The sequence below is a fragment of the Reinekea sp. G2M2-21 genome (assembly GCF_015687175.1).
Lineage (GTDB): Bacteria > Pseudomonadota > Gammaproteobacteria > Pseudomonadales > Natronospirillaceae > Reinekea.
The window spans coordinates 56,663-170,927 of the sequence record NZ_JADPQG010000007.1 but is presented as its reverse complement, the minus strand read 5'-3'; the positions used below and the strand labels follow the sequence as shown (position 1 = coordinate 170,927).

The following is a 114,265-nucleotide window of genomic DNA, read 5'->3' as shown; positions in this document are numbered from 1 at the left end:
ATCGCTAAAGTAGCTTTCGATTCTTGCGCGTTCTGCTGCATCACGAGTAGAATCCAGTGATGAGGCTTTCGCCAGCGCAACCCCCATGGTATTCAGAGTTGCATCCCAACGTGAAAGCATCAAATGACTTAAAACGGTCGCGGAATATGTATCAGCCCTCGGTTGACCTTCGTTATCAAATAGAAAATCCTCCCACTGAGGAACATCGTAACCTGGATTAACCATATACTCAGTCAAAGACTTAACAGCACTAATTGCCCCGTTCCAGTCTTGAGTATTCTCCAACCCAACGAGATTAGATATTGCGTCAGATAGCTCCTGCCCTTTTGCCGCCCAGTCTTCTTCAGAGATTGATAGCCCAAGCGTCTGAGCAACGGCGTCGCGATATTCAGCCTTTATTTGACTAAGGCTGCGAAGCCGTGAATGATTTCCGGCTAAGCGTTCTGATCCAAACTTAGCATGGGGAGCATCAGCCTCCTCGGAAAAACTATTTCGATTGGGTCCTTTTAACGTGCTCTTCAACGAATTTAGCGGTGGAATATCATGGCCATGGGCAACCGACAGCGCGCGGCCTAATACCTCTGTATGAGCATTTATGCTTTGCGCAAGACGACCTGATGCTTGTGCAGGAGCATCAATAAATGCCTGCCCAGCAATCTGTGCCTTGTTCATAGGGGTTAGGGTAGTGTCTTCCCCCATCAGCTTTAAATAGCGGCCCAATTGCACTTGAACAGAGCCGTCGGACTTAAGCTGCACGCCTTGGGTTGTAACAAACCCTGGTGAGTCTTTTACTGGGATGAAATTGTATCGCTCTGTCAAATGCTGACGCGCTTCTGGCGTGAAAGCTTCTTCTGGGTTATGAAGACCTAACACGAGAGCCGCGGTATTCCCAGTCTGAATCAAATCGAGACTGCGCCCGTTTAAGCGACCATCGATCCATAGAGTGTGCTCTGATTGATCATTTAATGCAGGGAAATCAAAATATGCGTCAGGATATACTTCGGCTAAAGTTTCAATAAAGCCTTGAAATTGCCAACCTTCATTGTCTGAAATATTAAATACACCCGGGACGGGTTGACCATTCCTAATAGCAGTGCGAACCTCAATACCTTTAGCCTGTAAAAGAGGCTGAATGAGCTCGTAGCTGGCGTTCGGAACTCGAAAAAAAAGTTGAGCAGAGCCATTGCCCTGTACTCGCCCCTGGAAATCGATCTTGTAGCGATGCAGGAGGTCTTCTGACCGCGGTAAACTGCTAACAATGTATTCTGCGTTATTCATTCGGACACCCCTGTTGATATGTGCTAACATCAATGTAACACGATCTTGCATTAATTAAAATATTATAGCATGATCTTGCACAAATAAGGAATTAGCACACGGGTCAAGACTATGAGCGCAGCATCGAATCAGAAAGGTCGCATTACTGAGAACAGCATTGATGAAATCTTAAGGCTCGACATCAAGGAGGTTGCGAATAGCCTGTGGCCTGATATCAAGTGGCGAGGCAACTCTGCAAGCTGTCCACTAAGCACACATCAAGGCGATGATAAAACCCCATCTTTTTCTGTAACACCAGGCAAGAACGTTTTTTACTGCTTTACAGAACAGCATGGTGGGAACAATCTAGACTTAGTAGCTGATCGATATGGATACGACAAAAAGCGAGATTTTCGGGAGTGCGTTGAGAAGCTAGCGGAAGTAATGAATGTTACACTCGAGTATGAACCGTTAAACGAACAAGATATCGAAAAAGCAAAAGAAAGGGAGCTTGCTGCTAGAGCAATGACTTTTGCTCAACATCAATTCCAAGCTGCTCTTAATGAGCTGTTCGACGGCATGGAAAAGCTACAAACGGACAACGTGCCTGTTGAAAAATGGCCGGACCAATATAAGACGCTTAAAGAACGTGACATTAGTCGTGAATTCGCCATTGAACATGGCATTGGCTATGCACCAACAGATAATCAGTTTCTATTCAAACGCCTAAAATCTCAGGGCGATGAAGCTGTAAGAGCTGGAGAACTCGCAGATCTGATTAAGCAAAATGCAGATGGCCGCTACTTCGATTTTTTCATAGGTCGCATCACCTATCCCTGCATTGATTACCGAACGAAACAAATAGTGGGCTTTACTGGCCGACGGGTCAGTCAGCAACCCACATCTACAGCACCAAAGTATAAGAACAGCCCTAACAACGTTATCTACAACAAAAGCGCACCAAGTGCTCTATACGGTTTTGCTCACGCGCTCGAAAAGTCTGCCCCTGAGTTCTATGATAAACAAGGCAACTTAAGATGCCTGCTATACTTAGAAGGTCCAAATGACGTGTCCGCAGCGCAGAAAGCCGGGGTGCCAGCGGTCTGCGGCAATGGGATTGCGGTCTCTGAACTGCAAATGCAGACCATGCTTCGATATACAAATGAGTTTATCAACGGCTTAGACCAAGACGTCGCCGGCATGAAAGCCTCTACACATGCGTGGCTATTAGCATTGGAAAACAGTGAAGGGAAACCTATTTCGCAAATACCTATCACTCAAGGCAAGAAAGACGTAGGTGAAATGACACCAGCTGAGATCAAGACTGCTATTGCAAACCGGTTTGGACCGGCAAAGGCCATTGCGAATGCGATACGCGCTACACTTGAGGCTGAATCGACAATGCCCGGTCAAATCAATGCAATAAACGTTGCGCAGCGAACTGCTGAAGAATTCCTGCGTAAGATGCCAGACGGTATTGAAAAAGCGAAGGCATGTGGCCAGATTTCAAAAATGCTCGGTGTCGATCCTGCACTGATACTTGCCGCTACGGTGGAAAGTAAATCTTCGATACCGGTACAGGATAAGAGCCTGGGACCAATTGCCGAAACATTGTCTACCATCGAAAAACTAGTTGAAAGCCGAGAAACAATTTCGCATTTAGAAAGCGAAGTAGCTGCTTTGCGAGCCAGTATTCCTGAAAGGCGAACCCAGCAGCTCCCACAACCCTCACCAGATATGGCACAAGAGCCCGCCATCAGTGCAAAAGACGGCTATCGCGCGAGATTGCCGCAAGTTTGAGACTGAAGAGCCAGCATATCCGCTACGGCTTAACTGGCTCCAAAATGGTAATCTCACGCTGTTGAGCATGCAGTCTGATTATACTAGCCTTTTCAGAGCTCATGCTCCTGTTGCTGCTCAAACCAAACCGACAGAGTATGATCAATCGCGTGTTCTTAAGCGGGACAGCCTGTAAAAGCAATTGAAGTAACCTATCAGCATCGCTCGCAAATGCAACGCTTAGAGGATCGCCATGGAAGCTGAGTTTAAATCCAGATTGGGCACTTAACTGATTAATTTTTGCTGACCAATCACCACGCGACTGATTGGGTAGATGCATTACTACTGTAGATTCTTTCGTAATCAGACTTGTCAAAGTGCCAGGATCATCAGTGAAAACGTGAACAGTGCTATCACCTGAGAGCCAGATACCTTCAAAGACTCGAAATTCGTCCGGATTAAATACTTGAAACCGAGTTGGGATCGATCGTATGTAGTTGTTAATCGTCATCAAACCATCCTACTCATGTTAGTGCCATCTTCATAGAATGGCTCTTCAGACCCTTCATAGACCTTAGTTTGCAATCCTTCAACTGAAGCAACTCCATGTTTTTTCTGGGCAAGTCCCGATACGTTGTGCTTCCTCCATGCTGACTCCAACATTTCAGACGCACGTTGGTTTTCTTGATAGCCCCGAGGGGCACAAATTACATTGGTTTCGATCAGATAATCAATGAACATATCTATTGCTGCATCGATCTTCGGATCAAAAAAAGCTCTACCTGAAGCCTTTTCATAAAAGTAATGGGACTTTGCGGCGGCTGCTTCCGGACTGGCTCCACGTTTCGGTTCGCGACGAACCCGTTTTGTCCGTAAAACCGGTGACTCATGATAGTCCAACTCATGCAGTGCAAAAAACAGTGCTCGATCCCATACAAACAAAAATGGGTAAGCCGGCGGTGTAAACTTACCATACTTTGTCGCATGATCGACGATCGACATCACTACAGTCAACTCAAAACCGTGTTCACTGCTTGCCGCCTTCAAAATAGGGTGATCTTTGTATTTCTGAAGTATTGGATCGACCTTCGCTGCCACTTGGGACTCAATGAGCGCCTCTTTCTTAGGATCGCCAATCCATTCCACATTGGCGTAGATTCGATTAAGAAATCGCATCAGTTTTTGTCGCTCAGGGCGAAATCCAAAGTCGTCTGGCTTATCCTCAACGTGTGCAATAAAGGCAGCAACCATTGCCCGACGAATAGTAGGAAGTTTTTGGAAGCCTGCAAAGCGTTCACCTAAATCCTGGGTTAAATGGGTCCTTAGTCGATCAAAACGGACCTTGCGTTCGCTCTTAACCTTGGAGTTTAGCTTCGAGACAATCCGATAATCGCGAACATACTCAATTGGAAATCGTCGTTCTCTGAAGAGACCCTTGGTACTTGGATACTTTGCTGGATTGACACGAGAAAGAAATTCCAAATGTGGCCATATCGATCGATTAGCCAATATCAATTCTTCTAGGCTCAACTCTCCCTCAAAACGCTCCTTCCGGTAGATCTTGAAACTTAGATAAAACATCACAAACACAGCAATCATGTTCAGAGTCGACCAACGCATAACGCGAGCATTTATCTGCATTGCCTGTGAAAACGTTATATCCTTAGGGTCACGAATTGCTAGCTGTTCGTACAGATAAGAAGCAGAATCCCTTACACTATGCCTCATTTCTAAGTACTGAGTAATACCCATTTGCCATTTGGTATAAACGACCCAAATAGCCGTTAACTGTTCTTGGTATACGAAAGCAAACACAACACTTACGATGATCAAGAGAATGAACACTGCCATGACCGGATCATCGGGCAACCAAGATACATTACCGTGATCGCTCATTTAACACCTCCAAATAAAATCTTAATCCCCTCTAATGGAGACAATAGCCGCTCATGCAAAACGCTCTGATACTGGACGTATGCTGAAAACACTAATACCACTAATGATGCGGATGATAAGGCAAATGAAATTGAGAAGAATGCCAGAAAGTGATCAAGGCCCGATGCAAACAAGATTTTTGACCAAATGATCATCCAAACCAACGAAAAAATCAGCCGAATATAGATTCGCAGTTTAAAGTTCTTAAGTACCCGAGGGCGATCAAAGCTTGCGAGTGAATCCACCCAAGCCCTATATCGGATATCAGCAGGCCAAGAAACATAATCAGGGTTACTTAAAAGCTCATCATCAATAGCAGTGCTTTTCTTGAAACGCTTTGAAAGTGTCCCAGGCTTTACAGTCATTGGGTTTGCATTACTAGATAAAAGCCCAGTATTTGGTTTTACTGCCCAAACTCCCACTTTACCCACCGCAGCCGCAGCTTTCATAGCTTTAGCTTTTGCATCACTATTTGGCAATGAAACAGCAGACGGCCATGATTGAGCTGTACGCTGAATAACAAGTTTGCGCTTCCGGGGTGCTTCCATCACTGTCATCGTTCCCGCTTAGACCAAAGACCTTTAACGTTTTCTAGCATCTCGTTAAATACGGCTTTCGCATTGTTCACTAAGTCAGACAGTTGCTTTAACACAGGCAACTGAGAAAGTTTTTTACCGCCAACAGCATGCTTCGTAGCCATTGGGTGGCGGCGTAAATCGGTTAGCGCAGATGACAATTCTTCGAAAGTCTCTTTCGCACCTGGGACCGATTTAAACGATTCTAATGATTTCCCGATATCCATAGCTTTCAGAGCCAGTAGCTGTCGATTGAACCCGTCACCACCATTGATCAACTGATTTACCCGGTTGGAGGCCACCCTCATTTGAGGCTCGGATCCAGGAATACCACTTAGCTGCTGAATAGCATTCAGTTCATTAGTTAATTGTTTAGCGCGATCTGTAAGCAAACCCATAAATCTTACTTTTTGACCCGGGTCTTGATTCGCTAGCCGAACAAATCTTTGCTCTGCCTTGGTCAGACCTTCTGCGCCGATAACAGCGCTACCACCCCTAACAAATTTCGATTTGAGCTTCGATAGAACATTACGTTTAGTATCCTGCTTGATCTGTGGTCCAAGTTCTCGATGTCTCGTAGCTAATGCTCTGATCTGATCCTCTAGTTGATGCATCCGAGCTTGCCGTCTTCTTGCAATTGAAGTGTCGCCAGGCTGCTTGTTCCCAAAATTAAAAAGAGTTAACCGCCCGGCTTCTTCGGCTTTTCGTTTTGCTTCAGCTCTTTCTTCATCGGTCATATTTTGCTGAGAATGAGCACGGTCAGCAGCAGCCTCTTCCTCGAGGCGCTTCAGTTGTTGTTGAAGAATATCCAGTTCGCTAGGTGTTTGGTCTGGCTCGGGCTTTGGTGAAGAATTTTCGCTATTGGCATCCGCCGGACTTGAATATAGAGAGGGGTTTGGAGATTCGAAACTCATTCGTTCATCTTCTCGCTCAAATAAAGAAGCTTTCCCCGTCGCGTCCAAAACCAACATAGACCCTGACCTAAATTCAACAGAATCTGCCGATGTTGTATTCAAAGGAGTCTTATTCAAGGCCTCGAACAATGCGCTATCACGAGAAGGAAGGCGTAGCGCAACAATATTATTGTCACCCACAGCGGTTTGGTGGACCACTTGATTAGACGATTCAAACAAACGCTCCACTACCGAATTGAAATTATCATCTTGAATCAAGTCATGCTTTGGTACCTCACCGGAATAGTGATCAAGATTAAAATAGTCAGCCTTGATATCTTCCGAGAAATCGACAAGGCCATTTAGCGCCATCTTTTCAGGTGAATCCTCGAGCGCATCCAGCGATGAACTTGCGATCTGAATTTCTTCAGAAGTAGGCGATGACTCAAAAGTTTCGATAACTCGCTCAGAACGACGAATATCTGTCACATTATCTTCTGCTTCAAGACTAAAGACATCTACGTTTGACATAGACGATGCACTTGGAGCTATAGGACTATCTTCAAAGGCCGCCATCTCGTCTGTCTTGATCTCGCCATTTGAAGTGATCTCATTCATGCTTATTGGCTCTGAAATCTGCACGTTTTCATCAACCTGCGGTAGTTTTCTATCCACCATGTCAACCCCCTTGATATAGGAATCTTGATCTTATGTACGGCCCTGCGTACGCGCTTTAGCCATTTCTTCTTTCCGAACCAAATTCGAATCCATAGTTTCATAGAGAAGCGTTGCAGATAAATCACTCAAATGACGAAGCTCGTCCAATATGGACTGCTGTAACTCAAGCGAAACACCCTGTTGTTTTAACAAGTCGCGAAGCAATGGAGCCGGTTCGGGACCAGTCACATTCAAATAAGCGTGATATTCAGGTCCAGTCCATCTTTCAACTTTAAACTGTTCTAACTTTCTGTAGCTAAGACCATTCTCACGCCCCCCATCAGGTGTCCGAATGGGAGCGGCTTTTCTCTGGGCCATCGATAAAATTTGCTCACTAAGTGCCAACCTGCCTTGGTTAACCGAAATGTCTAAATCGCTTCCATCTTGTGACTGAGCAGCTCTTATTTCACGCAATGCTGATTTTTGAGTTTCAACGTTGTTTCTCAAATGACTAATCGTTGCATTGTAAACAGAGGGATCAGGTAGCTCTTCCAGTCGATGACGCTCGAGAACACTCTTAGCCACGGAATCGCGAGCTGTTTTCTGGTAGACCATTGTCGGTAAGGCACTGTCTCCGGTCTTAAGGTAGTCTTGGTCAAGTTCATCAATACCATCATTTGGGAGGCCATGGGAAACAAAATATACAAAAGTTTCTGAATCCTGTTGAAATCTTTCTGGCTTCGGAGTCGAACCAGGAGCCATAGCAGATGCATAACTCAGTGCACCGTGATTCCACGCGTTAGGATTATTAATATCTCCCGTAACAGATGGGGCTACTTTGTTTATATAGTTGTTTCTTTTTGTTTCGCGATTGACCTTTTCATTGTCATTTGCCGCCGGCATAGTTGCCTCCTGCACGGCCGCTTTCCCAGCACTCTCTGTTTGTTGATCAACTAATTTTTTAGTGGAGCTCTGCGCAGCATTTAAAATATCATCACCACAGACCCCGCTTGAAGGCTGGGCCGCCTGTGCTGTTCTGGTCCGTTCATTTGCAACTATTTGCTCAACAATCTTATCGCCCAGACTTCCAAGGGCCATGATGGACTTGTCGTTTTGCATGGTACCCGCTTCAACACTAGCCTCGAAACCAGCTTGTAACTTCCCTTCAAGAATTCCCAAGCCATTGCCAATATCATTGAGCATACCATTTACAGCCTTAGTGCCCTCGTTCATTGCCTTCCAAAGTTTGGAAGCAAACTGCCAGAGGGCTGCAATAATTGCCGCGGCTTCTTCACCAAACCAACCAGCATGCGCCGTGCTTGGAGCAAGTACCATAGCTGATACAACGCTTACAATCGCGCCTTGAGTTAGAAAATCACGTCGAGATTTCTTCTCAGGGGATTCGGGCTTACCCTCGCTTTCAGCTTTTTCTGCCTGATCGGCCTCTTGTAGGAGTCGCAAAAGCGTATCCACTTCTGAGTCGACATATTCCTTGCCGTCGAAATCGCCGTGCTCATCTGAGCGCTTATGGTACTCCGCAAGTCGAGCCAACAGCTCTTTCCGCTCACTATTAGACAAGCTTGTCGGTCCGGTCTTCCAACCGTCACTCACTGTTTCAGCGGGCTTTGCTTTACCGCTAGGCTTAGACTCATCCTTATTGTCTTGATTTATTGACTGCCTGATGGATAGCAGAGAGTTTGACTTCTTATCAATTTGAAAATTGCGAACTTGCTCCAGGGTCAACTTCATCACATTTAAATGTGTGTTTAAGCTAATGACCCATGCTGCTTCAGCCTCCTTAGACTGATCATCGGGGACCAACCCTTCCAATTCAATAGCCTTGGCTAACTGAACAGATAAGACTGAGCGAAGATGCTTTGGAATGCCGCCTGATGCTAGTACGCTTCGGTACTCTGCCGACAACTCCTCAAAGCGCTTGCAAGCAAGTTGCTTATCAGACTGAGACTTAGCTTCTTTTTGGCGCTTGAAGAGATTGAAGAGTTTTTTCACGGGAACTTTCCTGTTTTCGGTTTTTCGAAGGGATTGGTTGAGTGCTTATCTCTGCCAACCGCAATCGAACTTGCTCATTAATAATTGCAGAATCAAATGTCGCCGCAGGACCAATACTTCTTAGCACGCTGCCGCCATACTGATTGCAGATATCTGCATCAGACATGCCATTAATATCAACCTCTGAGCCTATTGTGCGCCTCAACAGCCGTTTAAAAAAATTTTTCACGATAAAGCTGCCAACCTAGAAACTTATTCAATATTAAGCATGGGTGGTCTATAATGCAACATGATCTTGCACTAAACTCTACGGAATGACATCTACCATGACGAAAAAAGCTACCTTAACTGGTCTTGCAGTAACACTGCTATATTCTCAAATTTGCGCAGCAGATGGTTTGAACTTTGGTTTCGGTGATGCTTCTTCTGAATCGAATGCCGATAATAATGAACCTAATTCTGGATTTTCACTAAATATTGGTCGAGACCAAGACGATGGCGTGGCTGGGGAATTCAATCAAATCGATTACACAGCGCCTGAGCCCGTTCAGACAATAGGCACTACGAATGGCGGCAATTCGGGAAGTACGAATAACGGTGATCCCATTAACGCTTACAACCCTGCAAATCCATACCCGGACAATAACTATCGGCCAAGCACCCCATCAGCACCGGTAGGTCCAAGCAATATATTCGATGCTCCAACCGCCAATACATGCCGAGCCGCCGTGGTCAATTACGCGAAGCCCTATGTGGAAAGCTATCAAGCTAGCCCATCGCTCAATAGCAAATGCGGTTTCCAGCAGCTTATGGAATTTAATTTCTTCGACTCTTTTTCGTTGTCAGGACTCATTGATGGAGCTTTCTGCGGTTTTGCTCGCTCTATCGTCAATCCTTTGGTAGATATGGCAAACGAGCAAATCTCAACAATTAACAGTTATATCCCGAGTAACGCGGAATTAACCCTCAATGGACGCTGGGAGCTTAATGAGGATGGCGCATTGGACCTAGGGGCTGACTGGTCAATATATGGCGGTCAAGCTGTAAGCGGCCTCTTCTCACAAACTGAAGGCTCTTATCAGTATACCTACGATTATGCTGGCTATTCGCCTGAAGGTAACGTTCAAAGCGATACACAAGAGCTTTTAGAAGTTGAGGAATATTTACGGGTCGATCCAGTATCTATTGAGGGGGGGGCAAACTTAGGCGAAAACGAATTCACGAATGACAGCCCAAGTACTGACTTCGGCGATTACTTTGATAGCCTCAACTCATCTGAGCAAGAAAACTCCCAACCAAATGTAGTGCTGGAAAACGATACAGGGACCCCTGCCGACAGCAGCCTATTTCAGGGCCAGACTACCATAAGCAACAATGGCAATGCGAGTTCGGTCGAGAGTAGCCGAATAAACCTGGGCGGGACTGGCAATACAACCCAAGAAAATAGCTCACCAACAGATGCAAATGGCAATATTGATTGGGGGGATTCGTTCTTTGGGAACTTCTTTTCAGGAGAGTAATTAGTCGGGACAAAGCGCTCACCGTCACTGAGCGCTAACCATCCCAAATTGCTTAAATATGCCTTTCAAATCAATACCATCCGCGCCTTCACGCCACGTCATGAACTCATCAAATGACCACTTTTCTGAACCGTCACTGTCTATTGCATCCCATACTTCATAAGCATCAGAGCTACTGCGAGCAACCTCAGTAAAAGTGAGGCCCTGGTCCTTATCAATATCCAGACGTCTGAATTGACGAACATATTCAGACAAAATCATTTTTGCAGTGAATTGGATAGCTTCACCCTGTGAAACCATATTGTCACCGTCTGCATTCATTAATTTAAAAAGTCGAGAAACATCCTCCGAATAAGAAGATTCAGAAATCGAGATGAAGCCATCGTTATTAGAATCGGTTTTTTGAAGCTCCGCAATCCACTGAGAAGAATCGGGTTGAGAACTGCGTTGCATCTGCGCCATAAAGCTATCAGTGCAAACTGCCTGCTGAGGAAGAAGAGAAACGGCCGCTTTAGTTTCATCTGAGAAGCCAACTGCCCCAACAGTGGCAGATAAAAAAGCAAAAAATGGAAACAATGATCTCTTAATGTCCATTCGTAATGAGCCCCTACATGCCATCATAATTAAGATATTTTATCAAAACAAACGAGAATCACCAGCGCAATATTAAAAGCAAACCTTATGCCAATGTTAAAAAATATCTTGCCTTGGAGTGCTTCCTTTCTATAATGGATTCATGGTAGAACTTAGGGTTAGAAGGAGACGATAATGTCCGATCCTACAAAATCATGGCTTTGGGGCCAGAACACACACTTAACTCGTTCCGTGAATGGGTTGATGGGTGATGTTCAGGAAGCTTATGACACCATTGAGCAATATGAAGCTGCCCTGACGAACAAGAATCGTCGCATTCAGTACCTTGAACAGCAACTAGCACAAACCGATGACATGTTCACGGTTTCTAAAGAACGCTTGCGTGCTGCGAAATACTCCATTCGACCTCTGGTTTTTGCTTGGACTATTAAAAAGTACCAACAAATCTGCATGCGCGTGAACAATGGCAAGATTGTTGCTGTCAGTAGAATTGCGAAGTCTTTTTCCATCGACCAAAGACGTGAAATTAATCTCGAAATTCTGGCAGAAGCAGAATGGCAGACCATGTATTTCACACTTAAGCACAACATCGCTGATTTTATGATGGCCGATGTTATGAAAGTCAAAAATAATTATTCAGACAGTGCACTTGCCCAAACAGCTACAGGCCAATACCCAGAAGCGCTTACTCAAGCAACAGTTAAGTTGCAAAAAATCGAAGCGTACAACCATATGTTTGCCGGAAAGGAACTAGAGCCACCGGCTGGTTCATTGAAAGCTCTATATTTGGAAGAGCGGGTTCAACGATGGAGGGAACTTGGCGAGTATGAGACAGAAGAAGCTACACTGCCGATGTTTCAAGTACCACGCTTGCGTCAGTGGCTTAGCCAGTGTCCTTTAGAGTACTACTTCATCTCAAAAAATGGTGGTATGGACCACGCGGGCCAGCCATATACAGATGAATTAATCTCGCACCCACTTAATCCAGTAAATCTTAAAGATGATGGATTCGGTTTGGACAGAGGTTACTTCTTATAAGAAAGTGGGCTATGACCCACTTTTTTACCCATCAGCCCCTTTACCACCATCAGAGGCTCCTCCTTGCTCTTTTATAGGGCTATCATTACCACCAGTCCCACCGGTAGGCTTCTTACCTGGACTCGTAGCCCTCGGCTGCATCAAACCCTGACCACGATTAAGAATTGCAGTAACATGCCCTGTGCCTTCACGCTCACCCAAATCCTGGTGGTCCATAACTCCCATCCATCGGAAAGCGGCATTAGGGAATTCGATACACATTCCATAAGCCTTGTATGCCAATGCAACCTGCAATGCCGCCCATGCCAAGATGACACCTAGCCATGAAGTCAAGTTTGGGAAATTGAGACTCTCTGCAGTGGAGTTTGCAGCAGTAGCTGCTGGTATCATTATTCCATTGAGAACGTTAAAGCCCACCGCATGCAATACAGTTCCCAGCCAATATCCAGCAACAATAAGGAAGGCACGCATTGTCACGGTCATGATCAATGGATAAATTTTGCCACCCTTACCCGAAAGATCGTCCCCTTCGTGATGAGCCTTAAGTGCTACACCTAAGTTGACAGCAAAGTATGCTTCAAAGTAATAGCCAAGCAATCCCAGAACCGACAAGAAAAACAAAATGGTAGGCAAAAGGGGAACGATGTTGGAGAGTAAAAATGCTATCAGCTGAAATTCAGGAAGAAAATTCAATATTGGTTCAACTGTTGCAGCCGCCAATTCAGACATCACAGGAAATGGGTTGAATGGCAATTTCTTCGCCATCTGACCACCAACCCCTTCTTGAAAGCCTTTGGGAAGCGAACGCCATATAGCAGCAATACCACGAACTGTTGCAGCTGCTGTTTGCATCGCGTCTCCAGTCGTACGCAAACGCGATATTGGCATCGCATTCGTGTCGTTAATATCACCAATTAAGTTTAAAAACGTTCCGCCAATAGAGACGGCTAGCCACTGGCTAAAGTTCTTTGATCCTTCATTTACCGAATTACCCAAAGCCATGTTTTGAAGATCGTCACGTAGCCTCTTGGTTAGAGGATCACCGGCGGCAAACTCAGCAGATGTAAGGTTCATTGCAAACTGCTCTTGGTCTGAATCACCATTAAACCCACCGAACTTAATTGATGCGCGCTTATCATTACCGAAGCTGATAACCCGCTCGCCTCTAAAGCCCGAGTATCCCTCAAGCACCTCAAAGTTGAAGAATTTTTCGTACTGTTTTTGTCGAAGTTCGAGCATCCAAGGCGCCATACCTAAGCTGAGAAAACCCATATTTTCCATGTGATCAATGAAGCCTTCATTCGACTTATCAAAGTTGCTTGTTAAAATTAGGTTTAGTGCGATTTCAAGGTCGGTATAGTACGATTCTAAAATGCGGTATGCCGCATCTTGCGCTGAAGCTGGAGTTGCATTTCGAACATAATTCGGTGGATTGCTGTAGCCACCTTCTTTATAGCAATCCTCGCCCTCAACAATAAGGCAAGCAATATCCCAGAAATCTAAAGCATCGGGATTCCGATCGATGAAGTGCTGCTTATAAATTTCGGCGTGCCTTTGGTAGAATTGGTGCTTAATCTTACGTTTCCATGCTTCATGTTCAGCTTGATACTGGTCTTCAGTTTTCTGCGCTTCTCTGGACATGATAAATGGTAAAGGTTCTTCATTATCATTCACTTGGTCAACTAACAAGACTGTCTCTAACTCATTAGCTTTCCTTTGTTCCTCATCAGTCGCGCCGTTTTCAAGTGCAATCTTATACGCCTGCAAACTATTATTAGAGACAATTTTCGCTAAGGCCTCCAGATTAGGTTTTCCAAAATTGGTATCATCTTCCAATGCCACCATTTTTGCGTAGGCCTCCTTGATTGTATCCGCAGCGCCCTCATAGTGACCCGCGGCGATGACAACCTCGCCACAGCGACCTCCGCTTCCGAAATGGATTCGCTGCAACATTGTTGAACTGCCATCAACCTTACCTTTGTACTGGTCTGTCATATGGTCAAAATAGCGCTGCCTTTGATCTAGGTTCTGATTATCTAATGGGTCTGTCCATGCATCTGAGGAAAAATCAAAAAACGAGACCACTGCCTGGAAAGCTCGTACTGCCACATTTGGACGAACATCTAACAGGGCGTTGTAGTCATCCCCAAAGTCTGCCCACAAATTTCTCGGCTGCGCCTGAACAGTCCAATCCATTGGGTCACCTTCTGACCGAAGAGTACGACCTTGATCCTTAAGCGTATACAGGCAAACCATCGACTTCAAAACATTCGAACCTACGGATTGGTCGACTTTGCGGTCAAACATAATAATTGGCGCTTGCAAGGTTGCTGTTGTTGCCGCAGTCGCCAGGCTTCCAGCTAAAGCAATTCCTATCAGTGAAAACGCAATTAGCATTAATGTTGCGACGGTTAAACCACCCGCCCCTGGAATAGGAGCCATCAGCGCCATACCGTATATCGAACGAATCGGATACATGGCACCCGCTGAGTCTTCACCCATAAAACTCCCGGTTTTTCCGGTTTTATAAAGACCAATAACCAGCGTGTAGAGAAACAGCGCACCCAACAAAAGCATCCCCATGGCCGCACCGAACTGGAACACAAGCACAAGCGGAGTGCTTCGGTTCGCTGGGTCTGCTAAATCGGCATCCGGAAGAACACCTTGAAGAAGATTCTTATAGACATATGCTACGGGCTGACCAATGGACCTGTACAGAGCTTGAACCATCAAGTCGTCCCAGTTTGGCACAAACTCCATATCAAAATCCAACCAACCACGTGCACCAGCGGCAATACTATCTGCAGCCATACCAACTATCCCAGACACCGTACCAACACCTGGCACCCCTAGGAGGTCATCAGCGGTACCAATGGTAAAATCAGAAACAGATATAGCGGTTTCGTTGTTTCTCAGAATTTTATCGATAGTGACCAAATCAACATTACTTGCTAATGCCGCTGCATTGATCTGTTGTCGAATTTGTTCAATGTTCCCTGATAGTAGCGCGTTGGAAAGCAGGGCCCATTGTTCGGCAGTCATTGAGTCAAACCAAGTATTTACATCGGCAGCGCTTAAACCGTAGTTTCCAGAAATGGAATTAACAACCAGTTCACGAAGCGCGCCAAGATCTTCGGTATACAATAGCCCCATTTCACCTATCGTGTTGACAGCCATTTCCGTTGCTGTGGTTGGGTCGTAACCCGCCTCAATGAAACGAGCGGTCAATGCTTCTCGAATCGCGTCTATCTGGGCTGGCGACAAAGCGCCATTATCACCCTCGTATTCATCAACCGCTTGCTGCAAAGCAACTGGGTAGAGATAGAGACCTTCACCAACGAGAGCCGCATTGTTTCCAAATGTTTGCAGGTAAGTAGAGTTTTCAACATAATCTTGCAATACCTGATCAAGTGCCGTGTCAATTGCGCTTGACTGGCCACTTTCTAAAGCTGAAATCAGAGCGCTGTAGTTTTCCGGGGAAGTAAGTACATCGCCGTTAGCTGTCGCAGTTGAAGAATTTAGGTTATTTAACCATTGCTGCTGATCATTAGAACTGACACTTTGATTAAATTTCGAATCTAACTCCAACGATTCGATTTTTTGTTTGGCTAGGCTGTTGGCTGCAATTACGTGCTCTGCCTCCATCGAAACAGGCCTGCCATCGTCCCCGTATGAGCCAACATACGTGAATAGGTCCTGCCAGTATCGATCGGTAAGTTCCCGATCTTCCTCTGGCGGTAGCAATAAGTCAGCAGTATATTGGGCATCACGCTGTTGCTGAGCAGCAGGAATGGTTTCCTGGCCGCGTGTTGCCCGGGCGGCTTCGCCATAAGCCATAACATCAAAGGCGTTAATCTCAAATTCCGTGCCATCACTCGAAATCACGGTGTATGTAGCATCCCCGCCCGCTATATACTGTTGATTCGCAAATGACTCCCACTGGTTGGAATTATTAATTCTTACTTGAGTACCATCAGCATTAATAACCGTAAGCGGCTGATCTTGTACGACAGCGTATAACACTACTTCGTCAACAGTTGGTTCACGATCAACGCTGGCTGCCACAGAAGACGTAATAGAATCCGTGTTAGAGTTGATGAGCGGATTGTCGATATCATATTGGGACGATGGCTCTGTATTACAAAGCAGCGAATCACTACCCAGTTCCGAACAAAGTGTGTTTGCGTTTGCAATACTAAATATCAGGACTATAGCTGCTAATCCTACTCTTGCGAAAATCGTCATGGTGTACCATTTTCCGTTAAAGTGCTATATTCTATCATGATATTGCATTTTAGGCTGATTGACCACATGCGACATAAAGAACTCATTGCACTGATCACAAAACTTGAAGATTCTTGGAATCTAATAGATCGGCTAGATCGGATTAAGATGGAAAGCACGTTTGGCGTTGATCTTGTGGATGGAAATCAGGAGTTATGCGATCGAATTCACACCGCTCTGTTGCATGACAACTATCGTAAGCAAGTCAATAGGATCCCGCTCGGGATATGGGTGGCGTACTTGAGCATGATCAGTGCGCAGCGTTTTATCAGTACACTCTGGCTATTATCAGAGCGGATTCCAGGCTTTATACATAAACTGACTCTGTACTGCGATGCAAGCTCTGGCGAGCATTCGAAATTTGTACTAAAACGATTTGGAAAGATTTGCCGGCGAGCACTCTACGAAGAAGCTCTGAATCCAAAAATTATGAAAGTGGCGATTTCTGAATCCAAGTAGCCGTCTAAACAACACCTTGCAGTCACAAACCATTCTGTTCACTCAACGACAAAGTTATCGCACTTATCCTTCAGAAAACAAGACTAAGAACATTGTATGGCATTTACTTTTTCTTTTTAAAGGATGGTAGGCGAATATCCACATCGATCACTGGCCCTTCGATCGATTTCGCCAGTTGCTCTAAAAAGTCGCGTGATTCAGGCGAGGTTACATCAACAGGCGGTTCATCATCTGGTGTATTCTGTACGGCAACTGCCTCTACGGCTGGTTTGACACCGGCTAGATCCGCGGCCACCAAAAGCGGATCATGCTCGTTTCCAAGAGTATCAGCCAGGATATCTCCAAGCGAAATTTCGTTCTCGTCGCGAGATTCAAGGTCGCTCGCTGTTACTCGGAAACTGTCAACATCTTCAAGAGGCTCATTCGTCAAATCCCCATTATCACGTCCACTCGCCCGACCCGCTGACTGGTAATCAATTGCTCCCTCCTTATTTGATGGGGAATGATAGAACTCATCAAACCCAGGCGAGTCCAATTGCAGAGGAATTTGCTCACTGTAGTGACCATCATACGCGCCATCGTCGTCATCATCATAGGCATCCAAAGAACCGAGAATTTCACTTAAAACCGCTGAATGGTTTACAACTTCAACCTCTTCTACCGGTGCAAATTCCTCTGTAGGCAAGTCGCCAAAAGGTGAAGCAGGACCGAAATCTTCAATGTCACCAGCGTGGTACTGCTTATCTGCTTCAGGGTAAGAATCATAATCAAATTCAGGGGGTTGGAATTCACTTCCCGGTTCCTTAGAAGATACATCTATGCTGTCAGCATTCGACTCATAAGGGGTATCGTCTTGATTTTCACTGTAGGCACCGAGAAGTTGTTTTAATAGTTCACTTGGATCTGGGCCTTCTGACGTTTCATAAATCGAGTCAATGTGTTTATAAATTGCTAACAGACCACCTTCCAATTCAACTTTAGAATCGAATTCAGAGACATGTGACAGGACAGAGCGCAGATCTTGATCTCCGCGGATATACTCGTTGTATTCTTCTGGCTTACGTCCATCGACGACCAATTTTTTTAGACCTTTCTTAAAGTCCAAAAACTCTGCCGACTCGACTTCAACTTTTGGTTTACTCATTGGCATATAGATATTCGGGCGTAGCTCATCAACTCTTGCCGTGAAATAAGGAGTTTTAAGGTTGATGATCGTATCGCCACCAACAGCCATTACAAACTGACCTTCGACCTGATTTGCCAATTTATTGATAGACACCACATCAAATTTCTCTTTGGTGACCCGAGTTGGTCCTAAATACCGCACTTTGCCAGAAGCGGTATATTCAATAGCGCGCTCACCAGCAACCCACTTTTCCTTCTCACCCAAACGTTGACGAATCTTTTCATACGTCTTACCGCTATCTTCAATTTTCCCAAAAATCTTAATGTTAGAGGAACCCCAAATTCCTTCGGCAACATCCTCTCCGCTTTTTTCTAACTGCCCATAGTTCTGACAAGCAACGGTAATGCTAACTTGCAGTGATCGGAGCTGTGCTTGCTGCTTTTCCGAGCCGGTACTTAGATAGTAACCAGCTTCATCATAGAAAACTTGGTAGTAGTAAGGTGAGTTTGATGCTTGAATGTCTTTTAACATCTTAAAGTTACCAACCAAGTCTTGCGGCATAATCTTGCCGTACATAGATTGCATTAGCCCTACAATCAACTTCCCAAGTGAGCGCATTGCTGACTCAGATTTTTGGAGGGCGGGAAGCAGCCCAAACATCAGTCGGTCGCCTATGAAGGAGTCTTCAAAATCAATATCAGATAGCGCCCGGGTGTCGAATATGTGCCAGTACTGGCGCGTCATCAGGGAAAGCGCTGGGGCCACCGACATAACAACATAACCCCATTGGTCTAACGTTGTATTTGAAAGCTGTTGCTCGCCGCTGTGGATCTTGTCGAGTTGGTTCGCTTCTAGCCCTGGCAATGTGGACATGAAGTCAGTACATTGTGCCGTTACAATTTTTCCGCCATTATCTTTAACCAGACGTGGATCAAGGTACCGGTCAATAAAATATCTGAGGTCTAAATATTTAGAAAAGTTGGACATTGTCGCAACTTCATTGTGTCGATCTTGAAAGAAGAACATCAAGCGATAGGCAAGTTCAATCCATGCGTCTTTACGCTGTGACCAAATATCTCCCTCGCCATCATCCGCGGTAGCTTTGGTGATTTCTGCAAGTACACCTGACGATCCCTGCGATGGCAAATTAATCTGGTTGGAAATGAAATCGGTAGTGCGCTCATATATATCACGGGAAGTTGCGAAATCCAGAATCAGCAAGCAAGGCGTACGCAAGAATCGACGTGCTAGCGCCATGTAACCATAAATGAAGTCCTTGTCGCCTTTACCATCCAACATCGCCTGACCGCCACCAAAAATAAATGTGGCCATATTCAGAGCAACAATGGAGACTGTCTTTCCCGAGCCAGTGGTGCCCACTAGAATTCTATGCTGCCTATCAAGGTCCGAATCGCCATATACCCGACGCATAGTGTCACGACAGATTCCATAATAGGTTATCCCGGCTGCAATCCTTCGCTTACCATTTGCCGCGATATCGTTAGTTGTTTTTTGAGGGCCGCCCAAGGGCGCACGTAACGGCAAATCGATGTTGGCATCCTTGACATACCAGAACCACAAGCCAAAAACCAACAACAATAAGGCAGAAAATCCAGGCACCAGCAACATCGCAACAGCAACAATAAGAGGCAGTACCGCAAACTTAGGGCTGTTAACGAACCGCTCAAACTTATTCCAGCGGTAATTTATGTCGACATAGTCGCTACCACTTCGTTGTGCGGCTTTATTGGAGCTGGATAAATCGGTCATTCGAAATTTATACCTGCTGTTCGGTGGGCTAGGCTTAGATGCGGGGTTTGTGTGCGCACCATTTCTGAAAACATTGCCATTTGCTCTTGCGCCATTTTAAGCTGAGTCAAATAACCGGTTATTCCAGCTAGATATCGGTCACGCGCTGCATCCTGTTTATGTCGATGATAATTACCCATGGCCTGTATCCAGCTACCGGTGCGCGCATATTCAACTTTGAGAATGTAACCGGCAGCCATCGTATTACCGAGAATTGACCATTGAACTGCCGATTCATCTAAGTCCAATTCTCTCTTTATAATGGGAAGCCAGTTTTCCTCTGAGGTGTTAATCTGGAATATCCCAATATCAGCTGAACCACCAATTTCAATACGCGCACCTGGCCATCCACCCTCTTGCAAGTACAGTGCATACATCACTGGTCGAGGAATAGAATAGAGCTGAGTTACAAAATCAATTGATCTACCCAGTTTTTGCATTTCAACTTCAGACAATTCACGCGCAAAACTCATCGACGATCCAATCGAAAATATAATGCACAAAGTCATCAAACGCGCGACTAGCTGCATTTACGGTCAACCTCAATCTTCATTGCATTGTCATACAGGCGAGTTCTACCCTTGTCCGTATCCATCCAAACAACACCCGCCACATTCCAATACACACCCATGTCTGTCACGTCCACGTCAAACCCAAGGATAGGGCGACCCGATATGTGGTAGGCACCTTGCACAGAAGTAAACACCTGAGGTACCCGACCTGCTTTACAGGTCGGCTTCGGTATCTTGATAGGTGTTCCGCGATATTGAACTACCGTTTTATCAAATACCGCCTGATCTAGGAATCGGTTAACTGTTGGGTCATAGACATTATCAGCAACGATGGTTGCTTCATTTGTTCCGGTTCCAGTGACTCTCAAATCAAATCCCTGACCTGATACTTCAACACCTGCTCCTCCAGGATTATCAGCGAACGCAAGTATTCCGTCTTGCATTGAACCGCCATTATCAAAGTCGAGAACTTCTATAATGCCCCGGTTTGCGATATAGCCTATAGAAGTGTCGTTTGTTGAAATGAGCGTGCCGCGATTGCCGCTCGCTGCACCACCAATTTGAATAAAGTCAAGGATGGTAGTCGGTCCTGCCGCTGGATTACTGGTTTGAATATCAACAGAAGCGCTTAACCCTGGCGTAGAGTCAAATGAAAGCGTTGTAGAAACACCACTGTCATTCGAGGATAACGATAGATTGTCGTTTGTCTGAATAATTGAAGCCGTTTTGCCCGCACCGTCACTTGTTAAAGAATTAACTGTATTAGGCGACACTGAGACTACAGCATCGACAGACTGCAATCGGAGTAAATTTGTGGCTTGGATATCGAAGACGTCACCACCTACAATCTGTACATCGGTATCATTTGCGAATAGCGCATTTGTTGACGTAGCCCAAGCACCTGCACCACTTCCTGCGACTGTACCCCAAGCACCACCGCTCACCGAAATAAAGTCCGCGAATTGGCCTGAGTTCGCATTCACCAAATTATTGCCACCCATGTCGAGATCCGCAGTCATGGCATTAGCGCCGTCGACACGTAACCAAATGTCAAAAGCAAGCTCTGTGCTTTGGACGGTCACTAACGTATCAGCTCGACCATCTGCATCATTATCTTCGACACGAACATCATAAAACATAGTACTTACAGGCGACATACCCGGTTGTCTTGAAGCAGCTGCATTGCGCATTACATAAAGCAAGGATGGATCAACGTCAGCCAAGGTACCTGCACCAGAGGTTCTCAAAGCCTTCGGACCATCTATACGGATTTCTGCTCTGACTCGCCCCGGTGTCGGTTCAGAAAGTGTGGCGGTATATCCTTCTCCCCATTGATTTAGGGGGTTGAAGTCGCAGTCGAGATAAGCGTTCGGAGCAGAACCCACTCCACCTGGGCAACCATTCTGCAACCAATCAGTGCCATTAAAAGTAAGCGTAGCAGCACCGCCAAGTACGGCGACGCCCTCTTGTGAGAGACGTCGTTGCGCAGCGAACGAATACATTGCGAGCTCACGACCAGCAATTCGAGTCGATCCTTTTTCAAGTTCGGGCAACACCCATACCTTCATAAAAACCGAGGACAGAATAGAAAGTATCACTAAAGCGATTGAAAGTTCCACAAAAGTGAAGCCAACCTGTTTTTGCTGAGCGTGAACTCCTTGCATTCGCATATTCGTTTACTCTTCTTAGCGATAGTAGGTGATTACGTCGACTACGTTATCATTGTTCGAGTCAGCACAAGCAGTAGCAAGCGCCGCCTGTTGAACTTCGTTAATGATGGTTCCACTAAATCCGGCGCGATCTTTAACCCACGTATAAGTACCAGTACCGCCAGCATCAATACCAACACCACGGGCCACCGCACCTAAAGAGCTTGCAAATTCGGAGCAAGATTCATACTCGACACTGTCAGTTACAAACGAAATATTATCTTCGAAACCAGTACCTAACATTGCAACCGTGACAGCACCTCCCCAAACATTGACCAAGCCAGTACCAGCAGCGTTTACCATGTCCTCTGGGCAAATATTGCCATCAACCAAGGAAGCTGCTGACCAACTGGTGTAATTCGGATTGGCACCAACTTGAGTCTTCAGCTTTTGGTAACAGCTTAATTCATAGTCCGACTGTATGCGTGCATTGGCTGTCCCGAAAAAACCAAGCCAAACACCCAAACCAGCTGCACCTAGCAACCCAATAATTGCCAATACAATACCAAGCTCCACAATGGTCCATCCACGTTGTTTTTTGTTTAAGCTGCGCATTATAGTTCCTCACTATATAGATTGAGTTAAAAATTGATTTGACAAAATAATGCTAAACAACGCCCAGATAAACATGCCAAGCGCGCTGTATAGACACATTGAAATCACACGTTCAATCGACTTCTTCACAGACACTATGGTCTGCTCAGCAATGCGGAACGTGGCTGTACCGAAGTCATCACTTTGAGCGTAATCCTCAAGGCGATATTCGATTTCTTTTGGCAACCAGCCGATCATAAGTGCTTCGCCATCGGAGAAGTGACCTGAACTCAGTCGATGTGAAATAGCGTCATAGACTTTGTGCTCATAGTTCTTCGACAGTTTTGACATAACTCGTGCATAGTCAGAGATTGAATAGTTTGCGTCACTGAATGCGCCGGCTGATAAAAGGAAAAGAAAACTTTTATAACGGGCATACAAGTAGAATGGGAAGAACAGACCAATTTTTTCAATCTTCATCCTCGCAATAGATGGAGGAACATAAATCACAAGCGCCCATGAAATAGACAAGAACACGAGAACAACAAAGTAAATCATGTAAAATCGATCCGCCATAAAGGGTTGAAACTTCGTAATCACCCAAGCGGAGTAAGAATTTAACGTGTAAATGTTAACCATACGCAGAAGTCGATCGCTAACTTCAACATAAACACCAGACATCGAGTTAATAACTAACGGCCCAAACAAGATAACCAAAAAAATAAATATGGTATTTAATCCAAACATGGACTGAGAGATACTAATTTTTTTCTCAAGTTGATTCACGAGAATTAAAAATACCCTTTGCACATCGGATATCTGACTCCGATCCACGCACGCAATCATTCCCAACTCATCCTTCGGTAGAATTTGAGCAAATGCATCGCTATATCTCGAGCCAGTATTAAGCTTAGTTTCCAACTCCTCGAACACCGCTTTCAGCAAGTTACCGTCTTTCTCATAACGTCTACGGTATGACCCAACTAGCTTGCTGAGACTCTGCCCCTGTCCAAGATAGTCAGCACACAACTGGTAGAAGTCTTTACGTTCTTTCGCAGAAAAAAACAGTTTAGAAACTGCTAAATTGATACTCATCAGCTAAACACCCTCTACTTGGGAAACAGAATGGACAAAGCCAGGAACATATTTTTTCTTTGTGGTGGGCGTCCTCCCCCATATGTACGCGAACGCCGCCTGCCCTTCGAGTTTCTTATACTCTGGATTAGATGGACGACATTGTTCGAAGTTCTCAATTAGCAGGTATAAATCGTTTGCTAAAATAACGCCTTGAGAGGCAAGAAAAAGAGCGCGGTCCTCAATGGTCCTACCGTGATACCCGTCTCCAAGCGCCACGAGGATATCGAAGTCATACCATGCCTTGGTCACTTTCGACATATCTCGAGAAAGAAATGCGCTACGGATTGCGTCTGTTATGGGCAGAGCCTCTTCAACCGGTATACGGCCTTTCACACCGCGACCTTCACAGACATTGCATTCTTGGTTTTGACCATGAACCCGAACATTCTCAATAAGATCGGTTGGGATAACACGAGAGACCGCATCAAACAGCAGCTTATTGTTTTCTCGCAACAACGGCTTCGAACAGGCCGGACAAGCTCGACCTACAAGCTTCTGTGCGATTGCTAGCATAAGCCCCCCGGGTCCTATTAAGCTTTCAAACTCCACTCCTTTGCTCGCAAAGTTGTCTGGAATAAGCAATGCATTTTCACTGTGAAGTGTAGCCAACGTCATATGGCCGGTAATCGCAGCACTCATAGTAAGCCTGGCCATTTCACTTCCTTGAACCTCACCGCAATAAATGAGGTCTGGATCCTGTCGCAAGACTGCTTTCATTGCCTTTACATAACCGGTTGAACCATTTGAATCTTCAGTACTCGGAACGCTCATTTGCGCAACGTTGTGACCGATAATAGACTCGATCGGATCTTCAATTGTCTGTAACTTTTTCCCAGAATATTGAATAGCGGCTGACTTTACCGATGCCAAACATGCGGTTGACTTTCCCGAACCAGTCGGGCCTGCAATCAAAGTCAATCCATTGAACTTTCGAATTCGTCTTCCTATCAACTCATATGTAAATGAAGCATAACCATAGTCATTGAGATCAATGAGTGTCGCGCTACTACCTGAAGCAGTAATTCGCATAACCAAGTTAAATCCAGTATCGTTATCGCTTCCACTTTGGTCACCATGTGGGCTCTGCTGAAATCGTAAATCATACAATTTGCCTTGAGCGCTATGTGAAATAATCGTGTCTCGGATATGATTGGTGACATAGCCATTTTCTTTGGATGTATTTTTGTTCTGCGTGCTATTCCAGGCAGCGCGAACCGCTTCAACTATGCGGTCATAGCCCAACTGACTGTACCTCTCATGCTCCTGAAGTACACCGTCTATACGATATCTAATGGAGGTATCATCACCACGTGGATCTCCGATTATATGTATGTCACTCGCGCCACGATTAATGCCATAATCGACAATCGTCGACCAGTTTTTAAGTGCCTCATTTTTAGTCTTAATACTGCCGTGTGTTTCGCGTAAATCAGAACGTAAACGCTCTGACAGTTTGTCCCAGCAATCTTCTCCAAGTCGAGCGTCTAACACATCAATGTAATTTAGATTGTGCAAGCGAGACTTTTGTGTTTTCAAGGTAGCCGGTGCGGTATCAGCTTTAAACGCTAATATGACTCTGCTTTGCACAGACGACTCGAGAATAACAATACCTTTCCGCAGAGTCGCAGTTAAGATGTCTGGAACCTCTACTACTCGCTCCTTACTATTCGCTATAACCTCATCGAATGACATTAGAGTTTTGGCTTGATTGCGAACACTACTTCGCATAGCACCATCAAGTCTACGAACTCGCTTAGAATTTTGCGCGCTCATAGAAACTTGTGGTTTTTCAATTGGTGCCTTTGTATTTCGGAAGATCGCAAACATCACGAAGCCTTTGTTCAGTTACAAAACATTTAATTTATTTGCCTTCACGCTTCTGAGCAATTACAGCCATTAAGTCATCAATCGATACTGGTTCTTGAGTTAATGAGAACACAATACCGTCCTTTTCCATAACTATGTCATTCTTTCGAATTTCAACAATATTGAATCCTCCCGGCAAAATATCACCTGATTTCACAGTCGGTGTAATCGGATCCCACCGAACAACGGCAGTCTTCTCAGTACCAAAACTTAGGTAACTCTGCATTGAAGCATATCTGACAATTGCTTCTTTAGAACTTGCGGTATTACCAGCCATAAAATCAGACGCGCCACGGGAACTTCCGTCAATGCCAGCAAAAGTTTCCAATCCACTTCCAGTAGGATTCTCGTTGCCACCAACTGTAGCGCCGCCCTGGAGCCAATGGTCTAATCCGTAAAGATCCTCTAGCTGCCTGAATAAACCGTTCCGGTCTAATTGAGCTTGCAGTATCTCGGTCTGTTTTCGTAGCTGTTCAATCTGCATGTCATGATTAGTAATATTTGGGGCCATGGCGTTGTCTTTCTCCAGCAAATCAGATAATTCAGGAGGTGCAACTGGTACCTCAACGCGGCTGTTTACTAATGAATTCGCTTTTTCTTCCGCATGGCTAATAACCGAAACCAGAGCAAGAATTGAAAAGATCACACCTTTGCTTAATTTATTCATCATTCACAAGTCCTCATTTAAATACTTTGTTAGTTTGAGCAGTCCCTGAACGAACAAGCCTTCCAAAAGTCTGCCAATCCGAGATTTCTTGAAATTCATTAAATGTAACCGTGAGATCAGTAAAACCAAAACCCTCCGTTGACACTGAGTTAATCGCACGCTGAAGGGTCAGCTTGTTAGGCCCTTGCATTCTGACTCTTTGATGTACAATCCAATCTGAAGGTATACCAACATCTTCCACCAAATCGCCCTGCTCTTGCGTAGGTCTTGCTGTAACCTCCTCTGACACTGGCTGCTCAAAGGAAGCATCTACCTGAGGCCCATAAACAAATTGATCTGCATATACATAGTTTTCGAATATTTCATCAGACAGCCTTAACGCACTTTCTGTGAAATTAGAAAGAGATCCAAAATACTCGATTGGTGTTCGGGGTTGGCCGGGCTGGAACTTAATCTTGGCCGAAGCTTGTGTGCGATTAGAATCAATCTTTAAAGCGCTTAGCAACTCACTGTTAGAGACGAATCTATCCAATTCAACCAAACTCGATCGCTTACCTGAGTTTCTAAATTGAACCAAGCATTGCGATTGTATCGTGGAGCATGTCAACTCAAACACTTCAAAACCACCAATACTCTTCGGCAAACTACTCACTGCGTCTACTACTCGTAGGGGCCAGTCCATTGGATAATTGTCTGCACTATTAACAACGTAATAAGCATATAGATCGTCACCAACTTGACCCTGAAGCTGCTCAAGCGCTATTTCTATTTGCTCTTGGCGACTAGGTCCATCATTACCTGACAAATTAGCGAGCTCAGCAAGGCGCGATCTACGTATTTCATCAGCAATACGGTCTTGATTAATTTTCCAAAGTACGCCGCTCGTAATTAACACGAATAGAATAGACACGACACTTATGATGGTTACTGGCTCAAATCCTTTTAGCAAACGAAGGCTAGTCTTAGCTGGTAACTTATTCAGTGAAAGGTCACCATAAATCTCATCATCTAAAACCTCAAAGCCCTTTTCTTCAACTGCAGATTTAAGTTGTTCTAGTGCATATCCTAATGCTGTATCTTTTTCTGCTTTTAAGAGTGATTCATCGAACACAAATCGCGGGCGTCGAATTGCATAGAATGTGTCCGCATCTCCGGTTCCTAGGTGTTCCCTAATAACTTCTCCGATTTCCAAGTCAATTCGATCTGTCTCGGCGACAACATCAACTAGGGGTATACCGTTCAACACTAAAACCATGGCTACTTGCGAAGCGGTAGAGTCCACTGGGAAAAATGCTATGCCGTTAGGAACACGTGCAGCAATTACAGCCGCAAGTGATCGCTTGCCAACCCATTTCCGATTAAAGTTTGCATCAGGAACAAACCCGAAACCACTGTCTTTCTTCGTTTGTGGAAATTTCGGATGAAGTCCCAGCCCAAGTCGCGCGCCGGCTTCTAACCCATCCTTCTTCACATTAGACAAGCGCTTATAGCGATCGTCACCTGACAGATATGTCCAAGTTAAACCACCGACAAAGACATTTTTGGCGATTCGGATTTCAACCATTTTAGAAGACCTGTTTATGAATCTGTGTGTTGGTAATAACCGGTGTCAATGTAAGGAATGTTATTTCACGTTCCATCGACCGATTTTTGCTTCCACCTAGCCAGGCAAGAGGTCCTGAAAATATGCCTCTATTCGCATCATCACTGACCAGAGCTTCCTGCGCCGCAATTAATGCGCTACCGCCGTTACTAATCACCAAGCGCTCCTTGAAGGTTGCAGTTTTAAATTCAGGCGCCTGAACACGCTGCCCCCCAGAAGTTTCATCTCGTAAAGCAACCAGGTCAGAAATCGACAGCCACAGGTCGAGCACAACAGCATTGGAGTCGTCTGTTATGTGTGGGATAGCTTTTAGTTCAAGGCCTACCTCCAACTCTGACAGAGACAATTTACCGGCATCAAACGATGAGTTTCCGCCAGCTGAATCAGTATTAGTTTCTTGTTGGACTGAGCCTAAGTATTGAATGGTGTTGGTGTCCGCATATTCCATAGCATGATTGTTCTGAGTACGCAGTATCTTGCTTTGCTGTGTTGTACGGGAAGACAAACCTCGCATACGATTTAAGACAACTTCAGTTCCTGCCAGTGAGAGCGTTTCTCCAACTATACTGACACCAAGTGAACCAGAATTACTCAGAAAGTCGCGCCCGGAGAACACACCTGAAACATTTCCATTTGAAGCCAGCAAGTTAATGTTAAGACCATCAAGTTCTTCTTCGTTCACACGAACAGTCACTATATCTAAACGTACCTGTATAGTCTGTGAAAGAGTTTTGTTGATACGTTCAAGAAGCGAGTGAACTCGACGATGTACATCAAGTGTATCGGTGACTGTAACTAAACCGCTTGAGGGATTTGACGTTACGCTACCGGTCTCACCAACGATTGAAGAAACCGCATCAATTACCTGCGACCACACATCGTTAGCTACTATCGATCCATTGAATGATAGGGATGTTGGAGATGTCAAAATTCTGTATTCATGTGTCACATAGCGCGAAAACAGGATCTGTTGCTCGTCGGACAAATAAGTCCAGTCAAGATTGAGTGAAGAAGTAACATAGTCCAAAAACCCTTCTAAAGTACCCTCGTAGTCACTTGTACCAATACTCAGCGTCAAAGTTGATGTCTCGTTATTAGTACTGGAAGGCGTTAAGCCTTCAGCTTGTGTTGTTTCATCAGTACTATCAGAGGACTTCAAGGTGTAGACATCTTCGCGCACATGAACTTTCAATTTGGATATTGACGCGATCATCTCAACCACATCATCAAATGCCGTCTCCGTAGAAGGGTTGAATTCGACTCGTGTTTCAAAAATACCTGGTAGGTCAGGATCAACGACAACCGACTTTGGAGAGACATATGGAACTTTTGCGTTTGATAAATCAACGATGCCAGCTGGCCGTGTATCGCTATACTTCCACTCCCGAATCACGTCGGCAGCAAGTTCGCGGTTGTTGTTGAAGGCACGGTCTTGCCTTTCGGTTAGGGAGCCCGTTTCGTCATCAAATACCGTTGGACGTTTATCCACCGTAGAGCAACCAACAAGAGCACCAAAAACAAGTAGGGTTATTAATGAGCTTCGCATTTTAAAATTCTCCCTTTTTCGAAGACTTGAACACAAATACTCCGTTTGACGATGGCTGTATAATGGCTTCCCTCATTAAACCCTGTGCCTGGTAGGCTGCAATCACCTGCTCCATAGCGTCTAAGAGATTGCCCTGAAAAACCGCCTCATACTCGATAACAGGTTCACGTTCCAATTCCCAAGCAATTTTTTTCCCTTCAGTTTGCGCCCATGCGCGCAGCGCTACTGGCAACCTCTGACCAGGGGTCAAAGTCCAGCGTTTCGTTTTAGCCGTTAAGATTTCAGGCTGTCGAGGTGTTTCGTAGATCAATGCTCCAGCATTGACAGGTGCTCGACTCACACTCAAGGAATTTCGGCCCATTGAATCGCGCACTCTTAAGATGAAGATAAGGTCATGCTCCAGAGCAATGTCTTTAAGAATGTAAGCCCACTGCTTAGGACCAGAAAATCGAATTGTTTGATCCTTCTTCACATTCTCAGCCCAACTGACCAAGAGATCATCTGGAAGTATCATATCGAGCGCCATATTCAGAGGGCACTGATCACAGGAACCTGCTACAAGATCATTAGACGCTGTACCGAGTGAGCCCTCCAAGATAGCGCGATCATAAGAGCCCGAGTCGATCAAACGATAGTCAGCCATAGCCTGCTCCGACAATGCGGTATACAGAACGAAGGTGGCCAACACCATCGGCAAGAGATCTGTAACACGGGGTTTGTACTTCGTAGGATATGATGTATATGAATCTTTAAATAGTTTAAATAGCATGATCGACCACCAATCAGTGTAACTTTTACGTGTCATCGCCCTGACAACTTCCACAGTAATAGCCAATATTAGAAGTGGCACTAATGGTCGAAGCAAGGCAAAGGACACAACCAGTCCCAAAAGTGCAGGCGCAATGACAATCACGTACATGCCATAAACTTTTGAAAGTACGTTTGCATAAAGCAATGAGTTTCGAATTTCATTTGACATTTATTCAGTCTCCATAAACAGTTGCTCATCGCGTATCATTTTGTTCGCCGTATCTTCAGTAATTTCACCCAAAGACAATAGGCGCTTTGCATCATCAGAAAAAGTCTCACCTTGTGAAATGTAGTGATCATTAAGCACACGGGCGACCTCCGCAGGCGTGCACTTTATTAAATCCCGCTTCACATCTGCAGTTATTTCCAGCCATGCCCGAATCGCTCTTACACCACCACCAACCGCGTCTACCAATCGTTGATTCATCATTACTTTAATGTTCTCAGACATCTCACCAAGCACACGATTTTTCTGGCTTTCAGGATAAACTTTTAGCAAGCGGTTAAACGCACCTACTGGGGTTTTGGTGTGAACGGTCCCTATAAGATGGTGGCCACTGCCAGCTGCCAAAAGTGCTTGGTCAATAGTTTCGTAATCACGTAACTCAGAAATTATTATTGTGTCGGGATTGGAACGAAGTGCCCCTTCAATGAAATCCGACCATTTAGCGAAGTCGCGCTTGTGCTGCTCTTGAATTACATGAACATTACGATTCGTATGCTGTAATAGCAGCGGTCGGTAGCTGTATTCAATTGGGCTCGCGCCTTCAAGAATCACTCGATCATTGATGAAACCACTGTTTGCAATGATGTGATGAATAGCTGCTGCCAACGTAGTGTTTTTACCAGATCCAGTTTCACCACCAACTAAAACACCTCCTGTCAACGGAAAAAGTCGCAGAACCTGTTCTGGGGTCAATCCAACATCAGAAATAGTCGGAGACTCTTGCTTAATTGATCGGATTGTCAGGCGGGCACCTTGACGCCCTTCGCCAGAGTCTGCCGCTCCAATGTGAATACGAAACCTACTTTCAAACCGACGATCTGCACTAAGCGTTGAATAGCCCGGGTCAAATTGTTGTCCATTTAGAACATCTGAATAGACACCCTCTTCATTCTGATTCAGCAATCGGCAAATTTCCTCAACTTCTCTGCGAGTTATGGATCGCGTAGAGAACAGCTGTCGTTTACTTGCCTTCAGAATCATGGGATACCCTTCATGAATTTGAATGTCATCCCAAGCGCCAAGTGAGTCAAAGAGCCCTACCATGCGATCAAAGCTTTCTCGATCTATGATCTGGTTTGGAATGTCCGACTGAATGTTTTGCCAGGCCTCATGGCTAATGACAGATCGTAGCTTACTCATCCACTCCTCCATCGATATTTGGCAGCAAGTTCTCGTCTAACCCAAAATGTTCGAACTCACGTATTCTCGGAATTGCACGATGCAACATCGCCTGAGGGATCATGTTAGGCTCAACCGCAATACTTAAATTCGCATCGTCAAGATTAAGTGTCGTACCATCACGCGAACCTGTGGCAACATATAAATCACTCGTAATAACTGGCTCACTCACCATGTTAAAGGCTCGTAACAGGTGATAGCGTTGCATTCCGACGTAGTCTTCTTTCAACCGAGCAAAGCGTCGCTCGTACGCAGCTTTTGCTAGATCATTGCCGACTAAATACCCCTCTACTACCTTGTCGCGCCAATAGGAAAGTTCTGCTTTGGTTTCTGGAAGTACAGCGTTGATAAGATCGTATTCATTTGGGTATTCAATCGGTGCCATCAAGTAATCTCTCCACGAGGGCGGTACGATGGCAAATTTTGCGTTTTTACGAATGGTATATACGATATCAATGATGCGAATACGTCTTCCGTCATCACTGAGCCTTGACGTATCATCTACTCTGTCAATGACCGGCGGTATAATTATTCTACCCTCAGGTGACTCGACCATAGTCAAATCAAAACGAAAACTCCGATCAAAAATGTCGTAAAAGTCGCTTAAGACCTGCTGACGTCTTGCTTGTTCGACTGCTGTACCCAGTTTCCTGCCGAGATTGAAGCCTGATGTTCCCAGCGCTTTCATTGTTTCTTCATCGGCCATCCGGTCAGTCATTTCTTCAATATCCCTGACATCGATAGAAGTGAAGTTCTGAAGCATAATAATGTCGCTTCTACTTAGAGAGCGCGCTTTGACTCCTCGAAACAAAGTATCATTGAACAACTGAGAGCACGCCTCTTCACTTATGATCGTACACATTGCTCTGTTACTTAGTAATTCTGGCTGTCCAGCACCGACAGCAGACCACTGAATTTCATTTGCCGTCGTCGTATAGCTAAACGGCTTCGATGCACAGCCTACCAATACCAATATGCCGGCGATCATGAAGATCGGGCGGATAGGATTCTTCACTTAGCCGCTCCTTGTCGTCCCGCTCCCCAGTTAACTTCAATCGTACGGACATTTGGCTTAACCGAAATAACAACACCATTCCCTAATTGCACCCCTACGCTTCTTAAAAATTGGTGCGCTGTCGAATGTCCTTCTACACGAACAGGCGGTACGAGTGGGCTTGGAGATCCGATTGGACGATAGATATAGCCCGTTAGCTGTGCGATGAGTTCAATAATTGGCTCTGGATGACCAACTTGATCTAGGGACATAGGCACCCCCATACCCTCTGGAACTTCACTCGCATTCCATTCAAGTTGAGCCATCTCTTCTGGAGTTAGATCAATGGCTGTCTGAGCATTCTTAACCTCACTCAATACACGATTCGAATACTCTATGGATTGCACTAAGGAAATCATCTCATCGCGCATTTCTCGCGTTAGCGCAAGCCGCTCCTGCTCTAGTCCAGTCAGGATGACAGAGTCCTCGTCTTGATTCTGCATCAAAGGAAAACTTGAGCACGATGCAAGCGATAAAACTGAGAACAACGAAAATATTAAGTGAGCTTTCATAAAAGTGCAAGGTCATGTCATAATATGGATCAAATATTATTGCAATGTGCATGATACTGCAAGGGCAAAGACATGAATAAATCCAATAGCTCATTCAATCCGGAATATAAGCGAATATTCGAGGGTCGTGTTAAAGCGCTTCTGACGGAAAAAGGATTAAGGAAACACCGATCCTGTGAGCCCATTAACTATGCGTTGACGACCCCACTTGAGCTAGCCAAATGGTTTATCAATATTAAAAGAGCTGCAATAAGTCCTCGAACATTCACAACTTACAGGCGCTCAATAGAAGAAGGTATCAGATTTATTTGGCCTACTGACCCTGGAGCAGATGAAGCCATCAAACTAATGAGGGAAGTGAATGCTATTCCAAAGTCTGAGAATATAGGTGTAATAGGACTCAGAACATCAGCGATGCGCCGAAAACGATGTACAGAACAGGACCTATCCGCATTGCAAGAGGTAGCAGATAAGTCAATGCAAAAAAATAAGGACTGGGCACTGGCCTTTTTGGCAGCAACTAGATTAACCGGCTTTCGCCCCGCTGAATGGTTGAACGCAGAAATTGTCCAGCATCAAGAAACATCAATCGAGGGTATAAGACTGACTCTAAGGACAAAAACGATGAAGCCGGGACCGGAAGATCAGGCCGCCATAGCAGGAAAACTGCCGTTCAGAAATGTACCCGTCCCGCTATATAATGAATTGGCTGATGGCGAACTTCATGTGTTAAAAGCGTGCCTGAAATATGCCCAAGATTTTAAGCAACAAATATTATCAGCCGTACAAGGTAAAGTAGCTGTCGAGGGTGCCGAGGAAATTGCTCAATTGAAGTGGAAAGAACGGACCGCTCAATTTGGAAGAGCCCTGTCTCGATTAAATGCGATGGCCAAAAAAGATCGGCTAATTCACAAATCATACCCAAAAATTACTTTGTACAGCGCCCGCCATGAGTTCGCTGCTCGTCACCGAAACGCCTTTGAAAAGATTGAGATAAACAAAGAAGAATCTGAATTCCTCATTGCTCTATTGATGGGACATAATAATCCAAAGACACAAAGAGGGTATGGTAATGTGCGCGCCGATGAGGAAGAAGTGGAGGTAGTTCATTCTATAGAGCAGCTCAGAGGCAAAGCACTATTTATAGCGAAAGCAATAGATAATATAAAGTAGTTTGCGCACGATAAATTGGGTCGCGTGCGCAATCCATATCCAACCCTTGACTTTAAGCGATTAACGCATCAATACCTTGCTTATATCCATCTAAAATTTGATTAGCAGCGTAAGAATATATGTCATCTGATTCTTGATTCGTACTCGCTAACTTTTCGCGCATGTCCTCTATCCAGTCCTTAGCAGACCCTTTTGGGAATCGTTTGTGTAGAATTTTCCTTGCTAACTCATCGTCACCAACCCTTTCTGTTAGTGACTCAACTAACATGAAGTCCTCTGTTGATGTGGACAGCATCCAAATTGCATCAGGTCCTTTCCGATACTCACCTACAAAGCTCTGCCATTTGGCTTTGACTTCAGCCTTAACAAGCCATTTACTACCCTGTCCTGGCTTAACACCATGCACATATTCAACCAAAGCGGTTGTTTCATCAGCATCAAGTCCAAGTAGGTCCTCTGCCTTCTTAATTTGATCCGGTTTCCAGTTACCACCCATATACACACATGAACAGTGCGTACCAAGGTAAGTGCTTGAAAAGTGTCCTGGTTCTTGACTTGCCAGCAACATACCACCGTAACTCTTACGCAATTCGGCAGCAAAAGTTTCAAATATTTGCCAAGTAGGATTGCTTATGGTCTTTCCATCTATAATGATCTCTGGCTTTCCTGTTCGGTGTATTTCATCACCTTGAATTAACTTCGGTGTACCGCGTAGATCGCGAATACGCTCTCTCCAGTGAGAACGGAAGATCGGACGGAATGATTCTAATACGGTGTCTTTAATATCTCTGTTAGCCAATACATAATTCTTCGCACCTATATACATCGCCAATGAATAAAACATGCGTCCCATTGCATAATCTTCACTTGGAGCGACATCGATTAAGTCAAACATTACCACCCTCGCATTATCGAAGGATTTCTTGGTTCTGTAACTAAAGCAGGGGAATCGGGATTTATTGATGGAAATCTGACGCTCAAACTGCTCAATTAGGTGGCGAGTGGCATCAGTGTTGTAACGTTTATATAGAGGCTGGTTTTCTTTAAACAAAGACGGGAGTTCCGGGATTAATGGACTTGTGTAGATATTTGCCAAACCAGCAGTTTCATACTCATGTTTACTACCTAAAAAATCCACTACCTCAAACCAGGTTAGAAACAACTTTGATTCTACCAGCTCCGCAAACTGAGGATATTGTGCAAGTACGCTATCTACCCTAGGCTCGATTCCGGGTTTGTATCTCTCTGCAGTTTCTGGTTGAGCTTTGGCATAGTAAGCGTGTTCAAGGATCTGAATAATCATATCCCTCATACCCACCGGCTCTTGTATTTGAGCAGACGCTTGAACATATAACGTCAAGAAATTTGCTAGTTTAGTAAGGTCTGTCTGTAGTGGCTTTGTCTGACCTAGCCGATTATCCAGCGGATTAACTGCCCCATGACGATCCGCTGAAAAGCGGTGGAATATTACTTCATGCTCATAGCGACCAAGAGATTTCTTTATAATAAAGTCTGCAACTGAGCGACCTGAAGCGTTTATGTCTAGAAGCAGAATATAAGGGAGAGTTTTCCCCATTGTTATCATGCGAAATAGGTTGGAACTGTTAAGAAGTAGCGACTTACCTGCACCTGACGCGCCGATAATTGCCCCGATATATTTTTCAAGCTCCGGTTGAAAGAGACCGACATTCATCATCTGTCCCTCAGATATGAACGTCTCTGAACCGTGTTTCATTAAATTTGCAGGAAACCCACCGCCAAAGAACTGGGCCACTTCACGAGTCGACATGAAATGTTTCGGCGCTGGCGGAACCAGATTCAAGCCAGGCAACGTTGCTATGAACAACGCTCTAAGATCAGAAGTATTACCCGTGAGTGCTGGTGAACCATGCGTCAAAAAAGTCTGCTGAAGGTCAGACATGTTAGCTCTTGCTTGATCCAGACTCTTACTCCACGTATCAAAAATTACCTGTATGGAGTACTGGCAGCTATCGCCACTCATCCGAGTTTCAAGTTCCTTCACAGAATCTCGAATTTTCTTATTTGTTTCGCCCGGTAGTGCAGCAGCCATATACGCAATACTGGCATTAAACGAATCTGTCACAAATAGGGGGGCAGCAATAACACGCATTCGCCATGGAAGTGTGAGTGGGAGTTTTTCAATGATATCCTCCATTGAACTAATCACATCGGGGCCGAGTGCCATGACTTTTGGAACATGCCAGTAACCATCGTAGTAGACCGCATCTTTCTCTGGGATAGGCTCCTCTGAAAAGATCTGCCACCCAATACTAACCGGTGCAATGCTGGAAACATCAATTTTTCCTGATTTCAAGTCAAAGGTTCGCGGTGCGACACTAGAACCGGCGAGAAAAGGCTTATACTCAGACCCCCTCAAACCTGGGTGTGCCATTTCTTTCACATTTTTAAGTGCTTCTTCCCAGTTCAGTAACTTAACGCATGCCTCTTGATCGGAAAATACGTCCATAATCTGGGCAACGCGCGTGTCGTGAATCATTTCAAGTTCTTGTGAGAGAGCAACAGAATTCTGAATAAACGTACTCGACAACTCATGGGCATTTTTAGGCATCATCTTTGATTGCTCAGCCAGAATCTGTGTAAAGACTTGCTCAAATCGCTCTTGCTGGCCCCGGCTCAATCTGTTTTTAGGTGTCCATATTGCCATGACTTGCCGTCTTGGCCGGAGCATAGGGGCAATAGTTTCAATTTCAGAAGAAACAAACGCTTCAACATCAATCCCTTTTTTGAAGGCTAAATTTCTTGCCCTTTCATACTGACCGTTTGCTAAACGCTCTACGTCGTCACTTGGATTGTCAATGGTCCATTCTAGGACACCGCCTTTTTCAGCGTGCATTAAATCTAATGCTTTACTGATTGCATGTATCGCATTCTCTTTACGTCGATCCTTCAAGCATCCAAACATCCCTTGCCATTCAACGAATGATACCAGACTACCATCCATCGCTAAGAAGGCATGCTCCTCGTCTAGCTTCAGCCTGATCGGTTCGCCACCATATTTCACATGGCTTCGGACCGGTGCAAGTAGTGAAACAAAGTCACTAGCCGCGGGATTAATACTGCTTGAAAAGATGTTTTCAAAGAAACTGGCGATACCCATCTAGGCTAACCCTCTCGTAAAAATGCAATTAAGTGCCGTACTGTTCATATCAGCGAAAGACAAGCTTATGTACCGCACCAAATCTTCAGGCATATATGATTTTATAAGCGCCAAATACGCCCGACGCGAAGCGTCATTCGCACTATTCCAATAATATTGTGCTTCCGTACTAAACCTAACTACTACTTCATCAGTCACTTCCAGCGAGCAGTCGAATAAGTAATCTGGTAAGTATCCATTCAGAGATATACTTCGCGCGATACCAAAAGGAAGCCAAACTTCTTGCAATGTTTTTGTATAGGGTGAAATCGCTCGAACAAAATCAGAATCCTTCACTGATTGCGGAATACCAGAAAGATTAGTAGAACCATTCCTAAACTTTCTCGCTCTACCAATGGACTTCGCAATTCTTAGCTCAGCCGGCAGACGCAATGGAATATCCTTAGTTAAGAAATTCACTTCGCAGAATTTTGTTCCTGAATCTAACAGGCTCGTTGGACTTGACTCACTGTTCAACTCTAGTAAAAGCGTTTGTTTGATTTTTCTAAGCAATAAATAAACAGAGACCAACCTTTGAAACCATTCCATTTCTATCCTGGTATCATCTACTGTATACCCACACTCACAATAATCTTGTATAACCTCGAAAAGCTGCGGGTGTTTTTCCGCAAAATTGGGATAATTAGATTCAGAGTCATCTTCGAAAACCACATTCATTGTTGCGGTATCAACTTTCCAACACCCTGAATGTGATTTTCGATAAATAATCATTGTTTTACCTTAAGATTTAAAAGTTTGGATTGAATCGATTTTTCATCATAACGTTGAAATACCTCTTTACTCCAAGCTTTAAGCTCATGAACATAGCAATCATGGTCGGGCATAAATCGAAACGGGCCTAATAACCGAGCTCTGTTCGCATGGAACTTAGGGGAAGACAGAAGCTGACGCCAATGACTAACTTTAAATGACCTCGTGACTCCGGTTACTTCTTCCACCTGCCCACGGCGAGCATCGATCTGTTCTGCTATAGCGCGTAAAGGTTGTTGTTTAACAGTAACAGCGATATCGGACCAGGCACTCATAGCCAGAAACAACCCTACTACTTCGACCTGCTTCAACTCTGGCATTAGTACCATGTAACCTGAATTTGAACCTGCATGAACGCCACCCCGCAAAACTGAAGCGCAGACTGCGCAAGCTGTCGCGCAGCCATCAAGAGTCGTCTCATACTTATCATTGGCATACACGACGTCCATACCGTTTAAAGAACAAAGACCGCAAAACTGGCATCTATGCTCATCACGTTTGAGCACTTGCTGACGCAAGCGCTCGATATTGCGACCCACCAATGAAGGCTGTACGGAGAAGACAAGGTCATGCATAGCCGGATCAGTTGCTACTACCAATTTCGATGTCAGGAGTACGAAGTGGATTTCCATCTCCAATTGCGAAGTCAACAGCAACGTTTGCGACAATTCCAAAAATTAACAACATGATAATCCCCCCACCCAATTGCGTTAGCGCCGCTTTCTTATTGTCAGGACCAGTTGAACCCTGACCACCTTGAGAACTTTGATCTTTACCCCAATTCATGATCGCGGTACCGCCAGCGTACAACATCGTAACACCCTTAATCAGCACGGCAATCATAAGTAGGGCCAACAAACCCAGTGCTATCCTAGTGAATAAGTTAAGACCACCTTCGAAGAATCCTGGTTCGGCAAAGACACTTGTTGACAATGGTAGCGCCAAAGCAGCCAGCGCAAATTTTCGCATTTGATTTTTCATTCTGATTGACCTCATCATTGAACACTACGAATAAGTTCAGTTACCGCAGTAAACGGAACTAATTTAATTACGCGACCAGCATCTTCCATAATCTCGAGTATGAAAACCAGCCCGAAACCACCAAGAAGCTGCCACGCAAGTTTTGACAACGGAGTTTCCCCACGTTGTACAAAAGGATCATGGTTGCGAGAAAACTTCATCACAACCGAAAAAATAACGAAGAATCCATAAGCTTTTATGGCTTCGTATAGTGCACCGAAGATCAGTAAACTTTCCTCTGCATTTCCTTCAAAGGACGCGTATGCTAACGAGTAAGTCTCACCGGAGATATCGGATGCAACTGCATTGAATAAGCTAACGAAATTCAGGCAAAATAATGCCACTACAAACTGTTTAAATATCAGCTTGAAAGAATACTCATTACTCATGGCAAGTGCGGACGGACCAGCTACACCAAGAATTCGGCCACGTTGCATTATCAAGCTACCCATTCGATAAAGCTTAAAAACACCGAATACAAGGGCGAACAATACCAAGGAGAAGTAGAACGTGTTGATAGTGTCGTATATAGCTTGAATACTAATCATCGCTGCAGTTCATCAGTTTAATAAGTACAAGGGTTTTGTCGCTTGACAATATATTGGGTACCACGATGCTCAGTAATTACCGTATAGTCAGCACGTATCTCGATTACTTTGCCGTAATTGATTAAGTCATCGCCAACTTCAACCGGAATCGGTTTTCCTTCTCTCCTTGACTTAAAAACAGCTAATCCATTAACTGCACCAGTTATGCAATAGTCTAGAGTCGCGATTTGCCTACCATTTAAGTAATTGGCAGGTGCCGAAACAGAAACAGTTGGCTTAGAAATAGTAGTTTTAGGTACGTCCGAATTTAGTTCAGAAATACTTTTTTCGAGTGAAGACAGTCGGTTATTGAGCGCGGCGATGTCTATACCACCAAACTCTCCACGCTCCATACTATTCAGTGACTCTTGAACTACTTCAAGTGCCAAAACGATTTGCTCATGGTTTTTCTCATTTTGAGAAATTCGACTATCAAATAGCTTAAGCGCGCTACCAACCTCAGCTACCAACTTATTGAACTGTTCGTTTTCGCTCAAGTTTAATTGTTGTACAGGAAAACCGGAGTCACTTGTAACACCATTTGGACTTAGTATTGTCACACCATCCGCCGTAACAGCATTTGGCGCATCATTGAAACTACTCTCTGTGGTTCGCTTGACGTCCGTCGGTGGTGCAGTAGGTTTTCGATCTGGCGCGCTAGCGCTGGGAGTCGATTCTGTAGACATATCGATACCGCTCACATTAACAACCGTAGAAGTAGCATTATTCGTTGACCACAGTGGTTTGAAAAGAAAGTAAAACATTACAATTAAAAGAAGCGCTATGATGGAAATGATACCGAATTTAACAATCCGTGCCCTGTTCGCATCCTCTTCTGAACTCAGATTTTCTATTTCAGCATCTGTGTTTGTTATTGAGAAATCCAATTGCTCGTCATCAGGTTCCCTCTTTACCGCCGACCCCGTGCCACCTTCTTCAATTTCTTCGAGATATTGGATGCACTGGCGAGCGATATCTTCAGCAATATCATCATCCGCAGGAGGCATCACGGTGTCTGAACCTGGAACTGAAAAAACTGTATCGCAGATATATGTTGCGACTGACTCAGCCGTCTCGCCAGCTAGATCGACATCATCCCGATCCAAATACCGATCGCAAAAGGTATGAATCTCGACTTCTCCAACACTCGCGATCTGACCAAGAATTTCAGCCAGCTGTTCGATTCTGGCATACGGTGCATTTTCTAAATGCTCATCGACATTGTGGGATGCTTTCTCATATTCCACATCAACACCAGCTTCATTCTCGTTAAATGCGTCAAGCAAGTCTTTTTCATCGCTCATCAGTAAAAGTCCTCTCCCTTTTTAAGGTCAGGCATCCAAGTTTCATTAATAGGATCTACAATCATTATTGAGACAACTTCGTTCTTCGGAATAGTTATTTGGGGCAGCTCAGTCATCCATGCTGCTGCAATATCGCTTAACTGACCGAGTAGCAATCCCCCACTTACCGCCCATACATCCGATTCACTTAAGGTTGAAGACTGGGTCTGAGAAGTGTCTGTTGTCTTTGTAACTGTGGCATTCGCAATCTTGCGAGTAGCCCAGGTATTCATCAAACTCGTGCTTGCCCAAGCCAGCCATTTAAGCCCACTTCGAGTCTTTACATCTTGGTCGATCAATTCACTGCCCGTGCGCAAATCAACAACAAATCCCTTCATTGTTCCAGGGAAACGACTGGTACCCGATTCATATAGCCAATTAGTAGTTGAAAGCACTATTCGGACATCTTTCTTCATGACAGCACCCTCATTCACTATCTGGAATTTTCCGAAGACTGGACTTCCAGCTAGAGCACCATCAACAATCTCAAATTCAACGTTAGTCGAATAGCGTGAGTCGATGTCTTTGGTTATACGAGCTGTAATTAGGTCACCGGGGCATAAAGCGCATTTCGCAGATCCGTCCATATTTAGAGCGCCACTTTCTGAATCTCCACTGCTAATCTGGTTACCCGGCCTGCTTGCCAATTCTGACCTTTTAGGCGCAACGTCCTCTGACAAGATAAAACTTCCTGAGCTAGTAGAATCAGAAAACGTGCTATTAGATTTTATTGATTTGGAATATGCCGCCGATAGTCGAACTGCGCGTTGCTGAATGTATTTCTCAACGGCTTCATCCGAGCTTGTAGAATTTTTCGAATTCGAATTTCGGTCAGGAATAATGTCTGTAGTTGTCCGCGCGATGTCGTTCTTTTTAGGTAAAGCTTTTTCCGTTTCTACAGGTTTCAGTTTTTCTGCTTCACGCTTGTTGAGAAGCTCTGTATATGACACTCGTTCAGAGCTGTGCTTTTGAGAATCATTATTCTCGCTGTCCGTTATAGGTGCATCGGCAATTGTTTCTGATCGCAAATCGAAGTTCGGAAGGTATGAACCACCATCCGCAGCGGCCTCACTAAATTCACGGCGCTCAACCTCTCGGCGTGCCGCTACTTGTTCGTCAGAGACTGAGTCATCTATTGCGCCACGCTCTACACCGCGAGTATCAATAGTTACATTACTGCGGCCAGTAGGCGGCGGTTCATCACCTCCACCAAAAAGCCCCCCGAGGGCAAGCGACCCATAAACACTTACAACGGTAGTAAACACCAACACCATTGCAACAAACAGAATTTTCATCCGAAGCGGCAATTGCGACCAGGCATATTTCAGTTTGTTTATTCGAGCCTCAAAGATCATCAACGAATCCCCAGTGTAAGCGGTCGACTGCCAAATTGAATTGCCACAGCATCTGGCGTGTCTTTAAATGCGTAGTAAACAAGATCTGAGTCAGGCGCTGACTCAATTGCGAAGGGGTCTGACGGATAAATCAAGCCACCCTTGGTTGCAAAAACAAAGACGTTTTCGTACTCCCAGGCCATACTTCCTGTCTGGCCTGTAACAGAAAGCATCCTCGCCTTTTCTGGATAATCTCGACGCACAAATTGCTGTAATATTGGAGATTGTAGTGGGGGCTCTACGGCTTCTATTGCTCCCAGGTTAGAAGGAGCAACGCCAGTGACACGATAAGTCACAGCAACATCTTGTATGCCATTTCCATTGCGGAGTGAAAAAGTAAGTGGGAGAGTGTGTCCTTCCAGCATAACCCCAATGGTCGTTGTTATATAAGGTTGCAGTACCGAGACTTGAACGATATGGGGTGCAGAAGCACTCCAATTCAATTTGTACGCATTAGTATTAGAGTTGATTGGCTGCGCGGTCAGCGGCCATGGTTCGCCATAACTATCCAGAAAAGCAATGATTGTTAAATGATTGGGGTAAACCCATACTGAGAACGGTCCACGGCTTTTGTTAGGATCGATTACCTCTTCGCGATTCCTCTGCTCAGTAGGCGTTTGTCGCTCAGCCTGCTCCTTTAAGGCTTTGTCTGAAAGGGCGTCAGTAAGAGCGTTAATTTCAATGTCATCTTTGTACGCTTGCAAAAAGGACTCTAAAACCCTTTGATTAATTATCGCCTGCTCCTGTGGTGATACAGTAGCGCCCGATGCAATAGCCTCGACATTCGGACCTGAATCTTGCGAGGCGCCATCATTCCCAAAAGATAGTGAGCAAGTGCATAGCACAATAAGCACTAAAACTGCGAAAGAAATTTTCTTCATCGCGCCTGCACCAAGAATTGATCTATTCTAAACCCTGCTTCATTATCATTCGCGACATAGAATACTGTCTGGATTACCCATTCGTTAACGCGAGGACGATTTTCGCGACCTGGCGGGTCCAAGATCACGTTAACTTCAGTTTGCACCACATAAAAGTAGCCCTTGTCATTCTTACCCTCACTCAAGAGTCGTGGTCCGGCTCCGTGCACCAACAGCTTCAGCGAGTACTCCGCGTCCATAAAATCTTCGAGATTAATCTGATTTAATGCAGCTATTAGTTGATTACCACCAAGCTCGGTGAAGTATTTACTACGAACATCATACAAATGGTCTTTATAGTTAATGAAACCAAAAGTAAATACGTCAGGCAGCGTACGATTTATAAAGCCAACTGGCGCGCCGGCAACATCGGTAGGTGAATCGAGCGGCCGTATTTCTATGGCCCGACCATTCACATCAACAGCAAAGTAATGATCAGTTTTAAGCCATGACAAACTAACTATTGTTAACACCAGCAAACCAAGTGTCACTGAAAGCAATCCAGTCAATTTATCACGAGAGCTTGCCTTTATTGACATAACCAGGAGTGAAGTATCACGCGCCACCATTGGTGCGATACCGGGATCCATAGTCTGTTCAGCCTTTTCGCTCGCAGTATTACCAGGCATTGATGCCTGCGTCTGAACCCTGCGCTTTAATGGAGGACGTTTTGCTGTCTCTGTCATTGAATAAACCTGATTAAGAGTCGAGCGAAATAATCCTACCTATCTCATGCAAAGTCAACCCATAACCTGACATGATCTTGCATTCTGCGTTGGTAAAAAAAGGCGTATACCCGCCCTTTTATTTACAATGCTATCTTCGCGGTGTTGGCGTAGGGGTTTCAGGTATATCGAAACCTAACTCCATTGGGGTTAATTGCTCATCTGGAACGTCTGGAATATTTGGAATGTCAAAACTCAAAGACGCTAGGTCACCACCTGTTGATTTAGTTGGAGACAGACCAATGCCCATTAAAATTTCGCTTAGAGGTCTGCTTCCCTTTGTCGTTATGGAATCAAATCCTCGTTTTCTAAAGTCAACATCATCGCTCATAGGCGGCAAGGATTGCATTATCCTTGCAAGATTGGAGACATCGACTTTTGCTTCCGCTGTACGCATTGACATTGGATTATAAACATCTAAAGTCAATACTGGTCCTTTGATTTGTCTAACAGTCACGGATTCATTGGTCGGGTAAAGATGCCGAGCAGAGGCTAAACTCGGCAGCAATGCCAAAGCTAGCTCCGGACTTGCCGTTTTGACATAGACGTTAGATAGTTCGCCATCAGCCCCATCCGATCCGAACCGAGTGAATGCTTCAGATTCAACTGGAAGTTCTCTGATCAACCCCAGCCAATTGCGATTGCAACTTGTAGCTAGTGCATATCCCTTATGAAACTCTGCAAGTGCATTCAATTCCTCTTCACTTGGCTTCTTACCAGGCTTCAAAGAAGGCTCTTCAGCATCATGACCCAGTAGCCCTTTGTGTACGACGGTTCGATTGCTGGAAGTTAGTATCCAATGTGGCCCGTCTGGGCCATTGTCACCGCAGACGGCCCTTGGCCCAGCAAATAATGAAACATCAGTGCTGCTAAATGTATTGATAACTCCAAGTGCTTCCCTAGTGCTCATCTTACGACCAAGAATCAGGGTGTTGCAGAAGACCCCTTTACCGGCAAGCGGTTGCAGCTCACCCGCAATTAACATTTGCTTCAAAAATTTATCCGCAGTTCGCTGTGCCCCCGGCTTCCCGTCTTCGCGGGCCAGCGCAGTAAAGCGATAGCAAAGACCACGAAACTCATCCGTTGTGATGATATCTGGTCCGCTTTGCTTCAAATAATTATGTAATGTCGTGCGCCAATCACTCATTGCACTCTCTTTTTTTAAAGAATTCTTTGGCAATAGTTTACCACAAATGCAAGATCATGCTACATTAGATGCAAGATCATGTTAAATGAGGCGGAGTCATGCTAAATACAGTTTGGATGCGGATACAAAGCATTGACGACAATGTGGCACATGGCGTTGACATCCTTTCCGGTAAACGCGCCTCAATTCGACTGCCAGAATTGGGCGCTACCAGTTCGCAAGCACTTAAACACGAGCATTCGCTTTTGAAAGAGGCTGTAGGATCCAGAGCCTCTGGCGCCGAAGGTGTCTTTCAGATTCAAGGCGAACTCGATGTAGCTGACAATCACATACGTGGTGTCTCTGAACATCTTTTGGTCCTGTCTCAGCCAAATATCAGCCAGACTGACAATAAGCAGACAGATGTTATGGAAGGACCGATGCGAATTCTCCTTTTTGGTCGGTCAAAAGAAGGTAAAGATCGCTTCCTGTCAACAGCGGCAGATATACGTGAAGCTGCTGAAGCTACAGTTCACGGACAGAGTCTTAAGCGCTCACCCCTAATGCCTGTGTTTCGTCAGTATGGCCTTAACAGCTCCCTCTTACTCAAAGCCGACGAACAATACTTTGATGCCATCAAAAACCTTTTGGTGGAGAAAGGGAAAAACGTCCATTCGCACGACATTGAGGGCATCGGTTTTGGCGTTGCACTTAGAGCGCTGGATATGAAAGAGAAAAAGGTAGTAGGTTTCCGAGAGGTCTACACTCAGCATGCCAATATGGAAGACTGCGGCATAAAACTGTTTGAGGAATCTCGCCAAGATTTCGCTTCTTTCTACCATGCCGCAAAGCGAAACGGCTTTTTAGTGGAAGCAATGCCAACTCAAAGCATATCGATGGCAAACAAAAGTTGCGTCAGTTATGCCCGGCGTCTTCTGAGCAACGAAGTCCTACTCCAACAGACCGCCAAGTTGATTTCACAAGACAATAAAGTACCGACCGGCAGTGACGGTAAATTGATTGTACCCGGTGATAAGTATTTCCCGAATATTGCAGGACAAGCGCTTCAAGTCCAAATTCGTGAAAAGGATGATGGCAAGCAAGCCTACGCGTTCGCCTCTGGCAACTCGTTTATCTTTACTCAGGCATTTTCGCTAGCGAATGCACCGACCAACGTCACTAATCCCTCGGAGTGCAATAAGCTCTATCCTCGAAAACGCATCCTTATGCTTGAAGCGCAGGATAAGCGGGTAAATGCCGCAGCGACAACGCCTGAGCAAGACCCGGCGATGCACGCCCCGCCACAAGCAAAGCGGGATTCTGTCGTCGTATCTTTCCCAGGTAAAAGTCACGACAAAAAGCAGGCCAATATACCTCCTGCACATCCTCAAGTTTTGCGTGCCGCTGATTGTCTGGAGCCTATATCGCAATCAGCGAGCGACAAAGCGACTGCAAAAACGGACGATCACAACGAGCTCAAGGTCAGACCGACTCAAACCCAGCAAAGTATGACGCCTGTTAGTCAACGGGTAAATCGTCTGCTTCAGATGGCAAAAAATAGTGCCACTTCTGAACCAATATTAGAAAATGATCCAAATCGGGGGCGATAATGACCGCAAAGTCAGCCCAATCTACCCCAAAGGTCACCCCTTCAGATGAACAACTAGCTTTTATTACTAGCCGAGAGCCGGCCATGACATTGCAGGCAATTGCGGGATCTGGAAAAACCTTCACCATTGTTGAAAGAATCAAAGAACTAAATAAGTTAGGTGAAAGCACCAGTCTTTTCCTATTCGATCGAGCAAATACTCTTGAAGCTAAAAAGCGCATAGGAAAAGCCGCGCAAGTTCAGACATTCCATTCACTAGCTTATCAATGGCATGCCGCTAACCTAGGAAAGGACTTGATCAGACAGCGAGTCGCCGGGGCTTTCAATCCAATCGAAGTAGTTGAAATGATTCCTTGGCCTAAATATGGAATATCTCAGATAGATCGATTAGAAGTTACCGGAATGATGCTAAAGGTACTCGGCGATTTTTGCTCTTCCGCCGAGACAAAGATTGGATACCATCATTTATCGAGACTTGGTGACAACTCTGCGATTAAAGTAGATGCTCTAATCCATATGACTCAGCAGTTCTATAGCGAGTGCCTCCAAAACAATAACATCCCTCTGACCTTTGATGTGATGCTGAAGTCATACCAGCTAACTAAGCCCTACCTCGATGTCGACAACGTGATCATTGATGAAGGCCAGGACACAAATCCCGTGTCCAACGATTTAGCTGTGGGCCAGATCATCCGAAGCCATGAAAATAAACGTCGCAGACTAACAAAAGTAGCTATTGTTGGCGATAAAGATCAGTCCATCTACCTTTTCCGAAACGCCATGAATGCGCTGCAACAGTTTGACGTAGCGAAGCGATATAGCTTAACAGTATCTCGCAGGTTTGGACCACATATAGGGCACTTAGCCGAAACAGCTATTAACTCAGTCAAACCCAATGACAAAATCAAAGTAACAGGCGTTAATCCTGACAAGGATCGCATTTACATATATGACTCAGGTGAAAGCGGCTCAACACCTACGTCAAGTAATGTTAAGCGTCAGCTGGCGGTTCGCAGGTTGATGGATGATAGCCGAGCCGGTCGTAGCACCATGATCTTATGTCGATCATTACTTGGAATTGCCGAAGCCTGCCTTACGATTGTCAAGCTCAACAAAGAAACAAACCCCCATAAAGACGAAATCTCACTTCCCTATCGTTTAGCGGGCGGGGTTCAAAAGTACAATTTCGAACGCTTCATTCAAGCTGCAATGCTCTATAACGGTGAGACACCCACTGACCCATTAATGCATAGCTTCAAAAGTTGGAGTGAGTTTATCAATTTCGCTGAAGTAACTGGGTCTTCTGATTTACTGTCAATCGTGTCGTTTGTTAAGAGGTACGGCAAATCAGCCGGATCAGTAATACGTGGTATCAAAGCGCAAAATTTGGAAGCTATTCAACGCCGGGCAAAAAAGGTCAATGGTTCACTACCAGAGAAACTTAAAAACCTTCCTCATATCGTCGTATCCAGCGCACACCGCTCAAAAGGACTTGAAGCTGACAGCGTCCTGGTCTGGGATGATTTCAGGGCATGGGGCGACCTTTCAGATGACTTGTTCAATTGCATTATTGGTGACGATAATTACAAAGAATACGAGCAAGAAGTAAACCTAACCTATGTCGCTATCACGCGAGCAAGATCTAAGCTCAGCATTCCTTCTAAATGGCGCCCTCTGTTGGATTCGCTTACAAAGTCTGCGGTACTCAGAATCTAGGCAATTCGAATCATGTGTAATTGGGGAATACATGCCACCTCCCTACTCACAGAAAACCACTACTATGATTCCAAATGATTTTCCCATGGAAACCTACTCATAATTGTCTTGTAGCCCGCAGTTTTACGGGTTTATCCATAAATCGACAAGTAAATTATCAGCGAGCAAAAAACGTCAGTCGAAAAAAAAGCTTGTCATGTGACACGTCATATATAATCTTATGACAAACTTTTGAGGTTTACTTAATGCTACTACATCGATTACCGATTCTAACAGATATCAATGATGCCATCGCCAAATTTAAACTAGCGAAAGACATTAATGACGCTCTTATTGCGCATGTAGCTGGGTTTTTAGCAAATGAAGGATTAAAGAACTCACAAATACGCGCCAATCTTGCTCTTAACTCACGAGATAAAACATCATACTACATACGTGCCGGCAAATGCCTTAGCCTCAACGAGATCAACACCTGGTATCAAAATCCCACTCAGATCACTCTCGGTCATGTTCGCCTGTTAGTTCGAATGGCAAAGGGACCCAATCGGGAAAAAGTATTTGATCGGCTTAGAGTTAAGCACGTTACTGTTAGCGAACTAGAGAAAAGACTCAAAGATCCAAATTACCAAGGCATTGAGAAAGAACAGCAAGCCCTCGGTCAGCTACAAGAAATGCTTTGTCAAAAAACAGGCCTGAGCATACGCATTGACCATAAAAACCAAAAGGGTTCTGGAGTAGTTAAAATAGCATACAAGGACCTAGAGATTCTTGATGGAATCGTAGAGATTTTGGCCATGGGGCGCGAGTACCAGAAAAGAAAGGCCCTTAAGGAATCGCAAAAATAACAGTAAGTAAATTCGTCAAAAGCTCATATCAAAAACAAAGGCCTTTCTAGCCCCTATATAGCACATCAATGCACCCTTTTGCTGTTCAAGAAACGCATCTTATGGGCGAAGCGTTTAACCTCAAACCTAGTCATAAATTCACATTTAGGGTTATTTAAGCTGTAAACATGGTCAATGCAACCCTATTTGCAGCAAGGTATAGCCAAAAATTTCGGCCTCTAATGTACGGTTCCTTTTTATCGAATAATCCATGCAAAGTACCATAAAAAGAAAATTAACGGTGTCTCGTCGGCGAGACACCTTTTAAAACTCAACTCCATAACGGGAAGGAAGCTCTTGATAAGTAGCGTGTATGGCGACCGGAAAACGCAGGAGGCGCCAAATTCCCAAACTACATACCCAGAATAACAATAGTGTCTCGTCGGCGAGACACAATTTTAAACTAAACATCGGAATGGGAAAAGGCCATAAATGGGGTGCGTGTCCAACAACCGACTCGCGCACGAGACGGCAAATGCCTGACTTATCTCAGTAATTACAAAGGTGTCTCGTCGGCGAGACACAACTTAAAACTAAACATCGGAATGGGAAAAGGCCACAAATGAGGTGCGTGTCCGATCACCGCCTCACCCACTAGAAAGTTTTGGTCCGCCCTAAATCCAGGAATTACGAGTGCGTCTCGCAGGCGAGACGCCAGAATATGTTGTCTATTCAATGGGTCAATGGGTGTCTCGTCGGCGAGACATCTTTGAAGACCGCGAAAATCGGTAATCGGTTCCCGCTAGATGCGAAAGACATTTCTCAAAATAAAAATTAACTGGGAGGAATAATAGCAAACAAAAATATTCAATGAGGAGGAGGGTGGCTCATGTAAGAGACACCCTAAACAAGGCTACTTTTTATCGGTTTCCCTTAGATCGAAAGCTTCACCAAGCCATTCCAGCAACTGCTTAGTTTGCGCGTCAGTAAGGCTATCAATCTTCAAACTAACTAATCCATTTGGTTTCAAAGAAGAAGCGGCTTTTAACCCAGTTGAACTGATGTAGCTAGTTTTAACTGGAGATCTACGGACTTCAACCGCTTTGAAACTTTTAATTACATGGTTGATAACATCTTCTTTAGCAACACCATGCTTAAGCATCTCGTTTTTCTTTTCACGAGTATCGATTGCAGTTTCTCTAGCACGCTCAAGATCAAATTTCTCAAGCTTGGAGATGATCTCTCCAAAGTTAAGCGGAACATCATTTGGAGTTGGAAAACAATGCACATAGAGGTTGTCCAGCTCAGCGAGCTTCTTATAGCGGTCAGAGTTGCCACGAGAAAGCGCATATATGTCCATTGCCTTACGCCAGCTATCAAAAATGCCTTTGTTGATTAGGAATTGGATGTGCTTTGCTCGCTCCCAATAGCTGACTACTTTTGACTTGTTTAAAACCTCTGACAATTCGTGCATGTCTTCTTCTGGTATATTCCCTACCCAGGCAAGGAATTTTTTCGAAGCAATTTTAGCTGCAGCCTTACGTCTGGAACCGTCACACAAAGTCAATTGATCAGGATTTGTATTAGAAACATAACCGGCGTCATATTGCCGTACTTCACGAATACTTGGCAGAATATCGCTCAGGGTTTCCTCAGTTAGAAACTCCTGATTTCGTGCATTTTCGCCAGATACCGTGACAGAATCCGGTTCAAGCTCCATCAGAGTAAAAGTAACTTCAGTTCGAGTTACCGGCATAACCATGGTCTGGGTAACCGTCTTCGATTCCAATGCTGTTTGCATCTTTGCCAGCTCAGACTCCATTTGAGTCACTAAGTTAGCCTTTGCTTTTAGCTGTTCCTCAATTTCGAGTATTTGACTCTCATACTGTTCTTTAATTTTTGCACTTTCGACTGGAGAAGAATCAGATTTTTCCGCAAGCTGCTGCTGAACTTCCTCCAACTTTACAGCAAGCTCTCTCTTTTCACGCCTAGCCTTATCAAGCTGAGACTCACCTGCTAAAGGATTTGATAGAGCATCAATAGCGCCAAGTGCGCCCTTTCCCGATCTATTTGGCTTTCTTGTCGGTTTAATCGACGGCGTAACAGGAAGGGAGTCTAGATCCAAATCATCCTCGAACGGCTTTGTTGTTTTACCACTCATATCTTGTCTCCATCTTAATTATTTCCAGTGTTCATCGACGACTATATCGAGCATTTCTTCAAATGCGTTATCTAACATTTCGATATCGCTTTTAAGCTTTCCTCGATTGTTAGTATCTGCCCCAGGGTTAATCTCATAGACCGATTTAACTTGGTTGGAAGATTTGCCTATCTCATCGGAGCGGTAGATTTCATTCTTTAGAACTTTAGTCACCTCCGTGGTAAAAATCTGACGAATTCTCGTTTCCATCGCTTTTGAATAGTCGCTCTTACTGTACCGTGTAATAAAGTGATAGAAGGAAGGAAGGTTAGGCATGAAGGGCATGTCTTTATAACCGACAATACGTTGATTCTCAAATACTGGGATTCTGTGGGATTTGTAGGTTTCGATCAATTTATCTATCAAGTCGGAAAACTCAACAGTGGATGCCAGATCGAACATCTGCGCAGGCACTGGAGTAAATACTGTATCGCAAGCAGATACAGTATTCATCGTATTAACACTTAACGATGGGGCGCCATCGATAATGATGAAATCATAGTTCACTCCAACTTGTAGCAAACCTTTTCTAAGTTGCATAATCATATCGACCGGGCGCTCACTTGACCAATTTTTGGCCATGTTCATGTCAACCTCCAAGTAGTCCTTTGCACAAGGAATTATGTCTACATTGCCCCAATGAGTATTTTGAATGGCGTAATCCAATGTCGAGTAGCTCGTTCCGTCCTCATCGTCGTCATCTTCTCGCAGTAAATAAGGCGCTACTGTTTCCCAGTATTCAACTTGGATATTTGGTAGCTTGCCATAACTAAAAGAAGTGGTCCCTTGAGCATCTAGGTCTACGACAAGGACTCTATATCCCTTTATAGCCAGATAATGCGACATGTGGACTACAGTTGTAGACTTTGTAGAACCACCTTTTTGATTAAGAATTCCAATCACAATGGCATTCATTCCTTCGGGTTTAACCGGACGGGTACCAAAAACATCGCGCATGTAATTAACCTGGTCAATGGTATACCCAAGTCGCTGCTTACTCTTTGTATCTGCTCGATATTCGGGTTCGGGCAGCCTCCCGTCTTTCTCCGCGTTTCTGATTGTCTCGGTAGAGACTCCGACCATTTCAGCCGCTTCCTTCATGGAGTAGCGTCTGGACAAAACTTTTTGACCAAACTCTTCGACGATCATCTCATCAATCAACTTTAATTGATCTCGACGGTTAGCTTTTTCAATAGCTTGCTTTACAGCAGCACGTCCTCGTTCGGTTACGGTCTTCATTTGAGTTTGAACGAAATCAGCGTATTCTAAGTCGACATAGAAATTGCTATCAATTCCATCGCCCATGTGGATATTGGTCATAACTTACTCCCAGTCATTTTGCTATTTTTGAACAAATTGGTTCCAAAAGAACAATTTTGCATATTTATACTCAATTTAACCAAAATATGCCAAAATAGTAGAGGCGTGGAACTGAATTAACAAGAAATAGCGTGTCATTGACACTAAAAATGTATGATTCAGCTATGGATATCTTTGAAAAAAGTCGAGACTCATGAGCAAAAACAATAACAGTCAAACAAAAGCAGACACTACCAGCGAATATATTCCAAGATCTGTGTCCTTAAGCACTAACCCACTAGTATCTGCTCAATACCCCAAGCACTTATTGCTCGCCGATTTATTCTTGGCAATAGATGCGACAAAGATAATGAACCAAGAAAAGCATAGGCTGGCAGGAATACTGCCAGATGGAAAGCGAGAAGTTTCTATTGAATGGCAAGGTGGAATTCTGACGTTCATTGGTCCTCCTCTCACAACTCAGCACGAAGACGTACTCATCGGCCTTATACAACTATTAGCTGAAAACGTGCCGTCCAAAAGAGTAGGAAGAGAACGTATAGCGGAATACGAGAAACTGCCTGCAATCGAAAGAAGAAAGCAGTTAGATTTCTTTGATCCGATTGGTGTGCCGATTGATGATCTGGTACCCATACAAAAGGAACAGAAAATCAGCGCAACTAAAGTTGCTTTATTAAACAGTCACGGAGAAGCTCAGGATGCTGAGTTCGCCGAAGTAATGGAGCCTACTAAACTACGAGGATCGCTGACTATAGGCCAACTACTATTCTATCTAAACAAGAACGATGGAGCTCTCGCTTACAAAGAACACGCTTCTGCCTTAGAAGACCTGTTCGAGACAAAAGTAGTTTACAAAACGGAAAACAATTATCCAGTTGAACAAAGACTTTTGGAGTTAAAGGGTGAAAGACTTTCAGCTGCTTCGAAAGGCAGGAAACAATATAAGTTTACCTACGAGTTTAAAGGCCTTATGCGCGCCCTTTTGGCTGAATATGCAGTAATCGACTTCTCTGTAAGGCCCAAACTAAATCCCAATGGCAAACTTTTTCATCGGCAACTAGCACATCATGGGTTCCCCACCTACAAGTACGAATTCCCTATTCTTGAAACAGACCTAAAGAGAATGATGAACAAGGACTATTGGTCACATGCGATCAACCCATTGAAGTCGAAAGGAAACAAGCCTGGTCAACTCGATATTTTGCAGTCTGAAGGTTTCTTTAAAGGCTACGAATTCATAATGCACAAAGAAAAATACGGTGAGAAAGCATTAATTATTAACCCTGGAGCTAAGCCAAACTCTGATTAAGCAACTCATTGTCGAATACATAGCATCGAAGACTGCCTTATATGAGGATTTCCGGGAAACCGATAAACCCTTCAAATGCCTTTCCAATTCACCGACCGCATAATGAAGCAATATTTTAAAGATTTACGGTACCTCATATTTTAAAGATTTACGGTACTTCATATTTTAAAGAATTACGGTATCTCATATTTTAAAGATTTACGGTATCTCATATTTTAAAGATTTACGGTACTCCATATTTTTAAGAGTTACGAAAGGAATACTTTTAAGAATTACGAATAGTGGCCAGTTAAAACACAGTCAATTGCACACTTAGCAGCCTTCCAAACACGAAAAATGGTAAATACCGCTCTAGAATGCGCTTTTCAGCGCTCATCATGAAACTCAGCCGCTCAGAAATATCACCGTCGACCTCATCCAAATAAACCGTAAATCTTAAAAAACCATCCCTAAGCTCTTAGAGAAACACTATTTAAAACCGTAAATCTTTAAAAAAATCTTCAAATCCACAAATAACACCGTTCGGAACCGTAAAACTTTAAAAAATGACCTAAATACTATGTATAAATGCCCTTTTAAGGGCATCGCAGCAGCAAAAATGAATTACTGAGCCATACAAAATAACTAAAAATTCCACTAACGCGATAGACTTAAACTATTTAAAATGCACTAAAATGCATTAACTTCCGGTAATTGCCGCGTTATCGTTCAGAATCGCACCGTAAAACTTAAAAATTTTACCGTAGAACTTAAAAATTTATTCGTAACTATTTAAAGATTAATTTTCCGTAATGGTTAAAAGAAAATTCGTAATACTTTAAAAAGCTATCGTAGAGCTTAAAAAAAGAACCGTAATTTCTGAAAGTAATTCCGTAAAACTTAAAAACTTGTTTGGTAGAATTTGTTGCTTTCATCCCATGGAACCCTTGATACACAGGGTTTACAGCCAATTCAACGTCCCTCATATTGACCTGCAATTCCACTAATGAATTAGGTCAATGCTCAACTACCGATCGATATGCGAACTCGCTGAAACAGGCGATAAGCACAGTCTTCTAAACGAGGCTGGAATCGTTGTCGATCAAAAATTCTGGCAGGACGTCGTTAGCCGCAATCCCGTTTTAGCAGAAACCTCCGTCTTTGTAAGAAAAGCCACGAATCCGCAAGACGCATCGCGACCGATTTTAAAATCCGTCATTGGCAACCTACCCTATAATCTGGCGACGCAAGGGATAAACAAGAAATCGAAAGACTTAGCCCAAAATGAAGGGAAAACGATCGCTCTACCTGACCAAATGTGGGAAATTTTTTCAGCGATCGCAAACTATGCAGATGACGCCACTATACTACCGGCAATACGAACCAAGGCGGGTAGGGTACCTTGTCGAAACAAAAGAGCGCTGATCACAAATGTTGCTACGATCATCCTCTCTGAAACTTGCTTTTACACCAACTTAGTAGCGCGACCAGACAAGAACGGTGCCTACATTGATTGGGCCAAAGAAGCTTTAGCGAAGAAAGCAGGCTTTACTTATATAGATGATAAAGGAAGAGAGAGAATTGAGCCCTCCTGGCTAGATTCTTGGGATATGTTTGCCGCGGCTTATCTCACCAGCGCCCAATCTACCTCGATGGTGAGACATCGAGGTAACCGAAAAGGCTGGGCTCGTTCAGTCAAAGCCGTCAAGAACACCTTCTTTATTCATCTGTGTGGTTCAGGTGCGATGGAACCCCAGCGACTCGAGTCCCTACGAAAGTATGCAAAATCCAAGTTTATGCAAAAGTTCGAGGACGAAACGATCTTCAACAAAACCAAATCGGACCATGAACTAAGTATGGTAGAATTGGCCGAAACCGAAGACGTAGAGAAACTAAGCAAAACCGTCAAAAACGTTCAAAAGCGCAGGGAAGAACTTCTTAATTCACTGCACGACGCCGGCTTTACCCTTTTTACTGCCGCAAAGCTCGCTTGGGCTCATATCCCACTAGCCTTTAGTCTTACTAAAATCGTCTCCTTATCTCCTCCACCAACCTACACCTAGCGATTCAATATTCAATATTTCGATTTATTCCATGCAAATGGAAGAATTTGTCACGACCTAAAAACGAAAAAAACACTTAATCACCTGAAATTCGCAAAATCTGGGCTAAATTGCGTGGTAGTGGCCAAAAGAATACAAAAAGAGGGATTAAACAATATTGATAACTGAGCATTTCTGCATTTTTAGCCTAAAAAAAACACTGTACGCGTTCAAACAAAAGCAATTACGGAACCTACTTAATCAGACAACGAAGAGGGGCAAAGCACCTCCCGTAGTTTGGTAAAGCGGATTACAAGGAATAAGAAATAAAGAAATAAAGAAACACATCAATAAATACGAATGTACCTACCTCATTATGAAAGCGACTAAGAAGTAATCAATAGATAAACCAAAGAACGCATATCTTCGAATCAATCACCGCTTCTTAAAATAACGATAATTGCAGATCAAGCAGTTCGGTTGCCAAGGAATAAGGAATAAAGCAAAAACAAACAACAGAGTATCTAAGTCTAATTCATATAAAAAAGCCCCTCCGAACACTCAAGGGAGAGGCTTAAACAAAGAATCATAGCTTATCTAGAATTAACACCCCAGGGCATTAGGCTCTGCAGATTTGATGGAACCAGATGACGAACCCGACCGTTCAACTGACTGCGATCGTTCCAAAGACCGAACTGGCGTTGAAACCAAAGCACCAGCAACAGTGGCAGGTTCTTTCGCTACGTGATTTTTTGAACTCGCGGAAACTACTGGTATTCGCAATAATTCCGATTGCTTGTCAATTAACATCTTGTTTACCTCAGTGATAGTCGATTTAAGAGTTTCCGGTGGTAAAACTTTCAGCAGGCCAGCAAATGTCTGAATCTCAATATGACAGTCGCCTGCGAGCATGAAACGAGATAACGTAACAACGAACTCTTTCAGCTCTTTCGTACTTACCGCACCAGCATCAACCAACGCCTCCATGTCTTTGTTATATATCATTTTTCGCTGATAACCAGTCATAAGATACCCCTTAACTGTTAACGGCTTAAAACAGGCAAGCGATCGGACATACCCGCAATATCGCTCGCTGTAAGCTTGTGCTGAATGAATGCCAGCCATTTAAGGAATCCCCGTACATTGGCATGTTCAGCCACAGGAGCACAAAGAATCTTATTACCTTGCGCGCTGTCAGATGCAATGATTTGGCCTGCGTTCATACGCGCTTCTTGTTTTTCAATAGCGTGTTGATCAACCATTAGTTCTTTTCGGAGGCTGTGCTGCATCAAACCGTTTACAGCAGCACCGCCACCGGCAACGATAATTGCGGCAACCTGGCTCAAATCATCTGCTAACGACCCCAATTTAGTAACAATGTCGTCACGAACAATACTTGTGAAAGCTTTTTCAGCTAAATGTTGGATACTGACCGTGTCGCGTTCAGCACTGCGCATTCTGCGAACTTCACCATCCTGAAACAACTTACGCACTTTATCGTCAGTCAAGGCATTTACTGTCAAGCCGGCATCATGCATAAGCTGCCCGCCATCTTCAGCCACCAAGAGATCACGGAAACGCGCGTGGACATCATTCAAACCAATATTGATGGTCTTCAGGGTATGGCGTACAGGAACTAAATTACGTGTCAATCCGCACAAATCGGTTGTACGACTGCCCATATCGATGGTGAGAACGAAAGCGTCATCATCCAAACCATCGAAAATCCAATCATTCCGGCGATTTCCCACGTCATCGTATAAAACATCAATGAGAACGCCAACGGCCTCACTGACGACAAAGTGACGCTCGGTAGGGAAAGCGTACTGACCCTTACGCTTCGCGCTGAACACTTCAACATTAAAGCGACTTAAACCATTTTTCTTTTCAGCTACATTCCCGCTGACAGCCAGATCAAAACCTTTGCTGTTTAAGTCGAAGAAACTGCGGATAGGCAGACCCGTCACCAATTCAGAGTCACCGTCCAAATCGATATCGTGCTCATTCAGCGCTGCTGCAATTAAGGCAGCATTGTACGGCGAGCCAGGGTAACTGTCGTTTGATATCTGAATGCGCTCTTCTGCATTGATCATCTTCTTAGGGGAAGTGTATTCACTGCCATTCACGGTAACGCAAACAGCACCCGGGTAGTCTGACCGTGTTCCGCTAATGAGGAATGACGGCCGGCGAGCGCAGTGAATAAAAACATTGCCTGATTCATCTTTCGCGAACCGAGCAGAATTAGTATCGCCATAGCCGTCGTCATCGGCAAACATCTTATCAATCGTTGTCATTTATTCTTTCCTCGCTGACAAGTTAATTCATACATTGCAAAACCTATATTATTACATGATCTTGCATTGTCAACAGGTTTAGGGTGCTAATCAGGCATATTAGGGCAGAAATACGTCATTAGTGGGCTTATATGCAGCACTTAATGCATTAGGTTAAATGCGGGAAGGGGGTGCTGACGCGCCTATGCAGACCATAAAAAGGGTGTAATTAAGGTGTAGCTACACCATCAGCAGATGCTTTCAGGGTTTTTAGTTGGCGAAAATACCTAACTGCTTAGTGCTGTCATGATTTAACGACTGGGAAAGTTCGGTTCACATTGTTGTCCTGGCCTTATCTAAAGAAATAACCTTTTTTAGGCCTACGCACAGCTTGCTATACCAATGGGCGAGTCGAAGACATCAACAATTCACTATCTGAATTACCTGTTCTGCCTCAATCGATAGCTTGATTTTGCTGCCTGAAATTAGCGCGAAACATCCGTTCTATATTGATTATTATGTTGGTTAATGGGTATTAACAGACAGTCTATTAATACAAAAAAAGGGCGATAATATTGTATTAATAGACACTGAGAGATTCGAGCAAAAACCTGTTAACGACTGTTTATTAATAGGGGCGTCTGAATCTTTTGGGTATAAATAGACAACTGCGACACGCCATATTGCTTTTGCGTCCTATGAAACGTGCGCCACATTAATTATGCGCCTGATATTGCGGCGACACTGAAGCCGAAAAAAAGGCAAAAAAAAGGGGGCTAAGCCCCTAGTTAGAAAGTAGTTTGCTCAGTAAGAACCACAACTCTCACTTGAAAAAGCACCCATTGGTTCAAACCACGGGTTATCGGAATCAGCAAAAATTGGAAGGGTGTACTCGGTCGACATGGCCTGTGCCAGTGCTGAAGGATCATCGACCTCAATTGGTTTTGCATTGTCAGCAAGCTGGCTGACTGATAACTTTGAACGATTGATTGTCACACCGAAGCGATTCTCAAGGTCCGCTATCTCTTGAAACCGCGTAGGAAAGTAGTGGCGCATCGTTGCCCAAATCCGGTCACTCGAGAATATACAGAATTGGCAGCTAGATCGGCCCAGACCCAATCGATATGGCACTGGGGCCAAAATCCCATGCTTTTCCATTGAAGTCCATACATCAGCTTCACTCCAATTAAGCACTGGGCGCCAATGATCAATATGGCGTTGGGTGCGTTTCGCCACTCGAGCATCCGACCGGTGAGGTTCAAGCTGGTAGTATTTCGCGCGGTTTGCGCTTTCTTCCCGACGCTCTCCGCTGATCACTAAAATATTGGAGTGATTGAAACGATCCTGGTTGGATAAACCACGGCGGGCAACGTCGATTTTCAAAGCACTACTGCACCAGCGAGTTGCTAAAGATGCGCTCTGCTGGGGAAACATTAACCGAGTGGCTTTCTTTGAACTTTTCGCATTACGCTCAAGAACTTTAATGCCAGTTGGTGTTTCGATAATGTGGGGTTGACTGATCGCATTCTCTTTCAGCATCTCACCTTTGAAGCCGCCCTTCAGCCAGGAGAAGTAAACAGGTATGCCGAGCGCTTCGCACAGTTTTACGCAATAGTCTTCAACACAAGGCCAGTCCATGAAGTTGCCGTCGGACTCGCGACCATCGACCGAGTGGTGCCAGGCTTCCACCTTACTCAGATCAATGCCTGCATCGATCAGCTTCAGGATCATCGAAACACTATCCTTACCACCAGATAAAAATGCGACTACTTTATCGTAGGCATCGAGGTCAACCATATCCACATTACTGAATACACGCTCTGAGATATCGCCGGCACCGGTGCTGGTGAGCAAACCAGGGATGACCTGAGTATCGTGAAAGAAATCTTCTTGAAAAGTACCTGTACGCATATCGCCGCCCTCGTTGAATATGCAGCCAATTCTAAGGAGTGGACTCATGAATAATTCGTGGCATTCGTTATCTGCTAAACCGCCACATTGGTTCTGCGCCGGCAATAGCTAGATAGGAAAGTTTGGTATTTTGAATACGCCAACCAGAAGCAAGTCGGTGCTTTAGACCGTCGATGGTAAAAGCACCCGATTTGAAAAGGTGTTGAGTTATAGGCAGCCTGCATGATCTTCCAGCGTCGTTACCAGACCGTCGAAGTCCTCTTCAGGACCGAGCATACTGGCAGCGAGCATGACCGTATCCAAATCAAGCTCAAAGTTATCCGCCAGTGATTCGAGATAAGCTTTGCGGTTTTGGAAACCGTTTTCATGGTAAATGTTCATGTATCAGTACCCTTTGTGCAAAGCCGCATTAAGCGGCTGGAGTAATTGTGTTGGCGAAGTCAGTGATGCGCTTAGTTGTGTAAGCCGAGGCCATGCCATTCTCTAAGGCCTTGAAGCACAAACCGAGTGCAAAATCGCCAGCCTGGGCAGCAAGCACCTTTGCCTTATGAACAACTTCAGCGTTGTAGCCATGGCCGTTAGCGATCAATTTCAATTCGAATAGTTCTGAACGTGACATTTGTGAATCCCCTCTTCAAAAGATGGGGATAGTGTATAAATGTGGGTAGTGATTAAGATCGTGTGGCTCGAGTACTGAAGAGCGCCATATTGTTTATGCGCCGACAAACAGGGGCAGGGCAATAGCCCTACTCCCATTTATTCCCATTCTTGTCGAGGTCAATCCGGTAGACACCGGAATTACCGCAATCATGCGCCTCGATACTGACTAACTCGGAACCAACAACAAAGCCGGTACCTTCCGCGATTGAACGTATGGCTGCATCGCCACCCACAAAATGCACAGGCCGGTTCTGACCTTCCAAACCCAACAGCCGGCCGTCGCGCTTATCGCGTAAAGTGCTCTCGTGGGTATTCTTGCGCGGATAGAAAACCGTCACGACTTCCAGGTTCTGGTTCAGTGATTCATCAACGATCAGGGGGCTAAAACGGGGCATGGTGCTCTCCTATAAAATCGGGTCTCAAAAGAGACCCTGTTCAGTTCGGGCAAGTAGTGCATCTTCAAGCGCATTCATTTCAATCCAAGATGCGGTAGAGGTCTTGGGTTTGTTCTGGCGTTCGGGTGTCTTACGCTGAGATGCGTTCAGCGCGTAGCGTGCCGCGTCTCGATTTTCCTCGGTTGTCGCTGGTCGTGAGGATTCGATGTAAGACTGTCCATCAGCAGAATCAAAACCAGAGGCCACCGTATACGCAACACCTTCTAACACGTAGACCACATCACCGCCGCCAAGCCAGTCCACCTGCACCCCATCGTGAGTAATCTTGGTAATTGAGTTTGTTGTTTTCATGTCCTAACTCCTTATAACGATGGGGCCAGTGTATTCAATCGAATAGTGAATCAGATCGTCTGTTTAAGTGGCTAGGGAACGCCTCATTGATTATGCGTCAATCAAAGATTGGTAGGACAGGGCGGCAATGTGATGGCAGTGAGCAAACCTTCGGTAACCAACCCTGGGTTGTCAGGTTTTAAAAGCCTGTTCACCGCGGCAACCAGTCATTAACTGTTGGATTCTTTAAAAAATTTTGGGTCAAATGTATCAATGGGAATGTCGACGCGCCAATACTCCAGCGCTTTTTCTCGAAACATTTGCCAATCCGCAGCAGTGACCCGGCCATGGGTACAGTGCCGGCATTCCGGAGCTCCGGCCAATTGCTCAGTAATAGTGTTGTGGATATCAACGCCATTTTTACCAAAACGACCAACCGTCGATCCATCGGCGCACGAATGTACCCAAATAGCATCGCGATAATGGGAAAATTCAGCCTGGTATTCAGAATCAGCCGAGAATTGGGAGTGGTGCAGACTGTGCATCGCTTTTTCATACCTCATGGCTACTTCCAAGTGCGCGAAGGCGTTCGGACCGAACCTGGATAGCTTCACTCCAGCCCGGGGGTAGTACTGTCAAAGGCTCATTGATGACCTGGCAGTACCCGAACATAACAGCGCCGGCACTGGTTTTTGTGGTGTACCGGGCCTGAAATGATTGATCTGAAATCCAGTGAATTTCAATATCAGTCACCGGCTTGCCAGTCAACGAGTTACCCTCTACGGCAATGAAATCGGCGTCGACACCTTTTTTCGACATTCGTCGAATACATGCCTCCCGTAGTTGTTGTTGGAGGGTATCGGATAGCTCACCCTGATACGGGGTAAAATAGCAATGGTGTGCTCCGTGATGAATAAATTCAAAGACCAATGCCTGGGGAATGGTTTGCGTCTGCATGTTCATCAAATCCTGTTAACCATGACCGGTGAAAGCGGCCTTATGCCGCTTTCTTATTGTTGATTGAGTTAAAGTCCCGTTGAATGTCAGATACTTCTCGGTTAGTTGCGCTGGCGATATGAGCCAGATTCATCTGTACCCAATCGTGCTGTTGCAGGCCTTTGATGCGCTGTGTAACAGAATAACGACCACCGGCTTTACGAACCAACCAAACCTTGTTTGGGTTAAAGTCGTCTTGTAGTTCAATGATTGGATGTTTCATGTCGCGCCCCTTGTGCTGTTTTCTAAGTGATGAAGCAATTATGGGGAAAGAGAGACTAAAACTGATCGTGGCTTTCGATGGCTTCCGATCGCCATATTGTTACGCGACTATCAAAAGGACTTTTGACAGAGACAGAGGCGGGCAACGGTGCCCGCCATGAACACCGTTAGCAGCCATTTTAAGCCTTTTCTTAAGATTGCCTACCAAAGTACCGTAGTTCATGAATTCTCCTCGCGCAGCGTTCGAACCGCCAATTAAAGTTTCTGCAATCAGACTGTTTTCAGATTAACGACACTCCAATGTTAGCCGATAGTCAACTCTTTCAGAGTGCGCTCCTTCCGGTGAACCAACATCTATGAGTACGCAACCGTAGGGGCTTAATACATCAGAAATCATGAAGAAAAGTCGATCTTTCTGCTTAAAGCTTTTCTTCAAAATATTCTGATACTCTGGAAAGTCGTGCTCGCCTTGATAGAATTCAAGTTGTACAACATCGCTGGTTTTTGAGATTAATTCTGCTGTAACAAGCCTTCTAACATTTAGAAACGCGCTATGTTGAATTGGCGAGACCTCCATCACCCACGAATCATGTTCAGTATCAGGTGCCAAAAGAAAGATCAAAGCGATGGAGATGGTGACAATACTCAAAGCACCCAAAAAGGGTCCAAGTAAAGTACCTAAATAATAGCTAAGTAACTCAGTACATTGGAATGAATCAGAATTTCCTTCGGAGCTGAAACATTTTACAGTCATGTGAAAGTCCTCATAAAAGATGAAACAAGTGTAACGGAAAGTGCGAGGTTAGCCCCTTCTGTCGTTATCGCGGTAAATCGCCTTATTGGTTCGCGCCTTCTAAATAAAACAGCATGGCCGAGCATTCAGCCCGGCTATGCGTAAAGCGATCTTTAAGGCTGGTGTAGCTAGCCAATTGTCATCAACCCTTAATTGCCTCAATAACCGCGTGCGAAAGCTCATTGAAATTACCACACGCACCAATCTCTGGGTGCGAAAGGTCCCATTGACGGCTGCCAGGGTTATAGCGAACACTATAGCCATTGGCTTCAAACTGCATTGGCTCGTCTGCATCGAGATCACTAAGCCCAATACCAGGTGTGAAGTCTGTACCTTCTTCGCCGGTCAGCAGTACCCATGGTGAGTTAATGAGGCTGCACGGCTCGCCGTCTCGTGTCATCGTGTGCAGCTCGAAACGCTGGCGCCCATACTTCCCAGCCATATGCCCCTGATCGATAATGACCAGGTTGGCATCGATGCGGCCTTTGCCGTTGTTGGCTGGTTTACGGCTATCGTAGTTTTGATCAGAGACATACAGTCGGCAATTTCCTCGGTCGTGAAAAGCAGTTGTGAGAGTTTTCATATTGAACCTCATTGTTAAAATTGAATAATAGGGCGCGAAGTTGCACCCTATCCGCTACCGGCTCTTATTTGCTGTTGATTTCTGCCAACAGCTTGTCGTATTCCGCCCGTATATAGTCCAACGCCGCTTGCGGCTCCTTGCCGACTACTTGGCGAAAGATGTTCAGCGTTTCCTCGTTTTCCATGAATGACAAGTACTGGCCCTCATAGTCCTTATCGGCGCGTTTAACTAGGCCACTGTCTACCCAGACACCATGAGTGTTCCAAATGCCTTGGCGCATCATGGTAGTTCGGTAAATCGTCATTAGCTTGCCACCGGCAAGGGGTAAGTAATAATTACCATTGCTGGACTTCTGTGCGCCAAGTTCAGCCGTCAATGCTGCGTCCATGTCTGCGCGTTTAAAAGTGGTCTTGCGATGCTTAACAAGCTTCGATTTAGGAAAAACAGTCTCAGGCTTGCTAAGAACATCGGATTTCTGTGTGCGGTCATAGTCCCGCTTTGTGATCTTCACTTTACGACCGTCTTTATAGAAGAACGTTGAAACGCCCATAGGGTAGGTTATGCCATCACCGGCCAGCTGTTCGACAGTCTTGTGCGCATCGACCAGATAGACACTGATGCTCAACTCTAAAACCTTACTGCGGTCTTTGTTGGACCATTCCGCCGAGACTGTTGCATAATGTGGACTGCGGTCACGCATCGCCATTTTTTCCAGCTCTTCAGCGTGTGGCTTTGCTTCTGAGGTTTGCAGGGAGATCGGCTCACCGAAAACCGTGGAAAAATACTCAGTAAAGGCGCCAATATCGAAACGGGCTTCTAAGTCTGTGCGGATTTGATCGGCAAGCTCGCGCCATGCTTTAGCATGCTCAGCTCGATCGGTAGCGCGCTCTAAGTGTTCGGCCTGTTTAGTAGCCGCATTTGAAAGCAACTCATAAGCGGCGGTGACTGTTTGCATTGCCTGTGTGTTGCCGCCTTTGTCGGGGTGGTGCAGTGAGCTGGCACGGCGGAATGCCTTTTTAATGTCAGCCAAAGTAGAATCGATGGTTACGCTCAGAACGTTACGCGCTTCGTGAATTGTCAGTTCCATGTCTGAAATATCCAGCAGTGAATGAATAAAGAGAGAATAACGAACGAGTGAAGTAACCAATCCGTATGGTTGGATTACTGAATAGCGCCTTATTGCTTTATGCGCCTAAAGACTGTCATGGATCGATTGGCAGACTTTACAATTTTGTTCAGCCAAGCTGGCCCCTCAGCGCGAAATTTCGGCGTTTTCTTCAGCAATCGCTGCATCTGAGTATTCGCAACAACCTTGAAAGATTTCTGTCGGCGACAGCTTCTCCCCGTAGGCGCGGCAATGGATATAGGTCTTTGCTTTAATTAGATTCATCAAGATAACCTCCTACAGTCATTAACCGCATATAGAAAAATAGAATTTCATTGCACAAGACATAAGACTGTGGCGTCTGTGTTCTGATTTATACCTACACCATGGTCGTAGTGAAAAGTGCTCCCAGGATCAGTGCCTAATGGTTGAAAATTAATACCATAGTGAAAGTCCCCATTTAATCGTTTTGCTCTGAATAAAGCTGGAGTCATACCATTATTAGTTGCGGTGTGCTTTGAAGCCTCATTGAATTTACCGACAAGGGTTTCTAGAACAGAAGGAGTAACAGGCCGGCACAACATCAGCGCATCATGCAACTGAACACTAACTAGCTTTAGTGCGTACTGAATTCCAAAGTAGTTTACGAAGTTATCCCACAGCTGCCTCCATGCTTCGTGCATGTTTCTATCACTACGTGGCTGTACCGAACTAAATGAAAAGCATTTGTTTGCACATTCGATGGAAGTTCGATGTCCATGAAAGTCAACCGTTTTTAGAGTCCATTGCTTCTTACAGCAAGGGCAATGCGTTTTGAACAAATCAGGCATAAACCGAGCGTGATATTTTTCACGGATTACAGATGCCATAACCTTTCTCCATAACTGTTTGAAAAGGACATTGTATGCAACACCGCATGAAGTTCACCCACGTGGTTAATGAGCTAGGCAGCGCCTTATTGGTTAGGCGCCTGCAAAATGGAAGTGCGGCGACAATGTCGCCAAGTTAGGGAAAAGGGCCGTTAAATGGCCGCTACAGCATCATTACGCCACTGTGATATAGCAGTAGTCATCAACAATATGGTTTGGGTCAAGAACAAAAGTATCTAGCGCATTCTTGATAGCAAAAGGGAGATTGTCGTCATTTTTCAGCTGCCTCCAGCTCATTGCGCGAGGAAGCGCAACCGAAGCGACGAAAGCATGGCGCGTGTAGGCATTTTCTTTAACTCCTTCTCTTCTGGCTTTCCTAGTGAGGCGTACGGTGTAACGAACCTTAACTGACTGCAAAAGCATGTTTGGCGTTTTGTGGATGTCGTCAAGGCTTATCCAGCTGGCTTGTTTGCCTGTTCGGTTATTGGATTGTGTCATTGCGCGAACCTCTGTTTATTTCAGTGATGGGAAGGGCCTAAGGCCCTGGAATACATTACCCCTTGAATAGATAGTAATCCCACCCGCTGAACCCATTTTCCACCTTCTTAATCACCGCGCCATGCTGGGCTACAAAGTAACGGCGCATATCTGTATAGTAGAGATTGAAGTGAGCCTCGCGCGACAAGTGCTCAGTAAGTGCTTTAGGCCAATGGAAAAGTACCTGGCCGCCCGGGCGAGTATCCTCAAAACGCTGCAGTGCATGACTCAGCATATCGGCGCCAAAGTGTTCCACGAAATCAGCGTGCGTAGCAGGCACGAGCTTTTCGCCGGTGGCGCGAAAAATTGCACAAGACATAACGTCGTCCCAACGACTTTCAGTATACTTAACGACTGCAACCAAACCTTGCTGACCTTTGGTCTGCGCTTCGGATTCTGGGTGTGTGCAAGCATCAATAGCAATCATGGTTCTCTCTCTTTAATTGTGACCGGCCTACCGGTCCGAAAGGGGTGTTGTTACGGGTGAATCTTTGTATCAGGGTGGGTGAACTTCCAAACCACTCGGTTTGGCCAAAGCTCCTGAACATTCGCCTGCATATCTTCAAAGCTATAACCCAGGTCATGTACCTTCAGGATTTTTCCGTTTGTGGTATCCACCGGCGTCACTAAGCGGTATTGGATGGTATCGCCGTAGTACATGACAAAGTGAGTCTCAGCGTCATCGATCATGCCAACCTGAAACTCGTTACGAGTCAGCATGGACTTTCTGCCTTCAGGGGTGGTAAAGGTGTATAGCTCTTGATGACTGCCGCTGATTGGCGAAATTGTGACGTCAACGTTAAAGCCCTCACCACCGGCCTCAGCAATCTGTTGGCTGATCGACTTAATCTTCAACGGCGCGGCTAAAAAAATATTCTGAACTGAAGCTTTAGTTGTCATGAGGTATCCCCTGAGTTCGTTAAGTAAGTGAGGGCATTATGAAGGAAGAAGTTTAAACAAATACCGCAGCCCTTGTAGCTGAACAGCGCCATATTGATTACGCGCCTGTCAAAGCCATTGTCTGATTAGATGACTTCTTATGATAGAAGCCGTTACCAGCGCGGTAGCCCAGGGACTGACAGTGGGCTGCTGGTAGCGGCACAAATATTTGTTGAGTAAATTGACATGTTTTATCGTTTATTTCATAGAGAGGCTTATTGGCCATTTAACGTTAATTGGTTGATCTCATTGATAAGTTGATCTTGCTTACTCTGAATTTCAAAAACCTGGTTCATTTTATTTCGCATTCCATCTCTTAAACGAGCAAGCTCTTCTCTTGATGCAGGCTTTACCGAAGGTGCTTCAAAGTCCGGTAACTCAACAAAATCGCTAGAGTTACGAAAATCTTACAAAATAGTAGTAAGTGAGTCGGTTAATACTTCGAATTGGTCATTGTCGAATTTCTCACGAATTTGGTGGTCGGTCATGCCATGGCAATCAGCACAAAACTGGCGAAACAAAACCTTAGCCATGGCTTTCCATCGTCGCTCATATTTACTTGAAATAAGCTCAGCCATTTTACTCTTAAAGAAAACGGCAACTTTTGGTCTGTTCAAATATGCCTTAACTTCGTCGGGGGTGAATGATTTTGCATTTGCCAAGGTTCTGTCCGAAGGCGAGAAAAATGTGTTTTTTCTAGAAACGGCGGGTTAAAAAGTCATTGGATTCCTTATGGGGGAATTTGTTACTAAATATACCTTACTGCGGTGAATATTTAGCTATGATTTCCTTAATTGCTGCATAGGTTTTTGGGGCAGAGCCTTGCCCTTCGAGAAAATTAGGTGCCTCAGCCAATAATCCTGATTCAAGCTCATCCCATCTCTGAGCGAGCTCCCGCCAGATAGGCGAATTGTCATTTAAAATCTTGTCCCAATAGTTGGTGCGCAACGAGGGCTCTGCTCTAAGTAGCTTGATACACCGGGAAAAATCACTTGGGTCATAAGGATAAGCAAAGCATGGGAGTTTCACCTTAAAAGCACTTGGGAATAAGACACTTGCCAGATAAAGGCTGCTGGAGCCTGTGTCATCGCTGGCAAGCCAATTCACAAGGCCAATGTCCTCAGTAGAGCGAATTGCAGGTGCATTTACAATATCCGCAATATCCGTTGAAATTTTTAACAGTGCATTCATCTGACGCGGTTCTAATTCAAGACCTGGGCATAAGTCACTCAGTAAATGAGCAATTCCTGAAAAAATCGCGATTTGGTTGATGTTTGATTTAGACATTTATCTACCTCCTGATTGTTTGCTTTTAAAGTACTGTTCAATTTTTTTTGAGAAATCGTCGACTTCCTCAGAGCCATCGCTACCGCCATCGTGATACCACCACACCAATAAATAGCCCGACTTATAAGGTATCAAAGGGGGAACACTAAGCAGGCGCGGTTTGTCTAAAACCTCGTTTAATAGTGCAACGCCAAGTTCATCCGAAAAGTAAGTTTTGAGATAGAGCTGATCGTATTTGACTAAGTGCGCTACTGGTTTATAACCAAACAAACTATGTCTTATAATTTCGATCGCTCTACGTACTGGCCGTTTCCAGCCATGAGAAGGTACCGTGGCATTCGAAAGCCAGAAAAGAGCCCTGGAAATAGATTGTTTAGTCTTAATCGCTGGCCAAATGTAAAGCACAGTTATTGTTGAAACTGGTTTAAGTTCTGACACTTGAATATTGATACCACCCATTACTGTGATCCTATTAAATAATTTTTGAAATCAAATGCGAGGTAGGAGGTTTGACCCCTTTAGTTCTCACAAATGTCATAGTGCTCGGCCATTATCAACAATTGCTCATCTGTGTACCCGCCACCGGTCAACCGGTCCAACATACCAAAGGTTGACTCCCCTGGCCGACGACCATCGCGCTGTGGTCTAACTTCAGAAGGGCGTTTGCCTTCCTGTTGAGCTTCATACAGCTCGCCCGAGGAATAAGTACGAACACCCTCCGACACGGTTTCGATCGATCCACCGGCAGATAAAAAGGCTTCCACGTCAGCCGAAACGTTTGGTTTTGACATACCGATTACCCCGCAAGAAATGTAAATGAATGCAAAGACAGGGTAATAGTAATGATTAAAAAGAATATAAAGACCTTGGCGTTAGAATGCTAGTAAGCGCCTTATTCATTACGCGCCGGTTAAAAGCAAGTAGGGTAGGCAAGGGGATAGATGTAAATTGCAACGAAAAGAAAGCCCGCATCAACGGGCACACTTTGGCAATTAATAATTAATGTCGATTTGCTCCCATGAAATCGCATAACCACTAAGAATAAAATCATTGAGATCAAACGACTGCGCTTTCATTTCGTCTTGTAGAGATTCAAGAATTTCACATCGCAACAAAATATCGACCTTAGTATTCCCATCAACCAATTCGACCCGATTACGAAAAGAGTCTTCCTTTAATGCGTCTGCCTCCGACGTGTTAGGTAGATCAAAAAATGCGGAATTGTGGTTTTCCTTATCCATTGGCAAATAGTAAAAAACACCAGCAGAGGCAACACCTTCTTTGGTATGGCCAAAGAAATAGTCATCGAGGTATTTGCTTGGGTTTGCTCGTTGATCACCCTTTAAGATAATAGACAAGCCGGTAATCATAAAGGGATAGTTGGGGTCTTCGATCAATAGGTTCTCATCTAACAATTTCATGCGATTTCCTTATCGTTATTACCCATCATATCGAACTCGGCAAACATCTCTGAACCGTCACTAGTGTGCGTGAAAATAACACTTACAGTCTGTAGCCCGACCATTGTCACAGTCTGTTCCCATTTATCGTAATCGTCGTCTTCATCCAAGAATTCAACGGTGGGCAATGCAGTAACCAAGAGAGTTAATAGTCCTGGCACGCCTGCTAAAAAGGCGGGCTTAGACTCTTCATGTATTTGCTTTAGTTCATCCATATTTGCTCGAATCATTTCGGGAATAGCTTGGTAAGAGTTGGTTTGTGCAATCGCAGTGATCATGGTCATTCTGTATTACTCCAGATATTTTCAAGAGAATTTTTGTTGGGATTCCATTGGGCCTATGTTTTGCCCAATGGTTGTGTGCCTCCTTTACGTCCGAGTGTAGGCAGCAACTTCAACAATTCGTGTCTGAAAGTAGGGTTCAAACGTTTCGTGTTCATTAGTTATACTTTCGCAATACTCCGCGAAATCCTTCCGATCATCATCGGAAATCTGGCTTTCCACTTCCCATTCGCTATCGTAGGTCAACACGGTCCGAAGTGCTTCAAGATCAGGCATAAACGTGTCTGCGATGAGTGGGACAGACCATTCTTGTTCTAAAATATCGACAATGGAGCCCGTCTCGTCTTTATGTGTGATTCTGACGAATAGACGCTGATATTCCTGAATGGTGGTGCCCGACTCTTCAAATAATCGGATTTGGGTTCGTGCAGAGTGGCGCAATGCATACATAAGATCATATCCACTGGCTGTACGAAAACGGCGTGCGTTCGGGCAATCAGCGCCAAAGGATGCGTGGTTAATGGTTGCGGTTGATTCAAACACTTTTTTGTCAGTTCGCATGGAAGTGGCCTTTTTAAAAAAAGTAATGTTGCCCGGTGGCAGGTAACCACCGGCAAGGAGTGGTTATTTATTGCCAGAATATTGAGCAATGGTGTTTGGGTCGGTTAATCTCCAAACGACTCGGTTTGGCCAGCGAGCCTGAACGTTCTGCATCATCACTTCGAACGAATAGCCTAAATGCACGTCGCGGATGACTTTAGGCGCATTGGCTGGCTCATGAACGGTAACCAATCTGTAATCGTTTCGATCAGCATTGTAAATAACAAAGTAGTTTTGATCGGCATCGATTAAGCCTACTTGAAATTCGTTGCGGGTCTTGATGGTTTTTTTACCCTCGGGTGTATCAAAGGTATGCAAAACAGAAAAGCTTCGGTCGATTGCAACGTCAATCACATCGGAGTTATAGCCGCGACCACCGGCTTCTTTAATTTGGGTAGACAACGCTTTCAGCAACAATGGAGCGGCTTCAATAACAGGGTTAGCTGGAGTGGCTTGTATTGTCATGATGTATCACCTTTCAATTAAGTTATGCAAGGAGTATGACGCCTAACCAAGAGATAAAGACCGGTGCTTTTGACTACTGAATTTCGCCATATCGTTTTGCGCCTAAAAAGGATTCTCAATAGTGCGAAGTAACAACGGCCCGAAGTAACCAAAGTCCATACCCGCCTTTATCCTTGGCCGATTAATATCGAGAAAGAAGGCAACGTGTTTTGCCTTGGAGCAATCACTAACCAATTTACTATGGTTCATTGTTGTTGAACCTTCCGTGAGTCTTTGTTCTAGGTGCCGCGCGTAAAGCTCTGCGCGGTGAATCGGGCGTTTCAGGTCTGATTAGGACAGGATTCGACTAATTCGCATTTTTTTAACGACCATAACTCAGCCTTTAAAAATAGTCTGATTCAGGTGGAATAATATCGCAATCACTTAATCGCCACGATTGTTTACCTCTGATTGAAAAAACCTTAATTGCGTTTATTTCAGATACATCCAGTGCCACTCCTAATTGGTTTAATTCTCGGTGAAACAAATCTGCGCCACGGCAAATTAATTCACCCCAATTCAATGGTGAACCAAATACCTCAAACTTCCCAGTACCGTAGGGTTTAATGCTCAAAGACAGTTCATTGCTATAACGGGATTCGTTCTTTTTAATCCAGATTTCGGCACTTGACTTAGTGATACCATCGCAGTTTTTACCCGAGTAGACTGAGCGAGGAGTGGGCAGCTGGTGGGCATAACGGTAGGCCAACTCGATAACTTCGGTTTCTGTTGCGGCGTTCGCGTAAGAATTGCATGGTTCGGCTAATGGTAAACCGGTACCGACATTAACGATCGCATACATTGCCCCATTTTCAGCTGATTTCAGTTTCGTGGCCACGCAATCACCTGGAAGATATTTTTGATTAGTGTATTGGAATCGAATTAGCTCTGCTTCAATGTTTGCTAGGGGCATAGCAGACTCCTTTTAGGCCGCGGTGCGTGAAAGGTAATTATGGTCGTTTTTGACAAAAGCAATAATGGCTTTGCCGGTAGCGCCTGATTCCAATGCGTCCTCGACTATAAATTGATTAATGAGCAGTTCATGTTCGACTTTGGAAGCTTTCACTGCTTTGCGATGCAAGGCAATTTTGTCCTCTAGTTTGATACCTGGCTGTTTCGCCTGGTTACGCAAGTGAGTGGCTTCAGCCAAAGCCTGTAGACGTTGAACTTCAATCTCATCGATGGAAGTAATCATTGAAAGGCGGTCTTCAAAAGTAAGCATGGGATGCCCTCTGCTAAATGAGTTCATGCTGTAATGATAAGGTGAACGCAAGTGAATTGACGCTCCTGTATTTAAATGCTGCTTAGCGCCTTATTAGTTTTGCGCCGCAATAAACATTTCGCCCAGTGGTACTGAGTATCGTTGAGTCAAAAAAGACGTTTCCGGCAATAAGTCGTGCCGATTGGGCGTGGAAAGGGGGATGCTTAAGCAGTGTTGTTAATAATGAACAAAAAAAGAGTCAAGTATCAAAAAATACCAGAGAAATATAAAAAATATCGAACACGAGGACTGAAGACAAGCGCGGAAGGGCCGGTACCGCGCTTAGTAAGTTGGTAAAATCAAAAAAGCTTGGAGCGTTATTCTTTGGGTGTGTAAGACAAGCCTGGGCGGGAACACCGGTGACTAATAACCATGGTATGTCGACAGGGCTGCTGGGTTCCCCATCTTGAGAAACCGTGTGCAGTACATAACGTTGGCGACCATACTTGTCTTCCAAGTACCCCTGGTCGATGATGACGTAATTTGCATTGATGCGATGAAAGCCGTTATTAAGATGGCTGTTCTTGGGTAGATTTGTCATCAGCAACATATAGACGACAGTTGCCGCGATCGTGGAAAACTGCATTAAGGGTCCTCATAGGCGTTTTCCGGTGAAATTTCCAGACACAAAAACAGAGTAGTTTCGGAGGTTTAGTGAAACACGCCGATCTCATGCGAGTCGGCGTTAGCAGGGGAGTTATAGGAAATGCTAGATTGACCTAATTTTTAGACTCTCCGGCCACAAAAATAGGTGGCAGGAACTTGATGAATTGGGATTGCTCACCACGAAGCCCCTTCCAGAACAGGTGCCAGTGCGCTCTGCGAATGTGCGGAGAAAGCGTTCGGCCAGCTACGCGATGACCGTCAGATTCGTACTTTCTGAGTTGATTGCCAATTTGCTTGCCTAATTCCCAATAACGCGGTTTGGGTGGCGCAAACAGTTTCCAGCCTTTTTTTGTTTTTTTGGCGGGTGCATTACTTGGGCGACGGTGTCCAGTGTATTGAACACCCTCACTGCAAACGTATAGCAACAGTGAAATGAATGGTTGTAGATCATTGGACAATACTTCGGTTGCTTCCGTAAGCATCGGCATAGGCAGTTTCTGAGTCAGGCTAGCTTGTCGTGCTGCCTCTTTCATTGCACGATCAACCGCTTCCGTAAGCGTGTGTTTGCCTATGTGCAGAATCACAATGGCTAAGTCGGCTTCAGTATCCATTAGTAAGCGCAGTTCGGTACGCTGTGTATTGATGTCAAATTCCAAATGAGCCCAAAAGCCATAACACTCTGAGCCAAGCCATTGCATACCGGGCGTTTCGATATACACCGCAAACTCTGGTAAGCGATAAAGCACCTCGCATGGAATATCGCCGGTTAAAGTGGTATTCATCAGCACCGCCATTAAAGCTGGGTCGATCTGGTATATGGATTGTCCATAGCGCCAGGTGCCAATCGCCGCGAGTCGGGCCACATCACCAACAAGGTTAACGTTCAGGCGATTCTGTTTGTTTTCAGCACAGACGATGGAATACCAAGCCGACATGGGTAGAAAACACCATTGCGGCCAATCCGGTAGGTCATGGCCCCGCCCCGCCATCATAGTATTCACCTGCTGCCAGGCATTGGGATAGTGTTTAGATGCGGCAAACAGGTGCTTGTTAGGGCGAGGTAGTTCCATTTGAGTGACCTATTAAGTGAGCTGGAACATCTTAGCGGCTTTTGTTGTTAACCAGAGCTCCTTGCGCGGGTGTTCGCCGTGCTTATAGGGCACATCAACCAATTGAACCAGTTCCCAGGATTCAAGTCGTTTTATTATCGTTTGAACAGAGCTGCTGTTCCGGTCATTAGTAACCTGCTGAGAAATTTCAGCGGGGCTTACCCCTTGTTGGTTAACGATGGCAATGAGTACTGACAACGCAAGAACAGACGTTCTCGGTGAGTTGGTATATAGTTCGTTGGTCATTTGCTGAATGCCAGCCACAGTTAAGGGCTGATTAAACCGTTTAGGCTTAGTCATTGTCCTCTTCCTTCAACCAGTCTATTAACCCGGCACAAAACGCATCGAATTCGGCGTCTGTCATTGCCCGGAAGCGTTTCACTTTCGCGTTATCGAGGCGGCGATTTCCGGTAGCCGATTTGGTGGCCTCTTCACTACGCCCCCAACCATCTATTTTGCTCTTTGATGCAGTGCCTTTCAGGACTTCAAACACATCCTGTTTACTCAGTTCAAGCGCCGTAATCAGGCGCTTGTAATTTTGGTTGTTACGGTTAATGGTTGCTTTCCCCTTGGTAGCGGCACAAGCCAATTTGTGAAGGCATTTCGCCTATGATTTCAATCAACCAGCCATCCATATTGGCGTGCGCTTTGCGATATTCGATATCAAGATTTGACCAAAACGCCAGTGAGCGTTGAGCGCTTTCAATCGCTACAATGGCTTTATCCGGGTTAGTTGATCGCTTTAGCTTGATCGTTTTCAGGAACCGGCGTTCCGCTGAACCATTAAATCGATCGTGCAAATGCTTGTTAAAGTAGTCGGTCACTTCATGCATGATTTGATCGTTGTCCGGAGGGCATAAAATGCCTTCAGCGTAGGCTTGTGCTTCTGCGATTTCCTGCTGCATACCGGCTGATAGGCGATGGCCATTAAAATAGCGCATTACCGTCTGATCGCCGTATTTCGTGTGTTCGCAAAGGTATTCGCGTTCTAGAATGCTTTTTGCTGCTGCAAGAATCTCGACGGAGGTAAATTGAAGGGTACCCTCGGCAGTCAGCAGGGCGGCTTCCGAACGATTGCCAACCTTAGACATCGCCGTGGATAATACTAAGCCCCGAGTCACTTGATCAATTGTCTGCCGATCACCCTCAATGCACTTTATGTGCTCAGCATTGGGTCGGTAACTGTTCCAGGTGTTATCCGAAACTGTAACTCGGATACGATGATTCTCGACGGTGTGTGTCATGCTTATTTCCTCTAATCAGGGAATGATAATGGTTTGGTGTACCTACCCCGTGTCTACGGGGAACAGATTCAATATAATTGATATGTTCCGCTTGTGCAAGCGGAACACTGCATTATTATTTTGCGTCCGTCAAAAACGCTAAATGTTGTGTTTTTGCGATCTGGAGTTGGCCGGTGGGGAACGGGAGCCACTTTAGAAAAGTGGCTGCTGTGGATTGTTGTCTTCCCAGATTTCCATCTTGCGCAGCAGCTCAGGTGAGTGCGCATACAAGTGCATGTCATTGGCGCGCATACGAGCACCAAACCATTGGAAGTTGCCTAGCTTGCTCTGGTATCCAGCAGGCATAGCGACGTAGCCGTTACGGTATAAGAAGTTGCGGTCGATCGGCGTACCGCGAGACTTCATCTCACTAACCTGCTCATTGATCCACCACCAACCCATTTCGGGCTCATCACCCAGGTCGACTTCGATCGGGCCGGAAATGCTAACAGATAAGGGAGAGTGGGTCGGGGCGGATTTGGCACCCTTCTTCTGATAGCGGGACTCGTGTTTTTCAACATTAGAAAACTGCGCCAATGTGTCTTCGTAGGTTTGCTTCAAGCTGTCCAGGTCGCCCAGCTTCAACGTCGCATCCTGATCACCGAACAAGTTGCTATCCACGTTCTTGGCGTACTGCTCATCGATCATCTCTTGAGTTGGATGAAGGCCATTACCGTTCTCCACAACGTCTTGGTAGATTTCGATTGCATCAGACCAGTTGTGAAGGCCATAGCGCTCCCACATGAAAGCGATCATCACAATGTCTTCCACCGGCATCACTTCAAAACGTAGCTGCTTATCATTTTTCATCGCCCAGGTTTGCTCGTCGAACTCAAGGGTAATGGCTATACGCAGTAGAGTGCGCTGCCACTCACGGCTATAGGTATTGCCGGCAACGTTCACACGGCCGCTCTTATCAAACTTACGACCGACCCAACAGCGATTCTCGATGACGTAGTGTCCGGCCTTCATCAGGTTACGGAACATCACCAAGGGCTTGAACTCTGGGTTTTCGAACTTAGCCAAAGAGCCTAAGCTTTTATCCTCAGATACACGCATACAGGTCCAGCAACCAGCGCGTGAACCGTCACCGCAACCGACGCCTTTGCCATTCGAACCATCAACCAATTTATTGATGTCGCAGGTTTCTTCACCCATCGCCTCATACAGCAAGATAGTATTAATGAAGTCGCAGAAAACAGGAAATGGCATTGAGCTCGCTTTGTTCATGAACTCAAACACGTGACCGGTAGTCCAAAGAGCCAGCGGTGACATCATCATGAAACCGTCTGAATTCTTCCACGGACGGTCCCAGGTTTCCTGACGGTTTGTCATATTTTTTTTGCGCTCCGCTGTTTCCCCGAAGCGCGTTCCTACTAAGGTTACGGACGTTTCAGATCCATCTGCCAAAGCTGCGATCTTGTTCTTTACCGCGTTCATTGGTTTGATCTTCCCGTCATCGGTGCACTTGGCTTTCATGCCAGGGAACACCAATGTGTTCTGCCCGCCGATCGCTTGCACCAAAAACTTCTGGATTGTGAGGTCTAAAAATAGGGTTAAAGAATAAACTCAATAGTTTACAAAATGTGTTATTTAATATTATTTGCCATAGCTCACGGCCTCATAGAGTACGGAAAACTGGTCGAATAGGGGGATGATGTTGTTAATCGTTTCTTCTACCAGGTCGATAAGATCGACTCGTTGATTTAGAACACCACCAAACATTTCTGCCTGTTCTTCAGTGCCGGTAGCGTTGAGTGAGTAAGCTAAATCTTTCAAGGTGCATTCCTATCCAGAACGTTGACTAAGCGTATAAAGTAAGGATTTGAAACTCACTTAAATTCCTGGCTTTGGAATGCTGAATAGCGCCCTATTGTTTTGCGACTAAAATGCTCACCGACACCTATCAAATTGATGTGGCTAAATCTTTATCCAGTACGCACAGTTCGGATGTGTCGTCATGACCGATGGCAATCACGCTGCCATACCCCATACGCATTAAAGCGAGAATGATTGTTTACCCTGGCTAGCCCAGTACAAGAAAACCGAAAAATTGCATCGCAATTTTGCTCTGATTGGGCTGAAAGCTTTTGTACAACGACATGAAGACTGTCAGCAAGGGCTTCAGCGTTTTTAGCTTGCACGGATCCACTGGCTGCAATCGATTGAATCGTCCTAACAGCGACACCCGACAGATCAGCCTAGTCTTGTTGCAACTTGCCGGACTCTTTTCGGAGTTACTTCAAATTCGGGAGTTCCAAATTAGCTATTGTCATGTCGTCACCTAGTTACCAAGCATTGTGTCAAAACCAAAGGTTAAGCCGTTGCTTATAAAGGACCTACGCAAACTGCATCAAGAAAAACGCAATAAGCTCGTAAAAGCATCATTTACGGCCTTGTATAGAGTGTTGAAGTTGGCTTTAAGTAGTTAAAAGGCTTAACTACGGCTTTGCCATCTACCATAGATAGAGCGTTGACCACACCAATTGACTGAAGCAGGGCGGTTAATTCAGCCTCAGTGAGAAATTGCTTAGCCTTTTGAATTGAGGCTAACCAGGCTTTATCACCGGTTTTCCCAGAACAGTCCTTCGCCAAAACCTCAGACGTGATTTTAGCCTCTTCTAAAAAAAGCTTGGTGTTGCACTTAGGGCATGGATCCACGATATCATTGATGTTGTATGGCTCGCCCACTTCTTGGGTAAAACCGTCACCTCGGCACATAAATCCGTTTTCTAGAAAATCACACATCACAGGAGTCCTTATATTAACTTGTATGTTATTTCAAACTTTGGCGGCTTGCTTATCAACGCGTGGTTTAAAGCCGCTGATCAGTTCACGATTCAAAGCATTGCCTAAGTAGTCATTGCGCAAGCAACGGGCTGTCAAATTGCGAACACTCTCGTTTTGAAACAGAACTTGATAAGTGTCGAAATCCTCGGCAGCTTTCAACGCCTCTTCGTCAAAGCCAAATTGAAGAACTTTACTTTTAGCCTGGCGCTTCAATGCCAAAAACTTCTTCGCAATGGTAGCCTCGTTGCTGACGGCTGCGTTGTACGCCCAGTCTGAGCCACCATTGGCATACCGGTTGTAAAATTCAAAAAGTTGCAGTGCCTCATCGCGGTATTTGAAAACCGGTAATACGTTTGTTTGTTCCTGATTTGCCAGCGATGCCGCGGTCACCATGGCCAATAGAATTGCCATGACATCGTTTTCTTGCCAGAACGCAGTCACATCCACCGGCGTCAGCCCTGAGTTCTCAAGACAATCATTCAAATCACGGTCAAATTGGTAATCATGAACAAGATATATAAACGCTTTGGTGCTCATTTGATAGTCTCTCTTTTATTAGATAATGGATCAAATATAAAGAATTTCCAAGCCGTCACCTTAACTGCTCTAATCTCGCAGCATCGCCACAGCGCTTATGCTCCAGAGATTCGGGTGTCAAACTCACTTTGAATGACCTTCCCTAACCAATTCTGCCCGGTACCGTCGGCACCAATGCCCCAATCCGCTTGAGAACTGTTTAAAAAATAGCCGCCTGTTAAGACGGCAAATGGAGAGTCACCAATAAAATCAATAACCCATTTCACCCATACGCATACGGGTGTCGGTATATAGCTGCTGATCCACTTCCAACAGAATCTCAGCCGCATGGCAAAGGTACGCAGGTGCGATATTCGCATCGACCCAAGAGCGAAGCTTTTCACGCTGCTTTTCAGTGGGTTCACCCGCAAGCGCGTCAACTTTCAGCTGTAACTGAGCAAGCGCTTGACGTTGTTCAGGTGTGATTATTCCGGAACCTTCCATAAAGCCTCCTAAGGCGTGATTGATTGATAAGGCTATGCTAAGGAAAACAACTCTCATTGCCGCCACACTGTTTGCCCACTGCGTCCCGCCTTATTGCTTATGCGCCTAAAAATCTCAAAACCGATCGCTCTTGACAGAGAAAATTGTCGACCACCTCAAACTGCTGGTGGCAGACAATTTTGGGCTAAGCATAGGTTGAGAAATACTTAGAATCGTAAATACGAACAGCACCATCCATAACCGTGTGGTAAGACAGAGGGGAAGCGTTTTGCTTCTCGATAGTGACGCCATTGCCGATACGACACTCAATCTGTTTGTCGTTCATAAAGCTATCCGGTACCGGGGTACAATCGCCACTCATGTCCTGGGTATAATTGCGCTCTTGGTTGAGCTCGCGGAAAACAAGGGTGGCTTTCCCTCTTTTGCCGATTACTTGGTAATAATCGACATTGGTTTGCTCATACCCGTATATGGTGTAAAAAATGTCACCCGGTTCGGTTTCTTCGAATAGCTTCTGTGCTTCCGCCTTTCGCCTTTCTTTGTACAACTCATCAGACTTGCAATTGGAAATACGATTTTTAAGACGGCCGGATACAAACTCAACTAACTCCTCAACTGTTTGGAAATATCCGCTGTTCAGAATGTCTTTCTGACCTTTTCCCAAAAATGCAATTGGCACTTTACGGTGACTACAAGTTACTACTTTACCGTTGCCATCACGAACCCGTGCAGACACATAGCACGCTTCAACTTTGTATTTGTCCATATCTTCTTCGGCAATGCCCAGCTGGCCAGCAGTCAGGATTTCGAAACCTTCTCGAAGTGAAACGGTTTGAAGACGTTCAGAGAGTTCGATAGCGGTTGCAGTCATGTCTGTACCTTTTGGAATATGCTTGAATTGAACCAACAATATTCACTTCCGTCACAAACTAACCTCTCAACATAATCTACTGCCATGCGCCATATTGCTGTGCGCCTAAAGACTCAGTGACACTTCCCGAAAAATTATCAGCAATGCGGTTTTCGAAATACTTATTCCCGAGCTATTATGAAGCCAGTAAAACTAGTTGACTGAAAAAAGGAAGGCAATGTAGTGACAGAACAATATAAATTGATCGCAAAGGTAATGGCTGTTTCGGTAATCGCCCATAGCCAGGCAGACGCGGAAATAGCAAATATCAAAAAAGTTTGCCAGAAGGGGTGCAATGCTTGTTGTCATCAGATTGTGGATGTATTCACCTGGGAAGAACCAGCGATTTTTAAATACCTTGCAAAGGTTTTCACTGCCGCTCAAAAGAAACAGTTAGCCCGCAATATCAAACAGTGGTTTAATCGATTCAACCGGAATACACGACCTGCAAATAGGAGTAGTCCTCTGACATTTGAAGAGATTAGGAATGTGGAGCACATATTCAGAGAGAATAAGTACGCCTGCCCGTTTCTAATGGGTACCTCATGTTCAATCTATCCAGTTCGCCCATTGGTTTGCCGGGTGCATTACCAAGCCGATAGCCCAAACAATTGTCGCATTGATCCGCACATTACGACACCAGAAGATGCTCAAAAAGTCTTTTATAAGGCCGCTGAAAATTTCGATCCAACCGTCTTCCCAAAAGCGAAGAAACCATTGGCCTATTTAGTCGCTGCGGATTTTGCGCATGACATACAGTCAAAACCATTGCAAAGCGTGGTATATGATCCAAATAATGTATTTGGGAGAGTCTAGATTTGGAACGAAAAAATGGTGGTGAACAATTAAGTCGTTAACATTCTAATAAAGTTGTTAACAAAATATGAGGTTAATTTAGCTAAACTAGACTGTCCAAACCTAGATAGGCGACCTCCAGCCAGATTTATTAACAACTTTTTTGTCACGTTTCGCCAAACATCATTGTTCAGATTCGCTTCAAAACACCGAAAGTTAACAACTTTATTTTATCTGCAATAAAAGGGGCGTAAGTAAATTCAATAACTTGGAAGGCTGATTGTTTACAACTATATTGTGCTCCGACAAAAAAATCGCCGGGAATAGCCGGCGCGTGAGTTAACCATCAAAGAGGCTTTAGTAACTGTCATGTCGTTACCCCATGGAAAGTAGTCACCTGGCTTTCAAAGCATCTCTTGTGGAACCACTGGCCACCCACTTTGAATTGATCACCGTAAATTTCGTTAATGATACCGACACCTGGAATGGTATCGCCTTCGCAGTAATCTCGTTTTGGAAGCTCTCCGCCGAAAAATGAATCTCCACCGGCGAGGTCCTGCCTCCGTGATTTTGAATACTTTCTGACCAAAGATGCAATCGCCTCTCGGTCATTGAATCTATGTTCCGCAGTGTATAGGGCGTTCTGAACCCAGTAGGCTGCACTTAGACCGTCGAACTTTCGCTTTTCCAATTTGTTCATGGACTCAAGAACTTTAACCGCTTTATTCTTTAGGCCAGACATGGTTTTGTATTCGCTAGGGTGCATAATACGTCCTTCTAGTCTCTACTTATGGTTTTTCATAAGATCGTCGACAAATTGGTTAGCCATCCGAATCGACTTGTTGATGTTCTTTTCAGTAGCCTGTTCGTTGCTTAATTCACATAATTCAACTTTTTTGGCGACGTACTCATATCGTTGAGGAGAGCTAACTAAAGCAGCCAGAACTTTAACCGCGGTATAGTCACGCAAAATACGATAATAAATTTTCTTAAACATGAATAACTCCATAACGAGCCAATGAACCTCAAAAAGATTTCAATCTGGATATAAGCCAGGTAGTGGTGAAAGCGCAGGTTTTCTCTTGTGCTTTTCCCTGACCTTAGCCATGATGTCTGGTTCTGAAATTCGTTTTAGTTCTTCTTCAGCCGCCATTGCTTGGCTTATGCCTAATGCGGAGCAAAGTGCTGAAAAAGTCACGGCGACACCACCAACTTCTTGCCTTGTCTCGCCGATCGGTCGGGAAAAGACATAATCAACTAACTTGTGAGCTTCATCTGCAGTGCAACCGGTAGATTGGACCAACTCTAGAGCTTCCTCAATAAACCGATGATTTCTCTCAGAAACGTCTGTGGCGATATCGTGAGTAAAACACTTCGAGAGCCAAATTTTTACGCGAGCTTGGAAAGATGGCATGTTAAAGCCCCCCTTACGGAATCATTGCCAGAGAGTATCGATTTCTTCTAATTAGTACTTTTAAACTTATTCGCAGATAGATATGCTAGCCACTCGGCGACCAATCTAATAAAAACAAAGGAAATTGGCACGAAAACTAAGAAGCCAACAACACTCACAATTTTTTCAATTATGTACATTTCGCCGACAATTGCGGACCAATTGTCTTCCAACCAGATTGCTCTATTTACATAGAAACAGATCAATAGAGCTCCCAGAATATGGCTGTATAGCCATACGAAAAATGACTGCCATTCATTGTCCTGACTCATTCTAATTCTCCAAGTGTTCATGAAAACTACGAAAGCACTATACCGAATTCAATCACAAATACTCTCACACTTTTAATTGGCTACCGAGCGCCGTATTGCTATGCGCCTAAACCGCACAAGGTGGCTGCATTATGCAGCCAGTTGCCATACTCCACGTTCAGAGCTATCAAACCACTCCGTTAGTTGCAGCACTTGTCGAATCTTCGCCTCATAGTTTGGATTGGCGTCCACGCGATCAGGGTGAGAATTCGAAACATAGGCGTAGATTTCTTTGAGTGAGGCTTTACCGCCAAGCATCATCAGAGCACTCCGGACAATGACTTTCCAGGCAGACTTCACTCGATCATAGGCTTGCTTGGCCATCACCGGCAATAAGTAAATACCGCGCTCCGGTTTCTGCCATAAAATGGCGTACTCGTGTTCAATACACGGGTACTTCATACGGGAGTAAGTCTTTAACCCGGACATCGTATTATGCTGCAGTTTAATGAGCACGGCTTTAAGTTCATCCCGTGGCATTCGTGCAATCAGTTCTGCCTGAAAAGAATGATACTGACCGTTCTTCCGCTGGTCAGCGATCAATGTACCGTAGTGTCCACCGGCTTTGGTAGCCTCGCGCTGATTAACCAGAACAAGAACCATTTTGTCATAGAAATCGTCGACGTTAGGACAGGCCGACAAATCATCGATGTGAGGCGCCTGGTCGGTACCCCACATGCCACCAGGTCCGCTATACGGTAGTACGGTATGGTACGGCGGATGTGAGAAACACAAGTCCACCGGCAAACCACCAATGGCTGATAATATCGAATCCCGAATTGCATTAAACCCACTGTGTAAGTCCAAGCCGTGAACGGACTCGAGGCCCATTTCTTTCGCCACTTCAATCGAAGTGCCGCTGCCGATCATCGGATCACAGAATGACTTCGCGTTTAGCTGAGTAAAAAGCTGCTGATAAAAATAGCCGCTGCAGTTGCCGCGGTATCGTGAGTTACCCCATGGACCACGATCAGGAAAAGACATTACTGACATATAAATACCTTTTTATGAGAGGGCAGGGCGCTAAGCCGCCGCCTGGGTAGCTGGGGCAAATTCCTTCGCGTAAGACAAAAGTGCTTCTTTAAATTCAGCAAGGCTACGCACGTACAATCGACGCTCGTTCATCACCCAGCGTTCATAGCCACCGTCATTATAAAAAGTCAGTGTAAGCGCGGCTTCATCAAAGCTTGGGCTTAATAGATCAGAGAGTTCCAAATAAGCGTTCAGAAAACGGTCGTCATAAATCTTGCAATCAATGGAGTACACGCCAAAAGATAAAGCGCCGTTTTCTTGCCAAGGTGTATCAGTCAGCATTTTTTCCATTGACTGCTCAGTAGCCTCAGCGCGCTCTGCCAAAAAGCATCGTGCTATTTCAAAAACAGCCTTAAATTGTTCATCACCGCTCCAGTTCCACGTCTTGTTTTCACCGTAAGCCTCCATGGTAGCGGTACCCGCATTCATGGGATAGTCAAGTTTATTGTGGATAGGGCGCTTCGTAAAGTTGAGTGCCTCGGTCTGACAGGGGAGAGTAATAAAATACGATATCCCGAACTCATTCCCGTTGTTCATCGACTCATACTTACCGACCATCTCTGGCCAACCGAAGTTGTTCTTGTGGTTGTACATGAGTACCGTACCCGTTCAATCAAAGAATAGGCAAAGTATATCGATACCTCATCCGGCAAGGGTCACCGCGTCCATCGGCTTCGTTGCGCCAAATTGATTCTGCGCCTCGTAGACACACTATCAAAACCAGCCTTGTATGATCTATGCGAAATTTACTACCGAAATTATGAATCTTCCCAAAATTCCTAGCATCCCCAAATCTATGCTTCTTCTGCTTCAGGATGCGCCGCGAATGCAGAGAGAACTACCGCGCGCTCTTTTACCGTCCCAAAATTGAACGTGTTGTTAGTGTCTGGGCATGGATAGGACTGGTGCTCGGCAAGCTTGGTCGCAATGTAGTCGGCCGCCTCAAAGGTACTTACGCAGATAACCTCAGTGCTGTGAACACAAACAGAGAATTCTCCCGGTTGCTCATGAACTGAGAAAATGAAATTTCCGGCATCATATTCAATGCAACAGCTTTGCCGGCCGCTAGCAAATTCTGTGACGACTTGTGTCACTTTTAATCCTTTGCGGATTTGATAAGGTGACAGATCTAAAGGTGTCTTTTTAACTGTAGCCATTGGTGCATTCCATTAATATTTAAATTTTTATGGGATTGGTTCCATGACATCGCAATCGGTTAAAGACCAAGACTGCTTACCGCTGGCGGTCATCACCGTTAAAGGTGGCTCAGAAAGAAGATACTCTGGGCCTTTCCTCCAGGCTACTAGCTCATTTATTTGACTGCTGCGGTACCAATTATTCAACGTCCTCTTTTAACGTCGTATAGATCTTTCAAGTAAATTGCCATCATGACTGTGCTAAATACCGAAAAACCTGCAATGGGTACAATAACTAACCACGACCAAATGGGTAGTGCTTTTGCAAAATCAAATAGAGTTCTGGTGATTTCCATTTATTTATTCCTTAAGTGGCTTTTAGACCATTTTCATTTTAGTAAACAATTAAGAAGCATAGCTACGCTTTCGGCCTTATCTTCGCTAGCGAAGCTAAAAGTAATTCCGTTATTCTACTTAGGCGAATCGGACCTCACGGGCAGGGAACAACTTTCATGATTCCCATTCAAATTCATGACCGCATCCAAGGCAAATTGCCTCTTCAGTTAGTTCGGTACAACTTTCGTGTTCACTGAAATTGTCTGCAGTGTCATCGCCGTTTTCGTCTACTTCAGCAAAAAATCCAGCATATTTTCGGGCGAACTTCGTGCCAAGACAGTCGGGGCACTTAAAGGCGGTCGACTGATGTTTTGTGCTATCTGACATATTTTGATCCTCGTTTTAGTTTTAGCAGATAGTTCTACCTATGTGCATAACACAATTTTCATGTTCTGACATAATGCTCTCTGAGCAAAGTCTGACAAATTATTGAGGTCATAATACTGGAAAAACCACATAAGCCCTCAAGTAGTCTAACTACTGCGTCGCGCCACATTATTTTTGCGCCCAAAACAGGCATCCGTATATCGACTTTTTTAAGAGATAATCGATATGTATGACCGTGAAGTCTAGTTAGACCCTAAGTGCCGTCGGTGGCTGCATTCTTTTGTTTATGTCGTATATTCACACATCATTCCACATCAGCTCATTCAAACTTCATATTTTGCGCGGATCTGATTGGCTAGAATTTACGGTGGAAAATGGAACAAGGGCAATAGCACCTCGAATCAAACACTCTTCTAGTTTCTTGACTTCGCAGTTCCAAGCAATTTCTGTCAAGGTTGCCAAGTTCAATCCATGTCGGTGAGGACAACGACCATAGAAAATGACGTGATTTTTACCATGTTCCTCAATAGAGTAGGTTTGAATACAGTCGCAAATTTCAGTCACTATAGAATCCCCAGTTATTTGAGTTATTATCGCAACGATGCATCCAGCTTAAATAGCATTAATTCAGCCATTCGTGTCTTCTATGCATTACGATTGTGATAGCGAACTGCTTCTTCGTATGTATAACCAGACAACTTGACCAGTGTTGCTTTGAATCGACCGCGCCCCGGCTCGTCATACTCTTTGAATCGCTGAATCGGGTCGCCCATTTCGTCTTGTGCGATCGACCAACGGCCATACTTATGGCTGATCTCAACCAAATCGTGCTTTTTCAGAAATGGTAAATCTCGCTCAAACATAATGATCGGCAGTACGTGCTCTTTCGAAACGTGACCTTTAAATACCTCGTATTCAGGGAGCATTTCATCCCAATACAAAATGATACAGTCGCCGTCTTTCCGTTTTGATGTCATTGCGAGTCTCCAATGTTTTATTCAGCTGGGGTAAAACGGTTTTTGTATCAATTATCTTTTCTAAGATGAACTGCCATTTCGGATCGATTTCTTCATTTGACCATCCACTGTCACGATTACAGCCATACCGCGGGTGAAAGCAATGAGAGAGTTAGTCGCAGTCCGTGACATGCTGAAATTCCTATTCAAGTTGATCAATCGAATCCACAGAAATAGTGCTGAAACCACGACCAAATTAACCCTCGATTCTGGATGCCCGTTACGCCTTGTTGCATATTCCCCTTGATATGACACGATCTTGCATTTATATTTAATTATGACATGATCTTGCAAGTTATTGCAAAGGAGTTCATATGAAAATTCTAAAAGCTCGGAATCTTGACGTTTTGAAGGATGCCCAACGAGCTGGGTACAGATATATATGTACGATAACTACACATAATGACCGCGATGAAGAGAAAGTGCGGTTTGCACTGTCACCCAGGGAGCTTTCAAGCCAAGAGTTGTTTAGGCAGGCCACTCAAGCGCAATGCCCAGTCGACCGATTCGATAGCCTGGTCAACCCTCCAAAGAATGTTCGAATCCAATGGAAGCCTTTAGAACAGGCAATAGACGAACTAACACGACGCAAGTCAAATGAATACGTCGTGCACTGCTCCCGAGACTTTGGAACGTCATACCAACCTCTGGTGCTGTCGATCAGTGAGAACGATGGGTGGCATCTATGGCATTGTGCTGAAGATAGTACATCTCCTAACATCGTTCGCTTTAAGAAGGAACTTCTGGCGGATATTGAAGGTTGCGGCTGGCAGATTCCTGAGATGGCAAAACAATTTCTCGCCGGCAACGAACAAGCTAAACCGGCAGATGGCGAATTTTCCTTCGGTCTTGTGGACGTGCCTAGTTTACTTGGCTGTGAAGCGGGATTTCAGCGACTTAATGCACATAAAGCAGAAAAACAGATAATCACACTGTCATTACACGACTTAACGCGTCAAGCAAAATACGATGGCGGAGTATTCCTGTATGGAAGCCAAATCATTAATGAAACGGGCGAACCTGGTCGGTGGAGTGATTTGTCTGTCAGTATCATGGGAGCGGAAGAGGCTAGCTATCGATTTCCGCGGAGGATGCAGGAAAAGCGTACTTTCTCGGTACGTCCGAAGGAATATACGCTTCCTACGAAATGGGGTCACTACGATACGTGTACGATATATTTTGACAGTGATTCTCCTCGATCTTGTGGGTACCTGGAGTTCACTGGTACTGAACGAGACTTCATTTATTTTGAAGAAACCAAATTTAAGTCACCGAAACTATGGTTCGCTCATCCGTCCGATGTGATTGCACACTTTGACCTGGAATCAGGTAGATATTCGGCACCTGAAGAAGTGTTAAGTGCGCTGCAGGCCAATAAGCTCATTAATCTAGAGCCGATCACCGACTTTAACGATTATGTTAAAGAAAATTATGCGCAAAAGGACTGTTTAAATTCGATTCCTTCCCCGACACGTTAGAGCAAGAGAAAATGATGCAGATTATCAAAGCACGCAACATCCAGCGGATGGAACAGGTCATTAAAGACGGTTACCGTGAAATCTGTAGTTGTCATGCTACCAACCGTTCTGATTTATGGAAGGAAAGCGGCATATCAAGCCGCTTCAACTGTTGATTCTTCAATCGCTGGCAGACACGATACGGATGCAACCCATTCACGGTCATTGTAGTCAGAAACCATCTGTTCTAACTCTTCCAAATGTGCAACCAGCTGAGCATTTATCCGTTGAGTCAAAAGGTCATTCATCTTCCCCACACCTCTACAGTTAATTAAGATGAGAAGACTATAAAGCAATAACTTAAGCCCATCTCCATATACCTAAATTACTATAAGAGCGCCCTATTGTTTTGCGCCTCACATTTCGGCAAGCAAAAAAACGGGCCATAGATGGCCCGAAGAAAACACAGACACTGTGCAACTATAGAGTCAAAAAAAATGAAAAGACGCCGACTGTTAGGCACAATCCGAACAGCATTGACCATGCTGTTCCAGGTGTACATTTTGAGTCACGATAATCATATGGGTTAATCATATCTAGCGTTACCTTCTTGAATGATGCCAATATAGTATAGCATGATCTTGCACATTTTGAAGTAGGGGATGCGCAAGATTTATACAACTAATTAGGCTTCGGTTATGGCTTTGTAGGGTATACCGCTTATGCGAAAAAACTTAGTTGCACTGGATTGCTATTCTTAGCCAATGCAACGGCCGCCTCGAAATCTTCCAGATCGATGTCGCCATACTCATACTGATCCCGAACAACTTCCAATTCCGGAGTCAGCACCTCATTCGCCCGGGCATGGGCGAGATCGGACCGAACCTGCTCTTCACTAGGAACTGTCGTATTGGCTGGTGGGAAGTCAATGTGGTGCTCGATGTATCGCGCCAAATTATCCGCATCAGCCAGCAAGACCGTAGGCAGGTGACAGTTGGGTCCTCCCGCGTAGTCGCTCCTGTCCTTTACGGTTCGCAAAAGTATGTCATGCCGGTTATTCCCATACGAAACATACGACTGAGATAACTGAAGGTAGAATTTGTCTGTGTGCAACGTGATTTCACCTGAAACTGCGATACCGGCTTTGTTGCTGGATAAACGAAAGTCAGATTTCGACAAACTCAGACGTTTTGCCAAATCACGAAAATACGACTTTCCAATGCGATGAAACTGCTCCTTGGCTTCATACTGGTAGGACAGCTGGCCAGATAACAGTTCAATTAACTGTATTCCACCTTGATTCTTCATTTAGCTACCTCACGTTTGCCAATGTATGTGCTTATACCTGCTTCCAAGCCGTTTCTAACCACTTCGTTCAGATCCACGATGGTTAGTTTCTTGTTCTTGGTGGCACCCAGATCCAAAAACGTCACATTACCCAAGGTCTCTGGTGCCGCGACGATGGTGTGGCCGCAGAAAACATGATCGACTCCGGTTACAGGTCGGTCATCCTTAAATTTACTCCGCATGCGACCCCACAACGCCGATTCTTCATTACGGCAAGCGTCTTCGAAGTCGCCGTAGGCATCGGCATGAATCAGACCAAAGGTTTGGTCGCCAACTTCAACGGTCATACCAAGCGGCAGGTCCCAAGCCAACTGAGCTATGTACCATAAGTCGTCGTTTGCGATAGTGAGCCCTCTATTGTCTTCGCCGACAATGTACTCCCGCGCCCATGTACCGCCGTTTTGAAACCAATGGGCATAGTCCCTTGTCGTTAAGGCCTCCAGAAACATATCCTCATGGTTACCCAAAATGCTACGAAAGCAGTCTCTTTCCAGTAATCGTAAACAAGCCACAGAATGCGGCCCTCGATCAATTAGGTCACCCAGGAAAAAAACACGGTCTTTGGCTTCATCAAGCTGAATATGTCGCATGGCATCCAAGAAAATTTCAAGTTCACCATGAAGGTCTGGAATGACAAAATCGCGGCCGCCTTTAGGGTTCTTCCCAAAGCGCTCTAAGCGGGGGGCTGAAGTGTGCATGTTAAGCTACCTTACGTTTCAAGCGCTCAAATCGAGCGACACGACGATCTAAAATTTCGAGTTTTTCACTGGCTGTTACAACAACCTTAGTTCCAGTGCGCGGATCGGTGAATTCCCAATCAATGATGACGGTTGAACCTAGCACTTTTGATAAAGCACTACGCATAGTGTTCATCTGATCGATCTGCTCTTGGTCGCTCGCAGTACACCAGTCAAGTTCAGCCTCAAGCCGTTGATACGTTTTAGCTGTATCGTTCGTTGCAAATTTGGGCATAAACACCTCCAACTCAATTGAGGCTAAGATAGCTGATTGCAGCAGATATACCCCCTAGCGCTTAAAAATCATTTCTGCGCCTTATAGCTTTGCGCCTATCTAAACCGAGAAAATAAATAGGGCGGGGTGGACCCGCCTGACCGATAGGTTTAGATTGCTAGTTTGTATTGCACTTCATCGTTTTTAGCTGAGTAAAATTCAAGCTTCAATTGATCTGCCCATTCGCCAATTGCGATACCAAGTGACACAAACCATTCACGTACGACACTTTGGCCAAGCACCTGATGGGCGAGTGTCAAACCTTCTACACCGGCGATTGCTCTCTCAGGGATAGTTTTGCATCGTGCATGCTCCACCGGCCATAGAAGACGAACCAAGTCTGGATTAGCAGCATGACGGATCTGTACTTCGGTAGAGCGCCTTTTTTGATATCCACGCCCGATTGTGCCAACCTTTGTCGCACTGGTCGGGTCTACCCACTGAAGGCGGAAGCCTTTGCCGGTGGCAATGTCGCTTTTTTCCTTTTCAATCAGGTAGTCACAGGTGCTCCATGCATCTGAGTCGTCTGGGGTATCAATCAGCACCTCGGCCAAGTTCGCTGGCTTAGCAATACGCGGCACCATCGTCGCGAAGTCAAACGGTACTTTTTTGACAAGGCCTCTGGAAATAGCGAGCATGATCGTGCGCTCGCGATCTTCTAAAGCTCCAAAATCAGCGCCTCGAACCGTGCGGGTGTATACCGTATAACCGGCCATTTTTAGGACGGTGCGAGCGATCATGTATGAAGCAGAGGCAAACCATTCGTTAACGTTCTCAACGATGGCCAGAGCTGGATTGCAACGGTTAACGACGTCAAGAAAGTAGAAAATTTGAGCGCCAGCTTTCTCGTTGGCTTCTGGTAAAGAAGCATCTTCGAACATGCTTTTATGCTTCGACCGGCCTGACTTGCTGGCAGCCGTGCACGGTACCCCTGCGCAGATTCCATGTAGCTGTGTGCTTTTAGAACTGTTGAACGCAAGCAACTCCATCGGTGAGCTCATGCGAACGGCATTGGGTGCCCAAAAGGTATTGTTACGGCAGGAAATGTCCATGTAGCGTCGATCAAGTTCAACCGCAAGGCTGACGTGTGCGGGCAATGCAGAACGTTCAAAACCTTCATGCAAACCGCCGTCAAGGATGCCCGCGCCATGGTAGAACGAACCCCAGTTTAAAGGTTGGCCAGAATTCAGTGCTGCCATGAAAGAGCGCTCACGACGCTCTATCTTTCGATCGACTTCCGACTTGGTGACAGTGATACTATCGCCCTTGTAAGCGATCTGGATGGCGACCGTGTTTTCAAAGGCTTCGGTCAACTGCTTGTTGACAATATCCAGAACAGGGACTTCCTTGCCGCCAACTTTCTTTTTGCTGACCACGTATCGACCTACGTCGCTCAACGTCAAAGTCATAACGCCTTCTTCGATTGTTCGATCATAGCGCTTACCAACAACAAAAGAGTGCTCTTCGAGGCAGCGACCTTCCAACCAAAGCTGCTTTTTGCTGTCTTTCTCGTAAAGGTAGTATTGTTGAATATCAGTGTAGGCAGACATGACCGATTTCCCGTTGAGTTAATGCAGATACAATACGGGAAGCAAGTCCTACCGAAGCCGTGGCATTTATATACGACGAAGCGCCATATTATTCTGCGCCTAAAAAGCCATTACCTTCGGTAGACAGAGAGGTTACTGAGAGGCGGATAGTCGGAACTGCAGTAGTTGATCTGGCAATGGGGATTGAGTTTCAGGATCAGCAGGGATCGCTGAAATGTGCATCGAGCACATCCAGGTCTCCTCGTCGCTCTGATCGACCGCTACGGAATTGACGATCCAGTAATAGTGGGTATTCCGGTTAAAAACATCTTGGATTTGCTCAACACATTGAAGTTGCAGCTTGTTAAACAACCCCAATTCAGTTAATGAAACCAACCTATTGATTTCCGCGAACACGGAGCCGGTCGTCAAAAGTAGTACAGCCAATACTAAAGAACGCATACAAGAATCCCGTAATTTCTTATAGTTGGAATAGACCGCCTTTAGGTTTGGCGGTATCTATTTACCATTAATGATTTGAGTACAACCCTTCTGCTGAATCCGGCGTAATACTTAAACAAAAGCCACGCAGTTTGACTATGACTTCAAACTGCTGACTGTTATTGGCCGATTCGATGCTTAACCCTAAGTGCTTCGCAGCCTTCTTTCCGCTAATGCAACAAAACTCTGATGTTTGTCCGACCAAATAGTGACAGTAGGCAGCATAACGATTGAAAAAGTAGACATCGCTGATGGGATGAATAACCGTGCCGTGACATGAATTGCACTTGTTCAAACGCAGCACTGTTGTGGATTCGTTTGGTTCGTTCCTTTCACTGCCAATCTCAGTTTCGCCTTCCCATCCGTTGCATTCTCGACAGACATGCGTCAAGTCGTAGGGAAGGACAACGCCATATCCCAGGCAAGCCTTACAGGGCTCATCTATCGGAGAAATTTTTGAGTTGAGAGTGCATTGCCCATTACAAACAGGACATACCGAAGGATTTCGGACTATGCCTTTCAGCAGGCCAGTGGCGTTAGCTCTAACAAAATCATCAAAACTGAGCAGCTTCACTACTACCACCTTCCTCGGTAAGGAAGAAGGCATCTTCTTCTGGTCGAGAAAATGAGATTTCATACTCTGAGATGGAATAGGGCGTTTCCACCTTCACCACCCAATCGGCAAGACCATGCATAGGAGCACCTTCTAACGGTCGAGTAATCGTGACATCGCATTCATCTGAAACTGCCAAATAGTCCTTGAGTGAAGGAAAATTTGTTTCGATTTCCTCAACAACATACTGGCCATAGGAATTTTCATGGTGTTCAAGGATTAAAACAGTCTCCATTTCGCCGTGAGACTCATAGATGGAAAGATCATCGACACCGAATGATTCTGCCACAAATTCAGAAAAACTAAGGATTTTAATCATGTTAAAAGCCTTGAATAGTATATGCCATATAATTTAACATGATATTGCAGAAGTAAAGAAGGAAATGCTGGCGATTCTGCATTTGGTCGCGATGGGTTTTTGGCACTATTTATAATTTTTAGGATAGATTCTTGTCTATTTGGGTTACAGGATTGTTATTGCTGGTGAATGTGATATTCGCATTTTTGGTCGTTCGCGAGTTAGTAGATTCCTTCAAGAAGTGCGTCCAAAGGAAAGTGATTTGCTTGAATCGGCTAATCAGACTTAACTACTACTCGGCGGCGATGTTGTTTGCGGCAAGCTGCTTTTTTCTCCTTGAGAGATAATGGCAGCTTGGCTTTGTCATGCGATCTGAAGCGCCCAGCAATCCAGAATTACCGGTCGAAAGGCAACTATTCAGATAATTCAACCTCAAATTCGTCTGAATACTCAACACTTGATTCTGTGTATCGAACATTGACATCCAGGCCGTATCGAGCGTTTTCGACATCGAACTCAAAATGCCCATAACCCCCGTCGTTGTTATACCAGTCAACACCGGTACTCTCTAACCAGTCTTCAGTAACTCTTTCCACGATCTCAACGAGAGGCGTCGGTTCAATAGTTTCCGAAAATTTGAAGGCTCTGGTCTCAGAATCCCATACCTTGACGACATTCGGCCAGTCAATCACTTCTTTTTCGTTAAAGCCTTCAGGGGCATCAAAGTTCACATCCTCAATTGAGCCGGAGTCACCGCTACCATCAAACTCTACCCGTACACTCGCCACTCCGCGATCCCGCAGAATAGGGAGTAAGGCAGTAAGCTGATCGTGATAGTCTGCGCTGACTTCTTCTGGACAAGGAGCATTTGCAGATTCTTCAATACCAAGAGCATTTTTGATCTTATGAATCACCTTCGCGCTTGCCGGTTGATTCAACAAACCTTTAACTTGCGTGACATCCAAATATGGCGTTTCGGAGTAGTCGCGCCGGTAGACTTCGCATGTCCACCGGCATTTGTCTACGAACATTGAAATAATCGCAGAGTTTTGGTTAGCCACTAATAGGTGGTGGTAGCTGGCGACACAATGCCGCTGTCTCAGACCTTCCATACCCAAGCGGCGACTGCTTGAGATAACGTAGCCTGGGAACGATTCAGGCAATAAGTCCCGCACCAATTGATTTTCATAAACTATATTCTCTTCAGCGAGAGTTTTTAAGGTTGCCAGCCTTGAAAGAGAATCATGCTCCTCTTGCCACCGTTTCTTAGACCACCAGGGATTTACCAGACGGTTGAATGTAACTGCCATATCTAAGATGTCTTTGAAATACCCGCGTGCAAGTCCAAGCCCCCGGTAATGTACCAGCCAAGGCAATAGCATATCGGGCTGCGGCAAATTACTCAGTATCAGTTCGACGATCGGAATTTCTTCAGGCTTTACCGCATCCAGCTTAATCAGTTGCTTAATCGGTTGAAGAACCCGTTTAGGTAGATTGAGGCTTTGAAGGTTTATGGTTTCGATGCTTGCGTTCATGCTAGTGCCTCCATTGGTCGAATGAATGATGCTCGACTCATCCAGATTTTGTGTTTGATTAATGAAGCCCATTCAGATGCAGCGGGGATATACCCAAACTCAACTTTGTTGTGATATTCAGCGATATATCGTGTCGGGATGTTATGACCATTGGATAAGGGCATTGTCCGGCCGAAGACTTCTTCGACTTCAAAACAACCCATTGAATGGTGTCGTAGATACCGCGCTGCCGAGTGGTAAGAATCAGTTAGGCGTGTGCTGGCATCGAGTCCGTCTATCCAATCGTTAATCTCTGCAAACTCGTCCGGCGACGCATTGAATCGCTTCGCGCACAGTTGGTTCATTACAGAAGTAGAAATAACTGGCTTATCAAGTTTTCCGAGCCCATCGACATCAAAGCAATCTAACCAATCCTCTATTGTCGGCAAGCGACCACCGCAGTCTTCGCGGATATGCTGCTCCGCGACTAAATAGAGCTTTTCTTGATGCGCTGGATCTGTTGCCAGTGACGTTGCACACAATAAAGCACCTTGTTCATGGTGGCGAAAGGCTCGGTGGCGAAAATCGCCAAAGGCTTTTTTAGTGTCATCCAAATAAAGGTGAACCGGTAACCAGTCGCTACTTTGGCCGCCAAACAGTCGAGCCGAAGATTCGGCGTGAAGGGTAGGGTGAGTCATTTGGGCAATACCTCCGCATTTCTGTAGCAGAAGTATGACCCGTGGTGAGGGTTAGTAATCCGTAGCAATTGTTACGGTAGAGCGCCTAATTGCTTAGCGCCACTATGTGCTACTCATCCCATGGCGTTTCTCGAGGGCTGGGTCATAATTGGCCCGTGTAGTGGTTAAGAAAACAAATCACGAGGACCTGCCTCATGTATCGCAATGGCACCATGTTCGTACGCGTAAATCCGACTTGCAGCATTAATGCGCTGCAGGGACTCACAGTCAGCCGGATCCATCGGCAGGTGCTCTGAATCTGTGACACAAAATTTCTCTACTTTGTAGGGGTCGTATGCCACGTATACGCCACCGGCGCGCACCATGTCTTGAATGATTTCAGTGTGCGATTCGTCGCTGATTGCATGCTCTTCTACGGTCCCATCGATGTAGGCATGAGGCGTTTTTGACTGGTCACGTAATACCGCTTGTCTCCCTGCTTCGGACACTGGAAATTGCACGTTACTCATGAGTAGCCTAGAGCTATGACCTGCAAGGCGCCATGATTTCGACTGTCGTTTGTCCTTGACCGAGTAAACGCGACTGATCAGCCGAAGCTTACGGTTTACATCCTTGAACGTATTCGATAGGTGCAAGTCGACAATAACACGTCCAACAAAACCGGATCCGTGGATAGTTCGTGCAGTTAACTTTGGCATGGCGGTTCTCACTAGTTGAAAGCGTACGTTTCGAAATCATGAAAGTCCGGATGATTACTTTTATCGAGCGCTTCCTCTAGATCTAGCAAATCAGATAACGTTGCGATATCAGTCTCGCTAGCTGATTCAAAAGGTACCTTTGTATCGATATCACCAATAAAGGCCTGCATCGCGGGGTGCTGAACAGCCGAACTGGCCCGGGCAATATCCAACAGCTGCTTGTTTGTCGTTCGCTCAATGAGTGCCATTTTAGTCTCCTTAAGTAGTATTGGTGATGTTAAGACCACCCGCGATGTAAAACTGGCATCGATATGTCCATGACGGTGACATCGACAATGTGCGCCCGAAGTTCATCACAATGGACTCCGTTGACTTCTTCCTTGACGATGTAACGTCTGCCATGGACCCGGCCGAATTCCATGTTGTACAGATCACTGGAAATGTCATATTTAATCTTGATCTAATTAATAGACTGCTTAGCGCCCAGCATGGCCTTAAGTGGTCCGACACCGCCCAATTGCTCAACAAGTACTCTGTAGTCAAAAATTGGTTCACTTGATTGTTCCATCATGATCAGCTCCTGGCTGCAAATTCAATACAACAAGAATAAACGCTCAGCTAAACCCCTGCCTCAACACTTTGATATCTACTCAACGCCTCATTGATTCTGCGCCAAGAATGTCTGTTTTTTAAAAGAAGTCCATTATCTCCGGGCTGCCATCGATTGACTGATCACTTCATTCATAGGGGAATCTAAAACATCGTCACTCATTCTAATTTATAACCTCTGCTAACCGCTCGATACCTGCCTTTTACTCAGCAGCAGATGCCTCGAATGGTACAAAAGAGACTTTGTAACCCGGGTCATTAGCCGGTACCCACAGAAACCAATCCGGATAACTGACGTCAGGAACTATCCTGGGTAAAATGTTAACCCCTCGAACCTTCAATGCACTGGTTAGCACCGATTTATCATCTTCTGAAAAAACATACGACTGAACACTGGAAAAAATAGCGGCTGCTCTAGCAAATGTTACTGAATCGGTTTGGAATATTCTCGATTGCAGTATTGATTCAAACAAATTGACTAAGTCATCAATTTCGTGAATGGCTTCCGAGGCTGCTTTGAAGGCCGCCAGCAAATGCGTCATCGCAGGTGTTAGTAGGCTTTCTTCGACTAGAACCCTGCCTCGTTGCGTATGAAAGACTGCTGCTTTAGTCATGATGTTCATGCTCCTCAAAGTCAAAGCTTAGTACCCGAATGCGGTCGATTGTCATCTGTTTGTAGCGATCATTGGGGTTGTATTCTGTATACCGCTTTGTCTTTTTGTGTGCACCACCCAATGCGCGACGCTCGCCATTAGCTAGATTTGCATAGACCTGGTACTTGTATGGTATTCGCGATTTTATCTGCTCGATCTCGCTGACCGGAACCAGGTCATCTCGAACACCAAAAAGCATTGCTGTTCGTGTCCAAGCTCGATCGTGCGCATGAGTAAGGCCTCTGCACAAATGAGCCAGTTCGTGCCGAATAGTCATATCAAGCTTATTAACTGCTTGGGTACCCAGATACCATTGATTTACTTCGATTGTGCCGTCCGTTTTTGCCCATCCATACTTTGATTTATGGCTAGTCAAGAACACACCATTAGGTTGTACTGACCAACTCGCTAGCGGCGTCACACAAGAGACCTCTGCCAGGATAGATTTGTACCGGGCCTGAATGTACTGTACTGTGATTTCTTGTGGTGGGAGTAGGGTGCTCATAAACCCAGCCTTAACGCCGCTTCAAAAAATTTGGAACAATGCGAGGGAGTGACACACGGCCAAGGGTCTCCAAAATCCAGAGTAGGGTGCCGTACCCAGGTATAGGTCACGCCTGGATAGCGTGCACGATGATAAGAACATTTCACGAGCTCCGCTTCAACAAGCTCGCACTCTTTTGGAAACATTTTACGGACTTTCTTGAGAGCTCGATTGCCTCGTGCTGTAATTACACCAAACGGCATACTTTCAAGGCTATGCTTTGCTTTATGCACTTCATGCTCTCGGAAACAGACAGACGTCAGTTTGCCTGATTGCCATGGGTCTGCAGCATCTTTTGCATTGCCATAGTTCGGCGCATCACAAGAGCAATTTACTTCGTATTCCCCGCACATTGGTCGACTGGACATAGCTTCATTCCTCTATAACTTTAAGAAGAGAATAAGCGATCCTTGCCCAACAAACACACCCAGCCTAGGACACAGAACTGCGCCATATTGCTTTGCGCCAATGACCGCAAAAAATGACAGGTAGGTGCCCCAGCTCAGCGCTGGGGTGCTCGCAAATCGTCAATCATTCACGCTGATGAAATAATCAATGGAGTCCAAAAACTCTTGATCATCGTCTGGGTCAAACACAAATTCACCATTATTTACGACAACCGCATGTTTTAATCCACTCGAATGCTTACCAACAGCAATTGATCGACCTGTAGGAGCATTAGTGCTTGCTGAAACTGTTTTACCGATCGATTCGATCCAATCAACCAAAGCAGACTTCCAATGAGCTCTGCCCATCAAATGGAAGTCCGGAACCACCTCGCGGTCAATACCAAGAAGAAAAGAGATAGAGTGGGTGAGACATGATTCATCCTTTGTCAGAAACGGGACATCATCATCAAAAAAATCAAAGCCACCTACCGATTTGCCTGTGCTTAGATTTGTGATTTGATTGACACAAACACCGTCTGCGCTGTCGATCTTCAATCCGGCTTGCCTTTCAGGGTCGCAGACGGCGATCAATGAATTGAAATTAGTCAGGCCAGCTTTCTTTGATTGCCGGCAATTGGATATCTCGCCTAACCAGAAACTGTGTAAAGCGAGTGTGGTTGGCGATTTGGAAGTCAACACGCTCTTGTGGCATTTCAGCCAGAGTAAAATAGTTACTGAAATTAGCGCGAACTTTTTTGGGGTGCTGACAAAGAAAAATATCACTCACGACACTGCCTTTGAGCGAGTAAGGGCCTTCAGGATCGTTGTGAGATAAGTTCTGTGTCTGTTTATGATAGATTGACAAGAGCGTGTTAAAACTCACCTCATCCAACGACGCAGCCTTTAACTCGTGCTGTTTCTTAAGTAAACGTAATAGCGTTCGAAGCGGGGTGATGGCGGTTACCGCTTTGAGGGTGCCTGTTTTAATGAAGTCCATGTACTCATCGCAGACAACCAACTTCGGCAAAGTAGTCTTAGGGTCTCTGAATAGAGCCACCTTGACAGCATTGATATCAAATCCTTGCAGTAGGGTAGTGGCGGTTTCCTCCATTTGATCCGTTTCTTTATATCGATGAATATTAAACAGGATGTAGTTCATCTTCCCGACAGTCTGACTATCTCGAATCTGGTACTTACCTTTGTCGATGGTCTCGAAACCGGTGAAACCGCCATATGAGCAATAGACCGGTTCAATTTGCGCGGTCAGTGGATTGGCGACGTCTTTAGGGTTGAAAGGTCGAGTAACGGTGCTGTCAATCAGTTTGGATTGATGCGTATAGAAGACATCAAAGTCTTTATACTGGCCGCGTAAGTCCAACTGAAGTAGTTCCAGTATCGCACTGGAAACAGACTGTCCAGCAATTATACCACCTTCAAGATATCCTTTAGCATCCATACCTTTTTCAAGAAGAAGATCGAGAATTTTTACCGCAAAACTCTTTTTGCCGTGGTAATCACGTATAATTTCTTCGAGCGGATGCACATTGTTTTCACTCGAGGGCTGTGTAGTAGCATTCATAATCAGTATCTCCATTATTGTAGTGGAATAACGATACTGAATTGGAGGCCACCGGAATCCTTCGAATTTAGAGCGGAAATGGCCTTATTGTTTATGCCACTTATTACAATAAAAGAGTTCGACTCTGTACTTGAGATTTCGCCGAGGGATCATGGGGATCACTGTACCCACCCTGGACCCGGCCAGGTATTAAGCGAAGCAATATCAACCTTTTGATTGATTAAGATAGGCAGGCGGATTCAATACCCAGGAATGCAATCTAAACGTGTGCGAACAGGTGCGTTGTCACTGGAGTATTCAGGCAGCGGATGGCCATTCTTTACCTTCCATCCCATCGTGAGACAACCGCCCACCATGGATTGAATGTATGATTAGTCTAGGAAATACCAGTAGTATCTGCCAGAAAGGCACCGCTATTTAGCCTTGCCGGCGTTGAGTGAATTATTCACCCAAAACGGATAATAATGCTTCCTGGTTTCAACATGTTCACTCTGCTGGGCAGCCGAGTTGAGAAGCCCATGAAACAATTGCCGGCGAGTAGTTTTAAAACCCGCTGCCGGTGACTTCTCACCGCCCTTTTCCCGCCCTGATAGCGCCCGTTACCACGTACAATGATTAATTATTCGGGCGAGGGTTTACAGCGTGACTGCTAAAAAACTACTTATAAAAAAATGTTGCCAAGCATTGCTGACATAAAACCAGCTTTTTCAGATTGCACAATCAACGAATTATCATTAAGCGGCATATCGAGTACAGATTGATTTGCGACGTCAATAAAGCGAGCATCTGCAGAGTACAGTGTGTAGCGGACCGAGAAACGGTCTGAACGTGTTTCCTTATCCGGAAACTCAACAATAAGCACATAGGCTTTTTTACCCCGAACACCGGCGAATCGAGGTGTCTCCCAATCAACTGATGCGTCAAACAGCTCAGGAAAATCAAATACGTCAATGCCCAGGTCAAAATCAACACCGAACTTTTTCTGATATGGTAGGAGTGCCCTAAATGTGAAAACATCACGACCCACTTTGGTATGATGCTTTAACCATGGTCGATCTGGGCTTCGCTCTGGTACTGAAATAGGGTGACCATCTTCCGTTTGAAAGCTCGAGCCCTTACAGCGGATTCGAGCCATACCTCCGTGCTTCCAAACAATTGGCTGGATGCCACGATCTTCAAAAATGGAAAATGACTCATCAAACGATTGTTGAGCTGTCACCCGATCTTCTCCTGTCGATATAAGAAGCGTTCCTACAGAACCTCACTCAGGATCGCCCGAAAGTTCTGTACTTCAGGAGATCTCACCCGAGCCGCCAAACTCTGTGCAATCTCGACTGCGCGGGTTAAATTCTTTTCACCCCGCAAATAAATAAGCTCACTGTTGCCGAACTTAACGATCCAGCTTTGTTTCAGAAGATTCGCGGCATCGACAACCAGGGAATACCGGTGAGGTGATACTACGCGAACCCGACCATCTGACATTTTTTGAGTCACAACATCTGACTTAACTTGATTCTGTTTTTTCATTTTAAACACCTCTGCAAGTAAGTCCCCGACGACTCACTGGGGACACTTTTGCTTTGCTTACGACACCTTGAGTAACTAACAGCGTTACTCTCAGATTCATTTATCGACTTATGCAGTAAATGAAACGCAGGATTTCTAGTTCCCAACTGCCTTTTGTCGATGTCCAGAGGTATTGTTAAGTATCAGACGGTAAATTACCCCACTACACTGACTTGCAAAGTAGGCGCCTTATTGGTTTATGCGCCTTTCAAATTCACGGCATTAAAACCGATACCAGTCGTTTCACAATGTACTTAACGACTGGCATAAAAAAAGTAACAACCGCAGCAACGATGGCTTGCTGACAAAGTATCAGCAAGGTGAGTCCAATAGATGTAAACCGAATGCTATCCAAAGCCCAGGTAAAGACCTGCAGGCTGGCAACAAATAAAGACATTGGCACGACGGCTGCGATTAGGTATATCCTGCGAAATCTATAAAAGAATGCTGCAAATAAAAGAACTGAAAAAATGGAAAGTACATTCAACTCAATTTGTAGGACGTAATTCCAAGAGGTAAAGATTGGATGACTCATGAGCTCGGTATTATTCATTAGAAACTACCGGAAAAAATTCAAACGCTGATCCTCGATAGCCGGGATTCGACGCTCAACCTGCAGGAAGCGAAGCTCGTCACCTCTAACTAATTTGCTATGTCCAGAAACTGTATGGCCAGGCGCAATAAAGCTACCAAGCAAGGATTGCTGGCGCTTATTCAAAGCTTGCTTAAGTTGAATGAGATCGACCGTTCTGTTTTTGGTTCCCAAACAGAGCAGTTGGTAGCACCTATTCATAAAATGAAGTTCATCACGGGTTAATTTGCTGATCGGCGTTATAATAAGCTCTCGCAAATTATCGAATACTGTAACGACTGCGTTTTGATGGCCGGCAATGTGTGTGGCTTGATCTACGAAAATATATGTATCGAATTGCCTTACAGTGTTCATCCACTCCATTAGGTTGTTATAGTCCGAGCGCACATATAGGAGCCCTGAGTCTATTGCTTTATCTAATGAGGTCTGGAGTCCGGACATGAGGAATTCCTTACACTTCATGAAATTAAACGGAGTGTAGGAAAAAAAAGATAAAATATCAATATAAAGAGTTTTTTCAGGTCCACTGTTAGGCCCCGGAGGACTCCGAGGATTAACTCTTAGACTGAAAGCTTCAGTGCTGGAGCGATTTATTCAGATAACTCACCAACTGGGCACCGCCTAAATATCGCTTGTCTGGTCGCTTATAAAGGGTTGCAAATGCCGTAGTGGCGGCAATTTCCCCAGCAGTAGGATCTACGTCTAAGACCCATCGATTATCTACATGAACTGCAATGGCTGCATTGGTTTCGGTTTCACGGATCGTTTGACTACGTTGGCAATGTTTAAATGTTCCCATGAGTGCTGTCCAGGGTAATGTGAATTAAAGTCAATGTTGAGATCATTAATAAACTGCACTTACCCATCGTTTACACCACGGGCCTTATGCTTACGATAGCCTCGCTTGAGCTTGGCTTTCTTGGTTTCGTGCTGATATGGCTTGTAAAACTTAAATACGTTCTTTGCCACTGGGTTGTGTGCCATGACTCTATCCTCCAGTCGTTGTGTAAAACACTTCAACACTGTCGTCCCGATAGTGATCACCAACTCGGGTAGTTAAGAAATACTCATCAACGCTATACAAATCCTTAAAATCCTTCAGCGCAGACGCGAGGGACTTCCGTTTTTGGCTGATGTGCATCCGTTTAATCATGTGTTGCGACTTGAACGCCTTAAGTTTCTTGCTCAAATCCATAATATGCCCCATATGGTCACCGTTCAGGATGGCCGCCATTTCTGTCTGGCTCGGCAACATCTTTGATTTAGCCTTCACTACAACCTTTGTGCGTCCAATCATTTTCAATTCCACCAATGCCTATCTAAGTTGCAGATATGATACTTAACTCCTTTAGGCTAACCCCAGCAACATTTATTTACCCCACGGCGACCTATTGTTTTTCGCCCTTATTAGCCGGTTCCGACTAAGATGCGAGCCTTAAAAGACCCAGTTCAAGGTTTTCGCGATGGATGTCACCGGCAATCCAACGTCGATTCAGTAGTTCGGCTTCAGTGCCCGTGGTATTTGTGCCTGAAAACAGATCAACGACCAGTTGCCCCGGGGTTGTCCAAAACTCAATAGCTGTTCTCGCCAGCTTTGATGGCATCATCGCCTGATGCACTGGCAATCTATGTTGCGGCGCTTGTTTAGATAGCGCTCGGCCCTTCGCGCATACATTGCCGATGTGCCATACATTTCGATTCAGAGCCCCATCTAAAGTTGAAATTCTGGTGTTGTCTGCCAATGAGCGAATCGGATCGTTTGTAAACCATATGATCGGCTCGTATCCAGCATACAGCTGCATGGTATTTTTCTGCGCCCATTGAGCGGGGCCTGGCATTTTGTTCGATATCCAAATGATTGAGTCCATGAAGATCAATCCGAGATTATCTTCTATCTCAATAATAAGACGCTCTTTATAAGTAGAGCGCCCTGGCGAGCCATTGGAGAAAACGTCATGCCCAAGATTCAGAGCGATCGTACCCCCGGGCGCCAGCCTTTTCACTACTGGCTCAAGGGCACTCATTAGCCAATCGATATAGACCCTAGAATCGCGTGGGCCTTGACCGTAATTCCTCTGAACAGCCAAAGGATAGGGCGGACTTGTAAACATCAAGTGAATAGGCTCATCAATGCTTTCAGCTACGTTTGTTGCAGAGCCCCACAGGGCACAGCCCAATTCGGTGGAGTAAGCAAGCATCACTTGGGAGCCAATCATGGTATGAAACTCGGACTTTGGTCCAGTACGTGTCCATGCATCATTTCCGACTCGTTCTACAAGTCCGCGCAGTTTCAAGCCTTGCAGATCGTAGCGGCGCCGGCGCTTCCAAACCTTCACTCCGTCAACGTCCTGATTTACATCAGATTGCCCCACCTTAAATCGATCTGCTACAGCTTGGTAAAGCTCTTTATTGCTGAAGACCCCATCGGGCAGCGCCTCAAAAGTATCGAATAGACTAAGTTGTTTCGTCATTGAGTTTCCAACCTGAGTAAAGGTTCATTGTGTTCTAACCGGTGACATCGACGTCACGATTAATTCAGTCTTCCTGTTTTTCGGCTTTCTAAGATGGCCATTAATCCAGAGAGTCTCGAAAATTAAGTTTCCGCCACTGGTTTTGGATGCCAGTTTTAAAAGCGTATTGAATGCGTTTTCAGGCACTTTGAGTTCTACAAACACTTCTAAGCTTGTTGGGTGCTCTTTTTGTGTACTTGAAAAAGGGATATGAGCCTTCTTAAGCTCAGAGTGAAAACGTTCGACGTTTTCGTGGTTTTCCGCACGATAGGTAACGTTCATGCTTGCAGCTCATGTGAAGTAGTAATACTGACCTCGCCCGTTTTGCTTAGCGATCTGTCTTCTTTTCGAACGATAGCCATTACCTCATCAGTAATGCTAAGTTCTATGTCAGGGCTAGTTATTGTCACAGAACCTGTCTGAAAATCGCTTTGATAGCCATAACCAATTTGCTTGGTGGCACCATCCGGGGACTCTATATAAAACGAACTACCATTCAGCACTTGAACATTTCGATTAGTTAACCCGATTGTATATCCATTCGGTTCGAACGTGATTAACATCCTGCCCGGCTCACCGTGAACGACATAACCTGGTGAACCTGCAATGACACGCTCTCCTCGCATAACTGCAGATTCAATCGCCGCGATCCATGCATCATGGTATAGAAACTGAGCGATGAAGTTATATCCATCATCCGTCCACTTACAATGGAGAGGGTCATACAATCCGGCCGCAACTCCAGCAATAAGCGCGCGCATAACGTCGTCCTCATTGGTAAGTGAATTTGCGCCGTAGTGCTCCGAACTAATGTCTTGATTGGGACTCATCCAACGTATGAATTGGCTTGCAAAAGTACACATGACTTATTGAACCCCCTTCGAAGCTTTTGCATTGCGCTTGCCTAACAAATGTTCGCCATGCTTCGCGATGATTAAGTTCAGCCGTTCGACAAAATCAACGTTATGAAAAACGACATGCAAATTACCGTTGTCAAATTTTTTAACTCGAAAGTATTCAAGGTCTTTCCAATCATCATCTTGTTCCCACGCCCGCGCCTCTTTAATGAGATGTCCAGCTTTGTAGACGCTGGTGGGGTCTTTGCTGTCGAGTACCATGAAGATGCGGTATAAGTCGGTAAATCGGTCTTCGCTGTCACTGAAGTGGTTGGTTGTCCAACTGTCTTTTTGGTACATATCAGACAAAATGATTTTATTGCCGAAACGAATACCATCATTCGTGACCATGGATCGATCAAGCGAATCAAATGTTTCAATTACGGTGCCGACAAATGTTGCCCAGCGATTAGTAATCTGATCAGCCACGGTACTAAACAAAGTGTCTCGATCAAAAGCAGGACAGTTACCGGCCTGAATATCTTTGATTAGATTCTCTCGCTCGTGGAAAGTATGAAGAGCATTGAGCTTGCTCGAAGTTAATGCCGATTCCCAAAACAGGGCATTGAGAGCTTTGGCCGTTCGCTTCTTAAATGCATCGCGTTCAAAAGAAACTTCATATGCGCCAAATAGGCTTTCCTTTACCTTCTTGACAAGCCCAGCCGGTACCGCTTTTTCTAATACTGGGCAGTGGCGCGTTAACAAACCATCGAGCTCATCTAGGGCAAAGGCAATGCGATTTACCAAAAGTTCTGCGCGCTCACGATTGTCAGCAAGCTCTGACAATATCGCATCGCCAGTGCAAGGTAAGCTTGAAATGATGAATGAAGTATTATCCGTGTTGTTCATTAGTGCTTTATCCGACAATTGAAATATTGGTCGATTTAACTGAGCAGTGTCGCTAAGGGGAGGCAAGCCCAGTCGAATCTAAAAGGGTTAAACGGCGATATCGAAGTCAAATAAATCGATTTGCTCTTCAATAGGTGGCCCAGCCGGTACAACATTGGGCTTTTTGTTCGCCGTCATGTTGGCTGTGAGTCTTGCTTTAAGCGCTTTCATTTTTGGGATGTACTCAACAAGCTGAGGCGCCCATTCTTCTAAAGTGGCGAGCATGCCGCGATCCATAAACGCTACGTTTAGTGAGTTCCCATAGACAGTCAAAATACGCTCAAAACCTTTGTTCATTTTGTTGTAGATTGACTTTCCGCGTTCTTTGGTTAAGGAATCATTTTCTAAATCAGTCAGGTAGCTGGAGATAACCTCGGTCTTCAGCAAATCTTCGTTTGATGCAGCGCAGTACCACTCGTTCGTAAGGGCTTGCGCTCGAGATGCCAGTGTCTCTTGGTATCGCTGCTCGCTTTCGATTTCGATGACAGTGGTGTTTATCGAAACACCTTTAAAAGTGTTCTTGCCAAAATAATCTTGCGGATCAAGGGTGGAACCACGTTGCATGGCCGCACGTTCCATTAGCCATCGGCACTGGTCATTGTTCACCCAACGAGTGATAAAATTCGTCGGTACTACGGAAATTAGTACGCCATGAGGTGCCAAAAACTTCTGTGCATGCTGAATGTGATCGATATAGGAAATATTATCGAAAGGGGGATTCATGACCACCAGATCAAAGACCGGTTCAGGCTCAACCTCAAGGAAATTAGCAAGCGTAACCTTGACGCCAGTCTGTTCAGCCATGAGCGCGTTTAGTGGGTCGATCTCATATGCTTCAATTTGAAAGTTACGCCCGTCTTTTTCTGCTAAGGCTTGCAGCTCAGTTATCAATCCGCCTTCACCGCAACTGGGCTCAAGAACGCGAGTTGGACTATCTGAACAACCCACATAATTCAACGAGGTCCATTCAACTATAAAATCAAATACAGATTTTGGTGTTGGGTAATAGTGAAATTTATTGAGCCGGCGTGTACCTGTCTCCAACGCGCGAGCAATTAGCTCTTCTGCTGGACGCCCTACAAATTGAAAGTAGCCTTTTTGGCCTTGCCATTTACCACCTAGGCGGTTAATGACATTCTTGACCTGCGCATAGAGCTTAGAATGTAGCTGCTCTGTGACAGTAACCGTATTGTTGAAAGCATCAATGTTTAGTTTTTCACGAAACACGTCACTGACAGTTATCTGTGATGCCATGTGTTGAATCTCCCCAAATGCATATGAAGAGAATACAGAGCAAAACAGTTACAAAGACCTACGGCCTAGAATACTTCAAAGCGCCTTATTGCTTTTGCGCCTAAAGAATCGATCGGTCTATTTCAGACTCAATGAGCGAGGTGAGGGAAACAAGAAAATCGATTGGAAGTTCAGAAATGGGTATCAAATGACGGAAGTCTGCCTCAGATGCGGGATCGGAAAGTTGGCAGAACAAGCCGGTGTCCATCCGACGGATGGCATGGATCCTTGAAGCATCGCTCCCAGGTAAATCTAATACTGAAGAGGCGGGGACATCTATGTTCTTTGAACTGTTTAGAGTCAACAGCTGGCGATCCCCCATAATGTTCACAAGGGTGCCTTCGCACTGCAATCGCAATATATCCAGTTTATCCATGAACAGCAGCCATCATATTAGGATTTTCTCAATACTATTGAGTTAGCGAGATGAAAGCAATTATGCGGGTTCTCGCATATGTAAAGGAATCCGGCTGAATGATGCCCAATGTGAGTAGCTTTGGCCGGTCGAGCCTCGAAACTAAAATGGGCAGCGTAGCGGTACTCTTTTTAAAAATCATTGATTGGAGGCCATACCGGATCAAAGCCAGCTGCGCTGCCATCTAAACATCCGGGTCTCGGTTCAAACTCCGGCTCATCTGTCGTGCATGAGTTCCCACAATCAGGACAGTCGGCAGCATTAATCACCACATAGTAAGCTGGCTCGTTGCCAATCCAAGCGCATCTTGTACAAGCATAAGTCCACCGTGGCGCTGGGTGTGAGCTCATAGCGTTTCTCCATTAAGGAGCGGGAGAGACTCGTCTTGGTAGCCGATATGTCTAGCCTTGTGGGGGAGATATTCAAAGCCATGCCGAATAGCTAAGCCACGCGCAATCGATATGGCTTCATCTAAATCGTGGAATGTTGTATCACCGAATTGGTCGTAATCGTTTCGTTCATGACTTTCGGTCGGCTTCAGACCGATCAACTGAATCTTTGAACGGTCGCCACCTGGATGACACAGGAAATAAAAAGGTTCGGCATCTACAAGCGCACCAATCTCATCAATTGCTTTCTGTGAAAGAATGCCCTTTGGTTTTTCGTTCAAAAGCCGTTCACTCGGAGTGACGTTTTCGAGGGCAAGTTTCAGAGCTTCCTCAAGTTGTACTTGCGTCAGATTATAGCAATCAATTACACCCTGAAGCTTTGAAGCAATCTCACCTGATGCACACTGGATATCATCGAATGCAATATCGTCCGTTAATGCGTTTTGTGCAATCTGAGCCATCATATTAAACCTGTCTAATTAGCGTTGTGATTCGTCTTCTTCAGCATCCTCAAAACCGTCTGACCAGAACTCACCAAGAGCACCTTCAAATCCAGTTTCATAAGGATTGTTCGATTCATCACGTCCTGAAAAGTAAGCGCGATAACCTTCATCGTAAACTGCTTGCTGCTCGTCCGTCATTGTACGTCTCTTTCTGTGCGTTTATCATCGTATTCCTTGAGAGCCGGGCTGACATCCTGTCGAGCAAGGATGGTCACCAGTAATTCCGTGTTAATGCTGTTCAAGATTTCTATCATACCAATAGTCTCGCGCCTATCTAAAGGATGTTAACAATTACGCTGCAGTTTTGCTTGACAGTTTCAGCGCCGAAGGTTTGGTGGAACTCAGCCGAGCTTCAATTTCAGGGGTGTGTGCAATCGGCTGAAAGCTGAATGGCGAATGTTCACTGTTTTCCACGGCAAATTGTCGATGCTCCTTTGAACCATACGAAAAAATAACACCAAGGTCGCTACTGCTTTTCGTTTTGTCAGGCACGTTCAGGTTGAAGCTAGTTAAGTACCGCCCCTTTGAATTACCGAGGTAGAACGAGCTGGACAACATAGCAACCTCAGAAATAGGCATTGCATTCTCGATAGCGGTTTTAGTGAGTTGCAGCCATCCAATTGAGTCAAGTGCGTTGCCACCATGAGTCAAGCTACCAAATTCAAACATTTCAGCCTTTTTCAGTAACTGCTTGAACGCTGCATGATAGCTGCCGAAAGCCACAACATTCCAATAAGCATTTTCGATCAGCGCAAACAGAACCACCAAACCAGTGTGCCTGCATTTAAAACCTGCCACTCTCGTTAAGTCACGCATGTTCCACACCCCTGCAAATTGAATACAACCAGGATAGCACTAATATCATTATAATGACCCCTTACGATAATATACGTCAAGAGCGCCATATTCCTATGCGCCAAGCGGGGCGAAGCCCCGCCAAAGCTAAGCCACATACCCAAACAGCCGCCATTGTTCATTCGAGATCGGCAAAGCTTGCGTGGATAAATCTGCTCGATCAATGAAGCAACCATGATTGGTGAGCTTGCCTGTGCGGATTAATTGCCAAATCAGGCCGCTGGCCGATACCGCCATTTGACTATTTATGCCAAAGTCCTGTTTGGCAAAAGCCTCTTCGGCTGAGCATGAATCTTCATCTCTGTCCTCAGAATGCTCCAGACTTGGATAAAGATCGGCTACGTTGGGTAGGCGCTCGCGGTCCAAAGGGCAAAGCAGGTGACCCAATATAACTTGACCGGTGTTTCGGTCATTCCCGCAATCAAGCCAGAGCAGTTCTTCGTGATATTCTGCTTCTACTTCAGCTACATACATTTCTTGCAATTCTGCAAACTCTTTTGCCATGTTAAATCGCCACTGACCGCTATCGACGCAGGTCACAATCAAATTCGGTTTTGTTCGGCAATTCTCATATTCAAAGACACCCTCAAATAACTCGGCATTTCCATATACGCGAGCGTTCGGCCAATGACGCTGGTATCGACCGGCCAACACCTCGGCTTTGTTCGCCCCCACGTCCACCGGCCAGAATCGCTGGCGACCTAAGTTCCACTCCGACACTGTATCATCATCGAACACAACAATGCGGAGTCCAGGGTGGTTGAGCATTTGAAGCGAAACATCCATGCGAAATAGCTGGTCTAACATTTCGCTGCCAGTGCCACCGGCACCGATCAGCCAGACCGTCAATGGAAGACCGTTCACCCAGCTGGGAGGGAATGTGAATTCTTTCATGCCTAAACTCCGCCGATCATACCGCTGACCGTGCGGCCAATGGGTACTAAGTGACTGTATGAGAACCGATTAGCCTTTTCGCTCTTGGACTTCCAATACCGATACAAGTCGTCTGTTTCTGAGATTGTCCGGCCAACTATGTTGAGTCTTGGGCCGCCATTAACATGTGAGAAAGCCGTTGCTTCCAGGTATTCGTGCTCGACTGAAGCCATTCCCTCTGCCAACGTATCAAACTCGAAAACGTTTGGGCGCTTTCCGCCCCAGCAAACGCGCCCATCTTCATAAGTGTTCATCAGTGGGGTATGAAACAGTTCAGATTGTCCCGAAGGTCGTTGGTTCGACCCTAACGCAAAGACTACTAACTCACTCTCGCGGGACAGCCAGAATAGAGCCGGGGTTCGGCGCATAAATGACTTAGGCTTACCACCATTCAGTCGAAACCACAGCCTGGTCATACGCGAAGGTGACCACCATGCAAGTGTATTTCGCTCTTGGTAGAGTACGTTTTCTGGTAGCACTTTGATAAACGAGGAATCGTTAACGCTGGCAGAGTCACCGTTTGATTCAACAATGCCACGGAGAAGGCGATACGCATGATCAACGTCAATTGTCCGTCCTTCCTGCATTTTCTCGCTTTCTACTTCATGGATCGTAGCCACAGGGCTATAGTCACTTTCAAGTTGCGAGTTTTTTGTTAAAAGCTGTTGTTTGTAAAAAACAAGCGCCATGCAAGGCTCAACGGTGAAGGCTGCTTCTCTCATGCCGCGACTCCATATTCGTCATCAATTGCATTGAATTGATTCGTCAACTCAAGCAAGGATATATTACCCGCTTTAAATCGGCGTAAGACTTCTGCCTTAGCTTCATTGACTTTCCAAGCCTTTGTAGCAGATACGCGAGCCAGGGCGGTGCTATCGACCGTCCAATAGCCATTGGCAATTGCCTCTGCCAAAGCCTGCATTGGAGTGTCGTAATGAATGGACATGGTGTAGTGATTTTCATCGAAATACCAAAGCGTGACCCGTGATGCGTCCTCTTTGCATACCGCGATGTGGCAGTAGCTGTTTTCATTTCGCTTGTGAGCAAGCTGAATACCCAAAGGCGAACCATCACAGAATTCAAGTGCATGATGCCAACGATTATTCATGTTATTGAGACAGATTAACTCTTGCTCACCATCTTGCGTGGTCGCATAGATAGCGTCACTTAGCAGCCATTCTCGCTGAATCTGGTATTTCGGATGGTCTGGAAAAACCTTACTCATAATCTGTGCCTCAATTCATTCAAAACTAAAACAACAATACTTAATTTGTCTTCAACCGCCCCCGTATTCTTGGGCTTCTAAGCTACGCCGCCTTGATTCGCGTCTGATCTGCCCAATAGTCAAAATCAGAGCCAAACTGACCAACCGGCGCAATCTCGTTGCTTGATAGATCAATCAGCAGTTTTCGGACTTTCCAGGAAGACTTTCCGGCAGGGTCGGACAGGTAAACACCTTGAGCATCTTTGAAGACAGCACCAGTCGACACTGAAAATGTGCTGGTGGCAGGAAAGTCCTTAGCGGCTTGTTTCAACTCCGTTGAGTTTTGCCGAATGCTTTTGCTTCGAGTGAGATATACGCGTTCACAATCATCGTTTTCAGCGAAAATTAACGCTCGGTCAGCAGGTGTAAGCATGCCACGCAACTGAAATTGAAAATCCGAAGATTCAGGCAGAATTGGCATGGCCAGCCCCCTCATCTTTGGCGATGACCCAGTTCTCAAACTCGACCTTCCCATTGCGATCAAGCTCAGCACGAAGTCGTTTTGCTCGGCGAATTTGAGCACTATTGCGACCACCACCTGTCATTGCAGTAAGTAGTTCATCAACATCATTTACTTCGATTTGTTTCTGACCGGGTGTAGTAGCCAATATCATAGGAACTCCTTCATCAACCGATTGACGACGGAGTAATGGTCACAGATTCCCGAAGCACTTAGCCCGTGGGTTTAAGTTACCAAGATAGCGCCATATTGTTTTGCGCCTGAAAAATCCAGGCTCTGCGCGAGCGGCAGCCATAGGTGGATACTGCAAGGGCAGGGCGTACTTCCTTAGACTAACGCATCACGAAGCGATTTCGGTGATAAGCGAAGCTGGGTGACAGGAGCGTAGTGATTCGCTTAGAGATTGAGCAGTAGATTGATCTACGTGAGTAGAAATGTGATAGATACTGGCTGCCAATACTTCTTGAGCCAAGCTCTTGAATGAAGACTCTGACAGATGATTGAAAAACTGAACTAATGGCACACCTTCATTGAAGCTGGCATC

General features: G+C 45.1%; 132 protein-coding genes (2 of these 132 cut by a window edge). 13 read left to right on the top strand and 119 right to left on the bottom strand.

All coding sequences use genetic code 11. The annotated features are described in order from the left end of the window. Positions 1-1,278, bottom strand: the 5' end (the start) of a protein-coding gene (locus tag IYN85_RS21180) for a strawberry notch C-terminal domain-containing protein (protein ID WP_196160956.1). 7,962 nt of this gene lie to the left of the window's left edge; the window shows 1,278 of its 9,240 coding nt (coding positions 1-1,278); the start codon lies at positions 1,276-1,278; the stop codon falls past the left edge of the window. 111 nt (positions 1,279-1,389) lie between these two features. Between IYN85_RS21180 and IYN85_RS21175 the strand changes: the two genes are divergently transcribed. After that, entirely contained in the window at positions 1,390-3,057 is a 1,668-nt protein-coding gene (locus IYN85_RS21175) for a CHC2 zinc finger domain-containing protein (protein ID WP_196160955.1), read from the top strand. A gap of 489 nt (positions 3,058-3,546) precedes the next feature. Here the strand turns inward: IYN85_RS21175 and IYN85_RS21170 are convergent, their stop codons facing one another. Genes IYN85_RS21170 through IYN85_RS21150 form a run of 5 tightly spaced genes read right to left on the bottom strand, consistent with a single transcriptional unit; the run spans position 3,547 to position 9,335 of the window. After that, positions 3,547-4,932 carry a hypothetical protein gene (locus IYN85_RS21170; protein WP_196160954.1) on the bottom strand — a complete coding sequence of 462 codons (1,386 nt, stop codon included), beginning with the start codon at positions 4,930-4,932 and terminating at the stop codon, positions 3,547-3,549. Continuing rightward, positions 4,929-5,528, bottom strand: a complete 600-nt coding sequence (locus IYN85_RS21165) for a hypothetical protein (RefSeq protein WP_196160953.1) — start codon at positions 5,526-5,528, stop codon at positions 4,929-4,931. Before IYN85_RS21165 ends, IYN85_RS21170 begins: the two co-directional genes overlap by 4 nt. After that, positions 5,525-7,117, bottom strand: a complete 1,593-nt coding sequence (locus IYN85_RS21160; RefSeq protein ID WP_196160952.1) for a hypothetical protein — start codon at positions 7,115-7,117, stop codon at positions 5,525-5,527. The genes IYN85_RS21165 and IYN85_RS21160 overlap by 4 nt, the downstream gene beginning before the upstream one ends. A gap of 30 nt (positions 7,118-7,147) precedes the next feature. Continuing rightward, entirely contained in the window at positions 7,148-9,106 is a 1,959-nt protein-coding gene (locus IYN85_RS21155; protein ID WP_196160951.1) for a hypothetical protein, read from the bottom strand. Continuing rightward, entirely contained in the window at positions 9,063-9,335 is a 273-nt protein-coding gene (locus IYN85_RS21150; RefSeq protein WP_196160950.1) for a hypothetical protein, read from the bottom strand. Before IYN85_RS21150 ends, IYN85_RS21155 begins: the two co-directional genes overlap by 44 nt. Positions 9,336-9,432: 97 nt before the next feature. Here IYN85_RS21150 and IYN85_RS21145 point away from each other — a divergent pair, with 97 nt between their 5' ends. Next, positions 9,433-10,626, top strand: coding sequence for a hypothetical protein (locus IYN85_RS21145; protein ID WP_196160949.1), 1,194 nt, complete (start codon positions 9,433-9,435; stop codon positions 10,624-10,626). A 24-nt stretch (positions 10,627-10,650) separates the two neighbouring features. On the opposite strand, the gene IYN85_RS21140 is transcribed toward IYN85_RS21145, so the two are convergent. Beyond that, positions 10,651-11,220 carry a hypothetical protein gene (locus tag IYN85_RS21140; RefSeq protein WP_196160948.1) on the bottom strand — a complete coding sequence of 190 codons (570 nt, stop codon included), beginning with the start codon at positions 11,218-11,220 and terminating at the stop codon, positions 10,651-10,653. A 174-nt stretch (positions 11,221-11,394) separates the two neighbouring features. Here IYN85_RS21140 and IYN85_RS21135 point away from each other — a divergent pair, with 174 nt between their 5' ends. Then, positions 11,395-12,258: a hypothetical protein gene (locus IYN85_RS21135; RefSeq protein ID WP_196160947.1), complete on the top strand. Its 864-nt coding sequence runs from the start codon at positions 11,395-11,397 to the stop codon at positions 12,256-12,258. Positions 12,259-12,282: 24 nt separating this feature from the next. Here the strand turns inward: IYN85_RS21135 and IYN85_RS21130 are convergent, their stop codons facing one another. After that, positions 12,283-16,503 (bottom strand): hypothetical protein, encoded by a 4,221-nt coding sequence (locus IYN85_RS21130; protein ID WP_196160946.1) that lies wholly within the window; start codon positions 16,501-16,503, stop codon positions 12,283-12,285. Between the two features lie 66 nt (positions 16,504-16,569). Between IYN85_RS21130 and IYN85_RS21125 the strand changes: the two genes are divergently transcribed. After that, a complete protein-coding gene (locus IYN85_RS21125; RefSeq protein WP_196160945.1) occupies positions 16,570-17,001 on the top strand; it encodes a hypothetical protein in 432 nt (143 codons plus the stop codon). Positions 17,002-17,104: 103 nt separating this feature from the next. On the opposite strand, the gene IYN85_RS21120 is transcribed toward IYN85_RS21125, so the two are convergent. Genes IYN85_RS21120 through IYN85_RS21060 form a run of 13 tightly spaced genes read right to left on the bottom strand, consistent with a single transcriptional unit; the run spans position 17,105 to position 33,291 of the window. Then, on the bottom strand, positions 17,105-19,897 hold the full coding sequence (locus IYN85_RS21120) for a TraM recognition domain-containing protein (protein ID WP_196160944.1): 2,793 nt from the start codon (positions 19,895-19,897) through the stop codon (positions 17,105-17,107). Next, positions 19,894-20,409: a hypothetical protein gene (locus IYN85_RS21115; RefSeq protein WP_196160943.1), complete on the bottom strand. Its 516-nt coding sequence runs from the start codon at positions 20,407-20,409 to the stop codon at positions 19,894-19,896. The genes IYN85_RS21120 and IYN85_RS21115 overlap by 4 nt, the downstream gene beginning before the upstream one ends. Before the next feature lie 47 nt (positions 20,410-20,456). Beyond that, on the bottom strand, positions 20,457-22,112 hold the full coding sequence (locus IYN85_RS21110; protein ID WP_196160942.1) for a type II secretion system protein: 1,656 nt from the start codon (positions 22,110-22,112) through the stop codon (positions 20,457-20,459). A gap of 21 nt (positions 22,113-22,133) precedes the next feature. Then, the gene (locus IYN85_RS21105; protein ID WP_196160941.1) at positions 22,134-22,712 is read right to left on the bottom strand and encodes a type II secretion system protein; all 579 of its coding nucleotides are present in this window, start codon (positions 22,710-22,712) and stop codon (positions 22,134-22,136) included. A gap of 12 nt (positions 22,713-22,724) precedes the next feature. Next, the gene (locus tag IYN85_RS21100; protein ID WP_196160940.1) at positions 22,725-23,786 is read right to left on the bottom strand and encodes a hypothetical protein; all 1,062 of its coding nucleotides are present in this window, start codon (positions 23,784-23,786) and stop codon (positions 22,725-22,727) included. A gap of 3 nt (positions 23,787-23,789) precedes the next feature. After that, positions 23,790-25,655, bottom strand: coding sequence for a GspE/PulE family protein (locus IYN85_RS21095; protein WP_196160939.1), 1,866 nt, complete (start codon positions 25,653-25,655; stop codon positions 23,790-23,792). 34 nt (positions 25,656-25,689) lie between these two features. Further along, positions 25,690-26,364, bottom strand: coding sequence for a hypothetical protein (locus IYN85_RS21090; protein ID WP_196160938.1), 675 nt, complete (start codon positions 26,362-26,364; stop codon positions 25,690-25,692). A 10-nt stretch (positions 26,365-26,374) separates the two neighbouring features. Further along, the gene (locus IYN85_RS21085) at positions 26,375-27,925 is read right to left on the bottom strand and encodes a hypothetical protein (RefSeq protein WP_196160937.1); all 1,551 of its coding nucleotides are present in this window, start codon (positions 27,923-27,925) and stop codon (positions 26,375-26,377) included. Position 27,926: 1 nt separating this feature from the next. After that, positions 27,927-29,510, bottom strand: a complete 1,584-nt coding sequence (locus IYN85_RS21080) for a hypothetical protein (protein ID WP_196160936.1) — start codon at positions 29,508-29,510, stop codon at positions 27,927-27,929. A 1-nt stretch (position 29,511) separates the two neighbouring features. Continuing rightward, on the bottom strand, positions 29,512-30,489 hold the full coding sequence (locus IYN85_RS21075) for a TcpQ domain-containing protein (RefSeq protein ID WP_196160935.1): 978 nt from the start codon (positions 30,487-30,489) through the stop codon (positions 29,512-29,514). Beyond that, positions 30,490-31,686, bottom strand: coding sequence for an ATPase, T2SS/T4P/T4SS family (locus tag IYN85_RS21070; RefSeq protein ID WP_196160934.1), 1,197 nt, complete (start codon positions 31,684-31,686; stop codon positions 30,490-30,492). Continuing rightward, positions 31,679-32,740, bottom strand: a complete 1,062-nt coding sequence (locus IYN85_RS21065; RefSeq protein ID WP_196160933.1) for a type IV secretory system conjugative DNA transfer family protein — start codon at positions 32,738-32,740, stop codon at positions 31,679-31,681. Before IYN85_RS21065 ends, IYN85_RS21070 begins: the two co-directional genes overlap by 8 nt. Continuing rightward, a complete protein-coding gene (locus tag IYN85_RS21060; RefSeq protein ID WP_196160932.1) occupies positions 32,737-33,291 on the bottom strand; it encodes a DotD/TraH family lipoprotein in 555 nt (184 codons plus the stop codon). The genes IYN85_RS21065 and IYN85_RS21060 overlap by 4 nt, the downstream gene beginning before the upstream one ends. A 72-nt stretch (positions 33,292-33,363) precedes the next feature. Here IYN85_RS21060 and IYN85_RS21055 point away from each other — a divergent pair, with 72 nt between their 5' ends. Continuing rightward, complete coding sequence (locus IYN85_RS21055) at positions 33,364-34,464, top strand: hypothetical protein (RefSeq protein WP_196160931.1); 1,101 nt, start codon at positions 33,364-33,366, stop codon at positions 34,462-34,464. A gap of 52 nt (positions 34,465-34,516) precedes the next feature. Here IYN85_RS21055 and IYN85_RS21050 read toward each other — a convergent pair whose 3' ends face one another. The 10 genes from IYN85_RS21050 to IYN85_RS21005 all read right to left on the bottom strand — a co-directional run bounded on the left by IYN85_RS21050 (position 34,517) and on the right by IYN85_RS21005 (position 45,549). Further along, on the bottom strand, positions 34,517-37,603 hold the full coding sequence (locus IYN85_RS21050; protein ID WP_196160930.1) for a hypothetical protein: 3,087 nt from the start codon (positions 37,601-37,603) through the stop codon (positions 34,517-34,519). Further along, the gene (locus tag IYN85_RS21045; protein ID WP_196160929.1) at positions 37,604-38,374 is read right to left on the bottom strand and encodes a hypothetical protein; all 771 of its coding nucleotides are present in this window, start codon (positions 38,372-38,374) and stop codon (positions 37,604-37,606) included. It abuts the gene before it with no gap. Further along, positions 38,371-38,988 (bottom strand): hypothetical protein, encoded by a 618-nt coding sequence (locus IYN85_RS21040; RefSeq protein WP_196160928.1) that lies wholly within the window; start codon positions 38,986-38,988, stop codon positions 38,371-38,373. Before IYN85_RS21040 ends, IYN85_RS21045 begins: the two co-directional genes overlap by 4 nt. A 7-nt stretch (positions 38,989-38,995) precedes the next feature. Next, on the bottom strand, positions 38,996-39,394 hold the full coding sequence (locus tag IYN85_RS21035) for a hypothetical protein (RefSeq protein ID WP_196160927.1): 399 nt from the start codon (positions 39,392-39,394) through the stop codon (positions 38,996-38,998). Positions 39,395-39,408: 14 nt separating this feature from the next. Then, positions 39,409-39,981 (bottom strand): hypothetical protein, encoded by a 573-nt coding sequence (locus IYN85_RS21030; protein ID WP_196160926.1) that lies wholly within the window; start codon positions 39,979-39,981, stop codon positions 39,409-39,411. 17 nt (positions 39,982-39,998) lie between these two features. Then, positions 39,999-41,324, bottom strand: coding sequence for a hypothetical protein (locus IYN85_RS21025; RefSeq protein WP_196160925.1), 1,326 nt, complete (start codon positions 41,322-41,324; stop codon positions 39,999-40,001). Beyond that, complete coding sequence (locus tag IYN85_RS21020) at positions 41,324-42,721, bottom strand: hypothetical protein (protein WP_196160924.1); 1,398 nt, start codon at positions 42,719-42,721, stop codon at positions 41,324-41,326. The genes IYN85_RS21025 and IYN85_RS21020 overlap by 1 nt, the downstream gene beginning before the upstream one ends. Further along, positions 42,718-43,638: a DotH/IcmK family type IV secretion protein gene (locus IYN85_RS21015; RefSeq protein ID WP_196160923.1), complete on the bottom strand. Its 921-nt coding sequence runs from the start codon at positions 43,636-43,638 to the stop codon at positions 42,718-42,720. Before IYN85_RS21015 ends, IYN85_RS21020 begins: the two co-directional genes overlap by 4 nt. Next, positions 43,635-44,363 (bottom strand): DotI/IcmL/TraM family protein, encoded by a 729-nt coding sequence (locus IYN85_RS21010; protein ID WP_196160922.1) that lies wholly within the window; start codon positions 44,361-44,363, stop codon positions 43,635-43,637. The genes IYN85_RS21015 and IYN85_RS21010 overlap by 4 nt, the downstream gene beginning before the upstream one ends. Before the next feature lie 130 nt (positions 44,364-44,493). Then, positions 44,494-45,549 (bottom strand): hypothetical protein, encoded by a 1,056-nt coding sequence (locus IYN85_RS21005; protein WP_196160921.1) that lies wholly within the window; start codon positions 45,547-45,549, stop codon positions 44,494-44,496. A gap of 98 nt (positions 45,550-45,647) precedes the next feature. Here IYN85_RS21005 and IYN85_RS21000 point away from each other — a divergent pair, with 98 nt between their 5' ends. From IYN85_RS21000 to IYN85_RS20990, 3 genes are all read left to right on the top strand, one after another. Continuing rightward, a complete protein-coding gene (locus tag IYN85_RS21000; protein ID WP_196160920.1) occupies positions 45,648-47,138 on the top strand; it encodes a hypothetical protein in 1,491 nt (496 codons plus the stop codon). Beyond that, on the top strand, positions 47,138-48,853 hold the full coding sequence (locus IYN85_RS20995) for a UvrD-helicase domain-containing protein (protein ID WP_196160919.1): 1,716 nt from the start codon (positions 47,138-47,140) through the stop codon (positions 48,851-48,853). Before IYN85_RS21000 ends, IYN85_RS20995 begins: the two co-directional genes overlap by 1 nt. A 245-nt stretch (positions 48,854-49,098) precedes the next feature. Then, complete coding sequence (locus IYN85_RS20990; protein WP_196160918.1) at positions 49,099-49,698, top strand: hypothetical protein; 600 nt, start codon at positions 49,099-49,101, stop codon at positions 49,696-49,698. A gap of 892 nt (positions 49,699-50,590) precedes the next feature. On the opposite strand, the gene IYN85_RS20985 is transcribed toward IYN85_RS20990, so the two are convergent. Continuing rightward, positions 50,591-51,838: a ParB N-terminal domain-containing protein gene (locus tag IYN85_RS20985; protein WP_196160917.1), complete on the bottom strand. Its 1,248-nt coding sequence runs from the start codon at positions 51,836-51,838 to the stop codon at positions 50,591-50,593. An 18-nt stretch (positions 51,839-51,856) separates the two neighbouring features. Further along, positions 51,857-53,197: an AAA family ATPase gene (locus IYN85_RS20980; RefSeq protein ID WP_196160916.1), complete on the bottom strand. Its 1,341-nt coding sequence runs from the start codon at positions 53,195-53,197 to the stop codon at positions 51,857-51,859. Between the two features lie 193 nt (positions 53,198-53,390). Between IYN85_RS20980 and IYN85_RS20975 the strand changes: the two genes are divergently transcribed. Both IYN85_RS20975 and IYN85_RS20970 read left to right on the top strand, forming a co-directional pair. Continuing rightward, on the top strand, positions 53,391-54,506 hold the full coding sequence (locus tag IYN85_RS20975; protein ID WP_196160915.1) for a hypothetical protein: 1,116 nt from the start codon (positions 53,391-53,393) through the stop codon (positions 54,504-54,506). A gap of 998 nt (positions 54,507-55,504) precedes the next feature. Continuing rightward, entirely contained in the window at positions 55,505-56,548 is a 1,044-nt protein-coding gene (locus tag IYN85_RS20970) for a hypothetical protein (protein WP_196160914.1), read from the top strand. Between the two features lie 582 nt (positions 56,549-57,130). Here IYN85_RS20970 and IYN85_RS20965 read toward each other — a convergent pair. From IYN85_RS20965 to IYN85_RS20880, 18 genes are all read right to left on the bottom strand, one after another. Next, positions 57,131-57,553, bottom strand: a complete 423-nt coding sequence (locus tag IYN85_RS20965) for a hypothetical protein (RefSeq protein WP_196160913.1) — start codon at positions 57,551-57,553, stop codon at positions 57,131-57,133. A gap of 17 nt (positions 57,554-57,570) precedes the next feature. Further along, positions 57,571-58,821 (bottom strand): hypothetical protein, encoded by a 1,251-nt coding sequence (locus tag IYN85_RS20960; protein WP_196160912.1) that lies wholly within the window; start codon positions 58,819-58,821, stop codon positions 57,571-57,573. 783 nt (positions 58,822-59,604) lie between these two features. Then, entirely contained in the window at positions 59,605-60,759 is a 1,155-nt protein-coding gene (locus IYN85_RS20955; protein WP_196160911.1) for a phosphoadenosine phosphosulfate reductase family protein, read from the bottom strand. A 159-nt stretch (positions 60,760-60,918) separates the two neighbouring features. Then, on the bottom strand, positions 60,919-61,092 hold the full coding sequence (locus tag IYN85_RS20950; RefSeq protein WP_196160910.1) for an RNA polymerase: 174 nt from the start codon (positions 61,090-61,092) through the stop codon (positions 60,919-60,921). 28 nt (positions 61,093-61,120) lie between these two features. After that, positions 61,121-61,330 carry a hypothetical protein gene (locus IYN85_RS20945; RefSeq protein ID WP_196160909.1) on the bottom strand — a complete coding sequence of 70 codons (210 nt, stop codon included), beginning with the start codon at positions 61,328-61,330 and terminating at the stop codon, positions 61,121-61,123. A gap of 127 nt (positions 61,331-61,457) precedes the next feature. After that, positions 61,458-61,766, bottom strand: a complete 309-nt coding sequence (locus tag IYN85_RS20940) for a hypothetical protein (protein ID WP_196160908.1) — start codon at positions 61,764-61,766, stop codon at positions 61,458-61,460. 24 nt (positions 61,767-61,790) lie between these two features. Further along, the gene (locus IYN85_RS20935) at positions 61,791-62,117 is read right to left on the bottom strand and encodes a hypothetical protein (RefSeq protein ID WP_196160907.1); all 327 of its coding nucleotides are present in this window, start codon (positions 62,115-62,117) and stop codon (positions 61,791-61,793) included. A 209-nt stretch (positions 62,118-62,326) separates the two neighbouring features. Then, positions 62,327-62,659, bottom strand: a complete 333-nt coding sequence (locus IYN85_RS20930) for a hypothetical protein (protein ID WP_230390894.1) — start codon at positions 62,657-62,659, stop codon at positions 62,327-62,329. Further along, positions 62,649-63,053, bottom strand: a complete 405-nt coding sequence (locus IYN85_RS20925; protein ID WP_196160906.1) for a hypothetical protein — start codon at positions 63,051-63,053, stop codon at positions 62,649-62,651. Before IYN85_RS20925 ends, IYN85_RS20930 begins: the two co-directional genes overlap by 11 nt. Positions 63,054-63,093: 40 nt before the next feature. Next, positions 63,094-63,315, bottom strand: a complete 222-nt coding sequence (locus tag IYN85_RS20920) for a hypothetical protein (protein ID WP_196160905.1) — start codon at positions 63,313-63,315, stop codon at positions 63,094-63,096. A gap of 285 nt (positions 63,316-63,600) precedes the next feature. Continuing rightward, positions 63,601-64,068, bottom strand: coding sequence for a hypothetical protein (locus tag IYN85_RS20915; RefSeq protein ID WP_196160904.1), 468 nt, complete (start codon positions 64,066-64,068; stop codon positions 63,601-63,603). A gap of 181 nt (positions 64,069-64,249) precedes the next feature. Beyond that, the gene (locus IYN85_RS20910; protein ID WP_196160903.1) at positions 64,250-64,690 is read right to left on the bottom strand and encodes a hypothetical protein; all 441 of its coding nucleotides are present in this window, start codon (positions 64,688-64,690) and stop codon (positions 64,250-64,252) included. A 64-nt stretch (positions 64,691-64,754) separates the two neighbouring features. Beyond that, entirely contained in the window at positions 64,755-65,777 is a 1,023-nt protein-coding gene (locus tag IYN85_RS20905; protein ID WP_196160902.1) for a J domain-containing protein, read from the bottom strand. A gap of 165 nt (positions 65,778-65,942) precedes the next feature. Then, on the bottom strand, positions 65,943-66,080 hold the full coding sequence (locus IYN85_RS20900; RefSeq protein ID WP_196160901.1) for a hypothetical protein: 138 nt from the start codon (positions 66,078-66,080) through the stop codon (positions 65,943-65,945). Between the two features lie 47 nt (positions 66,081-66,127). Further along, the gene (locus tag IYN85_RS20895; protein WP_196160900.1) at positions 66,128-66,664 is read right to left on the bottom strand and encodes a hypothetical protein; all 537 of its coding nucleotides are present in this window, start codon (positions 66,662-66,664) and stop codon (positions 66,128-66,130) included. 174 nt (positions 66,665-66,838) lie between these two features. Further along, entirely contained in the window at positions 66,839-67,162 is a 324-nt protein-coding gene (locus tag IYN85_RS20890) for a hypothetical protein (protein ID WP_196160899.1), read from the bottom strand. Between the two features lie 55 nt (positions 67,163-67,217). Continuing rightward, on the bottom strand, positions 67,218-67,628 hold the full coding sequence (locus IYN85_RS20885) for a hypothetical protein (RefSeq protein ID WP_196160898.1): 411 nt from the start codon (positions 67,626-67,628) through the stop codon (positions 67,218-67,220). A gap of 50 nt (positions 67,629-67,678) precedes the next feature. Then, the gene (locus IYN85_RS20880) at positions 67,679-68,101 is read right to left on the bottom strand and encodes a hypothetical protein (RefSeq protein WP_196160897.1); all 423 of its coding nucleotides are present in this window, start codon (positions 68,099-68,101) and stop codon (positions 67,679-67,681) included. Positions 68,102-68,626: 525 nt separating this feature from the next. Between IYN85_RS20880 and IYN85_RS20875 the strand changes: the two genes are divergently transcribed. Continuing rightward, complete coding sequence (locus tag IYN85_RS20875; RefSeq protein ID WP_196160896.1) at positions 68,627-68,854, top strand: hypothetical protein; 228 nt, start codon at positions 68,627-68,629, stop codon at positions 68,852-68,854. Between the two features lie 45 nt (positions 68,855-68,899). Here IYN85_RS20875 and IYN85_RS20870 read toward each other — a convergent pair whose 3' ends face one another. The 21 genes from IYN85_RS20870 to IYN85_RS20770 form a co-directional block, all read right to left on the bottom strand. After that, a complete protein-coding gene (locus IYN85_RS20870) occupies positions 68,900-69,427 on the bottom strand; it encodes a hypothetical protein (protein WP_196160895.1) in 528 nt (175 codons plus the stop codon). Next, complete coding sequence (locus tag IYN85_RS20865; protein ID WP_196160894.1) at positions 69,428-69,886, bottom strand: hypothetical protein; 459 nt, start codon at positions 69,884-69,886, stop codon at positions 69,428-69,430. Between the two features lie 59 nt (positions 69,887-69,945). Then, positions 69,946-70,218 carry a hypothetical protein gene (locus tag IYN85_RS20860; RefSeq protein WP_196160893.1) on the bottom strand — a complete coding sequence of 91 codons (273 nt, stop codon included), beginning with the start codon at positions 70,216-70,218 and terminating at the stop codon, positions 69,946-69,948. A gap of 201 nt (positions 70,219-70,419) precedes the next feature. Then, positions 70,420-70,848 (bottom strand): hypothetical protein, encoded by a 429-nt coding sequence (locus IYN85_RS20855; RefSeq protein WP_196160892.1) that lies wholly within the window; start codon positions 70,846-70,848, stop codon positions 70,420-70,422. After that, positions 70,845-71,171, bottom strand: coding sequence for a hypothetical protein (locus tag IYN85_RS20850; RefSeq protein ID WP_196160891.1), 327 nt, complete (start codon positions 71,169-71,171; stop codon positions 70,845-70,847). The genes IYN85_RS20855 and IYN85_RS20850 overlap by 4 nt, the downstream gene beginning before the upstream one ends. 84 nt (positions 71,172-71,255) lie before the next feature. Beyond that, the gene (locus IYN85_RS20845) at positions 71,256-71,729 is read right to left on the bottom strand and encodes a hypothetical protein (RefSeq protein WP_196160890.1); all 474 of its coding nucleotides are present in this window, start codon (positions 71,727-71,729) and stop codon (positions 71,256-71,258) included. Positions 71,730-71,792: 63 nt separating this feature from the next. Further along, complete coding sequence (locus IYN85_RS20840) at positions 71,793-72,233, bottom strand: hypothetical protein (protein WP_196160889.1); 441 nt, start codon at positions 72,231-72,233, stop codon at positions 71,793-71,795. A 382-nt stretch (positions 72,234-72,615) separates the two neighbouring features. Continuing rightward, a complete protein-coding gene (locus IYN85_RS20835; protein WP_196160888.1) occupies positions 72,616-73,185 on the bottom strand; it encodes a hypothetical protein in 570 nt (189 codons plus the stop codon). A gap of 12 nt (positions 73,186-73,197) precedes the next feature. After that, a complete protein-coding gene (locus IYN85_RS20830) occupies positions 73,198-73,494 on the bottom strand; it encodes a hypothetical protein (protein ID WP_196160887.1) in 297 nt (98 codons plus the stop codon). 238 nt (positions 73,495-73,732) lie between these two features. Further along, positions 73,733-74,119, bottom strand: a complete 387-nt coding sequence (locus IYN85_RS20825) for a hypothetical protein (protein WP_196160886.1) — start codon at positions 74,117-74,119, stop codon at positions 73,733-73,735. Between the two features lie 133 nt (positions 74,120-74,252). Continuing rightward, complete coding sequence (locus IYN85_RS20820; protein ID WP_196160885.1) at positions 74,253-75,209, bottom strand: hypothetical protein; 957 nt, start codon at positions 75,207-75,209, stop codon at positions 74,253-74,255. A 12-nt stretch (positions 75,210-75,221) separates the two neighbouring features. Continuing rightward, positions 75,222-75,548: a MarR family transcriptional regulator gene (locus tag IYN85_RS20815; protein WP_196160884.1), complete on the bottom strand. Its 327-nt coding sequence runs from the start codon at positions 75,546-75,548 to the stop codon at positions 75,222-75,224. Next, complete coding sequence (locus tag IYN85_RS20810) at positions 75,541-75,741, bottom strand: hypothetical protein (protein WP_196160883.1); 201 nt, start codon at positions 75,739-75,741, stop codon at positions 75,541-75,543. The genes IYN85_RS20815 and IYN85_RS20810 overlap by 8 nt, the downstream gene beginning before the upstream one ends. Positions 75,742-75,799: 58 nt before the next feature. Next, entirely contained in the window at positions 75,800-76,492 is a 693-nt protein-coding gene (locus IYN85_RS20805; protein WP_196160882.1) for a hypothetical protein, read from the bottom strand. 192 nt (positions 76,493-76,684) lie between these two features. Continuing rightward, entirely contained in the window at positions 76,685-78,052 is a 1,368-nt protein-coding gene (locus tag IYN85_RS20800; protein WP_196160881.1) for a hypothetical protein, read from the bottom strand. Between the two features lie 78 nt (positions 78,053-78,130). Further along, positions 78,131-78,310: a hypothetical protein gene (locus IYN85_RS20795; protein ID WP_196160880.1), complete on the bottom strand. Its 180-nt coding sequence runs from the start codon at positions 78,308-78,310 to the stop codon at positions 78,131-78,133. A 609-nt stretch (positions 78,311-78,919) separates the two neighbouring features. Then, positions 78,920-79,279 carry a hypothetical protein gene (locus tag IYN85_RS20790; RefSeq protein WP_196160879.1) on the bottom strand — a complete coding sequence of 120 codons (360 nt, stop codon included), beginning with the start codon at positions 79,277-79,279 and terminating at the stop codon, positions 78,920-78,922. 33 nt (positions 79,280-79,312) lie between these two features. Continuing rightward, on the bottom strand, positions 79,313-79,858 hold the full coding sequence (locus IYN85_RS20785; protein ID WP_196160878.1) for a hypothetical protein: 546 nt from the start codon (positions 79,856-79,858) through the stop codon (positions 79,313-79,315). Between the two features lie 95 nt (positions 79,859-79,953). Then, positions 79,954-80,124 (bottom strand): hypothetical protein, encoded by a 171-nt coding sequence (locus tag IYN85_RS20780; protein ID WP_196160877.1) that lies wholly within the window; start codon positions 80,122-80,124, stop codon positions 79,954-79,956. Then, the gene (locus tag IYN85_RS20775) at positions 80,108-80,341 is read right to left on the bottom strand and encodes a hypothetical protein (protein WP_196160876.1); all 234 of its coding nucleotides are present in this window, start codon (positions 80,339-80,341) and stop codon (positions 80,108-80,110) included. The genes IYN85_RS20780 and IYN85_RS20775 overlap by 17 nt, the downstream gene beginning before the upstream one ends. A 184-nt stretch (positions 80,342-80,525) precedes the next feature. Further along, entirely contained in the window at positions 80,526-81,212 is a 687-nt protein-coding gene (locus tag IYN85_RS20770) for a hypothetical protein (RefSeq protein ID WP_196160875.1), read from the bottom strand. 222 nt (positions 81,213-81,434) lie between these two features. Here IYN85_RS20770 and IYN85_RS20765 point away from each other — a divergent pair, with 222 nt between their 5' ends. Beyond that, positions 81,435-82,067 (top strand): YkgJ family cysteine cluster protein, encoded by a 633-nt coding sequence (locus IYN85_RS20765; RefSeq protein WP_196160874.1) that lies wholly within the window; start codon positions 81,435-81,437, stop codon positions 82,065-82,067. 346 nt (positions 82,068-82,413) lie between these two features. Here the strand turns inward: IYN85_RS20765 and IYN85_RS20760 are convergent, their stop codons facing one another. The 8 genes from IYN85_RS20760 to IYN85_RS20725 form a co-directional block, all read right to left on the bottom strand. Then, positions 82,414-82,812, bottom strand: a complete 399-nt coding sequence (locus tag IYN85_RS20760; RefSeq protein WP_196160873.1) for a hypothetical protein — start codon at positions 82,810-82,812, stop codon at positions 82,414-82,416. A gap of 18 nt (positions 82,813-82,830) precedes the next feature. Beyond that, positions 82,831-83,043: a hypothetical protein gene (locus tag IYN85_RS20755; protein WP_196160872.1), complete on the bottom strand. Its 213-nt coding sequence runs from the start codon at positions 83,041-83,043 to the stop codon at positions 82,831-82,833. A 39-nt stretch (positions 83,044-83,082) separates the two neighbouring features. Continuing rightward, complete coding sequence (locus IYN85_RS20750) at positions 83,083-83,460, bottom strand: hypothetical protein (protein ID WP_196160871.1); 378 nt, start codon at positions 83,458-83,460, stop codon at positions 83,083-83,085. Positions 83,461-83,900: 440 nt separating this feature from the next. Beyond that, positions 83,901-84,803 carry a hypothetical protein gene (locus tag IYN85_RS20745; protein WP_196160870.1) on the bottom strand — a complete coding sequence of 301 codons (903 nt, stop codon included), beginning with the start codon at positions 84,801-84,803 and terminating at the stop codon, positions 83,901-83,903. 30 nt (positions 84,804-84,833) lie between these two features. After that, complete coding sequence (locus tag IYN85_RS20740; RefSeq protein ID WP_196160869.1) at positions 84,834-85,436, bottom strand: hypothetical protein; 603 nt, start codon at positions 85,434-85,436, stop codon at positions 84,834-84,836. Between the two features lie 200 nt (positions 85,437-85,636). Then, positions 85,637-85,999, bottom strand: coding sequence for a hypothetical protein (locus tag IYN85_RS20735; protein WP_196160868.1), 363 nt, complete (start codon positions 85,997-85,999; stop codon positions 85,637-85,639). A 182-nt stretch (positions 86,000-86,181) separates the two neighbouring features. Further along, a complete protein-coding gene (locus IYN85_RS20730) occupies positions 86,182-86,334 on the bottom strand; it encodes a hypothetical protein (RefSeq protein WP_196160867.1) in 153 nt (50 codons plus the stop codon). 1,011 nt (positions 86,335-87,345) lie between these two features. Then, complete coding sequence (locus tag IYN85_RS20725; protein WP_196160866.1) at positions 87,346-87,678, bottom strand: hypothetical protein; 333 nt, start codon at positions 87,676-87,678, stop codon at positions 87,346-87,348. Positions 87,679-88,031: 353 nt separating this feature from the next. On the opposite strand from IYN85_RS20725, the gene IYN85_RS20720 reads away from it, so the two are divergent. Then, positions 88,032-89,195 (top strand): hypothetical protein, encoded by a 1,164-nt coding sequence (locus tag IYN85_RS20720; RefSeq protein ID WP_196160865.1) that lies wholly within the window; start codon positions 88,032-88,034, stop codon positions 89,193-89,195. A 134-nt stretch (positions 89,196-89,329) separates the two neighbouring features. On the opposite strand, the gene IYN85_RS20715 is transcribed toward IYN85_RS20720, so the two are convergent. The 39 genes from IYN85_RS20715 to IYN85_RS20530 form a co-directional block, all read right to left on the bottom strand. After that, positions 89,330-89,482 carry a hypothetical protein gene (locus IYN85_RS20715; RefSeq protein ID WP_196160864.1) on the bottom strand — a complete coding sequence of 51 codons (153 nt, stop codon included), beginning with the start codon at positions 89,480-89,482 and terminating at the stop codon, positions 89,330-89,332. A 412-nt stretch (positions 89,483-89,894) separates the two neighbouring features. Further along, positions 89,895-90,482 carry a hypothetical protein gene (locus IYN85_RS20710; protein ID WP_196160863.1) on the bottom strand — a complete coding sequence of 196 codons (588 nt, stop codon included), beginning with the start codon at positions 90,480-90,482 and terminating at the stop codon, positions 89,895-89,897. Beyond that, on the bottom strand, positions 90,479-91,219 hold the full coding sequence (locus tag IYN85_RS20705) for a metallophosphoesterase (RefSeq protein WP_196160862.1): 741 nt from the start codon (positions 91,217-91,219) through the stop codon (positions 90,479-90,481). The genes IYN85_RS20710 and IYN85_RS20705 overlap by 4 nt, the downstream gene beginning before the upstream one ends. A gap of 1 nt (position 91,220) precedes the next feature. Then, on the bottom strand, positions 91,221-91,493 hold the full coding sequence (locus IYN85_RS20700; RefSeq protein WP_196160861.1) for a hypothetical protein: 273 nt from the start codon (positions 91,491-91,493) through the stop codon (positions 91,221-91,223). Between the two features lie 149 nt (positions 91,494-91,642). Then, positions 91,643-93,082, bottom strand: coding sequence for a DNA cytosine methyltransferase (locus IYN85_RS20695; protein WP_196160860.1), 1,440 nt, complete (start codon positions 93,080-93,082; stop codon positions 91,643-91,645). A 132-nt stretch (positions 93,083-93,214) separates the two neighbouring features. Next, positions 93,215-93,523 carry a hypothetical protein gene (locus IYN85_RS20690; protein WP_196160859.1) on the bottom strand — a complete coding sequence of 103 codons (309 nt, stop codon included), beginning with the start codon at positions 93,521-93,523 and terminating at the stop codon, positions 93,215-93,217. Between the two features lie 67 nt (positions 93,524-93,590). Next, a complete protein-coding gene (locus IYN85_RS20685; protein WP_196160858.1) occupies positions 93,591-94,136 on the bottom strand; it encodes a hypothetical protein in 546 nt (181 codons plus the stop codon). Further along, on the bottom strand, positions 94,117-94,494 hold the full coding sequence (locus IYN85_RS20680) for a hypothetical protein (RefSeq protein ID WP_196160857.1): 378 nt from the start codon (positions 94,492-94,494) through the stop codon (positions 94,117-94,119). Before IYN85_RS20680 ends, IYN85_RS20685 begins: the two co-directional genes overlap by 20 nt. Before the next feature lie 392 nt (positions 94,495-94,886). Continuing rightward, positions 94,887-96,008, bottom strand: coding sequence for a DUF6878 family protein (locus IYN85_RS20675; protein ID WP_196160856.1), 1,122 nt, complete (start codon positions 96,006-96,008; stop codon positions 94,887-94,889). Further along, complete coding sequence (locus IYN85_RS20670; RefSeq protein WP_196160855.1) at positions 96,005-96,685, bottom strand: hypothetical protein; 681 nt, start codon at positions 96,683-96,685, stop codon at positions 96,005-96,007. Before IYN85_RS20670 ends, IYN85_RS20675 begins: the two co-directional genes overlap by 4 nt. Before the next feature lie 164 nt (positions 96,686-96,849). After that, entirely contained in the window at positions 96,850-97,383 is a 534-nt protein-coding gene (locus IYN85_RS20665; protein ID WP_196160854.1) for a hypothetical protein, read from the bottom strand. Positions 97,384-97,394: 11 nt separating this feature from the next. After that, entirely contained in the window at positions 97,395-97,631 is a 237-nt protein-coding gene (locus IYN85_RS20660) for a hypothetical protein (protein WP_196160853.1), read from the bottom strand. 564 nt (positions 97,632-98,195) lie between these two features. Continuing rightward, on the bottom strand, positions 98,196-98,606 hold the full coding sequence (locus IYN85_RS20655; protein WP_196160852.1) for a hypothetical protein: 411 nt from the start codon (positions 98,604-98,606) through the stop codon (positions 98,196-98,198). Further along, entirely contained in the window at positions 98,599-99,150 is a 552-nt protein-coding gene (locus tag IYN85_RS20650) for a hypothetical protein (RefSeq protein ID WP_196160851.1), read from the bottom strand. The genes IYN85_RS20655 and IYN85_RS20650 overlap by 8 nt, the downstream gene beginning before the upstream one ends. After that, entirely contained in the window at positions 99,147-99,557 is a 411-nt protein-coding gene (locus IYN85_RS20645) for a hypothetical protein (protein WP_196160850.1), read from the bottom strand. The genes IYN85_RS20650 and IYN85_RS20645 overlap by 4 nt, the downstream gene beginning before the upstream one ends. Positions 99,558-99,716: 159 nt before the next feature. Beyond that, positions 99,717-100,133, bottom strand: a complete 417-nt coding sequence (locus IYN85_RS20640) for a hypothetical protein (protein ID WP_196160849.1) — start codon at positions 100,131-100,133, stop codon at positions 99,717-99,719. A gap of 46 nt (positions 100,134-100,179) precedes the next feature. Continuing rightward, a complete protein-coding gene (locus tag IYN85_RS20635) occupies positions 100,180-101,157 on the bottom strand; it encodes a hypothetical protein (protein WP_196160848.1) in 978 nt (325 codons plus the stop codon). 661 nt (positions 101,158-101,818) lie between these two features. Then, on the bottom strand, positions 101,819-102,376 hold the full coding sequence (locus tag IYN85_RS20630; RefSeq protein WP_196160847.1) for a hypothetical protein: 558 nt from the start codon (positions 102,374-102,376) through the stop codon (positions 101,819-101,821). Positions 102,377-102,408: 32 nt separating this feature from the next. Further along, on the bottom strand, positions 102,409-102,684 hold the full coding sequence (locus IYN85_RS20625; protein WP_196160846.1) for a hypothetical protein: 276 nt from the start codon (positions 102,682-102,684) through the stop codon (positions 102,409-102,411). Positions 102,685-102,937: 253 nt separating this feature from the next. Continuing rightward, positions 102,938-103,276, bottom strand: coding sequence for a hypothetical protein (locus IYN85_RS20620; protein ID WP_196160845.1), 339 nt, complete (start codon positions 103,274-103,276; stop codon positions 102,938-102,940). 6 nt (positions 103,277-103,282) lie between these two features. After that, positions 103,283-103,756, bottom strand: coding sequence for a hypothetical protein (locus tag IYN85_RS20615; RefSeq protein ID WP_196160844.1), 474 nt, complete (start codon positions 103,754-103,756; stop codon positions 103,283-103,285). A gap of 133 nt (positions 103,757-103,889) precedes the next feature. After that, positions 103,890-104,114 carry a hypothetical protein gene (locus tag IYN85_RS20610; protein ID WP_196160843.1) on the bottom strand — a complete coding sequence of 75 codons (225 nt, stop codon included), beginning with the start codon at positions 104,112-104,114 and terminating at the stop codon, positions 103,890-103,892. Between the two features lie 59 nt (positions 104,115-104,173). Then, positions 104,174-104,299 carry a hypothetical protein gene (locus IYN85_RS26210; RefSeq protein ID WP_255533803.1) on the bottom strand — a complete coding sequence of 42 codons (126 nt, stop codon included), beginning with the start codon at positions 104,297-104,299 and terminating at the stop codon, positions 104,174-104,176. Positions 104,300-104,303: 4 nt separating this feature from the next. Further along, a complete protein-coding gene (locus IYN85_RS20605; RefSeq protein ID WP_196160842.1) occupies positions 104,304-104,612 on the bottom strand; it encodes a hypothetical protein in 309 nt (102 codons plus the stop codon). A 124-nt stretch (positions 104,613-104,736) separates the two neighbouring features. Beyond that, positions 104,737-105,786, bottom strand: coding sequence for a site-specific DNA-methyltransferase (locus IYN85_RS20600; protein WP_196160841.1), 1,050 nt, complete (start codon positions 105,784-105,786; stop codon positions 104,737-104,739). A gap of 24 nt (positions 105,787-105,810) precedes the next feature. Continuing rightward, a complete protein-coding gene (locus tag IYN85_RS20595; protein ID WP_196160840.1) occupies positions 105,811-106,107 on the bottom strand; it encodes a hypothetical protein in 297 nt (98 codons plus the stop codon). Continuing rightward, positions 106,104-106,586 (bottom strand): hypothetical protein, encoded by a 483-nt coding sequence (locus IYN85_RS20590; protein WP_196160839.1) that lies wholly within the window; start codon positions 106,584-106,586, stop codon positions 106,104-106,106. Before IYN85_RS20590 ends, IYN85_RS20595 begins: the two co-directional genes overlap by 4 nt. Positions 106,587-106,691: 105 nt before the next feature. Then, entirely contained in the window at positions 106,692-107,570 is an 879-nt protein-coding gene (locus IYN85_RS20585) for a DUF4942 domain-containing protein (protein ID WP_196160838.1), read from the bottom strand. Positions 107,571-107,657: 87 nt separating this feature from the next. Then, on the bottom strand, positions 107,658-108,836 hold the full coding sequence (locus tag IYN85_RS20580) for a class I SAM-dependent methyltransferase (RefSeq protein WP_196160837.1): 1,179 nt from the start codon (positions 108,834-108,836) through the stop codon (positions 107,658-107,660). Positions 108,837-108,963: 127 nt separating this feature from the next. Beyond that, the gene (locus tag IYN85_RS20575) at positions 108,964-109,278 is read right to left on the bottom strand and encodes a hypothetical protein (protein ID WP_196160836.1); all 315 of its coding nucleotides are present in this window, start codon (positions 109,276-109,278) and stop codon (positions 108,964-108,966) included. A 385-nt stretch (positions 109,279-109,663) separates the two neighbouring features. Further along, complete coding sequence (locus tag IYN85_RS20570) at positions 109,664-110,170, bottom strand: hypothetical protein (protein ID WP_196160835.1); 507 nt, start codon at positions 110,168-110,170, stop codon at positions 109,664-109,666. 15 nt (positions 110,171-110,185) lie between these two features. Beyond that, complete coding sequence (locus IYN85_RS20565; protein ID WP_196160834.1) at positions 110,186-110,347, bottom strand: hypothetical protein; 162 nt, start codon at positions 110,345-110,347, stop codon at positions 110,186-110,188. Between the two features lie 153 nt (positions 110,348-110,500). Further along, on the bottom strand, positions 110,501-111,025 hold the full coding sequence (locus tag IYN85_RS20560; RefSeq protein WP_196160833.1) for a hypothetical protein: 525 nt from the start codon (positions 111,023-111,025) through the stop codon (positions 110,501-110,503). A 126-nt stretch (positions 111,026-111,151) separates the two neighbouring features. Next, a complete protein-coding gene (locus IYN85_RS20555) occupies positions 111,152-111,958 on the bottom strand; it encodes a PRTRC system ThiF family protein (protein ID WP_196160832.1) in 807 nt (268 codons plus the stop codon). Positions 111,959-111,960: 2 nt separating this feature from the next. Then, positions 111,961-112,719 carry a hypothetical protein gene (locus IYN85_RS20550; protein ID WP_196160831.1) on the bottom strand — a complete coding sequence of 253 codons (759 nt, stop codon included), beginning with the start codon at positions 112,717-112,719 and terminating at the stop codon, positions 111,961-111,963. After that, a complete protein-coding gene (locus IYN85_RS20545) occupies positions 112,716-113,222 on the bottom strand; it encodes a hypothetical protein (RefSeq protein WP_196160830.1) in 507 nt (168 codons plus the stop codon). The genes IYN85_RS20550 and IYN85_RS20545 overlap by 4 nt, the downstream gene beginning before the upstream one ends. An 82-nt stretch (positions 113,223-113,304) precedes the next feature. Further along, entirely contained in the window at positions 113,305-113,682 is a 378-nt protein-coding gene (locus IYN85_RS20540) for a hypothetical protein (RefSeq protein WP_196160829.1), read from the bottom strand. Then, on the bottom strand, positions 113,666-113,875 hold the full coding sequence (locus IYN85_RS20535; protein ID WP_196160828.1) for a hypothetical protein: 210 nt from the start codon (positions 113,873-113,875) through the stop codon (positions 113,666-113,668). Before IYN85_RS20535 ends, IYN85_RS20540 begins: the two co-directional genes overlap by 17 nt. 186 nt (positions 113,876-114,061) lie before the next feature. Beyond that, positions 114,062-114,265, bottom strand: the 3' portion of a protein-coding gene (locus IYN85_RS20530) for a hypothetical protein (protein WP_196160827.1). 558 nt of this gene lie beyond the right edge of the window; 204 of the gene's 762 nt are visible here — the last part of the coding sequence; its start codon lies beyond the right edge, outside the window — the gene reads right to left on this strand; the stop codon is at positions 114,062-114,064.

Bases quoted from the DNA above. Each gene is read 5' to 3' on its own strand.
- IYN85_RS21175 (WP_196160955.1), top strand. From the start codon at position 1,390: ATGAGCGCAGCATCGAATCAGAAAGGTCGCATTACTGAGAACAGCATT.
- IYN85_RS21170 (WP_196160954.1), bottom strand. From the start codon at position 4,932: ATGAGCGATCACGGTAATGTATCTTGGTTGCCCGATGATCCGGTCATG.
- IYN85_RS21165 (WP_196160953.1), bottom strand. From the start codon at position 5,528: ATGACAGTGATGGAAGCACCCCGGAAGCGCAAACTTGTTATTCAGCGT.
- IYN85_RS21160 (WP_196160952.1), bottom strand. From the start codon at position 7,117: ATGGTGGATAGAAAACTACCGCAGGTTGATGAAAACGTGCAGATTTCA.
- IYN85_RS21145 (WP_196160949.1), top strand. From the start codon at position 9,433: ATGACGAAAAAAGCTACCTTAACTGGTCTTGCAGTAACACTGCTATAT.
- IYN85_RS21140 (WP_196160948.1), bottom strand. From the start codon at position 11,220: ATGGACATTAAGAGATCATTGTTTCCATTTTTTGCTTTTTTATCTGCC.
- IYN85_RS21135 (WP_196160947.1), top strand. From the start codon at position 11,395: ATGTCCGATCCTACAAAATCATGGCTTTGGGGCCAGAACACACACTTA.
- IYN85_RS21130 (WP_196160946.1), bottom strand. From the start codon at position 16,503: ATGACGATTTTCGCAAGAGTAGGATTAGCAGCTATAGTCCTGATATTT.
- IYN85_RS21125 (WP_196160945.1), top strand. From the start codon at position 16,570: ATGCGACATAAAGAACTCATTGCACTGATCACAAAACTTGAAGATTCT.
- IYN85_RS21120 (WP_196160944.1), bottom strand. From the start codon at position 19,897: ATGACCGATTTATCCAGCTCCAATAAAGCCGCACAACGAAGTGGTAGC.
- IYN85_RS21115 (WP_196160943.1), bottom strand. From the start codon at position 20,409: ATGAGTTTTGCGCGTGAATTGTCTGAAGTTGAAATGCAAAAACTGGGT.
- IYN85_RS21110 (WP_196160942.1), bottom strand. From the start codon at position 22,112: ATGCAAGGAGTTCACGCTCAGCAAAAACAGGTTGGCTTCACTTTTGTG.
- IYN85_RS21105 (WP_196160941.1), bottom strand. From the start codon at position 22,712: ATGCGCAGCTTAAACAAAAAACAACGTGGATGGACCATTGTGGAGCTT.
- IYN85_RS21100 (WP_196160940.1), bottom strand. From the start codon at position 23,786: ATGAGTATCAATTTAGCAGTTTCTAAACTGTTTTTTTCTGCGAAAGAA.
- IYN85_RS21095 (WP_196160939.1), bottom strand. From the start codon at position 25,655: ATGTTTGCGATCTTCCGAAATACAAAGGCACCAATTGAAAAACCACAA.
- IYN85_RS21090 (WP_196160938.1), bottom strand. From the start codon at position 26,364: ATGATGAATAAATTAAGCAAAGGTGTGATCTTTTCAATTCTTGCTCTG.
- IYN85_RS21085 (WP_196160937.1), bottom strand. From the start codon at position 27,925: ATGGTTGAAATCCGAATCGCCAAAAATGTCTTTGTCGGTGGTTTAACT.
- IYN85_RS21080 (WP_196160936.1), bottom strand. From the start codon at position 29,510: ATGCGAAGCTCATTAATAACCCTACTTGTTTTTGGTGCTCTTGTTGGT.
- IYN85_RS21075 (WP_196160935.1), bottom strand. From the start codon at position 30,489: ATGTCAAATGAAATTCGAAACTCATTGCTTTATGCAAACGTACTTTCA.
- IYN85_RS21070 (WP_196160934.1), bottom strand. From the start codon at position 31,686: ATGAGTAAGCTACGATCTGTCATTAGCCATGAGGCCTGGCAAAACATT.
- IYN85_RS21060 (WP_196160932.1), bottom strand. From the start codon at position 33,291: ATGAAAGCTCACTTAATATTTTCGTTGTTCTCAGTTTTATCGCTTGCA.
- IYN85_RS21055 (WP_196160931.1), top strand. From the start codon at position 33,364: ATGAATAAATCCAATAGCTCATTCAATCCGGAATATAAGCGAATATTC.
- IYN85_RS21050 (WP_196160930.1), bottom strand. From the start codon at position 37,603: ATGGGTATCGCCAGTTTCTTTGAAAACATCTTTTCAAGCAGTATTAAT.
- IYN85_RS21045 (WP_196160929.1), bottom strand. From the start codon at position 38,374: ATGATTATTTATCGAAAATCACATTCAGGGTGTTGGAAAGTTGATACC.
- IYN85_RS21040 (WP_196160928.1), bottom strand. From the start codon at position 38,988: ATGCATGACCTTGTCTTCTCCGTACAGCCTTCATTGGTGGGTCGCAAT.
- IYN85_RS21035 (WP_196160927.1), bottom strand. From the start codon at position 39,394: ATGAAAAATCAAATGCGAAAATTTGCGCTGGCTGCTTTGGCGCTACCA.
- IYN85_RS21030 (WP_196160926.1), bottom strand. From the start codon at position 39,981: ATGATTAGTATTCAAGCTATATACGACACTATCAACACGTTCTACTTC.
- IYN85_RS21025 (WP_196160925.1), bottom strand. From the start codon at position 41,324: ATGAGCGATGAAAAAGACTTGCTTGACGCATTTAACGAGAATGAAGCT.
- IYN85_RS21015 (WP_196160923.1), bottom strand. From the start codon at position 43,638: ATGAAGAAAATTTCTTTCGCAGTTTTAGTGCTTATTGTGCTATGCACT.
- IYN85_RS21010 (WP_196160922.1), bottom strand. From the start codon at position 44,363: ATGACAGAGACAGCAAAACGTCCTCCATTAAAGCGCAGGGTTCAGACG.
- IYN85_RS21005 (WP_196160921.1), bottom strand. From the start codon at position 45,549: ATGAGTGATTGGCGCACGACATTACATAATTATTTGAAGCAAAGCGGA.
- IYN85_RS21000 (WP_196160920.1), top strand. From the start codon at position 45,648: ATGCTAAATACAGTTTGGATGCGGATACAAAGCATTGACGACAATGTG.
- IYN85_RS20995 (WP_196160919.1), top strand. From the start codon at position 47,138: ATGACCGCAAAGTCAGCCCAATCTACCCCAAAGGTCACCCCTTCAGAT.
- IYN85_RS20990 (WP_196160918.1), top strand. From the start codon at position 49,099: ATGCTACTACATCGATTACCGATTCTAACAGATATCAATGATGCCATC.
- IYN85_RS20985 (WP_196160917.1), bottom strand. From the start codon at position 51,838: ATGAGTGGTAAAACAACAAAGCCGTTCGAGGATGATTTGGATCTAGAC.
- IYN85_RS20980 (WP_196160916.1), bottom strand. From the start codon at position 53,197: ATGACCAATATCCACATGGGCGATGGAATTGATAGCAATTTCTATGTC.
- IYN85_RS20975 (WP_196160915.1), top strand. From the start codon at position 53,391: ATGAGCAAAAACAATAACAGTCAAACAAAAGCAGACACTACCAGCGAA.
- IYN85_RS20970 (WP_196160914.1), top strand. From the start codon at position 55,505: ATGCTCAACTACCGATCGATATGCGAACTCGCTGAAACAGGCGATAAG.
- IYN85_RS20965 (WP_196160913.1), bottom strand. From the start codon at position 57,553: ATGACTGGTTATCAGCGAAAAATGATATATAACAAAGACATGGAGGCG.
- IYN85_RS20960 (WP_196160912.1), bottom strand. From the start codon at position 58,821: ATGACAACGATTGATAAGATGTTTGCCGATGACGACGGCTATGGCGAT.
- IYN85_RS20955 (WP_196160911.1), bottom strand. From the start codon at position 60,759: ATGAGTCCACTCCTTAGAATTGGCTGCATATTCAACGAGGGCGGCGAT.
- IYN85_RS20950 (WP_196160910.1), bottom strand. From the start codon at position 61,092: ATGAACATTTACCATGAAAACGGTTTCCAAAACCGCAAAGCTTATCTC.
- IYN85_RS20945 (WP_196160909.1), bottom strand. From the start codon at position 61,330: ATGTCACGTTCAGAACTATTCGAATTGAAATTGATCGCTAACGGCCAT.
- IYN85_RS20940 (WP_196160908.1), bottom strand. From the start codon at position 61,766: ATGCCCCGTTTTAGCCCCCTGATCGTTGATGAATCACTGAACCAGAAC.
- IYN85_RS20935 (WP_196160907.1), bottom strand. From the start codon at position 62,117: ATGAAAACAACAAACTCAATTACCAAGATTACTCACGATGGGGTGCAG.
- IYN85_RS20930 (WP_230390894.1), bottom strand. From the start codon at position 62,659: ATGAGGTATGAAAAAGCGATGCACAGTCTGCACCACTCCCAATTCTCG.
- IYN85_RS20925 (WP_196160906.1), bottom strand. From the start codon at position 63,053: ATGCAGACGCAAACCATTCCCCAGGCATTGGTCTTTGAATTTATTCAT.
- IYN85_RS20920 (WP_196160905.1), bottom strand. From the start codon at position 63,315: ATGAAACATCCAATCATTGAACTACAAGACGACTTTAACCCAAACAAG.
- IYN85_RS20915 (WP_196160904.1), bottom strand. From the start codon at position 64,068: ATGACTGTAAAATGTTTCAGCTCCGAAGGAAATTCTGATTCATTCCAA.
- IYN85_RS20910 (WP_196160903.1), bottom strand. From the start codon at position 64,690: ATGAAAACTCTCACAACTGCTTTTCACGACCGAGGAAATTGCCGACTG.
- IYN85_RS20905 (WP_196160902.1), bottom strand. From the start codon at position 65,777: ATGGAACTGACAATTCACGAAGCGCGTAACGTTCTGAGCGTAACCATC.
- IYN85_RS20900 (WP_196160901.1), bottom strand. From the start codon at position 66,080: ATGAATCTAATTAAAGCAAAGACCTATATCCATTGCCGCGCCTACGGG.
- IYN85_RS20895 (WP_196160900.1), bottom strand. From the start codon at position 66,664: ATGGCATCTGTAATCCGTGAAAAATATCACGCTCGGTTTATGCCTGAT.
- IYN85_RS20890 (WP_196160899.1), bottom strand. From the start codon at position 67,162: ATGACACAATCCAATAACCGAACAGGCAAACAAGCCAGCTGGATAAGC.
- IYN85_RS20885 (WP_196160898.1), bottom strand. From the start codon at position 67,628: ATGATTGCTATTGATGCTTGCACACACCCAGAATCCGAAGCGCAGACC.
- IYN85_RS20880 (WP_196160897.1), bottom strand. From the start codon at position 68,101: ATGACAACTAAAGCTTCAGTTCAGAATATTTTTTTAGCCGCGCCGTTG.
- IYN85_RS20875 (WP_196160896.1), top strand. From the start codon at position 68,627: ATGCCATGGCAATCAGCACAAAACTGGCGAAACAAAACCTTAGCCATG.
- IYN85_RS20870 (WP_196160895.1), bottom strand. From the start codon at position 69,427: ATGTCTAAATCAAACATCAACCAAATCGCGATTTTTTCAGGAATTGCT.
- IYN85_RS20865 (WP_196160894.1), bottom strand. From the start codon at position 69,886: ATGGGTGGTATCAATATTCAAGTGTCAGAACTTAAACCAGTTTCAACA.
- IYN85_RS20860 (WP_196160893.1), bottom strand. From the start codon at position 70,218: ATGTCAAAACCAAACGTTTCGGCTGACGTGGAAGCCTTTTTATCTGCC.
- IYN85_RS20855 (WP_196160892.1), bottom strand. From the start codon at position 70,848: ATGAAATTGTTAGATGAGAACCTATTGATCGAAGACCCCAACTATCCC.
- IYN85_RS20850 (WP_196160891.1), bottom strand. From the start codon at position 71,171: ATGACCATGATCACTGCGATTGCACAAACCAACTCTTACCAAGCTATT.
- IYN85_RS20845 (WP_196160890.1), bottom strand. From the start codon at position 71,729: ATGCGAACTGACAAAAAAGTGTTTGAATCAACCGCAACCATTAACCAC.
- IYN85_RS20840 (WP_196160889.1), bottom strand. From the start codon at position 72,233: ATGACAATACAAGCCACTCCAGCTAACCCTGTTATTGAAGCCGCTCCA.
- IYN85_RS20835 (WP_196160888.1), bottom strand. From the start codon at position 73,185: ATGCCCCTAGCAAACATTGAAGCAGAGCTAATTCGATTCCAATACACT.
- IYN85_RS20830 (WP_196160887.1), bottom strand. From the start codon at position 73,494: ATGCTTACTTTTGAAGACCGCCTTTCAATGATTACTTCCATCGATGAG.
- IYN85_RS20825 (WP_196160886.1), bottom strand. From the start codon at position 74,119: ATGCAGTTTTCCACGATCGCGGCAACTGTCGTCTATATGTTGCTGATG.
- IYN85_RS20820 (WP_196160885.1), bottom strand. From the start codon at position 75,209: ATGGAACTACCTCGCCCTAACAAGCACCTGTTTGCCGCATCTAAACAC.
- IYN85_RS20815 (WP_196160884.1), bottom strand. From the start codon at position 75,548: ATGACTAAGCCTAAACGGTTTAATCAGCCCTTAACTGTGGCTGGCATT.
- IYN85_RS20805 (WP_196160882.1), bottom strand. From the start codon at position 76,492: ATGACACACACCGTCGAGAATCATCGTATCCGAGTTACAGTTTCGGAT.
- IYN85_RS20790 (WP_196160879.1), bottom strand. From the start codon at position 79,279: ATGTGTGATTTTCTAGAAAACGGATTTATGTGCCGAGGTGACGGTTTT.
- IYN85_RS20785 (WP_196160878.1), bottom strand. From the start codon at position 79,858: ATGAGCACCAAAGCGTTTATATATCTTGTTCATGATTACCAATTTGAC.
- IYN85_RS20775 (WP_196160876.1), bottom strand. From the start codon at position 80,341: ATGGAAGGTTCCGGAATAATCACACCTGAACAACGTCAAGCGCTTGCT.
- IYN85_RS20770 (WP_196160875.1), bottom strand. From the start codon at position 81,212: ATGACTGCAACCGCTATCGAACTCTCTGAACGTCTTCAAACCGTTTCA.
- IYN85_RS20760 (WP_196160873.1), bottom strand. From the start codon at position 82,812: ATGCACCCTAGCGAATACAAAACCATGTCTGGCCTAAAGAATAAAGCG.
- IYN85_RS20755 (WP_196160872.1), bottom strand. From the start codon at position 83,043: ATGTTTAAGAAAATTTATTATCGTATTTTGCGTGACTATACCGCGGTT.
- IYN85_RS20750 (WP_196160871.1), bottom strand. From the start codon at position 83,460: ATGCCATCTTTCCAAGCTCGCGTAAAAATTTGGCTCTCGAAGTGTTTT.
- IYN85_RS20745 (WP_196160870.1), bottom strand. From the start codon at position 84,803: ATGTCAGTAATGTCTTTTCCTGATCGTGGTCCATGGGGTAACTCACGA.
- IYN85_RS20740 (WP_196160869.1), bottom strand. From the start codon at position 85,436: ATGTACAACCACAAGAACAACTTCGGTTGGCCAGAGATGGTCGGTAAG.
- IYN85_RS20735 (WP_196160868.1), bottom strand. From the start codon at position 85,999: ATGGCTACAGTTAAAAAGACACCTTTAGATCTGTCACCTTATCAAATC.
- IYN85_RS20730 (WP_196160867.1), bottom strand. From the start codon at position 86,334: ATGGAAATCACCAGAACTCTATTTGATTTTGCAAAAGCACTACCCATT.
- IYN85_RS20725 (WP_196160866.1), bottom strand. From the start codon at position 87,678: ATGACATCAAAACGGAAAGACGGCGACTGTATCATTTTGTATTGGGAT.
- IYN85_RS20720 (WP_196160865.1), top strand. From the start codon at position 88,032: ATGAAAATTCTAAAAGCTCGGAATCTTGACGTTTTGAAGGATGCCCAA.
- IYN85_RS20715 (WP_196160864.1), bottom strand. From the start codon at position 89,482: ATGAATGACCTTTTGACTCAACGGATAAATGCTCAGCTGGTTGCACAT.
- IYN85_RS20710 (WP_196160863.1), bottom strand. From the start codon at position 90,482: ATGAAGAATCAAGGTGGAATACAGTTAATTGAACTGTTATCTGGCCAG.
- IYN85_RS20705 (WP_196160862.1), bottom strand. From the start codon at position 91,219: ATGCACACTTCAGCCCCCCGCTTAGAGCGCTTTGGGAAGAACCCTAAA.
- IYN85_RS20700 (WP_196160861.1), bottom strand. From the start codon at position 91,493: ATGCCCAAATTTGCAACGAACGATACAGCTAAAACGTATCAACGGCTT.
- IYN85_RS20695 (WP_196160860.1), bottom strand. From the start codon at position 93,082: ATGTCTGCCTACACTGATATTCAACAATACTACCTTTACGAGAAAGAC.
- IYN85_RS20690 (WP_196160859.1), bottom strand. From the start codon at position 93,523: ATGCGTTCTTTAGTATTGGCTGTACTACTTTTGACGACCGGCTCCGTG.
- IYN85_RS20680 (WP_196160857.1), bottom strand. From the start codon at position 94,494: ATGATTAAAATCCTTAGTTTTTCTGAATTTGTGGCAGAATCATTCGGT.
- IYN85_RS20675 (WP_196160856.1), bottom strand. From the start codon at position 96,008: ATGAACGCAAGCATCGAAACCATAAACCTTCAAAGCCTCAATCTACCT.
- IYN85_RS20670 (WP_196160855.1), bottom strand. From the start codon at position 96,685: ATGACTCACCCTACCCTTCACGCCGAATCTTCGGCTCGACTGTTTGGC.
- IYN85_RS20665 (WP_196160854.1), bottom strand. From the start codon at position 97,383: ATGCCAAAGTTAACTGCACGAACTATCCACGGATCCGGTTTTGTTGGA.
- IYN85_RS20660 (WP_196160853.1), bottom strand. From the start codon at position 97,631: ATGGCACTCATTGAGCGAACGACAAACAAGCAGCTGTTGGATATTGCC.
- IYN85_RS20655 (WP_196160852.1), bottom strand. From the start codon at position 98,606: ATGACTAAAGCAGCAGTCTTTCATACGCAACGAGGCAGGGTTCTAGTC.
- IYN85_RS20650 (WP_196160851.1), bottom strand. From the start codon at position 99,150: ATGAGCACCCTACTCCCACCACAAGAAATCACAGTACAGTACATTCAG.
- IYN85_RS20645 (WP_196160850.1), bottom strand. From the start codon at position 99,557: ATGTCCAGTCGACCAATGTGCGGGGAATACGAAGTAAATTGCTCTTGT.
- IYN85_RS20635 (WP_196160848.1), bottom strand. From the start codon at position 101,157: ATGAATGCTACTACACAGCCCTCGAGTGAAAACAATGTGCATCCGCTC.
- IYN85_RS20625 (WP_196160846.1), bottom strand. From the start codon at position 102,684: ATGAAAAAACAGAATCAAGTTAAGTCAGATGTTGTGACTCAAAAAATG.
- IYN85_RS20620 (WP_196160845.1), bottom strand. From the start codon at position 103,276: ATGAATAATACCGAGCTCATGAGTCATCCAATCTTTACCTCTTGGAAT.
- IYN85_RS20615 (WP_196160844.1), bottom strand. From the start codon at position 103,756: ATGTCCGGACTCCAGACCTCATTAGATAAAGCAATAGACTCAGGGCTC.
- IYN85_RS20610 (WP_196160843.1), bottom strand. From the start codon at position 104,114: ATGGGAACATTTAAACATTGCCAACGTAGTCAAACGATCCGTGAAACC.
- IYN85_RS26210 (WP_255533803.1), bottom strand. From the start codon at position 104,299: ATGGCACACAACCCAGTGGCAAAGAACGTATTTAAGTTTTACAAGCCA.
- IYN85_RS20605 (WP_196160842.1), bottom strand. From the start codon at position 104,612: ATGATTGGACGCACAAAGGTTGTAGTGAAGGCTAAATCAAAGATGTTG.
- IYN85_RS20600 (WP_196160841.1), bottom strand. From the start codon at position 105,786: ATGACGAAACAACTTAGTCTATTCGATACTTTTGAGGCGCTGCCCGAT.
- IYN85_RS20595 (WP_196160840.1), bottom strand. From the start codon at position 106,107: ATGAACGTTACCTATCGTGCGGAAAACCACGAAAACGTCGAACGTTTT.
- IYN85_RS20590 (WP_196160839.1), bottom strand. From the start codon at position 106,586: ATGCGCGCGCTTATTGCTGGAGTTGCGGCCGGATTGTATGACCCTCTC.
- IYN85_RS20585 (WP_196160838.1), bottom strand. From the start codon at position 107,570: ATGAACAACACGGATAATACTTCATTCATCATTTCAAGCTTACCTTGC.
- IYN85_RS20575 (WP_196160836.1), bottom strand. From the start codon at position 109,278: ATGGATAAACTGGATATATTGCGATTGCAGTGCGAAGGCACCCTTGTG.
- IYN85_RS20570 (WP_196160835.1), bottom strand. From the start codon at position 110,170: ATGATGGCTCAGATTGCACAAAACGCATTAACGGACGATATTGCATTC.
- IYN85_RS20565 (WP_196160834.1), bottom strand. From the start codon at position 110,347: ATGACGGACGAGCAGCAAGCAGTTTACGATGAAGGTTATCGCGCTTAC.
- IYN85_RS20560 (WP_196160833.1), bottom strand. From the start codon at position 111,025: ATGCGTGACTTAACGAGAGTGGCAGGTTTTAAATGCAGGCACACTGGT.
- IYN85_RS20555 (WP_196160832.1), bottom strand. From the start codon at position 111,958: ATGAAAGAATTCACATTCCCTCCCAGCTGGGTGAACGGTCTTCCATTG.
- IYN85_RS20550 (WP_196160831.1), bottom strand. From the start codon at position 112,719: ATGAGAGAAGCAGCCTTCACCGTTGAGCCTTGCATGGCGCTTGTTTTT.
- IYN85_RS20545 (WP_196160830.1), bottom strand. From the start codon at position 113,222: ATGAGTAAGGTTTTTCCAGACCATCCGAAATACCAGATTCAGCGAGAA.
- IYN85_RS20540 (WP_196160829.1), bottom strand. From the start codon at position 113,682: ATGCCAATTCTGCCTGAATCTTCGGATTTTCAATTTCAGTTGCGTGGC.
- IYN85_RS20535 (WP_196160828.1), bottom strand. From the start codon at position 113,875: ATGATATTGGCTACTACACCCGGTCAGAAACAAATCGAAGTAAATGAT.